Annotated in this window: 89 protein-coding genes; 42 read left to right on the top strand and 47 right to left on the bottom strand. The window is 73.1% G+C overall.

Going from position 1 to position 114,743, the window contains the following annotated elements:
• Positions 1-48 precede the first annotated feature (48 nt).
• Entirely contained in the window at positions 49-1,773 is a 1,725-nt protein-coding gene (locus PYR91_RS17460) for an FAD-dependent oxidoreductase (RefSeq protein ID WP_279780921.1), read from the bottom strand.
• An 89-nt stretch (positions 1,774-1,862) separates the two neighbouring features.
• On the opposite strand from PYR91_RS17460, the gene PYR91_RS17455 reads away from it, so the two are divergent.
• From PYR91_RS17455 to PYR91_RS17435, 5 genes are read left to right on the top strand one after another with little or no spacing between them, the layout of a single operon-like run.
• A complete protein-coding gene (locus PYR91_RS17455; protein WP_279780920.1) occupies positions 1,863-3,560 on the top strand; it encodes an FAD-dependent monooxygenase in 1,698 nt (565 codons plus the stop codon).
• Positions 3,557-4,627: a glucose-1-phosphate thymidylyltransferase gene (locus PYR91_RS17450; RefSeq protein WP_279780919.1), complete on the top strand. Its 1,071-nt coding sequence runs from the start codon at positions 3,557-3,559 to the stop codon at positions 4,625-4,627. Before PYR91_RS17455 ends, PYR91_RS17450 begins: the two co-directional genes overlap by 4 nt.
• Positions 4,628-4,661: 34 nt before the next feature.
• Entirely contained in the window at positions 4,662-4,820 is a 159-nt protein-coding gene (locus tag PYR91_RS17445; RefSeq protein WP_279780918.1) for a hypothetical protein, read from the top strand.
• Positions 4,817-6,193: an acetyl-CoA carboxylase biotin carboxylase subunit gene (locus PYR91_RS17440; RefSeq protein ID WP_279780917.1), complete on the top strand. Its 1,377-nt coding sequence runs from the start codon at positions 4,817-4,819 to the stop codon at positions 6,191-6,193. Before PYR91_RS17445 ends, PYR91_RS17440 begins: the two co-directional genes overlap by 4 nt.
• A 53-nt stretch (positions 6,194-6,246) precedes the next feature.
• Positions 6,247-6,702, top strand: a complete 456-nt coding sequence (locus tag PYR91_RS17435; RefSeq protein ID WP_279780916.1) for a DUF1772 domain-containing protein — start codon at positions 6,247-6,249, stop codon at positions 6,700-6,702.
• A 211-nt stretch (positions 6,703-6,913) separates the two neighbouring features.
• On the opposite strand, the gene PYR91_RS17430 is transcribed toward PYR91_RS17435, so the two are convergent.
• On the bottom strand, positions 6,914-7,357 hold the full coding sequence (locus tag PYR91_RS17430) for a MerR family transcriptional regulator (RefSeq protein WP_279780915.1): 444 nt from the start codon (positions 7,355-7,357) through the stop codon (positions 6,914-6,916).
• Between PYR91_RS17430 and PYR91_RS17425 the strand changes: the two genes are divergently transcribed.
• Positions 7,356-8,042: a methyltransferase domain-containing protein gene (locus PYR91_RS17425; RefSeq protein WP_279780914.1), complete on the top strand. Its 687-nt coding sequence runs from the start codon at positions 7,356-7,358 to the stop codon at positions 8,040-8,042. The genes PYR91_RS17430 and PYR91_RS17425 overlap by 2 nt on opposite strands.
• 140 nt (positions 8,043-8,182) lie before the next feature.
• Positions 8,183-8,506 (top strand): MazG nucleotide pyrophosphohydrolase domain-containing protein, encoded by a 324-nt coding sequence (locus PYR91_RS17420; protein ID WP_279780913.1) that lies wholly within the window; start codon positions 8,183-8,185, stop codon positions 8,504-8,506.
• Between the two features lie 158 nt (positions 8,507-8,664).
• Here PYR91_RS17420 and PYR91_RS17415 read toward each other — a convergent pair whose 3' ends face one another.
• The 6 genes from PYR91_RS17415 to rfbB form a co-directional block, all read right to left on the bottom strand.
• The gene (locus PYR91_RS17415; protein ID WP_279780912.1) at positions 8,665-10,365 is read right to left on the bottom strand and encodes an acetyl-CoA carboxylase carboxyltransferase subunit alpha; all 1,701 of its coding nucleotides are present in this window, start codon (positions 10,363-10,365) and stop codon (positions 8,665-8,667) included.
• 5 nt (positions 10,366-10,370) lie between these two features.
• The gene (locus tag PYR91_RS17410) at positions 10,371-10,730 is read right to left on the bottom strand and encodes an antibiotic biosynthesis monooxygenase (RefSeq protein ID WP_279780911.1); all 360 of its coding nucleotides are present in this window, start codon (positions 10,728-10,730) and stop codon (positions 10,371-10,373) included.
• Positions 10,727-11,983, bottom strand: coding sequence for a ketosynthase chain-length factor (locus tag PYR91_RS17405; protein WP_279780910.1), 1,257 nt, complete (start codon positions 11,981-11,983; stop codon positions 10,727-10,729). Before PYR91_RS17405 ends, PYR91_RS17410 begins: the two co-directional genes overlap by 4 nt.
• Positions 11,983-13,251 (bottom strand): beta-ketoacyl-[acyl-carrier-protein] synthase family protein, encoded by a 1,269-nt coding sequence (locus PYR91_RS17400; protein ID WP_279780909.1) that lies wholly within the window; start codon positions 13,249-13,251, stop codon positions 11,983-11,985. The genes PYR91_RS17405 and PYR91_RS17400 overlap by 1 nt, the downstream gene beginning before the upstream one ends.
• The gene (locus PYR91_RS17395) at positions 13,248-13,679 is read right to left on the bottom strand and encodes a cupin domain-containing protein (RefSeq protein ID WP_279780908.1); all 432 of its coding nucleotides are present in this window, start codon (positions 13,677-13,679) and stop codon (positions 13,248-13,250) included. Before PYR91_RS17395 ends, PYR91_RS17400 begins: the two co-directional genes overlap by 4 nt.
• Positions 13,680-13,746: 67 nt before the next feature.
• On the bottom strand, positions 13,747-14,766 hold the full coding sequence (gene rfbB, locus PYR91_RS17390; protein WP_279780907.1) for a dTDP-glucose 4,6-dehydratase: 1,020 nt from the start codon (positions 14,764-14,766) through the stop codon (positions 13,747-13,749).
• Between the two features lie 312 nt (positions 14,767-15,078).
• Between rfbB and PYR91_RS17385 the strand changes: the two genes are divergently transcribed.
• Entirely contained in the window at positions 15,079-16,374 is a 1,296-nt protein-coding gene (locus PYR91_RS17385) for a cytochrome P450 (protein ID WP_279780906.1), read from the top strand.
• A gap of 401 nt (positions 16,375-16,775) precedes the next feature.
• Here the strand turns inward: PYR91_RS17385 and PYR91_RS17380 are convergent, their stop codons facing one another.
• From PYR91_RS17380 to PYR91_RS17370, 3 genes are all read right to left on the bottom strand, one after another.
• A complete protein-coding gene (locus PYR91_RS17380; protein WP_279780905.1) occupies positions 16,776-18,608 on the bottom strand; it encodes an AfsR/SARP family transcriptional regulator in 1,833 nt (610 codons plus the stop codon).
• Positions 18,609-19,332: 724 nt separating this feature from the next.
• Complete coding sequence (locus PYR91_RS17375) at positions 19,333-20,199, bottom strand: hypothetical protein (RefSeq protein ID WP_279780904.1); 867 nt, start codon at positions 20,197-20,199, stop codon at positions 19,333-19,335.
• A gap of 445 nt (positions 20,200-20,644) precedes the next feature.
• Complete coding sequence (locus PYR91_RS17370) at positions 20,645-22,498, bottom strand: BTAD domain-containing putative transcriptional regulator (protein WP_279780903.1); 1,854 nt, start codon at positions 22,496-22,498, stop codon at positions 20,645-20,647.
• 243 nt (positions 22,499-22,741) lie between these two features.
• Here PYR91_RS17370 and PYR91_RS17365 point away from each other — a divergent pair, with 243 nt between their 5' ends.
• Both PYR91_RS17365 and PYR91_RS17360 read left to right on the top strand, forming a co-directional pair.
• Positions 22,742-23,749: a sugar phosphate nucleotidyltransferase gene (locus PYR91_RS17365; protein ID WP_279780902.1), complete on the top strand. Its 1,008-nt coding sequence runs from the start codon at positions 22,742-22,744 to the stop codon at positions 23,747-23,749.
• Positions 23,750-23,794: 45 nt separating this feature from the next.
• A complete protein-coding gene (locus tag PYR91_RS17360) occupies positions 23,795-25,105 on the top strand; it encodes a nucleotide disphospho-sugar-binding domain-containing protein (protein ID WP_279780901.1) in 1,311 nt (436 codons plus the stop codon).
• Between the two features lie 138 nt (positions 25,106-25,243).
• On the opposite strand, the gene PYR91_RS17355 is transcribed toward PYR91_RS17360, so the two are convergent.
• Positions 25,244-26,011 carry an NAD-dependent epimerase/dehydratase family protein gene (locus PYR91_RS17355; RefSeq protein ID WP_279780900.1) on the bottom strand — a complete coding sequence of 256 codons (768 nt, stop codon included), beginning with the start codon at positions 26,009-26,011 and terminating at the stop codon, positions 25,244-25,246.
• A 29-nt stretch (positions 26,012-26,040) separates the two neighbouring features.
• Positions 26,041-27,414 (bottom strand): NDP-hexose 2,3-dehydratase family protein, encoded by a 1,374-nt coding sequence (locus PYR91_RS17350; protein WP_279780899.1) that lies wholly within the window; start codon positions 27,412-27,414, stop codon positions 26,041-26,043.
• Between the two features lie 132 nt (positions 27,415-27,546).
• Here PYR91_RS17350 and PYR91_RS17345 point away from each other — a divergent pair, with 132 nt between their 5' ends.
• From PYR91_RS17345 to PYR91_RS17330, 4 genes are read left to right on the top strand one after another with little or no spacing between them, the layout of a single operon-like run.
• On the top strand, positions 27,547-28,524 hold the full coding sequence (locus tag PYR91_RS17345) for a Gfo/Idh/MocA family oxidoreductase (RefSeq protein ID WP_279780898.1): 978 nt from the start codon (positions 27,547-27,549) through the stop codon (positions 28,522-28,524).
• A 36-nt stretch (positions 28,525-28,560) separates the two neighbouring features.
• Positions 28,561-29,775 (top strand): macrolide family glycosyltransferase, encoded by a 1,215-nt coding sequence (locus PYR91_RS17340; RefSeq protein ID WP_279780897.1) that lies wholly within the window; start codon positions 28,561-28,563, stop codon positions 29,773-29,775.
• A gap of 53 nt (positions 29,776-29,828) precedes the next feature.
• The gene (locus PYR91_RS17335; RefSeq protein WP_279780896.1) at positions 29,829-30,719 is read left to right on the top strand and encodes an ABC transporter ATP-binding protein; all 891 of its coding nucleotides are present in this window, start codon (positions 29,829-29,831) and stop codon (positions 30,717-30,719) included.
• A 1-nt stretch (position 30,720) separates the two neighbouring features.
• Entirely contained in the window at positions 30,721-31,443 is a 723-nt protein-coding gene (locus PYR91_RS17330; RefSeq protein WP_279780895.1) for an ABC transporter permease, read from the top strand.
• A gap of 271 nt (positions 31,444-31,714) precedes the next feature.
• On the opposite strand, the gene rfbH is transcribed toward PYR91_RS17330, so the two are convergent.
• The 3 genes from rfbH to PYR91_RS17315 all read right to left on the bottom strand — a co-directional run bounded on the left by rfbH (position 31,715) and on the right by PYR91_RS17315 (position 35,086).
• The gene (gene rfbH / locus PYR91_RS17325) at positions 31,715-33,103 is read right to left on the bottom strand and encodes a lipopolysaccharide biosynthesis protein RfbH (RefSeq protein ID WP_279780894.1); all 1,389 of its coding nucleotides are present in this window, start codon (positions 33,101-33,103) and stop codon (positions 31,715-31,717) included.
• A gap of 61 nt (positions 33,104-33,164) precedes the next feature.
• Positions 33,165-34,124, bottom strand: a complete 960-nt coding sequence (locus PYR91_RS17320) for an NAD-dependent epimerase/dehydratase family protein (protein ID WP_279780893.1) — start codon at positions 34,122-34,124, stop codon at positions 33,165-33,167.
• Positions 34,109-35,086 (bottom strand): methyltransferase, encoded by a 978-nt coding sequence (locus tag PYR91_RS17315; RefSeq protein ID WP_279780892.1) that lies wholly within the window; start codon positions 35,084-35,086, stop codon positions 34,109-34,111. The genes PYR91_RS17320 and PYR91_RS17315 overlap by 16 nt, the downstream gene beginning before the upstream one ends.
• A 274-nt stretch (positions 35,087-35,360) precedes the next feature.
• Here PYR91_RS17315 and PYR91_RS17310 point away from each other — a divergent pair, with 274 nt between their 5' ends.
• Genes PYR91_RS17310 through PYR91_RS17285 form a run of 6 tightly spaced genes read left to right on the top strand, consistent with a single transcriptional unit; the run spans position 35,361 to position 37,918 of the window.
• Positions 35,361-35,681 (top strand): TcmI family type II polyketide cyclase, encoded by a 321-nt coding sequence (locus PYR91_RS17310; protein WP_279780891.1) that lies wholly within the window; start codon positions 35,361-35,363, stop codon positions 35,679-35,681.
• Positions 35,682-35,716: 35 nt separating this feature from the next.
• Positions 35,717-35,971 (top strand): acyl carrier protein, encoded by a 255-nt coding sequence (locus PYR91_RS17305; RefSeq protein ID WP_279780890.1) that lies wholly within the window; start codon positions 35,717-35,719, stop codon positions 35,969-35,971.
• A complete protein-coding gene (locus tag PYR91_RS17300; RefSeq protein ID WP_279780889.1) occupies positions 35,971-36,444 on the top strand; it encodes an SRPBCC family protein in 474 nt (157 codons plus the stop codon). Before PYR91_RS17305 ends, PYR91_RS17300 begins: the two co-directional genes overlap by 1 nt.
• The gene (locus PYR91_RS17295) at positions 36,441-37,193 is read left to right on the top strand and encodes an SDR family NAD(P)-dependent oxidoreductase (RefSeq protein WP_279780888.1); all 753 of its coding nucleotides are present in this window, start codon (positions 36,441-36,443) and stop codon (positions 37,191-37,193) included. Before PYR91_RS17300 ends, PYR91_RS17295 begins: the two co-directional genes overlap by 4 nt.
• Positions 37,194-37,195: 2 nt before the next feature.
• Positions 37,196-37,504, top strand: coding sequence for an antibiotic biosynthesis monooxygenase (locus tag PYR91_RS17290; RefSeq protein WP_279780887.1), 309 nt, complete (start codon positions 37,196-37,198; stop codon positions 37,502-37,504).
• A gap of 12 nt (positions 37,505-37,516) precedes the next feature.
• Positions 37,517-37,918 carry a SchA/CurD-like domain-containing protein gene (locus tag PYR91_RS17285; RefSeq protein ID WP_279780886.1) on the top strand — a complete coding sequence of 134 codons (402 nt, stop codon included), beginning with the start codon at positions 37,517-37,519 and terminating at the stop codon, positions 37,916-37,918.
• Positions 37,919-37,930: 12 nt separating this feature from the next.
• Here the strand turns inward: PYR91_RS17285 and PYR91_RS17280 are convergent, their stop codons facing one another.
• From PYR91_RS17280 to PYR91_RS17265, 4 genes are all read right to left on the bottom strand, one after another.
• Positions 37,931-38,584, bottom strand: coding sequence for a DUF305 domain-containing protein (locus PYR91_RS17280; RefSeq protein ID WP_279780885.1), 654 nt, complete (start codon positions 38,582-38,584; stop codon positions 37,931-37,933).
• Positions 38,585-38,780: 196 nt separating this feature from the next.
• Positions 38,781-39,692 carry a DUF1996 domain-containing protein gene (locus PYR91_RS17275; RefSeq protein WP_279780884.1) on the bottom strand — a complete coding sequence of 304 codons (912 nt, stop codon included), beginning with the start codon at positions 39,690-39,692 and terminating at the stop codon, positions 38,781-38,783.
• A gap of 69 nt (positions 39,693-39,761) precedes the next feature.
• A complete protein-coding gene (locus PYR91_RS17270; protein WP_279780883.1) occupies positions 39,762-41,480 on the bottom strand; it encodes a discoidin domain-containing protein in 1,719 nt (572 codons plus the stop codon).
• Between the two features lie 541 nt (positions 41,481-42,021).
• Complete coding sequence (locus tag PYR91_RS17265; RefSeq protein ID WP_279780882.1) at positions 42,022-44,334, bottom strand: RICIN domain-containing protein; 2,313 nt, start codon at positions 44,332-44,334, stop codon at positions 42,022-42,024.
• A 537-nt stretch (positions 44,335-44,871) separates the two neighbouring features.
• Between PYR91_RS17265 and PYR91_RS17260 the strand changes: the two genes are divergently transcribed.
• Positions 44,872-45,441 carry a GNAT family protein gene (locus PYR91_RS17260; RefSeq protein ID WP_279780880.1) on the top strand — a complete coding sequence of 190 codons (570 nt, stop codon included), beginning with the start codon at positions 44,872-44,874 and terminating at the stop codon, positions 45,439-45,441.
• Positions 45,442-45,624: 183 nt separating this feature from the next.
• Here PYR91_RS17260 and PYR91_RS17255 read toward each other — a convergent pair whose 3' ends face one another.
• From PYR91_RS17255 to PYR91_RS17225, 7 genes are all read right to left on the bottom strand, one after another.
• Positions 45,625-46,296 (bottom strand): GPP34 family phosphoprotein, encoded by a 672-nt coding sequence (locus tag PYR91_RS17255; RefSeq protein ID WP_279780879.1) that lies wholly within the window; start codon positions 46,294-46,296, stop codon positions 45,625-45,627.
• Between the two features lie 49 nt (positions 46,297-46,345).
• The gene (locus PYR91_RS17250) at positions 46,346-47,338 is read right to left on the bottom strand and encodes a LacI family DNA-binding transcriptional regulator (RefSeq protein ID WP_279780877.1); all 993 of its coding nucleotides are present in this window, start codon (positions 47,336-47,338) and stop codon (positions 46,346-46,348) included.
• The gene (locus PYR91_RS17245; RefSeq protein WP_279780958.1) at positions 47,335-48,771 is read right to left on the bottom strand and encodes a GH1 family beta-glucosidase; all 1,437 of its coding nucleotides are present in this window, start codon (positions 48,769-48,771) and stop codon (positions 47,335-47,337) included. The genes PYR91_RS17250 and PYR91_RS17245 overlap by 4 nt, the downstream gene beginning before the upstream one ends.
• A gap of 2 nt (positions 48,772-48,773) precedes the next feature.
• Positions 48,774-49,628 carry a carbohydrate ABC transporter permease gene (locus PYR91_RS17240; RefSeq protein ID WP_279780876.1) on the bottom strand — a complete coding sequence of 285 codons (855 nt, stop codon included), beginning with the start codon at positions 49,626-49,628 and terminating at the stop codon, positions 48,774-48,776.
• Positions 49,625-50,599, bottom strand: coding sequence for a sugar ABC transporter permease (locus tag PYR91_RS17235; protein ID WP_279780874.1), 975 nt, complete (start codon positions 50,597-50,599; stop codon positions 49,625-49,627). Before PYR91_RS17235 ends, PYR91_RS17240 begins: the two co-directional genes overlap by 4 nt.
• Positions 50,600-50,709: 110 nt before the next feature.
• The gene (locus PYR91_RS17230) at positions 50,710-52,017 is read right to left on the bottom strand and encodes an ABC transporter substrate-binding protein (RefSeq protein ID WP_279780872.1); all 1,308 of its coding nucleotides are present in this window, start codon (positions 52,015-52,017) and stop codon (positions 50,710-50,712) included.
• A 374-nt stretch (positions 52,018-52,391) separates the two neighbouring features.
• Entirely contained in the window at positions 52,392-53,630 is a 1,239-nt protein-coding gene (locus PYR91_RS17225) for an NAD(P)/FAD-dependent oxidoreductase (protein WP_279780871.1), read from the bottom strand.
• Positions 53,631-53,763: 133 nt separating this feature from the next.
• On the opposite strand from PYR91_RS17225, the gene PYR91_RS17220 reads away from it, so the two are divergent.
• Together PYR91_RS17220 and PYR91_RS17215 are read left to right on the top strand one after the other, a co-directional pair.
• Positions 53,764-55,536 carry a 5'-nucleotidase C-terminal domain-containing protein gene (locus PYR91_RS17220; RefSeq protein WP_279780870.1) on the top strand — a complete coding sequence of 591 codons (1,773 nt, stop codon included), beginning with the start codon at positions 53,764-53,766 and terminating at the stop codon, positions 55,534-55,536.
• Positions 55,537-55,774: 238 nt separating this feature from the next.
• A complete protein-coding gene (locus PYR91_RS17215; RefSeq protein WP_279780868.1) occupies positions 55,775-58,759 on the top strand; it encodes an AfsR/SARP family transcriptional regulator in 2,985 nt (994 codons plus the stop codon).
• Positions 58,760-58,777: 18 nt separating this feature from the next.
• On the opposite strand, the gene PYR91_RS17210 is transcribed toward PYR91_RS17215, so the two are convergent.
• The 3 genes from PYR91_RS17210 to PYR91_RS17200 all read right to left on the bottom strand — a co-directional run bounded on the left by PYR91_RS17210 (position 58,778) and on the right by PYR91_RS17200 (position 65,783).
• Positions 58,778-58,996, bottom strand: a complete 219-nt coding sequence (locus tag PYR91_RS17210) for a hypothetical protein (RefSeq protein ID WP_279780867.1) — start codon at positions 58,994-58,996, stop codon at positions 58,778-58,780.
• Between the two features lie 184 nt (positions 58,997-59,180).
• Positions 59,181-62,621 (bottom strand): LamG-like jellyroll fold domain-containing protein, encoded by a 3,441-nt coding sequence (locus PYR91_RS17205; protein WP_279780865.1) that lies wholly within the window; start codon positions 62,619-62,621, stop codon positions 59,181-59,183.
• A 141-nt stretch (positions 62,622-62,762) separates the two neighbouring features.
• Positions 62,763-65,783: a discoidin domain-containing protein gene (locus tag PYR91_RS17200; RefSeq protein ID WP_279780863.1), complete on the bottom strand. Its 3,021-nt coding sequence runs from the start codon at positions 65,781-65,783 to the stop codon at positions 62,763-62,765.
• 256 nt (positions 65,784-66,039) lie between these two features.
• On the opposite strand from PYR91_RS17200, the gene PYR91_RS17195 reads away from it, so the two are divergent.
• On the top strand, positions 66,040-68,502 hold the full coding sequence (locus PYR91_RS17195; protein WP_279780862.1) for a glycoside hydrolase family 3 C-terminal domain-containing protein: 2,463 nt from the start codon (positions 66,040-66,042) through the stop codon (positions 68,500-68,502).
• A gap of 94 nt (positions 68,503-68,596) precedes the next feature.
• Complete coding sequence (locus tag PYR91_RS17190) at positions 68,597-69,601, top strand: LacI family DNA-binding transcriptional regulator (RefSeq protein ID WP_279780861.1); 1,005 nt, start codon at positions 68,597-68,599, stop codon at positions 69,599-69,601.
• Positions 69,602-69,712: 111 nt separating this feature from the next.
• Here the strand turns inward: PYR91_RS17190 and PYR91_RS17185 are convergent, their stop codons facing one another.
• On the bottom strand, positions 69,713-71,914 hold the full coding sequence (locus PYR91_RS17185) for a discoidin domain-containing protein (RefSeq protein ID WP_279780860.1): 2,202 nt from the start codon (positions 71,912-71,914) through the stop codon (positions 69,713-69,715).
• Between the two features lie 512 nt (positions 71,915-72,426).
• Here PYR91_RS17185 and PYR91_RS17180 point away from each other — a divergent pair.
• The 4 genes from PYR91_RS17180 (at position 72,427) to PYR91_RS17165 (ending at position 77,678) form a co-directional block, all read left to right on the top strand.
• A complete protein-coding gene (locus PYR91_RS17180) occupies positions 72,427-73,365 on the top strand; it encodes a DUF1996 domain-containing protein (protein WP_279780859.1) in 939 nt (312 codons plus the stop codon).
• Between the two features lie 137 nt (positions 73,366-73,502).
• A complete protein-coding gene (locus tag PYR91_RS17175; RefSeq protein ID WP_279780858.1) occupies positions 73,503-74,759 on the top strand; it encodes a cytochrome P450 in 1,257 nt (418 codons plus the stop codon).
• Positions 74,760-74,899: 140 nt separating this feature from the next.
• Entirely contained in the window at positions 74,900-76,180 is a 1,281-nt protein-coding gene (locus PYR91_RS17170; RefSeq protein WP_279780857.1) for an FAD-dependent oxidoreductase, read from the top strand.
• Between the two features lie 487 nt (positions 76,181-76,667).
• The gene (locus tag PYR91_RS17165; RefSeq protein WP_279780856.1) at positions 76,668-77,678 is read left to right on the top strand and encodes a sporulation protein; all 1,011 of its coding nucleotides are present in this window, start codon (positions 76,668-76,670) and stop codon (positions 77,676-77,678) included.
• A gap of 100 nt (positions 77,679-77,778) precedes the next feature.
• Here PYR91_RS17165 and PYR91_RS17160 read toward each other — a convergent pair whose 3' ends face one another.
• Positions 77,779-78,456 (bottom strand): sulfotransferase family protein, encoded by a 678-nt coding sequence (locus PYR91_RS17160; RefSeq protein WP_279780854.1) that lies wholly within the window; start codon positions 78,454-78,456, stop codon positions 77,779-77,781.
• Positions 78,457-78,762: 306 nt separating this feature from the next.
• Here PYR91_RS17160 and PYR91_RS17155 point away from each other — a divergent pair, with 306 nt between their 5' ends.
• Entirely contained in the window at positions 78,763-79,137 is a 375-nt protein-coding gene (locus PYR91_RS17155) for an STAS domain-containing protein (RefSeq protein WP_279780852.1), read from the top strand.
• Between the two features lie 110 nt (positions 79,138-79,247).
• Here the strand turns inward: PYR91_RS17155 and PYR91_RS17150 are convergent, their stop codons facing one another.
• Positions 79,248-80,729, bottom strand: coding sequence for a cryptochrome/photolyase family protein (locus PYR91_RS17150; RefSeq protein ID WP_279780851.1), 1,482 nt, complete (start codon positions 80,727-80,729; stop codon positions 79,248-79,250).
• Positions 80,730-81,099: 370 nt separating this feature from the next.
• Complete coding sequence (locus PYR91_RS17145; RefSeq protein WP_279780850.1) at positions 81,100-82,983, bottom strand: ABC transporter ATP-binding protein; 1,884 nt, start codon at positions 82,981-82,983, stop codon at positions 81,100-81,102.
• A gap of 354 nt (positions 82,984-83,337) precedes the next feature.
• Between PYR91_RS17145 and PYR91_RS17140 the strand changes: the two genes are divergently transcribed.
• The gene (locus PYR91_RS17140; RefSeq protein WP_279780849.1) at positions 83,338-83,472 is read left to right on the top strand and encodes a hypothetical protein; all 135 of its coding nucleotides are present in this window, start codon (positions 83,338-83,340) and stop codon (positions 83,470-83,472) included.
• Positions 83,473-83,631: 159 nt separating this feature from the next.
• Here PYR91_RS17140 and PYR91_RS17135 read toward each other — a convergent pair whose 3' ends face one another.
• Positions 83,632-85,542 carry a DUF1996 domain-containing protein gene (locus tag PYR91_RS17135; RefSeq protein ID WP_279780847.1) on the bottom strand — a complete coding sequence of 637 codons (1,911 nt, stop codon included), beginning with the start codon at positions 85,540-85,542 and terminating at the stop codon, positions 83,632-83,634.
• Positions 85,543-85,810: 268 nt separating this feature from the next.
• Here PYR91_RS17135 and PYR91_RS17130 point away from each other — a divergent pair, with 268 nt between their 5' ends.
• Together PYR91_RS17130 and PYR91_RS17125 are read left to right on the top strand one after the other, a co-directional pair.
• Positions 85,811-86,260, top strand: a complete 450-nt coding sequence (locus PYR91_RS17130) for a hypothetical protein (RefSeq protein WP_279780846.1) — start codon at positions 85,811-85,813, stop codon at positions 86,258-86,260.
• A complete protein-coding gene (locus tag PYR91_RS17125) occupies positions 86,257-86,808 on the top strand; it encodes a hypothetical protein (protein ID WP_279780845.1) in 552 nt (183 codons plus the stop codon). Before PYR91_RS17130 ends, PYR91_RS17125 begins: the two co-directional genes overlap by 4 nt.
• 84 nt (positions 86,809-86,892) lie before the next feature.
• On the opposite strand, the gene PYR91_RS17120 is transcribed toward PYR91_RS17125, so the two are convergent.
• Both PYR91_RS17120 and PYR91_RS17115 read right to left on the bottom strand, forming a co-directional pair.
• Positions 86,893-87,084, bottom strand: coding sequence for a ferredoxin (locus PYR91_RS17120; RefSeq protein ID WP_279780844.1), 192 nt, complete (start codon positions 87,082-87,084; stop codon positions 86,893-86,895).
• A gap of 29 nt (positions 87,085-87,113) precedes the next feature.
• On the bottom strand, positions 87,114-88,313 hold the full coding sequence (locus PYR91_RS17115; protein ID WP_279780842.1) for a cytochrome P450: 1,200 nt from the start codon (positions 88,311-88,313) through the stop codon (positions 87,114-87,116).
• Positions 88,314-88,431: 118 nt separating this feature from the next.
• On the opposite strand from PYR91_RS17115, the gene PYR91_RS17110 reads away from it, so the two are divergent.
• The 4 genes from PYR91_RS17110 (at position 88,432) to PYR91_RS17095 (ending at position 95,896) form a co-directional block, all read left to right on the top strand.
• Positions 88,432-89,109, top strand: coding sequence for a helix-turn-helix domain containing protein (locus PYR91_RS17110; protein WP_279780841.1), 678 nt, complete (start codon positions 88,432-88,434; stop codon positions 89,107-89,109).
• A 224-nt stretch (positions 89,110-89,333) separates the two neighbouring features.
• Positions 89,334-92,258, top strand: coding sequence for a LuxR family transcriptional regulator (locus PYR91_RS17105; protein WP_279780839.1), 2,925 nt, complete (start codon positions 89,334-89,336; stop codon positions 92,256-92,258).
• Between the two features lie 109 nt (positions 92,259-92,367).
• Complete coding sequence (locus tag PYR91_RS17100; RefSeq protein ID WP_279780837.1) at positions 92,368-93,468, top strand: alpha/beta hydrolase; 1,101 nt, start codon at positions 92,368-92,370, stop codon at positions 93,466-93,468.
• Between the two features lie 7 nt (positions 93,469-93,475).
• A complete protein-coding gene (locus tag PYR91_RS17095; protein ID WP_279780836.1) occupies positions 93,476-95,896 on the top strand; it encodes a GMC family oxidoreductase in 2,421 nt (806 codons plus the stop codon).
• A 138-nt stretch (positions 95,897-96,034) separates the two neighbouring features.
• Here the strand turns inward: PYR91_RS17095 and PYR91_RS17090 are convergent, their stop codons facing one another.
• Positions 96,035-96,676: a DUF4142 domain-containing protein gene (locus PYR91_RS17090; protein WP_279780835.1), complete on the bottom strand. Its 642-nt coding sequence runs from the start codon at positions 96,674-96,676 to the stop codon at positions 96,035-96,037.
• Between the two features lie 227 nt (positions 96,677-96,903).
• Between PYR91_RS17090 and PYR91_RS17085 the strand changes: the two genes are divergently transcribed.
• Both PYR91_RS17085 and PYR91_RS17080 read left to right on the top strand, forming a co-directional pair.
• Positions 96,904-97,386, top strand: coding sequence for a sigma-70 family RNA polymerase sigma factor (locus PYR91_RS17085; protein ID WP_279780957.1), 483 nt, complete (start codon positions 96,904-96,906; stop codon positions 97,384-97,386).
• Positions 97,383-98,252, top strand: coding sequence for a zf-HC2 domain-containing protein (locus PYR91_RS17080; protein ID WP_279780834.1), 870 nt, complete (start codon positions 97,383-97,385; stop codon positions 98,250-98,252). The genes PYR91_RS17085 and PYR91_RS17080 overlap by 4 nt, the downstream gene beginning before the upstream one ends.
• Positions 98,253-98,324: 72 nt before the next feature.
• Here the strand turns inward: PYR91_RS17080 and PYR91_RS17075 are convergent, their stop codons facing one another.
• From PYR91_RS17075 to PYR91_RS17060, 4 genes are all read right to left on the bottom strand, one after another.
• Positions 98,325-99,812: an NADH-quinone oxidoreductase subunit NuoF family protein gene (locus PYR91_RS17075; protein ID WP_279780833.1), complete on the bottom strand. Its 1,488-nt coding sequence runs from the start codon at positions 99,810-99,812 to the stop codon at positions 98,325-98,327.
• A complete protein-coding gene (locus PYR91_RS17070) occupies positions 99,809-100,327 on the bottom strand; it encodes a hypothetical protein (protein WP_279780832.1) in 519 nt (172 codons plus the stop codon). The genes PYR91_RS17075 and PYR91_RS17070 overlap by 4 nt, the downstream gene beginning before the upstream one ends.
• A gap of 457 nt (positions 100,328-100,784) precedes the next feature.
• Entirely contained in the window at positions 100,785-101,432 is a 648-nt protein-coding gene (locus PYR91_RS17065) for a response regulator transcription factor (RefSeq protein ID WP_279780831.1), read from the bottom strand.
• A complete protein-coding gene (locus PYR91_RS17060) occupies positions 101,423-102,670 on the bottom strand; it encodes a sensor histidine kinase (protein ID WP_279780830.1) in 1,248 nt (415 codons plus the stop codon). Before PYR91_RS17060 ends, PYR91_RS17065 begins: the two co-directional genes overlap by 10 nt.
• 187 nt (positions 102,671-102,857) lie before the next feature.
• On the opposite strand from PYR91_RS17060, the gene PYR91_RS17055 reads away from it, so the two are divergent.
• A complete protein-coding gene (locus PYR91_RS17055; protein ID WP_279780829.1) occupies positions 102,858-104,255 on the top strand; it encodes an acyltransferase in 1,398 nt (465 codons plus the stop codon).
• Here PYR91_RS17055 and pgeF read toward each other — a convergent pair.
• The gene (gene pgeF, locus PYR91_RS17050; protein WP_279780956.1) at positions 104,228-104,920 is read right to left on the bottom strand and encodes a peptidoglycan editing factor PgeF; all 693 of its coding nucleotides are present in this window, start codon (positions 104,918-104,920) and stop codon (positions 104,228-104,230) included. The genes PYR91_RS17055 and pgeF overlap by 28 nt on opposite strands.
• Before the next feature lie 95 nt (positions 104,921-105,015).
• On the bottom strand, positions 105,016-106,191 hold the full coding sequence (glgA, locus tag PYR91_RS17045) for a glycogen synthase (protein WP_279780828.1): 1,176 nt from the start codon (positions 106,189-106,191) through the stop codon (positions 105,016-105,018).
• 68 nt (positions 106,192-106,259) lie between these two features.
• Between glgA and glgC the strand changes: the two genes are divergently transcribed.
• Positions 106,260-107,495, top strand: coding sequence for a glucose-1-phosphate adenylyltransferase (glgC, locus tag PYR91_RS17040; protein ID WP_279780827.1), 1,236 nt, complete (start codon positions 106,260-106,262; stop codon positions 107,493-107,495).
• A 121-nt stretch (positions 107,496-107,616) separates the two neighbouring features.
• Positions 107,617-109,185, top strand: coding sequence for a hypothetical protein (locus PYR91_RS17035; RefSeq protein ID WP_279780826.1), 1,569 nt, complete (start codon positions 107,617-107,619; stop codon positions 109,183-109,185).
• A 127-nt stretch (positions 109,186-109,312) separates the two neighbouring features.
• On the opposite strand, the gene PYR91_RS17030 is transcribed toward PYR91_RS17035, so the two are convergent.
• The 3 genes from PYR91_RS17030 to PYR91_RS17020 all read right to left on the bottom strand — a co-directional run bounded on the left by PYR91_RS17030 (position 109,313) and on the right by PYR91_RS17020 (position 114,040).
• Positions 109,313-110,494 (bottom strand): mechanosensitive ion channel domain-containing protein, encoded by a 1,182-nt coding sequence (locus PYR91_RS17030; RefSeq protein ID WP_279780825.1) that lies wholly within the window; start codon positions 110,492-110,494, stop codon positions 109,313-109,315.
• Positions 110,495-110,720: 226 nt separating this feature from the next.
• Positions 110,721-111,716 carry a ribonucleotide-diphosphate reductase subunit beta gene (locus PYR91_RS17025; protein WP_279780955.1) on the bottom strand — a complete coding sequence of 332 codons (996 nt, stop codon included), beginning with the start codon at positions 111,714-111,716 and terminating at the stop codon, positions 110,721-110,723.
• Positions 111,716-114,040, bottom strand: coding sequence for a ribonucleoside-diphosphate reductase subunit alpha (locus tag PYR91_RS17020; protein WP_279780824.1), 2,325 nt, complete (start codon positions 114,038-114,040; stop codon positions 111,716-111,718). Before PYR91_RS17020 ends, PYR91_RS17025 begins: the two co-directional genes overlap by 1 nt.
• Positions 114,041-114,743: the final 703 nt, after the last annotated feature.

The raw sequence follows: 114,743 nt of genomic DNA, 5'->3' as shown, positions 1-114,743 counted from the left end.
ACGCCGTTCACCGGGCGTCCCAAGTAAACCGACATAGCCGAGCGCGCCTCAAGCGTTTCTGGATCTTCCGCGCGGGCGGGCCGCCCCGTCCCGCGTCATCGGGTCCCCGGTGGGCGCGGCGGGACGCGGGACACCCGGGCGCAGCACCCGGGCGGCGTAGGCGCGCAGCCCGTTGAGGTCGGCGAGCCGGCCCCGGTAGCCGATGTGGCCGTCCGGCCGCAGCAGGTAGACGACCGGCTCCCGCACTTCGAGGGCCGCGTGCGCGGTACCGCCCGGATCCCCCAGCCGCACCATCACGTCCCCGTCCAGCTCCGCCGCGCCCTCCCACGGGAGGGCGCCCACCACGCAGACCCGCAGCGCCGCCACGCCCGCGACCGCCGCCCTGGCGCCCCCGGCCGCCCGGGCGCCGGCGCCGTCGCGGCACATGACGAGCATGGTCCAGGCGGACCCGCCGGCCAGGCTACGCAGCAGGGTGCCGGGGGCGCCGGACGGCGTGACGACCGGCGCGTCGGGCAGCTGCTCGCCCACCCGCGGGCCCGGCATGGCGTGCCCGTCGTGGTGCAGCGGCTCGCCGTGGTAGCGCAGGGGCGGCTCGGTCTTCACGTCGTGGCGGCGGCGGCGCACCCGCTCGCCGTGCGTGGCGTCGGGGTCGGGGGCCGTGCCGAAGGCCAGGATGCGCCTTGCCTTGCCGAAGACGTCCTCGGCGACGGCGCGCCGCTCGGCCGAGTAGGTGTCCAGCAGCCACTCCCCCGCCCGGCCGCGCAGCACCGCGCCGAGCTTCCACGCCAGGTTGTACGCGTCCTGGACCCCGCCGTTCATGCCGTGCACCGGCATGGGCGCGGCCTTCGCGGACTCGCCGACCAGGAAGCAGCGGCCCCGCCGGAACGAGGCCGCGATGCCGTGCCGGGGCCGGAAGCACCAGTCCTGGCCGAGGTGCCTGATGCCCTTCTCGATGCCCGTGAGCTCGCGCACCACGTCCGGCACCCCCGGCCAGGGCGTGCCGGGCTGACCGCCCTGGCCGGGGGTGGGTCCGGTGCCCTCGCCCGCGGCACCCGGCCCGGGGGCGCCGGGGACGTCGCCGTCCTCGCCGAGGACGGCGAACAGGCGGTGGCGCCCGCCGGGCAGCGGGACGAGGCCGGCGCTGCGGCCCCTGCCGAGGAAGATGTACTCCGACGACGGCGCGAGGCCCGCGGTTGCGGGCAGCTCGACGTCCATGTGCACGACCCGGCCTCCGGGCAGCGGCTCGGCGTGCCAGCCGAACCCCAGCCGCTCGCGCAGCCCGTCCGCGCCGCCCTGCGCGAGCACCACCCACCCGGCGGTGACCCGCTCGGCGCCGCCGGGGCCGCGCAGCTCGACCACGGCCCGCGCCGCGTCCTGCTCGACGGCGACGGCCTCGACGGACCGCTCGACACGGACGCCGAGGGCTTCGGCCTCGACGGCGAGCTCCTCCTCCAGGACCGCCTGCTCGACCGACAGCGGCAGCGGCCACAGGCCGCGCGGGTCCTCCAGGCCGTGTGAGAAGGACTCCTCCCCCAGGTGGAAGACCTTGCGCCGCACGGTGAGGCCCCGCCGGGCCAGCCGCGCGACGGGCAGCCCCGCGCGGTCCAGCGCCTCCAGCGTCCGCGGCCACACCATGTGGCAGCCCGTGCCCGCCGCCCCTCCGGGCCGGCGGTCCACGACGCGGACCCGCACGCCCTGCCCGGCCAGCGCCAGGGCGACGGTGAGCCCCGCCGGGCCGGCCCCCACCACCAGCACCTGTACCTGTGCCGTCATCGACCATCCTCCAGCGCCATGGCGGCGAAGCTACGCGGCCGTCTTCGAGGGCCGGTCGAGCCGCCCTGAAGAGCGGCCCCGACCGATCCTTGAGCGCTCCTCAAGCCGCGCTGGACAGGATCGCCGGCATGGTCGCCGAGAACAGAACGTCGGTACTGGTCGCCGGCGGCGGGATGGTCGGGTTGTCCATGGCCGCCTTCCTGTCGTGGCATGGTGTGCGGTGCCTGCTCGTGGAGCGGCAGCCGGCGCTCACCCCGCACCCCCGGGCGCGTGGCGTGAACCCCCGCACCATGGAGCTGCTGCGCGCGCTCGGCCTGGAGGAACGGGTCAGGGACACCGCGTCGAGCAAGGCGCTCGCACGCAACGCGGGCGTCATCGCGGTCGAGACGCTGGCGGGCCGCCAGGTCGGCGAGCTGCGCCAGTACTTCATGGACCACGTCACCGACCTCGGCGAGCTGAGCCCCACCGGGTGGTGCATGTGCTACCAGGACGAGCTGGAGCCACTGCTGTACGAGCGGGCGTCGGAGCTGGGCGCCGAGCTGCTGCTCGACACCGAGCTGCTGAGCGCCGAGGCCGACGACACCGGGGTCACGGCGGTGCTCCGCGACCGCGGGCGAGGCGCCGGGCGGACCGTCCGCGCCGACTACCTGGTCGCGGCCGACGGCGCGGGGAGCGAGACGCGCGCGCGGCTCGGCATCGGCACCCACGGCCCCGGGTCGCTCGGGCACTTCATGAACGTGGCCTTCGAGGCCGACCTGACCGAGCCGCTCGGCTCGCGGCGCTTCATCATGTGCTACGTCACCGGCACCGGCACCCGCTGCGCGCTGCTCCCGGTGAACAACCGCGACCGGTGGATGCTGCACGTCATGTACCGGCCCGGGGAGGAGGCGTCGTTCACCGAGCGGCGCTGCGTGGAGCTGGTGCGGGCGGCGGCGGGCGTCCCCGGCCTGGACGTCCGCGTCGAGAGCGTGCTGCCGTGGCACTCCGCCGGCCTGGTCGCCGACCGCTTCCAGGACGGGCGGGTCTTCCTGGCGGGCGACGCGGCGCACGTCATGCCGCCCACCGGCGCGTTCGGCTCCAACACCGGGGTGCAGGACGCGCACAACCTCGCGTGGAAGCTGGCCGCCGTGCTGCGGGGCGAGGCGAGCCCGTCCCTGCTGGCCACCTACGACGCCGAGCGCAGGCCCGTGGCCGACCTGACGGTCGCGCAGGCCGTGCTGCGCCACGCGGACCGGCCGCGGATGGCGGGGCAGGCCCCGGCCGCCCCGGACCCGGCGATCCTGCCCGACGAGCAGGTGATCTTCGACTACCGCTACCCGGCGCCCGCCGGCGGCGGGGACGGCCGGGAGGCCGGCCCCGGGGCGCCGGGCACGCGGGCCCCGCACGTGCCGCTGGTCGTCGGCGGCGCCGAGCGCTCCACCCTCGACCTCTACGCCCGGCGTCCCGTCCTGGTCGCCGGCCCGGAGGGGGAGGCCTGGCGCGGCGCCGCGGCGCGGGCCGCCGCCGGCATGGGGGTCCCGCTGGACGTGCACGTGCTCGCTGCCACGCCGGACGCGCCGGGCCCGTACGACGCCCACAAGTCGTGGTGCGAGCGCCACGGCGTCACGCCCTCGGGCGCGGTGCTGGTGAGGCCGGACGGATTCGTCGCCTGGCGCGCCGCGGCCGAGCCCGCCGACCCCGGGGCCGCGGTCGGCGACGCGCTGGCCGCCCTGCTGCGCCCCGGCCTCACCGAGGACGCCGCCGGCGGACCCCGGCTCCGCCCCCCGACAGGAAGCGTCACGCCATGAAGGCACTCGTCCTCGCCGGCGGCTCGGGAACCCGACTGCGGCCGTTCAGCCACACCATGGCCAAGCAGCTCGTGCCCGTGGCCAACAAACCCGTCCTGCGGCACGTCCTGGAGGCCGTGCGCGACGCGGGCGTCACCGACGTGGGAGTCATCGTCGGCTCGCGCGGCGCCGAGATCCGCCAGGCCATCGGCGACGGGGACGGGCTCGGGCTGGACCTCACGTTCATCCCGCAGGAGGCGCCGCTCGGGCTGGCCCACTGCGTGGTGGCCGCCTCGGAGTTCCTGGCGGGCGAGAGCTTCATGATGTACCTGGGCGACAACATCATCGTCGACGGGCTCGCCGGGTTCGTCCGGGAGTTCCAGGGCTCGGGCGCCGACGCGCAGATCCTGCTGTCCAAGGTGCCCGACCCCGAGCACTACGGCATCGCCGAGGTCGACGCCCAGGGCCGGATCATCGGCCTGGTGGAGAAGCCCGCGCGGCCCAAGAGCGATCTGGCGGTCGTCGGGCTCTACCTGTTCGGGCCGGCGATCCACACGGCGGTCAGGTCGATCCAGCCGAGCCGGCGCGGCGAGCTGGAGATCACCGACGCCGTCCAGTGGCTCATCGAGCGCGGCGGCGCGGTGCGCTCCCACCTGCTCCGGGGCTACTGGAAGGACACCGGCCGGGTCGACGACGTCCTGGAGTGCAACCGGGCGTTCCTGGAGGGCATCGCGCCCGCGATGCTGGGGAAGGTGGACGCCGACACCGAGGTCATCGGCCGGGTGTCCATCGGCCGGGACGTCACCGTGCAGGGGTCCCGCCTGGTCGGGCCGTTGATCATCGGGGACGGCAGCACCGTGGTCGACAGCCACGTGGGCCCGTTCACCTCCATCGGCGCGGGCTGCCACATCGAGGGCGCGTCGATGGACTACTCGATCCTCATGGAGAGCGTGACGGTGCGCGGCATCCGGGGCCTGCACGGGTCGGTCATCGGCCGCCAGAGCACGCTGTCGCCGCCCGCGTCCGCGCTGCGCACCAGCCGGATCGTGACCGGCGACCACAGCCATCTGCAGATCTTCCAGCACTGACAGCCGTCTTCCAGCACCGGAGGAACCGGGTTCGATGCCAGCCAGCCGCCACAGCCCCCTCATGCGCGCCGGAGCGCTCCTCGCCCGGCACCTGCTGGCGGGGCTGACCCATCTCGGATCCGCCCTGGGACCGCTCTCGCCCGTCCCGCCGGACGATCCCGCCGCGCCGCAGCCGGGGAGCCGGTCGCGGTGAGCCGGGAAGCCGACGGGACGATGTTCGGCACCGTCCTCATCGCCAACCGCGGCGAGATCGGGCTGCGCGTCGCGCGGACCTGCCGCGAGATGGGCATCCGCACGGTCGTGGTCTACTCCTCGGCCGACCGCGACACCCCGCTGACGCGGTTCGCCGACGAGGCCGTGCACATCGGCCCGCCCGCCGCCAAGTCCAGCTACCTGAACATCCCCGCCATCATCGAGGCGGCCCTGCGCACCGGCTCGGAGGCCATCCACCCGGGGTACGGCTTCCTGTCGGAGGACCCGGACTTCGCCGAGATCTGCTCGGCGCACGACATCACCTTCATCGGCCCGGCCCCGGAGGTGATGGCGCGGCTGGGCGACAAGGCCACCGCCCGGACCATCATGGCGGCGGCGGGGCTGCCCGTCGTCGAGGGCAGCGAGAGCACGCTGGACACCGCGGCGCAGGCCAAGGCCGTCGCCGACCGGATCGGCTACCCGGTGATCATCAAGGCGACGGCGGGCGGCGGCGGGCGCGGCATGCGCGTCGTCGGCCGCCCCTCGGCGTTCGTCCGCGCCTACAGCGAGGCCCGGTCGCACGCGCACGCCGTCTTCGGCGACTCGCGGGTGTACGTCGAGCGGTTCGTCGAACGGGCCCGCCACGTGGAGGTGCAGGTGGTGCGCGACCGGTTCGGCAACGCCGTGCACTTCGGCACCAGGGACTGCTCGGTGCAGCGCAACAACCAGAAGCTGGTCGAGGAGACGCCGGCGCCGCGGTTGCCCGCCGAGCTGGTCGACCGCATGACGGCGCTGGCCGTGCTGGGCGCCCACGCCGTCGGCTACGAGGGCGCGTGCACGTTCGAGTTCCTGCTGGACGACGCCGGGCGCTTCCACTTCATGGAGATCAACTGCCGCATCCAGGTGGAGCATCCCGTCACCGAGATGGTCACCGGCACCGACCTGGTGCGCGAGCAGATCATGGTGGCGGCCGGGCGCCCGCTGTCGCTGAGGCAGGCCGACGTCGTGCTGTCGGGGGCCGCCGTGGAGTGCCGGATCAACACCGAGGATCCCTACCGCGGCTTCCGGCCCACCCCGGGACGGCTGGAGGAGTTCCGGCTGCCGGGCGGGCCCTTCACACGGGTCGACTCGCACGGCGCGCAGGGCGCGGTGATGACGTCGGAGTACGACTCCCTGCTGGCGAAGATCGTGGTCTGGGCGCCCGACCGGGAGCAGGCCGTCGCGCGCATGAGCCGCGCGCTGAACGAGCTGCACGTCACCGGGCCCGGCGTGCGGACCACCAAGCCGTTCCTGCAGGACGTGCTGGCTCACCCGCTGTTCAAGGACGCCACGCACACCACCGGCCTGGTCGAGCACATGCTGGAGACGCGCTGAGGAGGCATCCATGCTGATCGAGCACACGCCGGAGACGCGCTGAGGAGACGCCCATGCTGATCGAGAGCCTGACCGTCGCGGCGCTGCTCGGCGCCGGCACCACCGCGGGCGTGCTGTTCGGCGTGGCCGTGAGCGTCGTCCCGGCCCTGCGCGACATGCCCCCGGGCCGCTACGTGGAGACCCACCAGCTCCTCGGACGGCACTGGGACCCGCTGATGCCCGTAATCGTGCTCGGCACGACCGCCGTGGACGTCGCCCTGTCACTGCTCGCCGGCGACCTGACCTCGCGGGTGCTGTTCGGCCTGGCGGCGGCGCTGCTCTTCGCCTCCTCCATGGTCTCCCACCTGCTCAACGTCCCCCTCAACCGCCAGGTGAAGAAGCTGGACCCCGCCCTGCCCATCCCCTCCGGCTGGCAGGACCCCCGCCCCGCCTGGCGCCGCTGGCACACCTTGCGCACCCTCCTGGCCCTGGCGGCCTTCACCCTCACCACCCTCGCCACCGTCACCTGACGGCGCGCGAGACCTTTCCGAGAGCCTTCCCCCGCCGGCCAATCTTCGATCCGGCCGGAAACGGTGCCTTCGGCGCTGTCTCCCAGGGCGTCCTGTCCCCCACCGACGACCCGCCGTCGCGCAGACAGCCCGCGCACAAGCAGCCGAGTTCTCGCGGGAACCTCGACTCGCACGAAACAAACACCGAAGACGTATGGCCTCGTGAACGTCCTCAACCGTCAGGTTGTGCCGAATTCGTCTCGGGGGACGGCCGCAGGCGGTCGGTCAGGAAGCCCTGGAAATGCGGGCAGGTCATGATGTCGTCGTGCGGGCATTCCAGGCCGCCTTCGAGCATGTCGAGTGCGGCCTGCGCGCGGGCGATCCGTGCCAGCAGCCTCTCGCGGTGGCGGGCCATCACCTCGTGGCGGGCCGGCGCGGACCGGGCGGTCAGCATCGTCCGGATGTCGGGGAGTCCGAAACCCGCCTCCTTCGAGATCAGGATCGCCGCCACCCGGTACAGGTCCTCGTCGGTGTAGCGGCGGCGGTCGCCCGCGCGGGCCGGGGTCAGCAGGCCTTCCGCCTCCCAGTGCCGCAGCGCGTGTGTCGGCAGCCCGAACCGAGCCGCCACCTCGCCGATTGACTTCATGTCGACATTAAGTCGCACAATGACGCCCATGTCTACGTTGCTTGCCATCCTCGACGCCCATGACGACCTGCCGCAGGCTCGTGACCTGCGGGAACGTACTTACCAGGCGCTGGGCGACACCGTTGTCGACGTCGGCTGCGGGGGCGGGCGCGCCGTCGGCGAGCTGGCCGCCCGTGGGGTGCGGGCCATCGGCGTCGACCTGAACCCCGAGATGATCGAGGTGGCCGCCGAGCGCTGGCCCGCGGGCGAGTTCCACGTCGCCGACGCCACCGCGCTGCCCCTCGACGACGGCTCGGTCACCGGCTACCGCGCCGACAAGGTCCTGCACACCCTCGCCGAGCCCGGACGAGCCGTCGCCGAGGCCCGCCGGGTCCTGGCCGGAGGCGGCCGCGCGGTGCTCGTCGGCCAGGACTGGGACACCTTCGTCATCGACTCCGGCGACCCCGAACTCACCCGCACGCTCGTCCACGCTCGCGCGGACGGCATGCCGAACCCGCGGGCCGCCCGCCGCTACCGCAACCTCCTGCTGGACAACGGCTTCGTCGACGTCACCGTCGAGGTCCACACGATCGTGTACACGGACGCCACGTGCCTGCCGGTGCTCGCCACCATCGGAGAAGGCGCCTGGCTCGACGACCAGGCCGCCAGGGCCCGCGACGACCGGCTGTTCTTCGCCATCCCGATCTTCCTCGCCTCCGGAACCCGCGCCGACTGAGCACCGGCTCGGCGGCGATCGCCGGAAACGCGGGCGATGCGAGTGTGTCGTCACCGGTTCGCGAGTTCTCAGACGAGCTCTGAGCGGCACGTGCGACGCTGTACGGTAGCTGCTTTTCTCACAGTCACAGGCAGGTCGCCATGCAGCCTCTCAACCCCGGTCCCCTGGCGTTGGACGAGATCCAGCGCTACGTCGCCGAGATGGAGGAGGAGCGAGGCTTCTCCGGCAGCCCCATGCTTGAGCAAGCCCTGCGCCTCGCCGAAGAGACGGGCGAGGTGTGCAAAGCCGTCCGCAAGGCCACGGGGATGCCGATCGATCCCGCCAGCGTGACCGGCAGCATCGGCGAAGAACTCGCCGACGTCCTCATCTACCTCGCCGCGATCGCCAACCGCGCGGGTGTCGACCTGGCGGACGCCCTGCGGGCCAAGGAGCAGATCAACGAGACCCGCGTCTGGACCTCGTAAGGCGGTTCTCGGCTGATATCCGCCGCCGGTGCCGCGCGGCGGCGGGTCGCCGATCCAGGCAGAGCCGCCTGAGGAAGACAGCGCCGAAAGGCACCGTTTAGGCGCTGGTCCCTCCAACCTCGGGCCGCGCGGAGCGGTGGCGCTGCTCGCCCCCGTGGTCAGGGGAGGTGTCCGGGGGTGGGGAGGGGGTGGCAGGAGGTGGCGCCGAAGGCGCGGAAGCGGTGGCGGCGTTGTTTGACGAGCTGGGGGCCGTCCAGCGACGACAGGTCGTGGAGGGTGTCGACGATGACGGCGCGGAGGGTCTCGGCGGTGGCGGCCAGGTCGATGTGGGCGCCGCCGTCGGGCTCGGGGATGACCGCGTCGATGATGCCGGCCTCCAGCAGGTTGCGGGCGTCGACCCGCAGGGCCTGGGCGGCCTGGGCGGCCGCGGCGGCGTCCTTCCACAGGATCGCCGCGCAGCCCTCGGGGCTGATGACCGAGTAGACGGCGTTGGACATGGCGTACACGCGGTTGGCGACGCCCAGGGCCAGCGCTCCCCCGCTGCCGCCCTCGCCGGTGACGATGGACAGGACGGGCACGGGAAGGGTGGACATCAGGCGCAGGTTCTCTGCGATGGCCAGCGCCTGGCCGCCCTCCTCGGCCTCGATGCCCGGGTAGGCGCCGGGGGTGTCGATGAAGGTGACGACCGGCACGCCCCACTTGGCGGCCAGGCGCATGAGGCGTCCGGCCTTGCGGCACCCCGCCGGGGACGGCATGCCGAAGTTGCGCCGGGCCATCTCCTGGCTGCCGTGGCCCTTCTGGTGTCCCACGACCACCACCGGCGCGCCGTCCAGCCAGCCGACGCCGCCCACGACCGCGGGGCAGTCGCGCGCCTGACGGTCGCCGTGCAGCTCGGTGAAGCCGTCGAGCATGCTGTACAGCAGGTCCAGCGTGGTCGGCCGCGTCACGTGGCGGGCCAGGCTCACCGCCTCCCAGGCGTCCCGCTCGGGCAGCGCCCGGGGGTCGCGGACGAGCGGCGGCGCCGACCGCGGCGGTATCTGGCGGAACGACCGGGGGGCGCGCAGGCTCAGCAGCCTGCCCAGCGTGCCGCGCAGCGCGCGGCGCGGCTGGATGTCGTCGATCAGGCCCCGGGCGAACAGGAACTCCGCCGTCTGGAAGCCCTTCGGCAGCTCCTGCCGGATGGTCTGCTGGATGACACGCGGCCCGGCGAAGCCCATGCGGGCCCCCGGCTCGGCCAGGATGACGTCGGTCAGGCTGGCGAACGACGCCGCCACCCCTCCGTAGGTCGGGTCGGTGAGCAGCGAGACGGTCAGCACGCCGGCCTCGTCGAGCGCGGCGAGGGCCTGGCTCGTCTTGGCCATCTGCATCAGCGACAGGGCGCCCTCCTGCATGCGGGCGCCGCCGGAGGCGGTGACCAGCAGCAGCGGCACCCGCTCGGCCAGGGCCGCCTCCGCGGCCAGCGTGACCAGCTCGCCGGCGGCCGAGCCGAGGCTGCCGCCCATGAAGCGGAAGTCCATGACGGCGGCGACGACGGCGTGGCCCTCGATCTCCCCGCGCACGCAGACCACGGCCTCCTCCAGCCCCGTCGTCTCGCGGGCCTCGCGGACACGGTCGGCGTACGGCACGGAGTCGGTGAAGTCCAGCGGGTCGAAGACCCCCGCCTGGAAGGGGAGCGGGCGGGCCGAGCCCGTGTCCAGCAGCGTGGCGATGCGCTCGCCGGCGGTCAGGCGGGCGTGGCGCCCGCAGTCCCTGCACACCATCAGCTCGCGGACGAAGCGCCTGGTGTAGGCGAGCGTCCCGCAGCCCGGGCACTTGGTCCACTCGTCCGCGAGGTCGGCGCGCGTCCTGACGGGAATCATCGCCGCTACTCCCCCGCCCGCGCCCCGGTCGCCCGCGGGGCGCCCTCGGCCGCCCCGCGCAGGTGGTAGACGATGCGCATCGTCGCCATGGAACCGGATGCGCGGTACGGGTGCAGCTTCTGGCGGTGCTCGACGTGCTCGGCACTGTGCTCGAACTCCCGGAACCGGGGCTCGTCCACCCAGTCGCTGACGATGTAGTACACGCCCGGCTCGTCCAGGCCGGCCATCAGCCACTGCCCCAGGTTGGCCGGGTGCGTGGTGATGACGTCGCCGATCGAATACCAGGCCTTCTCGAAGTCCTGCTCCATGCCGGGATGGATCTGCATGCGCAGCAGCACCCGGAAGCCCTCACCGCGTTCGCTCATGTCTCCGCCCGTTCGTCGTGGTCGTCCGGCCGCCCGTCCGGTGCACGCACCACGAGGGCCGCGTTGAACCCGCCGTGCCCGCGCGCCAGGACCAGGGCGGTCCGGACGGCGGCCGGGCGGGGTGCGCCGTTCACCAGGTCGATGCGCAGGCCCTCGGCCGGCTCGTACCCGCCGGCCGTTGGCGGGATGACGCCGTCGCGGACGGCCAGCAGCGCCGTGGCGACGTCCAGGGACGCGCCCCCGGCGTACAGGCGTCCGGTGAGGGTCTTGGGCGCGGTGACCGGCACGCCGCAGGGCCCGAAGACCCGCTCGATCGTCTCGGCCTCGGCGCGGTCCAGCTCCGCCACGCCGGCGGCGTCGGCGAAGACCACGTCGACCTGTTCCGGCGTCACGCCGGCGTCGGCCAGCGCCGCGCGCACGGCCCGTTCCAGGGTGGACGGCCGCCCGGAGCCCGGCGGCGGGTCGAACGTGGCCGCGTGGCCGGCGATCACCCCGTAGCGGCGCGGCGCGGGCCTGGCCGCGGCCGACCCCGCGTCCTCCACCACGAACATGGCTCCGCCCTCGCCCGGCACGTAGCCGGTGGGGGCCTCGCCGAACGGGCGGTAGGCCGTCGCGGGGTCGGGGGACGGGCTCAGCCTGCCGTTGGCGGACTGCGCCGTCACGCCGTAGGGGCACAGGGAGGCGTCGGTGCCGCCGGTCACCACCAGGCGGGTGCCGTCGCGCAGCAGGCGCCGGGCCTGGGCCAGCGCGTCCAGGCCGCCGGCCTGCTCGGCGGCCAGCACGCCGCAGGGGCCGCGCATGCCGTGCCGGATGGAGATCTGGCCGGTGGTGGCCGCGTAGAACCAGGCGATCGACTGGTAGGCGCCGACGCTGCGCGGCCCCCTGCTCCACAGCCGCTCGATCTCGCGCTGCCCGAACTCGGTCCCACCGGAGGAGCTGGCGGTGACGACCGCCATCTCGTACTCGGGCAGCTCGGCGGTGTCGGCCTCGGCGTCGGCCAGCGCCATCGCCGCGGCGGCCAGGCCGAGGTGCGTCCAGCGGTCGGTCTGCGGCACCAGCCGGCCGGGCACGTTGCCGTTCGCCTGGAAGTCGCTCACCTCGCCGGCGACCCGGCACGGGTAGGCGCCGGCGTCGAAGCGGGTGATCGGGCCCAGGCCGCTGCGGCCGGCGAGGACGGACGCCCAGTACTCCTCGGCGCCCATCCCGTTGGGCGCGACCACGCCGAGCCCGGTGACAACCGCCTGGGCTCCCATCACGCCGCTCGCCCGGGGGCGGCGAGCACCATCGCGGTCTGGAACCCGCCGAACCCGGAGCCGACCGACAGCACCACGTCGGTGCGGTGGTCGCGCGCGGTGAGCGGGACGTAGTCCAGGTCGCACTCGGGGTCGCGGGTACGCAGGTTGGCCGTGGGCGGCACCACCTGGTGCTCGATGGCCAGGGCGCAGGCCGCCAGCTCGATGGAGCCGATGGCCCCGAGCGAGTGGCCGACCATCGACTTGATCGAGCTGACCGGCACCTCGTACGCGTGCGGGCCCAGGCTGCGCTTGAAGGCCGCGGTCTCGTGCCGGTCGTTCTGCTTGGTGCCCGAGCCGTGGGCGTTGACGTAGTCGACGTCCGACGCGTCCAGGCGGGCCTCGCCGAGTGCGGTGCGGATCGCCTCGGCCATCTCGCGGCCGTCGGGCTTGAGGCCGGTCATGTGGTAGGCGTTGCTGCGGCCGGCGAACCCGGCGACCTCGGCGTAGATGTGCGCCCCCCGGCGCCGGGCGTGCTCCAGCTCCTCCATGACGAACACCGCGGCGCCCTCGCCGAGCACGAACCCGTCGCGGTCGCGGTCGAAGGGGCGCGAGGCGTGCTCGGGGTCGTCGTTGTTGGCGGAGGTGGCCTTGATCGCGTCGAAGCAGGCGACGGTGATCGGCGAGATCGGCGCGTCCGACGCGCCGGTGAGCATCACGTCCGCCGCGCCCTCCTGGACGAGCCGGTAGGCGTGGCCCACCGAGTCGAGGCCGGAGGTGCAGCCGGTCGAGACCAGGGCGACCGGCCCCTCGGCGCCGCAGGCCCACGCCACCTCGACGGCGATCGTGCTGGGCACCATGTACCCGTACAGGTGGGGGACGGCGTACGCGGGGTCGACGGCCCAGTCGCGGCCGCCGTTGCTGAGCACGACGTACTCCTGTTCGAGCCCCATCGTGCAGCCGACCGCGCTGCCGACGCTGACGCCGGTACGCGCCGGGTCCAGGTCGTCGGGCGTGAGCCCGCTGTCGGCCATGGCCGCGCGGGCGCACACGGTCGCGAACTGGGCGGCGCGGTCCATGCGCCGGATCTCCCGCGGGCTCAGCCCCTCGGCCGCCGCGTCGAAGTCGGCCTCGGCGGCCATCCGCGAGCGGAACCCCGCCGGGTCGAACAGCGTGATCATCCGGGTGGCCGTGCGGCCGCTCGTCATGAGCTCCCAGAACGCCTTGGTGCCCACGCCGCCGGGCGCCACGACGCCGAGGCCGGTGAGCACGACCCTGCGGCGGCTCACGAGCCGCCGCCAGCGTGGACCGCCGGCAGGGGGCCCTCCTCGGGCCGCACGTGGGGTTCGGTGTCGACGTGGCCCAGCTCGGGGCGCGGGGCGAGCGGGCTGAGGTGGAAGACGACCTCGGCCGGGTCGGGGCCGGGGTTCTCCAGCCGGTGGCGCACGTTCTTGGGGACCAGGAGGGCCTCCCCCGGCTCCAGCGTGACCGGCTCACCGTCCAGCCTCATGACCAGGGAGCCGCGCACCACGTAGAGGAACTCCTCGGAGTAGGGGTGGTAGTGCTCCGAGACGTGCTCGCCGGCGCCCAGGGTGAGGACGCCGGAGAAGCCCGAGGTCGAGCCGACCGTCTTCGGGCTCAGCAGGACGCGGATGTCGCCGCCCCTGCGCAGGTTGGGCGCCACGCCGGCGACCGAGATCTTCGTGGGGTGATTCATGGACCGGACCGTCCTCCTCGATGTTCCGGCGGGCGAGGCCCGCCGTGCGCGGGCGTGCGCGGCCGCACTAGGCGCCGGCGCGGACGCGGCCCGGGGTCTGCCAGGCCGCCTCCAGCTCGGCTCGCTTCTTGACCGGCTCCCACCACCACCGGTTGTCCCGGTACCAGCGCACCGTGTCGGCCAGCCCGCGCTCGAAGGGGACCTCCGGCGCGAAGCCCAGCTCCTTCTCGATCTTCGTCGAGTCGAGCGAGTAGCGCCGGTCGTGCCCCTTGCGGTCGGCGACCCACCGCACGCGGTCCCAGCTCGCCCCGACGCCGTCGAGCAGCCGCTCGGCCAGCTCGCGGTTGCTGAGCTCGCGGCCGCCGCCGACGTTGTAGATCTCGCCGGGGGCGCCGTGCGTGAGCACCAGGTGGACGGCGCGGCAGTGGTCGGAGACGTGCAGCCACTCCCTGACGTTCATGCCGTCCCCGTACAGCGGGATGTCCTGGCCGTCCAGCAGGTTGGTGATGAACAGCGGGATGATCTTCTCGGGGAACTGGTGGGTGCCGTAGTTGTTGGAGCACCGGGTGACACTGGTCGCGAGGCCGTGCGTGCGGTGGTAGGCCTGCACCAGCAGGTCGCTCGCGGCCTTGGAGGCCGCGTAGGGCGAGTTGGGGCTCAGCGGCCAGCTCTCGGTCCAGGAGGTGTGGTCGATCGACCCGTACACCTCGTCGGTGGAGACGTGCACGAAGCGGCCGACTCCCGCCCGGCGGGCGCAGTCCAGCAGCACCTGGGTGCCCAGGACGTTGGTCCGCGCGAACGCCGCGGCCCCCGTGATCGACCGGTCGACGTGCGACTCCGCGGCGAAGTGCACCACGGCGTCGTGCCCGGGCAGCAGGCTCATGACGAGGTCCTCGTCGCAGATGTCGCCGCGGACGAAGGTGAGCCGGAAGGGGTCGAAGCCCAGGTTGTCCAGGTTGCCCGCGTAGGTCAGCTTGTCCAGCACGGTGACGTGGGCGTCCTCGGTCCCCGGGTAACGACCGGCGAGTATGGCGTTCACGTAGTGGGAGCCGATGAAGCCCGCACCACCGGTGACGAACAACCGCACATCCATCTCCCTTCGTCGGACGTGCACGACCAGGCGTCCGGGCCGGCCGTGGTGACGAGGCTCGCGCCGCCTCTTCGAATCCGGTTCGAGAACCGCTGAACCACCGGCGCGCCGGGCGGAGCGGACCCGCGCCGCCGCGTCCCCGTCCGGCCCGCCCCGGGCCGCCCGTCGCCGCAGGCCGGGACGCCGGACGCGGGGCCCGCGGGCGGCCCCGGCGGGGCGGCAGGCCCGGACCTTCGAGCGTTCTTCGAAGCGCGATGCGCACACTCGACGGCGCAGGAACCCTTCGCCCCCGAGCGAGAGGCGGCGCCCATGCCGGCAGACGAGGTCACCACCCGACTCCCACCCGACACCCGCACGGGAACCGAGCCGCTCACCACCCGACTCCCACCCGACACCCGCACGGGAACCGAGCCGCTCACGCCGGACGCCTCCGAGGGCGAGGTCACGACACGCTTCCCGCCGGACACCCCCGCGGGGCCCGAGCCGGGGCCGGGGCTGGCGGCTCTGCGGGAGCGCGCGGCGGTCGTGCCGGTGTCGCTGCCCTCGGGGGCGCGGGCCTGGCTGGTCACCCGCCACGAGGACAACCGGCGCTTCCTGGCAGACCCGGTCTTCAGCCGGGCCGCGGCGGCGTCCGCCGCCGCGCCGCGCCTGCGCCGCGTGGCCCTGGAGGCGGCCTCCATGACCACGATGGACCCGCCCGAGCACACCAGGATCCGGCGGCTGGTGGCCCAGGCGTTCAGCCGGCAGAGCGCCGAGCGGCTGTGGCCGCGCGTGGAGCGGACGGCCGACACCCTGGTGGCCGACATGGCCGCCGCCGGCCCGCCCGCCGACCTGGTGACCGGCCTGGCCCGCCCGCTGCCGTTCACGGTCATCCGCGAGCTGCTGGGCGTCCCGGACTCCGACCACGCGCTCTTCCACGGCTGGGCCGCCGCGCACCTGGAGGGCACCGACGAGGAGGCGGCCGGCCGCCTGCACGGCTACCTCGCCGGCCTGGTTGCCGCCAAGCGCGAGGCGCCGGGCGACGACCTGCTCAGCGTCCTGGTGAACGCGCGCGAGGACGACCGCCTGAGCGAGCGGGAGCTGGCCGCGCTCGGCGTGACGCTGCTGGTGGCGGGCTACGAGACCGTCGCGAACCTGGTGGCCGGCTCGGTCCAGGCGCTGCTGCGCCACCCCGGCCAGCTCGCGGCGTTGCGGGCCCGGCCCGAGCTCATGGACGGCGCGGTCGAGGAGCTGCTGAGATACGTCCCGATCTCGGTGAGCGGCGGGACGATGCGGGTCGCCACGCGGCCCGCCCGGCTCGGCGGCCGGAGCATCGCCGCGGGCGAGGCGGTGCTTCCGGCGACGGTCTCGGCCAACAGGGACGCGCGGGTCTTCGACGAGCCCGACCGGCTCGACCTGACGCGGGCGCCCAACCCGCATCTGGCCTTCGGGCACGGCCCGCACCGCTGCCTCGGGGCCCACCTGGCCCGTGTCGAGCTGCGCGCGGCGCTGGCCGCGCTGCTGCGGCGGATGCCGGACTTCCGGCTGGCCGTGCCCGACGACCAGGTGTCCTGGCGCGTGACCGGCATGCTGCGCGGCCCCGAGGCGCTGCCCTTGGCCTGGTGACCCGGGCGGGCGCGGGCGCCCCGGCGCCGGGCGAGCATGCCGCCCGGCCCCCGATGCCTCCGCCGCCGTGGCGCCCCTGGGCCGGTGCGGGCGGGCGCCCCGGCCCGGCCGGCGCCGGCCCCGCTCCCCGCCGCCTGATTCAGGGGCGTGACGGAGCGAGACACACCCGGCCGCCTGGCTCAGTCGCGTGACGGAGCGAGACCCGCCTGGCCGCCTGGCTCAGTCGCGTGACGGAGCGAGACCCGCCTGGCCGCCTGGCTCAGTCGCGTGGCGGGGCGAGACATGCCCCGGCCGCCGCCTGGGGCAGGGGCGTGGCGGAGTGAGGCACGCGCCCTGGCCCGCTACGCGGGGGTACCCGGGGCGGGCTCGCGGGGCGGGGCCCCGCGCGCCGCCGGGCGGGGTCAGCAGGCGCGCAGTCCTTCCAGGAGGGTGCCCATGGCGTGGTCGCAGAGCAGGGCGCGGGGAAGCTCGAAGAAGCGGTAGTACACCTGGCCGCTGGCGTCCGGGCCGAGGCGCTGGACGAAGTGGACCTCGGCCAGCTTCTCCAGCAGCCGGTCGGTCGCGTCGCGCCGCTGGCTGAGCAGGATCGAGGCTCCGCGCGCGGTGAACGACCGGTTCGCGAACAGGCTCAGCCACCGGGCGGCCGACCGGTCGGCCTCCGGGAGCCGCTGGTAGGTCGCCTCGAACTGGGCGCGGACGTCGAAGTCGCTGGAGCCGAGCTGGCTCAGGCGCCTGCGCTCGTCGACGAGCTGGGCGGAGAACCGGTCCAGCGACAGGGCCGGGACGGCGGCCAGCCGAGCCCCCGCCGCGCGCACGGCCAGCGGGAGGTTGTCGCAGAGCTGCACGATGCGCTTGGCCGCCTCGCGGCCGCGGCTCACCCGTTCTCGCCCGACGATGCCGGCGAGCAGGTCCACGCTCTCGTTCTCGGCCATGACGCCGACCTTGATGGCACAGGTGCCGGGCAGGCCCTCCAGCGGGCCCCGGGAGGTCACCAGCACCCCGCAGCGGTCGCCGCCGGGCAGCAGCGCGGCCACCTGGTCGGCCGAGGCGACGTCGTCCAGGACGACGAGCATCCTGCGGCCGGCGCAGTGCCCGCGGAACGCTTCGGCGCACTCGGGCAGGCTGTCGGGCATGTCGGTGTCGTGCACCCCCATGGCACGCAGGAAGCCGCGCAGGACGTCGCCGTACGGCACGGGGTCGTCCTCGGAGCCGCGCAGGCTGGCGTACACCTGGCCGTCGGGAAAGCGGGACCGCACCCGGTGGGCGATGCGGACCGAGCACGCCGTCTTGCCGACGCCCGGCATGCCGACGAGCTGGACGATGTTCGACCGCTCCGTGTCCTCGCCGGTGAGCACGGCCTCGGCCATGCTCACCACGTCGCTCCTGGCGGTGAAGTCGGCGATGTCCGGGGGGAGCTGGGACGGTGGCCGGGGGCCGCGTTCGACGGTCACGGCCCTGGCGGGCGCGGGGACCTGCAGGTCGAGGGTCGGGTCGGCGCCGAGGATGCTGTGCTGGAGGCGGCGCAGGTCGACCGACGGCTCCACGCCGAGGTCCTTGACGAAGGCCTTGCGCAGCCGCCCGTAGGCGTCGAGCGCCTCGCACTGGCGCCCCGATCGGTACAGCGCCAGCATGAGCTGCTGGTAGAACGCCTCGTGGTAGGGGTGGGAGGTGGTCAGCGCCTTGAGCTCGCTGATGAGCTCCCTGTGCTGGCCGCACCGCAGGTCGGCCTCGATGCGCAGCTCCAACGTGCGCAGGCGCCCCTCCTCCAGGCGGGTGACGTGCGCTTCGAGCAGCCGCCCGGTCTGCACGTCGGCGAGGGCCGGGCCGCGCCACAGGGCGAGCGCCTCGGCGAGCCGCGTCCTGGCCTGCTCGGCGTCGCCGCCGCGCAACGCCTGACGGCCCTTCTCGGCGAGCGCCTCGAACCTGAACAGGTCGACGCTTTCGGGAGGCGTGTGAACGATGTAGCCGGAGGGTTTGGTGACGAGGATGTTCTCGGCGAGGTCGCTTTCGTGCCCGAAGGTCTTGCGAAGCAGATAAATGTAGGTCTGCATCGTCGTCATCGCGCTGCGCACGGGCTCGTCGCCCCACAACTCGTCGATCAGCGCCGCCGTCTGCACGATCTGGTTCGGATGGAGAAGCAGCAGGCACAGGACTCGGCGCAGTTTCGGAGCTGAGGGGGTTATGTCAGAGCCGTTTGAGACTATCTCAAGACCCCCCAAGATCTTAAATTCCATGATCCATCCTCCCGTGACACCGTCTTCAGGCCGTCCGACGTCACCAGTCGTCGCCATGTCTGGTTGACGAAACCGATCCAGTGGTGAGAAAAGAACGGCGGCCGGCCCGTCGGACGCGGCGTTGCACCTCGACGCGTCCACGCGCCATTCATGGCCGAATAACGTGGTTCAAGCTGCGAAGGTCGGAGCGCACCGGCAGGCGCGGGTGTTTTCGGGCGCAGGCCATCGCCTCGTAATGATCTTTCACTCTTTACGGGGGCGACGGTGAGCCTTTCCCCTGCCCCTCAAACCTGCTACCCAAAGGCAGTTCATACGACAGGGTGTGACCTGTCAATAGGGTTGGCAGAAATTCGAACTCCGATGTCGGAGGCGCGGTCAGCACGTTTCCCGCCAGGGGCGCGACCGTAGCTGCGCACCTACTCCCCGTAGCGCTTTGTCGGCGGGAGGCCGAACGGCGGCCACGGCACCGGCAATGCCTATTACCAATGCCACGGAAATCATTGCCATACTTCTTGGAAAACTTATGTTCATATTCCACCACCACACCCCGCGCGAGAGCCCTGCGCGGACTCGCCACGACGCCGCGCCCTCGGCCGCCGAGGCCGCACCGGGCCCCGCGCCGCGGGACGCCGGCGGCCAGGGGTCGCGCGGCGGGGCGAAGAAGCGGCGTACGCGGGCGCGGCCCCGCGCCACGTTCCCCGCATCACGCGACACTTCTTGACAATCACGTTGACTCCGCGCGACGAGTACTCAACCGGCGTGTCCCCCGCAGCGAAGGCACGCCGACAACGCGGAGATCGTCGCCGTTCCACTCCAATTCCACCCGGACCGCGCCCCGCAGCCGCCGCCCCACCGCCAGTACGACGCCCGCCGCCCGGCGGACCTGCCAGTCCTGCAGGCAGGGCACTTCGCGCAACCTGGCGGGCACCTCGACCTCGTGCACGCCGCCCGCCGTCGGGACGGTCATCCGCGATTTGACCCCCGCCTCGGCGTGCGCGGTGCGCGGTCCGTCGCGCTCCACCACGAACAGGTCGGCGGCCGTGTCGTCGCGTTCTCGCAGGCCCCAGGCCGCGCGCATGGTGACGGGGGTGTCCGCCCCCGGGCGGCAGTCGGCCGACGCGACCATCCACACCTCGGGCGCCCGGAACGACTGGACCAGCACCGCCACCGGCACGGAGGGGCCGCCCGGCCCGGCCCGCCACCGCAGGAACGGGCCCGCGCACTCGATCACCGCCTCGGCGACGGCGTCACGGTCGACGTTGTGGAAGGAGAGCGCGCGCGGCGGGCGCGGGCCGCCCTCCCGGTGCGGCGCCACCGCGAGGGCCCGGACACGGAAGCCGTCGAGCGGCCCCGGAGCCGGTGCGGGCCACGCCGCCAAGGCGCGGCGCACCAGGGCGAGCGGCCGGTCGGAACCCGCCCACCCGGCCACCGGCGCGACGCTGAGGCAGAACCCGGAAGGGACTCCGAACGAGGGCGGCAGAGCTCCGAGGAAGGCGGCCTCCGGTCCGACGACACGGGGGTCGAGGGGGCGCGGGCCGCCGAGCCAGTGGACGGCCCCGTCCAGATCCACGGCGTCCGACCCGTCGTCCATTCGCTTCCTCCTTCGGCAGGCCCTTGCAGCGGCAGACGTGGGCGGGAGCCGACACCGCACGGCACGCCGAGTGAGCCTGGTGAACAATTAAGCACGCACACCCGAACCCACTGAATATCTTTACAAGAAACCTAACACAGTGACAACCGGAAGGCAGAGGAATGCGATATTGTCGCCCATTACTAAGACGCATGAATTGCCGGTATCCCTGTCATGGCGCGCGACTTCCGCGCACGGCGGCGCCCGCCGCCCGGCATGATCGCCCGCGGGCCGCGTCTCCGCCGGTATTCACCCGCCCCGCGCACGCCGCCGATGCTCGGCGTCACTCGCCTGAACGCGCGCCCACGTGCCGACGGCGGCATTCCGGCGCCGCCCGGCGGCCGGCCTCGCCCGCGCCGCCGGCGCCGACGGCGGCCGCTCCCGGGGGGTGAGGGCGCACCGAGGTTCAGGATCCCTGCAGCCCGACGGCCGCACGCGTCCCCGCCGAGACGCGTTCCCACACGTAAGCCCTGCTCAGCGGCGCGAACGCGTAGTGCAGCTCCCCGCTCGGATCGCGGCCGCTGACGCGGACGAACCGGTGCTCGACCAGGCGGACGATGGCCGACTCGGCCGCCGCGACGCCCCAGCCCAGCAGGTGGGAGACCCGGTGCGCCGTGAAGCCGGTCAGCCGCGCCGTGCCCAGGCGGCACAGCGCCTCACGCTCCGCCTCGCCCAGCCGCAGGTAGCCGGCGTCGTACCCGCGCCGCATGTCGAGGTCGCCGTGGCTCAGCTCCGCGAGCCGGCGCGCCGGCCCGGTGAGCCGGTCGGCGTAGTCGCGCAGCGACAGCTCCGGCGAGGCCAGCAGCCGCGCCGCGGCGCCGCTCAGGGCGAGCGGCAGGTCGTCGCAGAGCCGGGCGATCCGCCGCACCTCGTCCGGCGCCTCCTCGGCCCGCCGCCCGAGCATCGTGGTCAGCAGCCCGACCCCGTCGTCGGCGCTCAACGTGTCCAGCTCGACGACGTGCGCGCCGGCCAGGCCGTACATGCCGCTCCGGCTCGTGACGATCACCGCGCTCTCGGAGCAGCCGGGCAGGAACAGGCGCGCCTGGGCCGCGCTCCGCGGGTCGTCCACCACGATCAGCGCGTTCCGGCCGGTGATCCAGGTGCGGAAGGCGGCGCTGGCCTCCTCCGCGCGGCGGTGCCCGCGCGGCGCTCCCAGCGTGCCGAGCAGCTCGTCCAGCACCGCCACCGGCTCGGCCGGCGAGGCGCCGGAGCCGCCGAGCGCGACGAAGTGGACGCCGCCCCGGAAGCGCGGGCGCAGCCGGTGCGCCAGGTGCACGGCCAGCGCGGTCTTGCCCACGCCGGGGACCCCGGCGAGGGAGACGATCGGCGTCGCCCCCCCGCCGCCGGGCCGCTCCAGCAGCAGCCGCTCGACGGCGCCGGCCACCCGCTCGCGGCCGACGAGGCCGGGCGGGTCCGCCGGCAGGCGGGTGGAGGCGGTGGCGCCGCGCGCGGCGACGTCCGGGGAGACGGGGGCGGGGACGGCGGCGGGCGCGGGCCGCCGGCCGGGCGTTCCCGCGCCGGTGGTCAGGTCGCGGTACAGGCGCTGCAGGACCGGCGAGGGCTCCAGGCCGAGGTCCTCGGCGAACGCCTGGCGCAGGCGCCGGTAGACGGCCACGGCCTCGGCGGGGCGACCCGACAGGTGCAGCACCTTCATCAGCTTGGCGGCGAGCCCCTCGTGCAGCGGGTTCACCGCCAGCAGCCGCTCCAGCTCGTCGACGAGCTCGCCGTGGCGGCCGAGCCTGAGCTTGGCCTCCACCCGCCATTCCAGCGCGCTCAGGCGGCTCTCCTCCAGGCGCGCCACGTGCGCCTTGAGCGGCTTCCTGGTGCCCATGCCGGCCAGGGGGCGTCCGCGCCACAGGGAGACGGCCGCGTCCAGGGCGTCGGCGGCGGCCTCGGCGTCCCCGGCGGCCAGCCGGGCCCGGCCCTCGTCGCTGAGCTCCTGGAACCGGCACAGGTCGAGCGTCTGGGGCGGGACGACCATCTGGTAGCCCTGCGGGCGCGTCCGCAGCAGTCCCTTGCCGTCCTCGCCGTAGCCGCCCAGCAGCGTCTTGCGCAGCTTGTAGACGTAGGTCTGCAGCGTCGAGGCGGCGCTCGCGGGCGGCCGCTCGCCCCACAACTCGTCGATCAGCTCGCCGACCTGGACCACCTGGTTGTGCCGCATGAGCAGCAGCCCGAGGAGTCCCCGCAGCTTCGGCGTCTGCGGAGTGACGTCGCCGGCTCCGTCCATGACGCGCAACGGGCCCAAGACATAGAACTCCATGTCACCCTCAGCATGGTCCGGTCACGTCGGGGCCGGGCGGCGCGAGCGCCGGCCGGCCGCCGATGGACGGTCGGTGGCAGGCGAAACAGTGCGCGGCCTCGCTCGAGCCTCGATCGAGCCGCTCTCGCCTCCTCAGGTTCAGGCACACTCGACCGCCCGTCCAGTGACATCCGTCAGTATGAGCGGCGCGCCTCCGCAGGCGCCGCGACGGTCACACCGGAAGAGATGAAGGTCAGCCTCGTCATGAAAGCTCTCGTCCTGGCCGGAGGCCGCGGGATCCGCCTCCGCCCGCTCAGCCACACCATGCCCAAGCAGGTCATCCCGGTGGGGAACCGCCCGCTGCTGTTCTACGGCCTGGAGGCGATCCGGCAGGCCGGCGTCGCCGAGGCCGTCGTGGTCGTCGACGCCCGCGACGGCTCGGTGCGCAGGGCCGTCGGGGACGGCGGCCGCTTCGGCCTGCGGGTCTCCTATGTCGCGCAGGACGCGCCGCTGGGCACCGCCCACGCGGTGCTGGCGGCGCGCGACCACCTCGGCGACGCCGACTTCGTGCTGTTCCCCGGCGACCGCATGGTCTTCGGCGGCATCGGAGACCTGGTCGAGGCCTACCGGGCCGACCGGCCGCACGCGCTGCGCCTGACCGGCGCCCGGTCACCGGGGGGCGAGCCCGCCGACACCGGCGTCTGCGTCCTGTCCCCCGTCGTCCACCAGGCCGTCCGGTCGATCGGCCCCGACTGGTCGAACCGGCGGGAGATCGGCTCGGCGCTGCGCTGGCTTCGGGAGCACGGCCACGTGGTGCGCGACCACGTCTCGGCCGGTCAGTGGGAGGACGGCGGCGTGCTGGAGGGCCTGCTGGCCGCCAACCGCGCGGTGCTGTCCGCCCGCCGGGCCGAGGTGCGGGGCATGGTGGACACCGACAGCGAGCTGGTCGGGCAGGTCGTCGTGGAGGAGGGGGGCTCGGTCGAGCGGTCGCGGGTGGTGGGGCCCGCGCTGATCGGGCCCGACGCGGTGGTGCGTGACAGCGTCGTGGGGCCGTACACCTCGGTCGGCGCCGACTGCGTCGTCGACGGCGCCTCGGTGGGCGACTCGATCCTGATGGAGGGCGCGGAGCTGCGCGACCTGCGCGGGGTGCGCGGCTCGGTCATCGGCAGGAACGCCAGCGTGGGGCCGGCCGTGCCGGGCGGGCGGGGCCATCGGCTCGTCGTCGGGGACCACGCCGTGGTGACGGTGGAGGTTCCGGGGCACGGCGGTTGACGCGTCCTCCAGCCCGCTTCGAGCCCCGGGCGTCAGGATGCCGCCATGCGGGTACTGATGACATCGGTCTGGTCCACCCACTTCCTTCCCATGGTCCCCACCGGCTGGGCGCTGCGCGCCGCCGGCCACGACGTGCGTGTGGCCGTCCAGCCCGCGCACGCGGACGTCGTCGCGACGTCGGGCCTGCCGCTGACGGTCGTGGGCCGGGACGTCGAGGTGATCCGCCGCCGAGGCGGCGACGGCGCCGCCGCGAACGGGGGCGCCCGGGCGGCCGGCGCAGGCCCGGCGGCCGGTGACGGTGACGGCCAGGCAAGGGTCGGCGGCCAGGCGAACGGGAACGGCGATGCCCCGGCGTCCGGTGGCGCCCGCCGGTCCGGCGGCGACGGCTCCGGCGCGGGGAAGGGCGGGGGCGTGCCGCGCGAGCGCATCGTGCGGGCCGTCGGGACGTTCGTGGGGGTCGCCGACGCCATGGCCGACGACCTGGTGGGGCTCTCGCGCGCCTGGCGGCCGGACCTCATCGTGCACGACCCGCTGACCTTCGCCGGGCCGCTGACGGCGGCGGTGCTCGGCGTGCCCGCCGTGCGCCACCTGTGGGGGGCCGACATGACGGCGGGGCAGGCCGACACCCAGGCGAGCCTGCTCGCCGAGGTCCCGCTGTTCTGGGAGCTGCTGGAGCGGTTCGGGCTGTCGGAGCTGGAAGACCTGGGCACGCTGACGCTGGACCCGTGCCCGCCCAGCGTGCAGCTCCCCGCCGCGCTCCCCCGGCAGAACGTGCGCTTCGTCCCCTACAACGGGCCGGGCGTGCAGCCGCCGTGGGCCGCCGGGCTGCCGCCCGCGCCCCGCGTGTGCGTCACGTGGGGCAGCACGGTGGCGCGGTTCGCCGGGCAGATCCCCTTCCCCGCCGGACGGGCGGTGGAGGCGGCGGTGGCCCTGGGCGCCGAGGTGATCGTCGCCACCACCTCCGACCAGCTCCCCGCGCTGCCGGACGGCGTCCGGGTCGCGGAGTCGGTCCCGCTGCACATGCTGCTGCCCGCGTGCTCGGCGATCGTGCACCAGGGCGGCGGCGGCACCACGCTGACCGCGCTGCGCCACGGCGTCCCGCAACTGGTGATGGGGCAGCTTCCCGACCACGCGTTCCACGCCTCGCGGGTCGCCGCGGCCGGCGCGGGCATCGCGCTGGACCCCGCGCTGGCCGAGCCGCAGGCGATCCGCGAGGCGCTGTCGGCGCTGATGGGCGACCCGTCCTACGGCGCGGCGGCCGGGCGCGTCCGCCTGGAGATGGCGCGGCAGCCGGCGCCCACGCAGGTCGTGGGCGTCCTGGAACGTCTCGCCGCCTCGGGCGCCGAAGCCGCCTGACGCGGGCCCGCGGTGCTCCTGTTATGGGGCGGCCCGCAGGGTCCGCCGCTGTCGCGGGGCCGGGGCACCGCACGAGATCGGACGCCCCTTGAGATCAGGCCGCCGGAGGCCAGGCCGCCGCCCGACACCGGGGCTTGGTCAGCCGGGCAGGGGGGCGCCGGCGTACTCGTCCACGTACCTGTCGAGCACGCGCTTGTAGTAGTCGGGGCCGAAGCCGAAGGCGGCGACGCCGGGCAGCAGGCGGCGCAGTTTGGCGATGGAGACCGGGGCGGCCGGGTACGGCACCGGCGGGTCCACCACGCGGCGCGCGGCGAAGGCGCCGAGCCGCCGCTCGATGTGCCCGACGATGTGCTCGACCGGCACCGAGACGCCGCTCGCGACGTTGACCACCTGCCGGGACACCCCCAGGGCGAGCAGCCGGTCCAGGACGGCCGCCATGTCGGCGATGTCGACGAGGTCGCGCCGGGCGCCGCGGTAGACGGTCACCGTGCCCGACCTGATGCCGTTGACCAGCACGGGCAGCAGGCCGTTCGCCCGCTGGTGCGACCCGATCAGGTTGCTGGACCGCAGCACCAGGTAGTCCACCCCCGAGCGCGCGAGCACGCTCTCCAGGGCGAGGTTGTGCCTGCCGTAGGCGCCGCCGGGGTAGACCGGGCCGTCCTCGGTGCCTGCGCTCTCCGGGCCGCCGTACATGGCGGCCGACGCCGTCGAGAAGAAGACGAGCTTGCCGCGTTCGCGCACGCAGCGGCGCACGACGTCGTACAGCAGCGCGGCCTCGCGGCCGAACTCGTCCTCGCCGCGCACCACCGAGTTGGGCACGCCGACGGCGAAGGCCACCACGCCGTCGTGCTTGTGCGCGAGCTCCGCCAGGTTCCGGGCGATGAAGCCGCGGCCGACGATCTCCACGTCGCTGTCCTAACTGTCGGGCGGCCCGCTCACCCGGCGGCGTTCAGGCAGGCGACCAGGCTCCGGGCCTGGACGTTGAGGTAGTGGCTGTGGCGCAGCAGGCCGGTGAGCTGCCGCAGGGTCATCCACTCGAAGTTGGGCGGCACCTGCGTGTACTCGTCCTGACCGGCCTCGATGAGCATGTAGCGGGTCTGGGCGTGGTGGAACCGGCCGCCCTCCTCCGACAGCACCGCCGAGAAGCGCACCTTGCCCGGGTCGGCGGTGAGCACGTCGTGCAGGAACGGCGGCCAGCCCGAGAGCGGGATGTCGCGGTAGTTCGAGGGGTTGCACAGCACGGTGGGCGCCAGCTCCACCACGTCGACGAAGCCGGGCTCGACCCGCGCGTGCGCCAGGACGTGCAGCACGCCGTCGATCCGCTTGCCGACGAAGGCGGCCACGCCCTGGCCGCTCGGGGCGATCAACGGCTGCGTCCACCGCGCGACCTCGCGGTTGCTGGTGCGCACGGCCACCGCGAGGACGCTGAAGTACTTGCCGTCCTGGTGGCTGATCTCCTTGTCGGTGCGGTACCAGCCGCTGACCTCGGCCAGCGGGATGCGGTTCACCGAGGTGTGGTAGGCCGTCTTGACCTGGGTGAACCAGTTGAGGATGTGGGCGCCGCCGCGGTGCGGCCGGCCCTCGCCGCGCAAGGAGCGCCGGACCGCGTCGCCGAAGGAGTCGCCGCCGGGGGCCGCCGTGTCCATCCAGTCGGGGACGGCCACCGGAAGGCACGACAGCACCGACCGCGCGTCCATGTTGACGAGGTTGTCGACGCGCAGCAGCCGCCACACCTCGTCGAGCGGCAGCCAGCGGAAGTCCTCCTCGGCCTGGACGTCCTCGCCGACCTCGACGATCATGTTCCGGTTGCGCTTGCGGTAGAACCACACGCCCTGCTCCGACTGCAGGACGTCCACGAGCACCTTCCCGCGGCTGGGCGCGACGAAGTAGTCGAGGTAGCGCGTCCCCTGGCCGCGGTGGACCCGGGTGTAGTTGCTGCGCGTCGCCTGGACGGTCGGCGAGAGCTGCAGGTCGTTGACGTTGCCCGGCTCCATCTTGGCCTGCATCAGGCAGTGCAGGACGCCGCCCACCCGCTTGACCAGGATGCCGAGGATGCCGAACTCCGGCTGCAGGATGATCGGCTGCTGCCACTCGCGCACCGGGCCGTAGTCGGACCGCACGTGCAGGCCCTCCACGGCGAAGAACTTCCCGCTCTCGTGCACGAGGTTCCCGGTCACCGGCTCGAAGTGCCAGCCGACCATGTCGCCGAACGGTATCCGCTCGACCTCGAACACGCTGCTCCGGCGGCGTTCGACCAGCCAGGAGTCGAGGTCGGCCGCGATGAGTGGCGCCGCAAGGGTCTCTGCCATGCCCCCGAACCTGCGGAACCGGACTCGTGGTGCGCTCGAAAGCGGCTCGTCGGCCGGCGGCCAGCCCGCTTCGAACCCCCCTCGAGCGGCGCGCCCGACGATGTGAGGCCGCCCCTTCTGCGAGGAGTGAACATGGACGGACTCCGCATCGGCGTGCTGGGCTGCGCCGACATCGCCTGGCGCCGGACGGTGCCGGCGATGCTCGCGAGCGGCCTGCGCCTGGTCGCGGTCGCCAGCCGGGACGAGGACAAGGCGCTCCGCTTCGCCCGCCGGTTCGGCTGCGACGGCGTCCGGGGATACGAGCGGCTGCTGGAGCGCGCGGACGTGGACGCGGTGTACGTGCCCCTGCCGAACGCCCTGCACGCGGGGTGGGCGGAGGCGGCGCTGGAGGCCGGCAAGCACGTGCTCGTCGAGAAGTCCTTCACCGCCTCGGCCGTGACCGCCGAGAAGCTGACCGGGCAGGCCGCCGCGCGCGGGCTGCTGCTGATGGAGAACTTCGCCTTCCTGCACCACTCCCAGCACCAGACCGCCCGCCGCCTGGTCGCCGAGGGCGCCGTCGGCGAGCCGCGGCACGTCATCGCCGAGTTCGCCATCCCGCCGGGCGACCGGGCCGCCATCCGCTACCGGCCCGAGCTGGACGGCGGCTCGCTGATGGAGACCGGCACCTACACGGTGCGGGCCGCGCAGCTCTTCCTCGACCCGGGCCTCACCGTCGCCGGGGCGGTCCTGCAGCAGGAGGCGGGCGGCGGGGTGGACGTCGCCGGCTCGGCCCTGCTCTACGACGCCATGGGCGTGACCGCGCAGTGCGTGTTCGGCATGTCGCACATGTACCGCTGCGCGTACAGCGTCCTGGGCAGCACGGGGAAGCTGACCGTCGACTGGGCGTTCACGCCGCCGCCGTCCGCCCGCCCGGTGCTCAGGCTGGAGCGCCAGGACCACCGCGAGGAGCGGGTGCTGGCCGCCGACGACCAGTTCGCCAACATGGTCAGGCGGTTCGCCGAGGACGTCCACCGCCCCTCGGCCCATCGCGACCACGCCGCGGACATCGTCCGGCAGGCCCGGCTGCTGGAGGCGGTCAGCGCCGCCGTGCGGCTCGTCCGCAATCCGTGACCGGCCACCCCATCCACCCACGATCGAGGACGAGCCATGGCGACCTTCTCCTTCCTGCCCTCCCCCGTCCCCGGCCACGTCAACCCGACGCTGGCCATCGCCGCCGAGCTGGCCGAGCGCGGCCACGAGGTGACCTACCACCTGCCCGAGGAGTACCGGGCGCAGGTCGAGCGTCCGGGGGTGCGCCTGTCGCCCATCCACCTGGACATGCGGCAGAGCTACCGCCGGTACGCCGACCACTACACACGCTTCGCGATGTTCCCCGCGTGGCTCACCGCCGAGGCCGAGCACGTGCTGCCGCAGGTGCTGAAGCAGCTCGAAGGCGCCAGGCCGGACCTGATCCTCTACGACATGACCTGCGTCTGGGGGCGGCTGCTGACCAAGATCTTGCCCGGCCCCGCCGCGCTCCTCCTGAGCAGCTACGTGAGCAACGAGCACTTCTCCCTCATGGGGAACGCCCACTACGCGCCGCTGCGGGAACGGCTGGCCGACTCCTTCGGGGTGATCACCCCGGTGATGGAACGCGTCAACAGGGCGCACGGCATCCAGGAGAGCCCCGGGGGGCTGTTCGCGCGCGACGAGAAGGTGGTGCTGGTGGTGATGCCCCGGGCCTTCCACCCCGCCGGCGACACCTTCGCCGACCCGGTGACGTTCGTGGGAAGCTGCCTGCGCCCCGAGCCCGCCGGGCCCGACCCGGTGCTCGACGGCCTCGACCCCGGCAGGCGGGTCGTCTACGTCTCCATCGGCACGGTGCACAGCCTCTGGGACGAGATGGTCCAGACGGTGTGCGCCGCCTTCGACGACGGCTCGTGGCAGGTCCTGCTGTCGCTGGGCGACCACACGCCCGCGAGCGCGCTGCCGGCCAACGTGATCGCCCGGCCGTCGATGCCGCAGCTGCGGGTGCTGCGCGCGGCCGACGCCTTCGTCACGCACGGCGGCACCAACAGCGTCGTGGAGGCGATCGCCCACGAGGTGCCCATGGTGGTCGTCCCCATGACGCCGGAGCAGGAGGTCACGGCCGACCAGGTGTCCGCGCTCGACCTCGGCGTCCAGCTCGACCACCGGACGGTGACGCCGGCCGCGCTGCGCTCGGCCGTGGAGAAGGCCGCGGGCAGCGACGAGGTGCGGCGGGCGCTGCGCCGCATGCGCGCCGAGCAGGAGGCGGACGGCGACCACGTGGCCGCGGCCGACCTCCTCGAACGCACGGCGGCGTCCTCCACTCCGGCCGGTGCCGGAGACAGGGCTTTGTGAAGTTATGACATTCACCACTACAGGCGATTCGCCGTCGACGTTTAGGTGGAGATGTGGCTGAAACCGTAATCTCGCTCACCGATCTGAGAAAGTCGTACGGCTCGGTGACCGCCGTCGACGGCCTGGACTTACGCATAGAACGCGGCCAGAAGGTCGCCATACTCGGGCCCAACGGCGCCGGCAAGTCCACCCTGCTCAACATGGTGCTCGGTCTGCTGGCCCCGGACTCCGGAGAGCTCAGCGTGCTCGGCGGCTCGCCGAAGACCGCCCTGACCAAGGGCCGCATGGGCGCGATGCTGCAGGACGGCGGCCTGGTCGACGAGGTGACCGTCGGCGAGATGGCCCGCGCCATGGCCGCCCTGTACCCCAAGGCACGGCCGGTCGAGGACGCCCTGGCCATCGCCGGGCTCTCGGAGCTGCGCGACCGCCGGGTGGGACGCCTGTCCGGCGGCCAGAAGCAGCGGGTGCGCTTCGCCATGGCGCTGGTCGGCGACCCCGAGCTGCTCATCTTCGACGAGCCCACCGTCGGCATGGACGTCGAGGGGCGGCGCGACTTCTGGAAGGAGGCGTCCTCCCTGACGGCGGGCGGCGACACCGTCATCTTCGCGACCCACTACCTGGCCGAGGCCGACTCCTACGCCGACCGCGTCGTGCTGCTGGCCAAGGGCCGCGTGGTCGCCGACGGCAGCATCGCCACCATCAAGTCGCTGGTGCCGTTCAAGGTCGTGGAGTGCACGCTGTCGATCGCCGACGTGAGCGTCATGAACGACCTGCCGGGGGTCACCTCCGCGCGGACGCGCGGCGAGCGCGTGATCCTGCACTCGACCGACTCCGACGCCACGCTCCGCGCGCTGATGGACAAGTATCCCGACGCGCACGAGTTCGAAGTGGGAGGCGTCGACCTCGAGGACGCCTTCGTCGCGCTGACCCACGGGGAGGGCTGAGGTGGCCGCGTTCCTCCGGCTCGAGCTGATCCGCCTGGTGCGGACGCCGACCTATCTGATCTACCTGATCATCTTTCCCGTCGTGATGTACCTGATGTTCGTGCACGTGCTGAACGTCGGCGGCCCCAACCCCGGCCAGGCCCGCAGCTTCTACATGATCTCGATGGCCACCTACGGGGCCATCGGCATGGCGCTGTTCAGCGCCAGCCGCATCGCGCTGGAACGGCAGATCGGGTGGACGCGCACGCTCGCCGTCACCCCGCTCGCGCCGCGCACGTACGTGATCTCCAAGCTGCTGGCCGGCACCATCGCCGTGCCCGCGGCCGTGGTGCTCGTGCTGGCCTCCGGCGTGCTGCTGGGCGGCGTGCGCCTCACCCTCGCGCAGTGGGTGCTGATCGTCGCGCTGCTGTGGCTGGGGTCGATCCCGTTCGCGGCGCTCGGCGTCGGCATCGGCTACGTGACGAAGGTGGAGTCCTCCCAAGGGCTCACCGTCGGCCTGTACTTCACGCTCGCCATCCTCGGCGGCCTCTGGTACCCGGTCGAGCTGTTCCCCGCGGCCGTGCGCACCATAGCCGAGTACTCCCCCGCCTACTTCGCGGGCGACCTGGGCTGGCGGGTCGTCGCCGACCAGGCCCCGCGCCTGAGCTCCATCGGGGCGCTGGCCGCGTGGGCGCTGATCTTCGGCGTCTTCGCCGTCTGGCGCTACGGACGGGCGGCCCGCTGACCGTCCCCCAAAGACCATGTTTCCGCTGCTGTGTCAGCAGGTGATCCGTCCGCCCCGCCGGCGGGCGGGTCACCTGCGCCGGTTCTGACGCACCGCCTCGCGGCCGTCGCGGCCGATCCGCTCTCCCGGACGCGCTACGAGGCGTCCCCGCGAACCCCCGCACACGCCGATCCCCGCGCGCCCGGCCCTCCGGCCGGGTGCGCGGGGATCTCACGCGCGCGAGAACGGGCCCGTGTCCCCTTCCCTCGGGGGGACACGGGCCCGTCGTCCGTCAGGTGCCCTGGTGCGAGGTCCCGGCCACCTGCCGGGCGTCGGCGCCCACGCGGGCCGCCGGCACGCGGGTCCGCCGGGAGCGCGGGCCGTCCCTGAACTCGTGCAGGGACTCGATCATGTAGTCGGCCATCGGCCGGGTGATGCCGGGATAGACGCCGATCCAGAACGACTGGGTGGTGATGAAGTCGCTGTTGGTCAGGTCGCCCGCGACCCGGAAGACGCGGTCGCCGTAGGCGGGGTGGCGGGTGAGGTTGCCGCCGAAGAGCTGGCGGGTGCCGATCCGGCGCGCCTCCAGGAAGTTCAGCAGGTCCCTGCGCTGCACGCCGCTCTCGGGCCGGATGGACAGGACCATGCCGAACCAGCTCGGGTCGCTGTCGGGCGTCGGCGAGGGCAGGATGAACAGGTCCTCCATGTCGGCCAGGCCCTCGCGCAGGTGCCGCCAGTTGCGCCGCCGGGCCGCGCCGAACTCCTCCAGCTTGTCGAGCTGGCTGAGGCCCAGGGCGGCCTGAAGGTCGGTGCTCTTCAGGTTGTAGCCGACGTGGGAGAAGGTGTACTTGTGGTCGTAGCCCAGGGGCAGGCTGCCGAGCTGGTAGTCGAACCGCTTGAGGCACCTGTTGTCCTCCCCCGGCTCGCACCAGCAGTCGCGGCCCCAGTCGCGCATCGACTCCACGATGCGCGCCAGCTTCGGGTTGGCCACGGCGACGCAGCCGCCCTCGCCCATGGTGATGTGGTGGGCCGGGTAGAAGCTGGCCGTCGACAGGTCGCCGAACGACCCGGTGGGCCGGCCGCGGTAGGTCGAGCCCACGGCGTCGCAGTTGTCCTCGATGAGCCACAGGTCGCGCTCGCGCGCGATGCGGACGATCTCGTCCGCCTCGAAGGGGTTGCCGAGGGTGTGCGCCAGCATGATCGCCCTGGTCCGCGGGCCGATGGCCGCCTCGATGCGCTCGGGGGCGGCGTTGTAGGTGCCGATCTCGACGTCGATGAAGACCGGCACCATCCCGTTCTGCAGGATCGGGTTGACGGTCGTCGGGAAGCCGGCCGCCGCGGTGATCACCTCGTCGCCGGGACGCAGCCTGCGCTCCTCCAGCTGCGGCGAGGTCAGGGAGGCCAGCGCGAGCAGGTTCGCCGACGACCCGGAGTTGACCAGGTGGGCCCGGCCCGAGCCGATCACGCGGGCGAACGCGCTCTCGAACCTGCGCGCGCTCTTGCCCGCCGCGATTCGCATGTCCAGCGCCGCCTCCACCAGCGCCGCGCGGTCGTTCTCGTCCAGCACGGCGCCGGAGGGCAGCACGGGCGTCACGCCGGGCGTGAACGTCGCGAAGACCTCGGACTCGCGGTGATATTTCCGGACCTGCTCCAGGAGGAGCGATCCCTTCTCATCGATCATTACGTGCGCCTCCTGCGGCTCTGGTACGCCGTGGCACCGGTCGTCCACACGACGTCTGTCTCTATCGCCTTGAGAAGTTCTGGGGACGCGTCCGCGCGAGGTCGGTCCGCATCGCCCCCCACGCCTCCGAGACGCCCGTCTCCAGCGGCGTCCGCGGCCGCCACCCGAGGCAGGACCGCGCGCGGGTCACGTCCAGCCAGGCCGCGTGCCGGTCGAACGAGCGCCGCTCACGGTGCTCGACCAGCGGCTCGAACCCGACCACCTCGGTGATCACCGACAGCAGGTCCTTCAGCGACACCGGCTCGCCCGAGCCGACGTTGAGCATCGACGGCAGGGCGTCCCGGCCGGGCCCGCCCGGCTCCGAGGCCACCAGGTGCACGCGGATCAGCGCCTGCACCGTGTCGTCGACGTACACGTAGTCCCTGCTGGTGCCCGGGTCGCCGAGCACGACGACGGGCCGCCCGTCGGCGATGGCCTCCAGCCAGTGCGGCACCACGCCGAGCCCGTTGCAGCTGCGCTGCCCGGGCCCGTACACGTTGGCCAGGCGCAGCACCACGGGGCGGATGACGTCGGCGCGGGCCAGCAGCTCCTGCTCCAGCAGCAGCTTGGCCCGGCCGTACCGGCTGGTCGCCCTGACCGGCGACTCCTCGGAGTAGGGAGGGGGGAAGGCGGGGTCGTAGGCGGTGCCGCCGGAGCTGGTCAGCACCACGGTCGGTCGCGTGCCGGTGCGGCCGAGCTGCTTGAGCAGCCCGACGAACGCCGAGCGGTCGGCCTCCACCAGCTCGGGATGCTCCTCGGCCACGGCCGGGGTGATCCTGGTGGCGAGGTAGAAGACGGTGCGCGCCTCCCGCAGGCCGTCGGCCAGCCGGCCGCCGGGCGTGAGCGGCGTGTGCCGGCCGAAGGCGTGGGTGGGGACCATGGCCGCGCGCAGGCCGGGGACCAGCCGGGAGCCGATGAACCCCGTCGCGCCCACCACGGCCGCCGGCGCCCTGGGCGCCGGCTCGGTCAGCAGGGGCGCCATACCTGGACCGTCCAAGAGCCGGGCCGCGGCTCGTTCGCCGGCGCGAAGCCGGCCTCGCCGAGCAACCGCCGCCACTCTGCGAGGTCGCGGACGCGGCCGCCGAACTTGAGCATCATGTCGATGTCCATGAACGCGCCGTTGTCCCAGGTGTTGGGGGCGCCGAGCACCTGCTCGAAGACGAACAGGCGCGCGTCGGCGTCCACGCCGATGGCCTCGCGCACGCAGCGCAGCACCCGGGCGGCGTCGGCGTCACCCCAGTTGTGCAGCACGCTCTTGAGCACGTACGCGTCGCACCCGGCCGGCACCCGCTCGAAGAAGTCGGCGCCGACGAAGGTCATGCGCCGCGCCTCCTCGGTGCGGGCCAGCGTGAGCCGCGCCTGCTCCACCACGGCGGGCTGGTCGACCAGCACGCCCTTGGCGGCCGGGCTGCGCCTCAGCACCTCGGTCAGGAACCGGCCGGTGCCGCCGCCGACGTCGGCCACCCGCTCGAAGCGGTGCAGGTCGCAGGCGTCCAGCAGCGTGGCCGAGGTCGCCGACGACAGGTGCCGCATCGCGCTGTTCATCAGCCGCCCCGCCGCCGGGTCGGCCTTGCCGTACTCGTAGAACGGCATGCCGAACACCCGGTCGAAGGCCGGCTCCCCGGTGCGGACGGTCTCCGCCAGGTCGCCGTACGGGCGGACGGTCATCGCGTGACCGGCGTACAGGACGGCGTCCCGCAGACCGCCCGGGACGTCGGAGCGCAGCAGCTCCGACAGGTCGGTGAGCGTGTACCTGCCGTCGTCGAGGCGTTCGACCAGCCCGACCGCGGCGGCCGCCCGCAGCAGCCTGGCCAGCGCGTCGGCGTCGCACCCCGCGGCGGCGGCGATCTCGCCGGGCGGCAGGGGCCCGTCCGCCAGGTGATCGGCGACCCCCAGGGCGGTCACGGCGTGCAGCACGTGCGAGATCCGGGTGCCGCTGGTCAAGAAGAGCAGCCTGGCCTGCGGTGGAAGGGCGGCGGCACCAGGTGGTCCGACCACGCCCACGGACGCGGGTAGCCGTTTCCCCATCGTCTGAACCTCCTGACGGGATGCGAGACGGCGCGAGCTTCCTGACGAGTCCTACGTCCGCGTACTCGTAGGCCACTGGAGCCGCCGGGCCCGCCGCGCGGGCGGCGGGCGCACCAGCCGCCTTCGAGCCGGTCACTAGCCGCCCTGCGTTCTCTGGCCTGGCCAGGCACCGACCAGCGCGGAGGAGCAGATGCACAGGACCCTGATCGTCGCCCGGATGGCCCCGGAGAGAGCCGACGACGTGGCCAAGATCTTCGCGGACTCGGACGCGTCGGAGCTCCCGCACCTGATCGGCGTCTCCGCGCGCACCCTGTTCCGCTTCCACGACCTGTACTTCCACCTGGTCGAGGCGGACGGGGACATCACGCCCAACCTCTACAAGGCGCGCAGCCACCCCCTGTACGAGGAGATCAACCAGCGGCTGGCCGAGCACATCAGCCCGTACGACCCGGGATGGCGGGAGCCGAAGGACGCGATGGCCCAGCCGTTCTACCGGTGGACGCCCGCGTGAACACGCGGTCAGGCGAAGGCGATGCGGAGATGCAGATGCGTGACTTCACCCTCGACGACCTGCGCGCGCTGATGCGTGCGTGCGCGGGGCAGGACGAATCCGTCGACCTCGACGGCGACATCGCCGACCGCACCTTCACGGAGCTGGGGTACGACTCCCTGGCCGTGCTGGAGCTGTCGGTCCGGCTCAGCGACGACTTCGGCGTCCCCGTCGGGGAGGGCGACATGGAGCAGGACGACACCCCGCGCACCGTGGTGAGCTACGTCAACAGCCAGCTGGCGGTGAGGTGATGCCGGGGCACACCGAGAACTCCGTGGTCATCGACGCGCCCATGGACCTGGTCTGGGAGATGACCAACGACGTGCCCTCGTGGCCGTCCCTGTTCAGCGAGTACTCCGCGGCCGAGGTGCTGTCGTCCGACGGGCCGACGATCCGCTTCCGGCTGACCATGCACCCCGACGAGAACGGCAAGGTCTGGAGCTGGGTGTCGGAGCGGACGCCCGACCCCGCCGCCCGCACGGTGCGGGCCCGGCGCGTCGAGCCGGGGCCGTTCGAGTACATGAGCATCTTCTGGCGCTACAGCGAGGTCGCGGGCGGCGTGGAGATGCGGTGGGTCCAGGACTTCCACATGCGGCCGGAGGCCCCGGTCGACGACGACGCGATGACCGACCGCATCAACCGCAACTCGCTGGTGCAGCTCGCGCGGATCAAGAACCTGGTGGAGCAGGCAGCGGCGCGGCGCGTCGCCGAGGAGGTCAGATGAGCGGCATCCGGTTGGACGGCAGCAACGCCCTGGTCACGGGCGGCACCCGGGGCATCGGGCGCAGCGTGGTGCTCGGCCTGGCCCGGGCCGGCGCCAACGTGGTCACTTGCTACAGCGGCGACACCGAGGCGGCGGCCCGGCTGGAACGCGACCTTGAGGAGACCGAGGGCAAGCACCACGTCGTGCGGGCCGACGTCAGCGACCCCGCCCAGATCGCGGGCCTGGCCGCCGACTGCCGCGCGCGGTTCGGCACCCTGCAGATCGTCGTGCACAACGCCGGCGTGATCAGCCACGTGCCGTTCGCGAAGCTCGCGCGGAAGGAGTGGGACCGCGTCCTGGACACCAACCTGTCCGCGGCCTACCACCTCACCCAGGAGACGCTGCCGCTGCTGTCGGACGGCTCCTCGGTGATCTTCGTCGGCTCCAAGGCCGCCCTGGTCGGCATCCCGCTGCGTGCGCACTACACCGCGGCCAAGGCGGGCCTGATCGGCCTGGCCCGCTCCCTGTCCAAGGAGCTCGGCCCGCGCGGGATCCGCGTCAACGTGGTGGCGCCGGGCATCATCGACACCGTCGAGCCGGATGCCGCGCCCGACGAGGGCATGGACCAGCGCCTGGAGGAGTACCGCAGGCGCAGCCCGCTCGGCAGGCTCGGCAGGCCCGAGGACGTCGCCAACGTCGTCGTCTTCCTGTCGGGCGACCAGGCGGCGTACATCACCGGCGAGACGGTGAACGTCGACGGGGGCCTGTGACGATGACGGCCAGGCCGCGCGTCCGGATCCTGGTGTGGCACGGGGCGGCCGACGACCGCGACGCGCTTGAGGAGACGTACCACAAGGTCAGCGCGGAGCTGGCGGGCACGCCGGGGCTGGTCGGCAACGAGCTGTGGCGCTCGGCGACCGACCCGGCCACCTACGCGATCATGAGCGAGTGGCGGGACATCGAGTCCTTCAACGCCTGGGCCGACGACCCCGGCCAGCACCTCGCGACCGCGCCGCTGCGCCGGTTCCGCACGGCCGCCGACCGGGCGGCCGAGGTCTACGAAGTCGCCGCGGCCCACTGAGAGGACGTCGAGATGGCATACGCCGCGATCACCTACCGCGTCAGGCCCGGCCACGAGAAGGAGATCAACGAGATCTTCTCCGGGTTCACCCGGCCGGAGTCGCCGGTTCTCACGGACGAGGACGGCAAGCCCAGCGGGCTGCTGCTCGGCACCGGGCTGTTCCTCAAGGACGACGTGGTGGTCCGCGTCATCCACTACGAGGGCAGCCTGGAGGACGTCGCCCGGCACATGTCGGTGCAGGAGGGGGTGCGCGAGGCCGAGCGCAGGCTGCTGCCCTACCTGGCGGCGCCTCGCGACACCTCGACTCCGCAGGGGTTCCTCGAGCACTTCGGCACGGCCTCGATGGAGACCGTCCAGCAGTTCAGCCTGCCCCCGCACGTCGCCGACGAGCTGCGCCGGGCCACCGCGCTCTGAGGCCGGGGCCGGTCACCCGCCGAGGCGGCCCAGTTCGGCGAGCTGGGCCGCCCGCGCCTTGGCGACCGCGGTGGCCAAGGCCTTGGTGTCCTTGTGGATGCCGGCGTCGCGCTCGCCGTCGGCCACGATGACGGACTGCTTGAGGTGCTCGCGCAGGTGGCCGGTGAACAGGCGGTCGAAGGCCGCGCCCTTGGCGGCCTCCATCTCCTTCTGCTCCTCGTCGGTGACCATGCCCGGCATGTTGTGCCCCTGGTGGGGGTTGTTCTCGGGGGCGGCGGCGCGCAGCAGGAGCTGGCGCAGCTTCACCACCTCGGCGCGGTGGTCCTCGCCCAGGCGCTCGGCCAGGCGGCGCAGCCCGGAGTCGCCCGTCTTCTCGGGGACGACGGCCAGCATGCGCAGGATCGACTCGTCCATGGGGATCATCAGCTCGATCCAGGCGAGGTCGGTGGGGCCGAAGCCGCGTGACACCGCGACCGCGAGCGGGTGCTGGGAGGACGGCGCGGCCGAGGGCGCGGGCGTCGCGGACGACGTGGCGGCGGGCGCGGCGGTGCCGGCGGCCCGGGGAGGGGCGGCGGAGCACGCGGCGCCGAGCGGCGCGGCGGCCAGCAGGGCCGCGGTGAGCGGCCACGCCGCGGCGGCCTGGCGAAGGGGCGCGGCCCGTCTCATGCTGGCTCCTTGTGTCTACGCGTGAACCCTGAAAAGGCGTTATGTCCGCCCACCTGGCGGGACAAGCATGCCGGGTGCTCCATAGCACAGGGCACCCGGCCGTCCAGTGGACGAACATACGCCTCGGGGTGGTCCCTGGGGACGAGGTGACGGGTCGGCGTGCCGCACCTCGCCCCCAGGAGTCACTGCGCGGCCGTCAGGAGGGACGGCCGTCGGCTCCGCACTTGATCTTCGGGCGGATGCAGTCGTTCACACGGCGCGCCTGCTCGGCCTCGGGCCAGGCGTTGAAGAAGTCGCCGTGCATCGTGTACCCGGGCCCGGACGCGAGCCGGAAGTTGGCCGGGTTTCCGCTGACGGGGTACCGAAGCACCTGGCGCAGCTTGGGCACCGGCACCGGGTGCGTCGACGGGCAGCCGTTGTTGACCGGGTAGGCCATGTGGCTCTTGTGGTCGGCCGAGTCCAGGTCACGGCCGTTCCAGCACTGCGGGAAGTCCAGGTAGGACTCCAGCATCGTGCCGGAGGGGCAGGTCACGAAGTCCTTGCTCGGCGGGACGTGCCCGGCGTGCAGGCAGGACCAGCGGGCGTTGGACGACGGGTCGTTCGGGGAGGTCGCCTTGGCGTTGCCGGCGATGAAGCGCAGGCCGAGCGGGAACGGCTGGATCCGCTGGCGGACCGCGTCGCTCACACCCTCACCCAGGTAGTAGAAGGTGGTGCCGGTCGGCTCCACCGGGGTGTTGCCGTTGTACAGGGTCGGCACCCAGTACGAGGAGGTGTCCACCGCGGGGTTGCAGGTGGAGCGCGAGGTCATCAGCGACTGCAGGGTGGAGTGCGCGTTGGCGGAGGTGCTTCCGAAGAAGCTGTGCATGTGCGACGCGCCCGGCATGCCGGGGAAGATGATCGGGTCGTCGGGCAGGCGGTGGCTGTACGGACACTCGGCCAGGAACTCGGCGACCGGGACGATCGCCGCCCGGGCCTCCTTCGTGGTGTCCGCCTGGGGTGCGGTCGCGGTGACCAGGGAGCTGCCGAGCAGCGCGGTCAGCGCGCTCATCAGGACGGTCAGCCGCAGTCGGTTCCGTCGTGTACCGGTCGGGGGGGTGGCCCGATACATCAGGGTGACTCCTTCGGGGGGAGGGCCCCGGTACGGCCTCCGGGGGCCGTACCGGGACGAGCGGGCTGGTTACTGGTAGACGCGTACGTAGTCGACGAGCATCTGCTTGGGGAAGCCGGTGGAGGCGTCCGGCGGGCCGGGCCAGTCGCCGCCGACGGCCAGGTTGAGGATCAGGTAGAAGGGGTGGTCGAACACCCACGGTCCGCGCGTGCGCTCCACCTCGTCCTTGCTGAGGGTGAAGACGGTGCGGCCGTCGAGGGTGTAGACGATGCCCCGGCTGTCCCAGTTGGCGGCCCAGACGTGGTAGTCGCTGGCGAAGTCGGCCCCGCCGGGCAGGGTGTACGGCGCCCCGATGCCGCCGCCGCCGTTGTAGGCGGGCGCGTGCACGGTGGAGTAGGCCGTGAAGGTGTCCTTGCCGAGCACCTCCATGATGTCGATCTCACCGTTGTACGGCCACGGGCGGCCGGTCAGGAAGTCGGCGCCCATCATCCAGAACGCCGGCCACAGGCCGTTGCCCTTCGGCACCTTGACACGGGCCTCGACCCGGCCGTAGGTGAAGGTGAACTTGCCGCCGGTGTTCATGCGGTGCGAGGTGTACTGGCAGGTGCCGCCGGGGCAGGACGACCCGGGGGTGGCCTCCCTGCGCGCCTCCATCACCAGGCTGCCCGAGCCGTTCATGGACGCGTTGTTGTTGTTGGTGTAGTACTCCAGCTCGTTGTTCGGGCCGGTTCCGGTGTCGATGGTCCACTTGGCGGGGTCGGGCTTGGAGCCGGCCGCGCCGTTGAACTCGTCGCTCCACACGAGCTGCGGGGGGTTGCGCGGGTCGGGCGGCAGCGGCGGCGGGGTGTTCGGCGCGCCACCGGTGCCCCACACCTGGAACTCCCACAGCGAGTAGCCGTAGGCGCTGGAGCGCTGGGTGCCGTACATCCGCACGTACCGGCCGGAGCCGCTGACCGTCAGGGTCTGCTTGAACCCGGTGCCGGTCGTGGTGGAGTAGATCGGCGTCCAGTTCACGGCGTCGTTGGAGGTCTGGATCTGGAAGGCCCTGGCGTAGGCCGGGTCCCACTGCAGGACGACCCTGCTGATCTGGGCGACGGCGCCGAGGTCGACGTAGATCCAGCCCGGGTCGACCCAGCCGGTGGTGGAGCTGGTCGCCCAGCGGCTCGCCGGGTCACGGTCGAAGGCGCGGGCGGGGGTGCACTCGTAGCAGTTCACGTCGCTCTGCGAGCTGGAGGCGACGCCCGGCTTGTTGTACGACAGCAGCCGCTCGGTCCCCGGGTCGGGGTCGGGAGGAGTCGTGCCGGTGGTGCCGAACACCTGGAACTCCCACAGGGAGTAGCCGTACTGCAGGGCGCGCTGCGTGCCGTACACCCGCACGTACCGGCCGGAACCGGTGACCGTCAGGGTCTGGTTGCCGCCGGTGCTCGTGGTGGTGGAGTAGATCGGCGTCCAGGTGGACCCGTTGGACGAGGTCTGGATCTGGAAGGCGCGGCCGTAGGCGGCCTCCCAGTTCAGCACCACCTGGGTGATGTTCGCGGTGACGCCCAGGTCGACCTGGATCCACTGCGGGTCGGCGAACCCGCTGGACCAGCGGGTGCCGGGGTTGCCGTCCACGGCGGCCGACGCGGGGAACGCGCCGCCCTCGGTGGACGAGGCGGTGGCCGTCTTGCCCTGCGACAGCAGGGGGTCGGCCGCGCTGGCCGGCGCGATGGTGAGGATGGACGTGACCAGGCTGACCGCGAGGGCGATCAGAAGGGCCAGGCGAGATGGACGGGGGGACGGCGGCATCGCGTCTCCTCCTGAGGGTGGGGGGCCGCAATCGCTACGGGGGAGCTCCGGGGAGCGCTCTCTCACCGAGAGAGTGCTCCCCCCCGACAAGGCCTGTCAAGGGTCAAATTAACCCCCCGGAAACACGGCGCACACCCTTCGGCAACCCCGGGCGAGGGCGGAAGAGAGCTCTGAAGCGAGTCGCTTGGACCGCACCAACCCCCCTTGAGCAGCGGGGTTGTGGATGCCTCCCGGCGAGCGGTTCCCCGGTGTCCGAGAGCGGTCAGGCGAAGGACGTCGACTGGTAACAGTTTTCCCTGACATGTTCCTGGAAGGCCCCCCGGCCGCGCACGCTCGGGGAGCGCGTTCTTCATGATCTTCCGCGCGTGGAGATCGCCCGCGGCGGATCGGCCGGGAAGCGCCTGGCACGGCACGGAGAACGCCCTGACGGAAGATCCGTCAGGGCGTTCCGGGTCCGGGGGTTCCTCCCGCCCCGAGGCGGGAGGAACCGCACGAGCCCGCGGGCGTCCGCTCCCCCGCCAGGGGGGGTGGACACTCCGGCCTAGGGGTAGGCGACCAGGTTGGCCACGTTGGTCGCCGTGTTGGACGGCCCTCCGGCGTTGTTGATGACGCGGCTGATCGTGCCGACGCCGCCGAGCGAGACCGTCACCATGTTGCGGAACCGCACTCCCGGCCTGTCGGGCACCTCGTACGCCCGGGCGGCCACCACGCCGGGGTTGGCGTTGAAGTAGCAGTAGCTGCCGAGCCCCCACGCCTCGTGGGTGGTGACGGAGTCGGCCACCTTGTAGGCCGCGTAGCCCTGGGTGCCGCCGTTCATCCACGCCGCCTGGTTGGGCGGGTCGTAGGGCATCTCGTTCTGGTAGAAGTACGTCCGGCCGCCGTTGCCGTTCCATATCGTCTGGTACTTCTGGTAGTGCTCGACGAACAGGCCGTACATCGTGACGTCGTCGCCGTTGACCACCAGGCCGGTGTCGGCGGTGTTGGACGTCCACCCGATCCCGGTGCCGTGGTCGCCGCGCCACAGCCACAGGTGGTCGCCGATGACGTCGCGGCTGTTGACCACCAGGCTCGTGGTCGCCTTGCCGACCGCCGCGCCGCCGATCCTGAAGTACACGTCGTGCAGCGAGGTGGGGTTGGCCGCGTGGCTCTGCGCGGAGCCCGACGGCCCGACCTGCATCAGCGTCGCCGAGTTGGTCGTCCCGGCGTCGATGAGCAGGCCCGCGACCTTCACGCCGTCGACGTCGGCGACCGACATGGCCGTGACGCCGTTCTGCGGGATGATCGTCGCCAGGCCCAGGCCCAGCACCACGGTGTTCGCCCGGTTCACCCTGATCGTGTCGCTCAGGCGGTAGATGCCGGGGGTGAACAGCAGGTTCTTGCCCTCGGCCAGCGCGGCGTTGATCTCGGCGGCCGTGTTGCCGGGCTTGGCGACGAAGAACTGGCCGATCGGGATCGACGAGCCCGCCGCCGCGCCGCCGCCCCAGGTGGTGCCCTGGGCGTTGGTGCGCAGCGCCGGCACGAACACCTGGTAGGCACCCGCCCCGTCGACGTACAGGAACGGCTTCTCCCGCAGCACCGGCGAGGACGCCACGTTGGTGTAAGGCGGGCTGGGGAAGGTGTTGCCCGGCGCGCCCTGCACGCCGACGAACACCATGTTCCAGTTCGCCCCCGCCCAGCTCCCGAACTGGGAGTTGCGCGACAGCCACTGCTGCTGGGATCCCGAGCGCACCTGGCCGTCGATCCTGGAGTCGGCGATGAAGCCGCCGCTGGACCAGCCTCCGTCGTCGAGCTGCAGGTTGCCGCGCAGGTGCATGCGGCGGTAGGCGGAGGCCTGCGAGACCGCCCATCGGTCGTTGCCGCCGGCCGGGGTGACCGACAGGTTCTCGGCGCCGCGCCAGAAGTTGTGCGTGGCGTTGCCCTGGAACCAGTCGGCCTCGACGTGCACGGCGCCGTTGATGTTCACGTCGTCGGGCGACGCGCCCAGGCCGAGCACCTGGGTGTAGTAGCCCACGTTGACGTCGACGTCGTAGGAGCCCGGCTTGAACAGCAGGGCGAAGCGGTTCGCGCCGAACTGGGCGGTCTGCTGCTGGCTGAAGACCGAGTTCAGCCGGCTCTGGATCGTCGAGGCCGGCATGGACGGGTCGAACACGCTGACGTTCGGGCCGAGGTCGGGCCCGTCGCCCGGCGGCGTCGTGCCGCCGCCCATGGTGAACGACTGCGCGGGCGTGCCGTTGCACGCGTACTGCTGGAGCTGGACGCCGTCCGCCGTCGAGCGGGCGGGGACGTCGAGGCACTTGCCTGAGTGACGGTTCACGAAGTGGTACGCGCCTCCTGCCTCTTCCACCGGCAGCCACTGCTGGTTGGCGCCGCCGCCGTAGTTCCACAGCTGGATCTTCGCCCCGTCGGCGGTGGAGACGTCGGTGACGTCCCACGCCTGGGAGGCGCCCAGGTTGCTGTTCACGCGGTAGTAGCCGCCGCTGGTCGGCTGGAGCTGCCACTGCTGGGCGCCCGTGCCGCTGCACGGGTTCTGCTGCACGGCGGTGCCGTTGGCCGAGGTCGAGCCCCGGGCGTCAACGCACTTGCCGCTGTTGACGTTGACGACGGTGGTCCAGCCGGTCGGCACGGCGGCCGCCGCACCGGCCTCGGCGGTGACGGCGTTCGCGGCCGTCGTGGCCGTGGCACCGGCCGTCGTGGCCGTGGGCGCCGTCCGGGCGACCGCCTCGGCGCCCGGTGCCGCGGCGGGCGCGAGACCCACCGCGACGAGCACCGCCAGGACCATCATGCGTGGCCTGTGCCGCCGGTCGGCGCGGCGTGGCGGTCCGGCGGTGCCGGCGTGGTCGTGTTCCAGAATCACGGAACCTCCTCGTACCGCGCCACGCTCCGGCTCGCGGGGCGTGCGTCGCGGCGTCGTGATGCTTGGCCCGCCTGGTGCGGCCGGATCCGCCCATGCGTGGGCGGGGGGTACGGGGGATCCGCGTGCCCTGCCGCATGGCGAGGGAATAGGAGGGGAAGGACCGCCGGGCACGTGGCGGTCGCGACCTGAACTGCCGATCGCCACCCGTCCGCCCGGCCCGGGCGCAAGCGTCGAACCGCCCCGGCTCACGGCCGGTCCCGCGGTGGTGATGATCCGGCATCGCCGACGAGGGGACGGTACGACTGTAAATATTCCGTGTCAATACGGTCGCCCTCCCCACCGCCCGGCCCCCGGCCGGCCGCGCCGGCACCCGATGCGGCCGCGACCTGCGCCGTCGACGCGTCGCCGGGGGCCCGGAACCACCCGCGGGGAAGGCCCCCCGCCCCGCCGCGCGGCGGGGGCGCTCCGCGGGCCTCCGGGCGGCGGACCGCATGGGGGGCTTGAGGTGATCCGCGGGAGATGCGGAATACTGCCGGGATGCTTCTGTCGACGGCCAGGCTGACCCTGCGGCGCTTCCGCCCGGAGGACGCCGCCGCGGTGGCCGCCTACCGCTCCGATCCCGAGGTCGCGCGCTACCAGCCGTGGGACCCCTCGATGTCCGCCGAGCAGTCCCGGCTCCTGGTGGCGGTGCTCGCCGGCGGCGACCCCCTGGCCCCCGGCTGGTTCCAGTACGCCATCGAGCGCGAGGGCGTGCTGCTCGGCGACGTCGGCGTCAACACGCACGACAACCGGATGCAGGCCGAGATCGGCTACACCCTGGCCCCCGCCCACCAGGGGCACGGCTACGCCACCGAGGCCGTGTCCCGCGTCGTCGCCCACCTGTTCGAGGACCGGGGGCTGCACCGGCTGTCGGCCGAGTGCGACGCCCGCAACCTGCGCTCCGCCCGGCTCCTCGAACGCGTCGGCTTCCGGCGCGAGGGCCTGCGCCGTCACCACACGTGGATGAAGGGCGAGTGGACCGACGACCTGCTCTACGGCCTGCTGGCCACCGACTGGCCCCCCGCCGCCGCCACGGCGCCACCGGCCGCCCGCGACGGCGTCCGATGACCGCGGCCCCTCCGGCCGCGGGAATGCCCCTGTCCCCGGCCCCGCGCGGCCGGCTCAGAAGGCCGCGGTAGGGGTTCGCCCAGCCCACCTGGCTCGTCGCCGCCCCGCCCTCAGCTGAGCACTCCGAGGACGACGCCGCACCCGGGCACGCGGAGGACCTCGCCGCCGCGCCCGTCGCCCCGCCTACAGGGAGCCGTTCGCCGCCACGTAGAGGACCTCGGCGTCGTTGATGGCGCCGGCGACGGCCTTGGCGGCCCAGTGGTCGCCGGCGACCTCGCGGACACGGGTCTTCAGCGCGCGCCGGGACAGGTCGCGGAAGTACGCGCGGTCCACCCGGCAGGCGTGCGCGATCGCCAGCAGGGCCAGGGTGCGGTCGTCCGACCGCTCCCCGTCGAGGGCCGCGCGCAGCCGCCGGACGATCGCCTCCTCGGCGCCGTTCTCGACGGCGAAGCACCGCCTGACCGTCCTGGTTCGCAGCAGGCCGCGCACCCGTTGCTCGTACTCGGTGACGCCGCCCTGCCGGCGCAGGCCGGCCAGCCCGGCCACGTGCGGCGTGTCGCCGGCGAGCCGGATCGCCCACCAGGTGGCCGTGCGCGGCCGCGTCTCGCGGGAGACGCGGGCCAGCACGGCGTCCAGCACGGCGTCCCCCACGGGCCCTTGACGCACGGCCCGCAGGCACTCGCCGTCGCGCCGGAGGGCGCCGATGATCACCAGCTCCGCGAGCAGCGCGCCCGCGAGCCCCGGGTCCAGCCCGGACGGGACCCGGGGGCGCCCGTCCTCGCCCACGACCCACCCGTCCCCGGCGCCGCACAACGCCAGCCGCAGCAGCTCGTCGGCCATCACCGCCCGTCCCATGCCCGAAGCGTACGTCCAGCCGGCGACGCCGACCAGTGCGGCGCAGGCGTCAGGCGGAGTCGCGGATGACCAGGTCGTTGGGCATGATGACCGGGTCGCGCGGCGCGCCGTCGAACAGGCCGAGCAGCAGCCGCACGGTGGCCGCCGCCTGGTCTCTCATCGGGCTGCGCACGGTGGTCAGGGCGGGGGCGGTGTACAGGGCGGCCTCGATGTCGTCGAAGCCGACGACCGCCACGTCCTCCGGCACCCTCCTGCCCGCGGCGCGCAGGGCGCGCAGGGCGCCGATGGCCATGAGGTCGTTGGCGGCGAAGACGGCGTCCAGGTCGGGGTCGTCGTCCAGGAGCTGACGCATGCCCCGGTCGCCGGAGATGCGGGTGAAGTCGCCGATGGCCACGATCGACCGGTGCCCGCACTCGCGCAGCGTCTCGCGGTAGCCGGCGAGCCGGTCCTGCGAGGCGATCATGTCGAGCGGGCCGGTGATCGTGGCGATCCGGCGGCGTCCCTGGGAGACCAGGTACCGCACCGCCCGGGTGGCACCGCCGACGTTGTCGTTGTCGACGTACGGCACGCCGGCGGTGGAGGGCCTGTTGAACGACACCATGGGCACGCCCATGCGGGCGAGGGAGGCCGGCAGCGGGTCGGCGCCGTGCATGGACACCAGCATGACGCCGGCGACGTGCCCGGCCGCCACGAGCTGCTGGGCACGCAGCCGGCTCTCCGCGGAGCCGGCCAGCATGAGCGTGATCTGCTTGCCGGCCGCCTCCAGCTCCCGGCTTACCGTACGCACGACCTCGGAGAACATCGGGTCGTCGGAGACGAGCCCCTGCGGGGGGTCCGAGACGATGACGGCGATCACGTTCGTGCGCTGGGTGGCCAGGTTGCGCGCCGCGCCGTTGGGAACGTAGCCCAGCTCGCGCACGGCCTGGATCACCTGGTCGCGGATCGCCGGAGACACCGTGGTCTCCCCGTTCACCACCCGGGACACGCTGGATTTGGACACCCCCGCCCGGGCGGCTACCGCCTCCAAGGTGGGGCGTTTCATGCGAACCCGTTCTCCTTGATGACGTCGCGGTAGAACCGGGCGCTGTCCTTGAGCACCCGGCGCTGGGTGGCGAAGTCGACGTGGACGATGCCGAACCTGCGGTGGTAGCCCTCGGCCCACTCGAAGTTGTCCAGCAGCGACCACACCAGGTACCCGCGCAGGTCGGCGCCCGCCTCGATGGCGGCGTGCACCGCGCGCAGGTGAGAGTTCAGGTACGCGGTGCGGTCGGCGTCGTGGACGCGGTCGCCGCCCTCGGCCTTGGTGACGGCGTCGTCGAAGGCGGCGCCGTTCTCGGTGACCATGAGGCCGACCTCGGGGTAGTCCTGCGAGAGCCGCACCAGGAGCTGCGACAGCCCCGCCGGGTGGATCGGCCATCCCATGGCGGTCGCGGGCACGTCGAGCGTGGCGAACTCGACGTCCTCGGTGCCGGGGAAGGCGGGGTTGGCGGGCTCGCCGGGGCCGGACCGCACGGCGCACGGGTTGTAGTAGTTGACCCCGATGAGGTCGAGCCGCTGGTTGATCTCGCGCAGGTCGCCGTCGTGGATGTGGTCCAGCCCGCCGTGCCGTTCGACGATCTTCAGCACCTCGTCCGGGTAGCGCCCGCGCAGCACCGGGTCGAGGATCTGCCGGTTGAGCAGGGCGTCCACCCGGTTGACGGCCTCGGCGTCGGCCTCGGAGATCTCCGCCGCCGGGTCGGCGACCTGGGCGGGGGTCAGCACCGGCGAGGAGTTGATCACCAGCATCACCTCGTCCACGCCCGCCGAGCGCAGCGCCTGGGTGGCCAGGCCGTGCGCGAGCAGGAAGTGGTGGGAGGCCTGCAGCGCCGACGCCGCGTCCGTGCGGCCCGGCGCGTGCACGCCGGTGCCGTACCCGAGGAACGCCGCGACCCACGGCTCGTTGAGCGTCGTCCAGTGCCGCACGCGATCGCCCAGGCGCGCGTGGACGGCCTGGGCGTACTCGGCCAGGCGATAGGCGGTGTCCCGGGAGGTCCAGCCGCCGCGGTCCTCCAGCGCCTGGGGCAGGTCCCAGTGGTACAGGGTCACGTACGGCGTGATGCCGGCCGTGCCGAGCTCGTCCACGAGCCGGTCGTAGAAGTCGAGCCCGCGGGGGTTGATCGGCCCGGCCCCGTCGGGCTGGACGCGGGGCCAGGAGACCGAGAACCGGTAGGCGGCCAGGCCGAGGTCGGTCATCATCCGCACGTCGTCGGCGTAGCGGTGGTAGTGGTCGCAGGCCACGTCACCGGTGTGCCCGCCCGCGACCTTTCCGGGGGTGTGGGAGAACCTGTCCCAGATGGAGACGCCCCGGCCGTCGTCCCTGGCCGCGCCCTCGATCTGGTAGGACGCCGTAGCGGCGCCCCAGACGAAACCTTCGGGGAAGACCGCCCGCCCTTCCGTCAGATATGAAGGCAGGGTCCCCCGAGTGGTGACGGTCATGGTCATCCCTTCACAGCTCCTTGCATGATTCCGCCGATGACCTGCTTTCCGAGCAGGGCGAACACGATGACCAGCGGCAGCGTGCCGAGCGCGGTCCCGGCGAGGCTGAGCGCGTAGTCGCTGACGTAGCCGGCCGCGAGCGTGGAGAGCGCGACCTGCACGGTCGGGTTCTCCGGCGTCAGCACGACCAGCGGCCAGAAGTAGTCGTTCCACGCCGACATGAACGTCAGCATGCCGAGCACGGCCGCGGCCGGCCGCGCGGCCGGCAGGACCACGTGCCAGAACAGTCCCCAGGTGGTGCAGCCGTCGACCCGCCCGGCCTCCAGCAGCTCGGTCGGCAGGGCGCGCGACAGGTACTGGGTCATGAAGAACACGCCGAACGCGTTGATGAGCGCCGGTACGACCAGCGCGTACATCGACCCGGTCCACTCCAGCTTCACCATGAGCAGGTAGAGCGGGATGATGCCGAGCTGGGTCGGCACCATCATCGTCGCCACGGTGAGCACCAGGAGGGCGCGGTTGCCGCGGAAGCGGAGCTTGGCGAAGGCGAACCCGGCCATGGTGGAGAAGAACATGACCGAGATGGCGATCGCGCCCGACACCAGGACCGAGTTCAGCAGGGCGAGCATGAACGGCACGGTGTCGAAGACCCGCGACACGTTGGCCAGGAGATTGCCGCCCGGGAACAGCGGGGGCGGCACGTCGGCCAGCGCCGAGTTGTCGCGGGAGGCGACGACCACGCTGTAGTAGAGGGGAAGCGCCGAGAAGAACGCCACCGCCACCAGGGTGAGGTAGGTGAGCTTGCGCGCCGTGCTCCCCCCGCGGGCACGCGAAGCGGTCCTGTGTCGCGTACTCACGTCAGGCTTCCTCTCGCTCGCCGGGTGAGCAGGTAGTTGATCACGGCCGCGACCACGATGAACAGGAACATCATCCATGAGATGGCCGAGGCGTACCCGAAGTCCAGCTTGGTGAAGTTCTCGTAGATGAAAAGCGACAGCGTCTGGTACTGCCGGTCGGGGCCGCCGGTGATGCTGTAGATGCCGAACAGCAGCGGCTCGGCCAGCACCTGCATGGCGCCGATCGTGGAGGTGATCACCACGAAGATGATCGTGGGCCGGATCATCGGCACGGTGATCTTCCTGAGCTGGGTGAAGCCGCCCGCGCCGTCGATGGTCGCGGCCTCGTACAGCTCGCGCGGCACGGCCTGCATGGCCGCCAGGAAGATGAGCGTGTTGTAGCCCGTCCACCGCCACATGATCATGACGGAGATGGCGGTGTGCGAGGTCGCCGTCCCGGCGTTCCAGTCGATGGTGCCCACGCCGAACCACGACAGCGCCCAGTTGATCAGGCCGTAGTCGCGGCCGAAGAGCTGGCTGAAGATGACGACGACGGCGACGACGCTGGTCACGTTGGGGAGCAGCAGCGTCACCCGGAAGATCGTCTGGGCGCGCAGCGGCCGGTTGAGCAGGTGCGCCAGCCACAGGGCCAGCAGGAGCTGCGGCACCGTGGAGAGCACGCCGATGGAGACCGTGTTGAACGTGGCGTTCCAGAAGTAGTCGTCGGCCAGGAGGGTGGTGAAGTTCTCCAGGCCGATGAACGTGTGGACGTCCGACAGTAGCGTCCACTCGTGCAGGCTGACCCACGCGGTGTAGACGAGCGGGAACAGGCCGAACGCGCAGAACAGCAGGAAGAACGGCGCGACGTAGGCGTACGGCGACGCCTTGACGTCGAGCCGGTACAGCAGGTGGCGCAGGCGAGCGGGGTCACCGGACCGGGAGGGTGGATGAGGCGGGCTCACCCTCAGCTGGTCGGGGGCGCGGGTCGCCATGGCGGCTCCTTTCGCAAGGCCGGCGGGCGAGCGGGGGCGGGACCGGGCCTTCGGAGGGGGACAGGCGGCTGCGGCCGGCGCCTGGTGGGGCCGGCCGCATCGCGAGGGGGCTACTTGATGCGGTCGAGGTCCTCGAGCACCTGCGTCCACGCCTCGTCGGGCGACTGCTTGCCCTGCTCCACCCGCTGGAGGCCGTTGCCGAAGGCGGTCAGGACGTCACCGGCCTTGGGCCCCACGTGCTGCGGCTTGAGAGCCTTCGCGGCGTCGGTGAAGATCTTGCCGGTGGGCGCGTCGCTGAAGAAGGGGTTGGTGAACCCGGTGATGGTCGGGTCGTCGTAGAGGGCGGGGATCGACGGCAGCGCGCCGGCCTCGGAGAACAGCTTGAGCTGCGAGTCCTTGTTGGTCAGCAGGTCGATGAGCTCCGCGGCCTCCTTGGGGTGCTTGCCCTGCTTGGGAGCCATCAGGTGGGTGCCGCCCTGGTTGCCGCCGCCGCCGCCGGGCACGGCCGCGACGTCCCACTTGCCGGACGTGGTGGGGGCGGCGTCCTTGATGCTGCCGGTCTTCCACGAGGGGCAGATGATGGTGGCGAAGGAGCCCTTGGTGAGGCCGGTGTTCCACGGCGGGCTGAAGGCGGCCAGCTTGGCCGACTGGTCGGCCTGGATGCTCTGGACCGACAGGTCCCATGCCTTCTTGACGTCGGGGTTGGTGCCCGCGACCAGGGTGTTGCTGGTGTCGTAGAAGCCGACGGGCGCCTGGTCGACCATCGCGCGGAAGTTCTCGCCGGGGCCGTCGAACCACTTGGCGCCCGAGACCTTGGCGGCGGTGAACTTCTTGCCCGCCTCCAGGTAGGCCTCCCACGTGGGCCAGAGCGCCGAGACCTCTTCGCGGTCGGTCGGCAGGCCGGCCTTCTTGAACAGGTCGGTGCGGTAGCACATGGCGAGGCCGCCGATGTCGGTGCCGAGGCCGAGCACCTTGGAGCCGTCGGGCGACAGGCCCTGCTTCCACTTCCAGTCGAGGTAGTCCGCCTGGCGCTTGGCCATGCCGTAGTCGCCCAGGTTGTGGAACTTGTCGACGAGCGGGGTGAAGGTGGCGATGTAGCCGGCCTCCACCGCCTCGACGTCCGCGGCGCCCGCGCCGGTGGCCAGCTTCGTGGTGAGGTTCTTGTGGTGGTCGTTGAACTGCGAACGCCGCTCGACGATCTCGACGTTCGGGTGTGTCTTCTTGAACTCCTCGTACAGCGGCGCGAAGTGGAAGTCGCTGAACAGCGCGACGGTCAGCTTGATCTTCTCGGCCGGCTGGGAGGCGCCCGGAGAGGCGCCCGCGTCCGTACCGCCGCCGCCGCCGCCACAGGCGGAGACGCTCACGGCCAGTACGGCGGCGAGCAGCGGGGTGACCATCCGGGGGCGAAGCTTGCCCATAGACCCTCCCTTGGGGGGAATTTTTTTGATCATGAAGGGAGCGCTCCCCGAGAAGGGTCTTCCGGTCGCGCTGTGTGTGTCAACGGGTCGGATGGTAACGATCGCCGTGACCTGAACACGCCGGGAGGCGGCGCCCCAGGGAAGCGTTTCTCAGACGGTCGCAGGTTTCCGCAGGTCAGAGCGGATAGGATCGATATACGGATGGGCGGATGAGAGCGCTCTCAGCCCATCTGTCCGATTGCACCTAGATGTTCGGAAAGTTTCCTGTCGGTTAAGCCGACCCTTGACACGGTGAGCCGGGAGAGCGCATTCTCAGTCCCGAGAGCGCTCCCCGCCCACTCCGTCACCGTGCTCGCTCGCCCCGAGCCCGGTCATCATCCGCGCGCGCCGGGCCGCCCCGCGTCCGCCAGGACGGCCTCGGCGGCCCGGCGCCCGGACACCATGGCGCCCTGGATCGAACCGGTGTCGCGGTGGTCGCCGCACACGTACCGCCCCCCGCCCAGCCGGACGGGCCGCCGCATCCGCATCGGCGGCGTCATCACCGGCAGGGCCGCCCTGACGGGATAGGTCGCGATGTGCTCCCACGAGGAGGTGTCGCCGTAGATCTCGGTGAGCCGCGCCCGCACACGCGGCTCGTCCGCGTCCCCGAGCACGCCCAGCACCGAGGTCGACACCAGCGCCCGCCCATCGGTGGAGTACTCCGGCGCCGCGTCGGTGAGCACCAGGGTGTCCGCGACCGCTCCGGTCGGGTCGACCACCTGTGTCGGCTCGCCGAGGGGCGAGCGGGGAGCCGCGTGGTAGAAGGTGGTGACGGCGCGCATCCCGGGCACGCGCAGGCCGGGAAGCAGACGGGCCGCCGAGCCGGGGTCCACCGCGACGACGACCGCCGCCGCCGCGATCTCCCGGCCGTCCGCGAGCGCCACCCCGTCCGGGGTCAGCCCGGCGACCGGGGTCTCCAGCGAGACCGAGCCCTCGGGAAGGCGCGCCGCGAGCTGCGCCGGCACGCGTCCCATGCCCAGCGCGGGCAGCCCGATCGTGCCGCGCGCGAAGGACCGCCAGAACAGGTGGAAGACGCGGCTGGAGGTCTCCAGCTCGCGCTCCAGCAGCACGCCGGACAGGAACGGCCGGAGCAGGGTGTCCACCATCTCCTCCGAGAGCCCCCAGTGCCGCAGCTCGGTGGCCGTCGTCCGCTCGGTGGCCCCGCGCAGCCGCGCGGCGGGGAACGCCATGTCGCGCCCGGTCATCGCCGCGAGCGCGGCCTTGTCCGAGACCGTGCCGACGCGGGCCAGCGCGGCGCTCAGCACGTGCCGCGGATGCCGCCACGGCAGCATCACCCGCTCACGCCGCCCGTCGCGCGCGACGAACAGCCCCGAGCTGAACGGCCGCAGGTCGAGCGCGCCGACGTCCAGAACGCGGGCCGCCTCCGGATAGGCGGTGTTGAACACCTGGAACCCCCGGTCGAGCCGGAACCCGCCGGCCAGGTCGGTGCGCACCCGCCCGCCCACCCCGTCGGACGCCTCCAGCACCCGCACCGGCACCCCCGCCGAGCGCAGCCGCACGGCACAGGCGAGCCCGGCCAGCCCCGCCCCCACGACCACCACCGTGTCCGGCATGAACGCCCCCATCCCCCGTCGCCGGACGGAGGCCCCCGCCCGCACTCCTTCCTTCGACGTGCCGGTCGGCGAGGATGCGGCAGTCAAGAACCTTGTGACCGATAAGCAACTTTCCCTGATTAATGTCCCCTTCATGAGTTCCAGAACAGGCCGGGCTCTCGCCGTCGGCGCCACGTTCGCCGTGGCCCTCGGCCTTCTCGCCCCCTCAGCGCCCGCCTCAGCGAAACCGGATCACACGGTCAAGGTCACCGTGATGGCCAGTTCCGACATCCACGGCAACGCCCTTAACTGGGACTACTTCAAGAACGCCGAGTACGACGACAGCGCGCGCAACGACGTGGGGCTGGCCAAGGTCTCCACCCTGGTGAAGCGCATCCGCGCCGACCGGGGCGCCGGCCGCACTCTGCTGTTCGACTCCGGCGACACCATTCAGGGCACCCCGCTCGACTACTACTACGCCAAGGTCGAGCCGATCACCGAGACCGGGCGCACCCACCCCATGGCCAGGGCCATGAACGCCATCGGGTACGACGCCGTGACGCTCGGCAACCACGAGTTCAACTACGGCCTGCCCCTGCTGGCCAAGTGGATCAAGCAGATGAAGGCGCCGGTGCTCGGCGCCAACGCGGTGTCGGCGAAGACCGGCCTCCCCGCCTACCTGCCGTTCGTCATCAAGACCATGCCCGTCAAGGGCGACAGGCCGGTCAAGGTGGGCGTGCTCGGCCTCACCAACCCGGGCGTCGCCGTCTGGGACAAGGCCAACGTCGAGGGCAAGCTGAGGTTCCTCGACCTGGTCGCCACAGCCAAGAAGTGGGTGCCCGTCATCCGCGCGCTGGGCGCCGACGTCGTCCTGGTCACCGCGCACGCCGGAGACAACGGCCTGTCGTCCTACGGCTCGGACCTGCCCGTCGAGAACGCCTCGGCCATGGTCGCCGAGCAGGTGCCCGGCGTCGACGCCGTCCTGTTCGGGCACGCGCACCAGGACGTCCCGCAGAAGTTCGTCACCAACAAGGCGACCGGCAGGCAGGTGCTGCTCACCGAGCCCGGCCGGTGGGGCCAGCGCCTGTCGGTGGTCGACTTCAGCCTCGCCAAGCAGCGCGGGCGGTGGACGGTCACCGCCAAGTCCTCGGCGACGCTCAACACCAACACCGTGCCCGAGGACCCCGAGATCGTGGCGCTCATGAAGGACCAGCACGACACGACGGTGCGCTACGTCAACCAGGTCGTCGCCGACTCCCGGGAGCAGCTCTCCTCGGCCGAGTCCCCCTACAAGGACACCGCGATCCTCGACTACATCCAGAAGGTGCAGACCGACCTGGTCGCCGGCGCGCTCGCCGGCACGCCGGACGCGTCGCTGCCGGTGCTGTCGATCGCCGCGCCCTTCAGCCGCACCGCCGTCTTCCCCGCCGGGCCGGTGAGCGTCCGCGACATGGCGGGCCTGTACGTCTACGACAACACGCTGCTCGCGGTGCGGATGACCGGCGCCCAGATCAAGGACTACCTGGAGTACTCGGCCAGGTACTTCGCCCAGGTGGCGCCGGGCGCCCCGATCGACCTCGGGAGCCTCACCAACGCGAACGGCACCCCCGACTACAACTACGACCAGTTCTCGGGCGTCACCTACGACGTCGACATCTCCAAGCCGGCCGGGCAGCGCGTCACCGGCCTGGCCTACCAGGGCGAGCCGGTGGCCGCCGACCGGCAGTTCGTGGTGGCGGTCAACAACTACCGCCAGTCGGGCGGCGGCGGCTTCCCGCACGTCAGCACCGCCCCCGTGGTCTACAACGCCCAGGTGGAGATCCGCCAGGCGCTGATCGACGCCGCCACCGCGGCCGGCGTCATCGACCCGGCGACCTTCGCCGACCCCAACTGGAAGCTGGTGCGTGAGGGAGTGCCGGTCTTCTGACGACGGTCTCGCGCGGGCGGCCGGCGCCACCTCCGGGTGACGCCGGCCGCCCGCGCCCCCGAAGGCTCGACGTCCAATCGGCCGTGTCAGGAGTTACGCTCTTGTAAAGAAAGTGAATGCCGGGGGTCATGCGACGGGGGTCGTCTCGCACCCGGGTCCGCCCGATACCGCTCGACAGGACGCGACGTCACCGGCGCCCTCCGCCGGGACGAGGAGCGTCCCGCCAGAGGTGCACCGCTTGAGCTCACGAAACACCGGGGAAGTGTCCGTCAGGTTCACGGTCGTCGGTGGTGTCTCCGTCGTCGTCGACGGGCGCCCCACGCCGTTGGCGTCACGCCGTCAGGAGCAGCTCCTTGGCCTGCTCGTCTACCGGCGCGGCCGGGCCGTGTCCGCCGAGACGCTGACCGACGCCCTGTGGGGGGAGCGGCCCGAGGCGCGCCCGGGGAAGAACCTCCAGGTGCTCGTGCACCGGCTGCGGCGGTCGCTGGGCGACCCGCACCGCATCCGGCACGACCGGGCGGGTTACGCCCTGCTCGCGGACACCGAGGAGGTCGACCTGTGGCACTTCGCCGACCTGGCCCGGCGCGGCCGCCAGGCGCTGGTCCGCGACGACCCCGAGACGGCGTCGGTCCTGCTCCGCCAGGCCCTGGCCCTGTGCGACGGGCCCGCCTTTCCCGGCCTGCACGACGTCGCCGCGCTCGCCGAGGCCGCCGGCCACGTGGAGCGGGAGCGCCGGCAGGCGCTGACCGACCGCATCGACGCCGACCTCGCCCTCGGCCAGCACGAGCGCCTCATCCCCGAGCTGCGCACCCTGGTCGCGGAGAATCCGCTGGAGGAGCCGGCCGCCGAGCGGCTCATGGTCGCGCTGCGCCGCGCCGGTCGACGCGCCGAGGCCCTCGCCGTGTACCGGAGCACGAGCGCCGCCCTGGCCGAGGAGCTCGGCGTGGAGCCGGGCACGCGGCTGCGCGAGCTCGAAGGAACGCTCCTAGGCGACGACGGCGGCACCGCGCCCGCCTCCGCCGGTCCCGCCGCGCCTCTGCCGGCCGGGCACGGGCGGCGAGGCGCGGCCGCCCCCGCACCGGCCCTCGACCTGCTTCCGGCGGCGACCGGCGACCTCACCGGGCGCGACGCCGAGCTGCACCGGCTGGCCGCCGTCTTGGCGAGCACGCCGGTCGTGTGCGTGCTGTCCGGCATGCCGGGCGTGGGCAAGACGGCGCTCGCGGTGAAGGCGGCCCAGCGGGCCCGCGACGCGTTCCCCGACGGCCAGCTCTTCGTCAACCTGCGCGGCGCGGGCACCGAGCGGGTGGAGCCCCACCAGGCGCTCGGCCGTTTCCTGCGCGCGCTCGGCGTCACCGGCACGGCCGTCCCGCACGACCTCGACGAGCGGGCGGAGATCTTCCGCGGCCTGCTGGCCGACCGGCGCGTGCTCGTCGTGCTCGACGACGCCGCCGACGAGGCGCACGTCGAGCCGCTCCTGCCGGCCGGCCCCGGCTGCGCCGTGCTGATCACCAGCCGGGCGCGGCTCACCGCGCTGCCCGCCGCGCACCGCGTCCCGCTCGGCATCCTCAGCACCGAGGCGGCCGTCGACCTGCTGGCCTCCGTCACCGGGCGCCCCGAGATCCGCGCCGGCGACCCCGGCGCCGAGGAGCTGGCCGCCCGGTGCGACCGGCTGCCGCTGGCCCTGCGCATCGCCGGGGCGCGGCTGGCGGCGCGCCCGCACTGGACGGTGCCGCGCCTGCTGTCGCGCCTGGCTGCCGAGCACGACCGGCTGGACGAGCTGACCCACGGCTCGCTGTCGGTGCGCAGCAGCCTCGCCCTCGGCTACTCCGGGCTCACCGAGCCCGGGCGCACGCTGTTCCGCCGGCTGGGGCTGGTCGAGACGCCCGACTTCGCCGGCTGGGTCGCCGCCGCGCTGCTCGACACCGGCGCCCGCAAGGCCGAGGACGTGCTGGAGACCCTGGTGGAGGCGCAGCTCGTCGAGTACGCGGGCACCGACGAGGTCGGCGAGGCCCGCTACCGCACCCACGACCTGGTGCGGCTGCACGCCAGGGAGCGGGCCGGCGCCGATGAGGCGCCCGGGGCGGCGGAGGCCGCGCTCACCCGGCTGACCGGCGGCTACCTGGCGCTGGCCGAGCAGGCGCACCGGCTGCGGTACGGCGGCGACCACACCGTGCTGCACGGCACTGGGCAGCGGTGGCACTGCGAGCCTCCCATCCTCGGGCGACTGTCGGCCGACCCGATGGGGTGGCTGCTCAGCGAGCGGCTGGGGCTGGTGGCGGCCGTCGAGCAGGCGGCCCGCCTCGGCCTGGCCGAGACCTGCTGGGACCTGGCGATGACGTCGGTCACGCTGTTCGAGGCCCAGGGCCTGTTCGACGACTGGGCGCGCACCTCGGCGACCGCGCTCGCCGCCGCGCGGCACGCGGGCGACCGGCGGGGCGAGGCGGCCATGCGGTACTCCCTGGGCACACTGGAGATCTTCCGTCAGCGCTACCCCGCCGCCGGCCCGCACTTCACCGCCGCGACGGCCCTGTTCGCCGAGGTGGACGACCGGCACGGCCGGGCGCTCACCATGCGCAACGCGGCGCTGCTCGAACGGGTGGAGGGCAACGCGGAGGCCGCGCTGGGCCTCTACGGGCGCGCGCTGGAGATGCTGCGCGAGGTCGGCGACCGGCACGCGGAGGCGCACGTGCTCGGCAGCGTCGCGCAGATCCACATCGAGCGGGACGAGGCCGAGACCGCGCGGCCGCTGCTGGAGGCCGCCCTTGAGGTCTACCGCGCGCTGGACGACGCGCGCGGCTCCGCGCAGATCCTCAACCGGCTGGGCCTGCTGTACCTGCGCGGGCAGGAGGCGGCGCGGGCCGAGGAGACGTTCCTGCGGGTGCTGGAGGCGTCCCGTGCCGCGGGCGATCGCATCGGCGAGGCGTACGGGCTGCTCGGCTGCGGCGAGGCCTGCCTGCTGGCCGCCAGGCTGGACGAGGCGGCCGCCCATCTGGACGCCGCCCTGGCCGTCGCCGAGGCGGTCGGCGAGCCGTTCGTCGCGGCCCGCGTCCGCCTGGCCGCCGGCCGGCTCGCCGCCGAGCGCGGCGACCCGGACAGGGCCGCCGCGCTGCTGGACCTCGCGGCCGCGGAGTTCGAGCGCATCGGCCTGCCGGTGTGGCGCGAACGCGCCCACGAGGCCCGGCAGGCCGTGCAGACGCGGTCTCAGCCGCCCCCGAGTGGCTGAGACCGCGCCGCACCTCGTCTAGCCCTGCCCTCCCCCGCCCCCCTGCCCGCCGCCGGTTCCGTCCCCGGGCCCGCCCTCCATCCAGTGGCTGTCGCACTTGGGCTTGACGTGCGGGCACTTCGTGGGGGTGGGCGTCGGCATCGGCGGCAGCTCGATCGCCGACGCGGGCACGGCGCCCGCCGCCATGAGCGTTCCGGCCAGCGTCAGCGTGGCCAGCAGTCTTCTGATGATCCTCATCTGTCTCCCCTGATGTCGCGTGAGCACCGCTTGGCGGAGTGGAGCCGTGACGTGCGTGTCGTTTCCGCGTCGTCCCCCAGAGAATCGGAGGACCTTTGCGATGCTGCCCTAAGTGAATACCGCCGGACGACCGGTGGCCCCCCTCGGCCGCCCGGGCACCGCGCGCCGCATCACGACGAGCGGCCTACTGCGCGGCGAGGTCGTAGATCTCGTCGTCGTTCAGCACGCCCTTGTAGACGCGGACGTCGTCGACGTCCCCCAGCCACTGGCCGGAGTCGTTGTGACCCTGGCCGATGATCACGTTGTTGTGGCCCCTCCAGGCCGTGGTCGACGCGACGGTGCCCTGGTGAGTGCCGTCCACGTAGAGCTTGAGTTCGCCCCTCCCCCGGTCGTGCACGCCGACCAGGTGCGTCCACACGCCGGTCTCGGCCGGATCGTCGGAGACGGGGCCCGCGTGGGCGGCGGTGGTCGTGTCGGCGACGGGCACCGTGAACCGCCACCGGTCGTGGGCCTTGGAGTACTGCAGGAGGAAGGAGGCCTGGTTGACGCCTCCCATGCTGACCGCGGTCCGCTGGTCGAGCTTGTCGGCGAGCCTTACCCACGCGGCGACCGTGTAGGACGCGTCGGTGGGCAGTTGGGGGTGGTCGCCCGGCGACGGCACCGGCGGCGGGTAGTTCGGCGGTATGAGCCTCGGCGGAATGGTGACGAAGCGGGTGCCGGGCCCGTTGAAGCGCACCGCGCCGCCGATCCACCCCTCGGTCCAGGAGAAGGCCTCCCCCGAAGCCCGCATGTCCCACCTGCCGCCGGAGGAGTCACCGGCCACGGAGCCTGCGCCGTCGAACCGCCAGTGGCCGGTCAGCGCGGGCGGGCGGGCGGCGCCGTTGGCGATGTCGCCGTGGTAGACCACGCGGTCCCAGACCTTGGCGTCGTCGACCTCGCCCGACCACGGCTCCGAGCAGCACGGGCCCCTGCCGATGGCGAACTTGCCCGTCGCGTGCCACGGGCTGGGGTGGACGGCGGTCGCCGCCTGCGGCCGGCCGTCGACGTAGAGGGTGATCAGCCGGGTCGCGGCGTCGAAGCTGGCGCCCAGGTGCACCCAGCTGTCGAGCCGTGGCGGCGCGTCGGACTTCGCCGTGGCGAAGGTGACGCCTCCGCTGGGGCTGTCCGCCGAGGGCATGGTCATCGCCCAGCGGTCGAGCGGCTGGTTGTACTGAAGGGCGAAGCCGCTGCGGTCGACGCCGTCCTGGCTCATCACCGTGCGCGTCACGGATTTGTCGTCCAGCCGGACCCAGGTCGAGACGGTGAAGTTCGCGTCCGTGCGGATGATCGGCGTCTCCCTGACGAACCCGAGCCTGGCCCCGGTCCCGTCGAGGCGCACACCGCCGCCCACCCGGCCCTTGCCCCACACCGCGCCTTCGGCCAGCGTGGCCTCGTTGCCGTTGCCCGAGGCGTCGCCGACCCGGGTGCCGGTCGCCTCGTCCATCCTCCAGTGCCCCGTGGCGGGCGTTCCGGCCCGGACGCTGAACTCGTAGCGCTTGTAGGGGCCGATGTTGCCGGCCTTGTCACGGCTCCAGACGTACAGGACGTTGAGCAGGCTGCGCAGCGGGGTGGCCTTGATGGTCGCCGTGCCCGCCGGCGCGCTGACCGAGGCGGCCGCGCCCGGCGAGTCGCTGTTCAGCGCGTACAGGTAGCTGCCGATGTCCTTGTCCAGCGGCCCGGGGGTGAGCGTGAACGTGCCCATCCGCCCGATGCCGCCGGAGGGCACCGGATCGCCCCCCGAGGGCGTCTCGGGATAGTCGGCGGAGGCCACCACCGGGGAGTTGGCCGGCCTGGTGCGGTCGATCGTCATCTCGCACGACGGCGCCCAGTCGCTGGTGCCGCTGGTGGCGACGCCGTCCTGGGCTCGGACCCGCCAGGTGACGCGCGCGCCGTCGGGGAACGCGCCGGCCGGGATGGGCGCGGTGACCGGGGTGCCGGAGGCCACGTAGGCGGTGTACCGCTCGCCGACCTTGGCGGACCCGTTGTACCACTCGAAGTGGGCGCGCACCGTCTGCCCCTTGTTCGCGTCGGCGTCGCTTACGCGGGCGCGCAGGGTCAGGGTGGCCGTGGTCACGTAGGGGCGGGCGTCGCCGGTCGCGCACGGCACGCCGAGGCTCGCCCCGATCTCCGACGAGCGCTGGTCGGGGATGTTGGGCGTGGTGTTGTAGGTGATCTCCAGGCTGGGGTTGTTGCGGAACTTCTTCCAGGCGAAGGTGTCGGACTCGCTGGCGGCCCGCAGGCCCAGCGTCAGGTTGGGCCAGCCCTTGGACGCGGCCTCCACCACCGCGGAGGTGGCGTTGAAGTCCACTCCGCCGTCGCCGCACCTGGAGTAGTACCCCTTCGCGGCGTTCACCGAGGCGACCTGGCGTCGCCACGACGGCTGGGAGTTCCAGGTGGTGCCGGTGCCGATCGCGCCGGTCTGCCACAGCTGCACGGCGCGGGCCGAGCACGACCACGAGTGCGTCTCGAAGGTACGGAAGGTCGCCTTGATGATGTGCTTGCCGTTCACCCCCGCGGTGTTCATGCGGAAGAACGACCGGTAGGTGTCCCGGGTCGGGCCGCGCGGCACGCGGGGGTCGTTGTAGTAGCCGACCTTCGCCACGTCCTTGGTGCCGTAGTACTTGGTCGAGGCGAAGTGCTTGGAGACGTACGCGAAGGCCAGCCGCCCCGCGCCGTGCATCGGCGGGTCGACGTAGAGCGGGAAGGTCAGCCCGGGAGCCCGCAGGAACTCCTGGTCGGGCGTGAGCACCAGCGTGCCGTCCTCCAGCCGCGCGGCCAGGCTGCCGACCGCGTCGCCGGTGAGCGGGCCGGCCAGCCGGTCGCCGCCGTCCTCCGTCGCGGTGGAGTCCCACATCTGCGGGGTGGAGCCGTGCAGCTTGACCTGGCCGTCGCCGGAGACCAGGGTCATGTTGCCGGCCGCGTCCATCGACAGGCCGCCGCCGGTCACCTGGTAGCCGACCCGCAGCTCGGCCAGCTCCGGCCGGGCCGCGGCCTCCGGCGTCTTGACCACCAGCACCTGCGAGTAGCCGTCGACGTCGGCCGACATCTTGAGGTCCACGCCGGGGATCACGTCCGCGTAGGTGGCGACGGCGCCCTCGACGGACGGCGCCGGCAGCGGGGTGGGCCAGGTGAACGCGAGCGTCACGCCGTCCTCGACGACGCGCACCAGCGGCCCTTCTCCGCCCCCGGAGAAGGTGACCCCGACCGCCGACGCTTCGGGCTCGACCGCGCCGCCGTCCACCGGCACCAGGTTCGGCTGGACGTCCACCCATTCGGAGCCCTTGAGCACACGCTCCGGGCGGGCGGTGACGACCAGGCGCTGGTTGCCGTCCGGCTCGGCGAACAACCGCGCCGTCTCACTGCGCCCGGAGAGGATCTCCACCGGAACGCCGAGCCGCTGCGCCTCGGACATGGCGATCGACTCGTCGCGGATCACCGGCGGCGGGAACGGGTCGGCCGCGGCGGGGCGCGGCGGGGCCACCAGGAAGGTGGCGAGCGATGCGGAGCAGAGCAGCGCGACCGTGAACGGGCGCGCGAAGCGGGACCCTCCGCGTGCGCCTCTACGGCGCGGGAGACGGACCACCATCCTTACCTCACGGACTTACTCGGACCCCCGGGGTGGCGTCGATTGCGGGCACCATAGGAAGCGCTGGTTTCACCGCGGTATCACGGCCGCGGCCGCCCCCGCTGGACGCGCGGGGCCGGCCGTTCCGGGGTCGCCGGAGGGTCATCTGTAGACGCCGAACTCCCACAGGGAGTAGCCGTAGCCGGTGGCGCGCTGGGTGAGGTCGACGCGGACGTACCGGGCGGAGACGTTCACGTCGACGCCGTCGAACCCGCCGTCCCCGCTCGTGGTGGTGTACACCGGCGTCCAGCTCGCGCCGTCGGTGGACGTCTGGATCTGGTACGCCCTGCCGTACGCGCCCTCCCAGGCCAGCTGCACGTGCCTGACCGCGGTGGTCGCGCCGAGGTCGACCTGGATCCACTGCGGGTCGCTCCACTCGCTGGCCCAGCGCGTGGAGTAGTCGCCGTCGGTCGCCTTGGCGGGCGTGAACGGCGCGCCGCCGTCGCCGACCGCCTGGTAGGAGGAGGCCGTGGTCGGCCTGCCCGCCGACACGTTGGTCCCCGGCGGGGTCGGCGCCACCACGCGGAACGACTTCTGCTCGATGCCGACGTTGCCGTGCCCGTCGAAGGCGTAGACGTACACCTTCCACACGCCCATCTGCTGCGGCGCGGTCACCGTGAACCGCCCCGGGGCGGTCTCGGTGAAGCGGACGTGGCTGAAGCCCCGGTTCCCGGTGACGTGCTTGTCGCTGAACATCAGGTTGTAGCGCACCAGGTCGCCCTCGGGCTCGGTCACCGCCGTCTCGACGGTGAACTGGCCGCCCGCGGGGACGGCGGTCTGCGAGCCGACCGTCATCGAGGTGACGCGCGGCGGGGTGTTGGCCGACGCCTGGCCGGTGTAGGCCTGCTTCAGCGCGTGGTAGCCGAGCCGCCGCCAGCCGCCGGTGAGGGTGTTCAGCCACACGCCGCCGAAGTCGTTCTCCAGCCCGTAGTGAAACTCGGTGGCGCCGAGCGCGACGCCCGGGTGCGCCTTGATCGCGTTCCAGCTCGCCGTGTACCCGTCCCGCTTCTGCAGGTCGGTCGGCTCGGTGGGCACGCCGTTCACGTCGTTCGGCACCTCCCACTCGCCGGCGGGGCCACCCTCGGTGATGATGTACGGCTTGGTGTACCCGCCGTCGATCCACGCCTGCCTGACGCCGCCGATCGCGCCGTAGGCGTTCACGGCCAGCAGGTCGAGCGCGGGGGTGTGCGCCTTGTAGTACGGCCACGCGCCGACCCACGCGTCGGTGGAGGTGACCGGGTGGCCGGGGTCGGCGGCGTGGATCGCCACCGCCACCTCGTTGACGAACTTGGCGTAGGCGACGCGCCGCGCCTCGACCTCCGCCGCCGGCAGGCCATAGTCCTGCATGGTGAGCAGGACCTCGTTGCCCACGTCCCACATCAGCACGCCCTGGTGGCCCTTGAGCGCGTTGACCCGGGCGACGATCTCGTTCTTCACGCTGTTCTTGTAGGCGGTGTCGTTGACGTAGTCGGCGCCCTGGTTCAGCCAGTGGCCGACGATCACCTTGATGCCCTGCTGGGCGGCCCGGTTGAGCAGCGTCGGGGTGTGGGTGTCGTCCACGCCCCAGGTGCGGATGGTGTTCACGCCCATCGCCTTCAGGTCGCGCATGTAGCCGTCGGCGGCGGCCTGCGGCGGGCCGTAGGTGATGCCCTTGATCTCGTACGGCGCGCCGTTGACGTCGAGCCGCCAGTTGCCCTGGGTGCCGGTGACGCGGACGGTGCTCGGGCCGGCGGGGGTGGCCGGGTCGGTCATCGCGGACGGGACCGTGCCGGTGCTCCTGGCCACCTGGACCGACTCGACGCTGAGCACGCCGCCGGAGGTGGTGGCGGGCGTGGGGGTGGTGAACCCGGCGACGGCGTTGGGCAGCGAGCCGCCGATGGCCAGGTCGAAGCGCAGGTAGAAGCCGTGGTGGACGGCGGCCTGCCAGGCGGCGACGCCGACCTGGCTCTCCCTGACCACCCAGGTCTGGCGGCCGTCGAGGTAGAAGCGGATCTCCTCGTCGGTCTTCGTGCGGTCGATGATCTGGGTGTACTCGTGGTAGCCGGTCTGGCACCCGGTGCAGGACGCCAGGCCGCTGGTGCGGCCGTTGTACTCGTTGCACACGCCCTCGGGCGCGGTGCCGCAGTGCAGCGTCTGCGAGAGCTGGCTGCGGCCGTTGACGTCGGTCATGATGTCGGTCTCGCCGATGCCGGGCCAGTTGTTGTAGTCGCCCCGGTAGGCGGCGCCGGTCGCGCGGAAGCCGGGCCAGTAGCCCATGGCGTTGGCCACGTCCGGCTGCTTGAGCCTGGCGGTGAACCTGAGCTGCTCGCCCGCCCGGGGGGCGAAGTCGGTGCGCTGGGTCTCGACGCGGCCGGAGGTCCAGTTGCCGGAGCCGTCCCTGATGGCGCGGATGTTGAGCCGGCCGGCGCCGTCGAGCGACACGTTGGCGGTGGAGGCGCTCATGGTCTCGACCTCCCCGGTGCCCCAGTTGGCGGCGCCGCCGGGGTACCGGGTGCCGGTGCGCAGCAGCCAGCCGGCCGCCGAGGGCGAGGTGCCGGCCGGGCCGTCGAAGTCGTCCCTCCACAGCTCGGTCCAGTTCCCGGGCGTGGGAGTGGGAGTGGGGGTGGGGGTCGGCGTCGTGCCGAAGCTGCCGTAGACCTGGAACTCCCACAGCGAGTAGCCGTAGCCGCTGCCGCGCGCGGTGCCGTACAGCCGCACGTAGCGGCCCGAGCCGGGCGTCGACAGGGTCTGCACGCCGCCGGTGCCGGTCGTGGTGGCGTACACCGGGGTCCAGGTGGCCGCGTCGGCGGAGGTCTGGATCTGGAAGGCCCTGCCGTAGGCGGCGCCCTCCCACGTCAGCACCACCTGGCTGATGGTCGCCGTCGCGCCGAGGTCCACCTGGATCCACTGCGGGTCGCTCCACGCGCTCGCCCAGCGGGTGCCGGTCAGGTTGCCGTCGACGGCGGCCGACGCGCCGTAGGCGGCGCCCTCGGTGGAGGAGGCGGTCGCGGGCCTGCCCTGCGACAGCAGGGTGTCGGCGGCCGTGGCGGGGGTGACCACCGCCAGGCCCGCCGCGACGATGAGGACAAGAAGGCTGGTCAGCAGGCCGACGCGGAGCCTGCCCGGGCTGCGGGATGAATGCACGTTCTCTCCTCGGTGCGGGGGGTGCCGGCCGTGGACGGTGACCGGAGACGGAGGGAGAGCGCTCTCCGAATGGAGAGTGCACCCGCGGCTCGATCGCTGTCAAGACCACCGCGCAACCTGCCCGAAACCGGGCGCTCACCCGACGGAAACGCGTCCGACGCCCTCCCGGCGGCCGCCGGCGCCCCATTGACATCCCCGCCCGGGGCGGTGACGCTAGGCCGGAGGGAGAGCGCTCTCCAACCCGGAAGGACTCCGAGTGACCGACGACGCGTACGACGACCTGGTGCGCAAGCTGGACCTCGCCCAGAAGGTGCGGCTGCTGACCGGGGGGACGGCGTGGCGCACCCACGCCGAGCCCGACATCGGCCTGCGCCCGATCGTCACCTCCGACGGCCCGGTCGGCGTCCGCGGCCAGGGATGGGACGAGCGCAGCACCTCCCTGACCCTGCCCTCCCCCACCGCGCTCGCCGCGAGCTGGGACGAGGACCTGGTCGGGCGGCTCGGCGCGCTGCTCGCGGCCGAGGCCCGGCGCAAGGGCGTCGACGTGCTGCTGGCGCCCACGATCAACCTGCACCGCTCGCCCCTGGGCGGGCGGCACTTCGAGTGCTACTCCGAGGACCCGCTGCTCACCGCCCGCATCGGCGCCGCCTACATCAGGGGCGTGCAGGCGCACGGGGTCGCCGCCACCGCCAAGCACTACGTGGCCAACGACTCCGAGACCGAACGGCTGACGCTCGACGCGCGTGTGGACGAGCGCACGCTGCGGGAGGTGTACCTGACGCCGTTCGAGGCCGCCGTCGAGGCCGGCGTCTGGGTGGTGATGGCCGCCTACAACGGGGTCAACGGCGCCACCATGACCGAGAACCCGCTGCTCGCCGAGCCGCTGAAGGGCGAATGGGGCTTCGACGGGCTGGTGATCTCCGACTGGGGGGCCGTGCGGTCCACGGCCGCCTCCGCGCGCGCCGCACAGGACCTGGTCATGCCGGGCCCCGACGGGCCCTGGGGCGAGGCGCTGGTGGAGGCGGTGCGCGCGGGCGAGGTGCCCGAGGAGGCGGTCGACGACAAGGTCCGCCGCCTGCTGCGCCTGGCCTCCCGCGTCGGCGCCCTCTGCCCGGACGACCCCGCGCCCGGCTCCTTCCTCGCCGCCGCGGCGCCCGCGGTCCCCGTCGAGCCGGCGTACGCCGAGCGCGGGCGGGTGCTGCTGCGCGAGGCCGTCGCGGCGAGCACCGTCCTGCTGCGCAACGAGGGGTCTCTGCTGCCCCTGGACGCCGGCCGGCTGCGCAGGGTCGCGGTGATCGGCCCCAACGCGGCGACCCCGCGCGTGCAGGGCGGGGGCAGCGCGGGGGTGTACCCGGTCTCGGTCACCACCCCTCTGGAGGGCGTCACCGAGGCTTTGGCCGGCAGGGCCGAGGTCGCTCACGCCGCCGGAGTGCACACCACCGGCCACCCCACCCCGCTCGGCCTGGGCAACGCCCGCGACCCGCGCGGCGGCGAGCCGGGCGTCCTGGTGCGCCTGCTGTCGGCCGACGGCGCGGAGCTGCACGCCGAGCACCGGCTGACCGGGCGCATCCTGGAGCCGGCGACGGCAGAGGCCGCGTCCGCGGTGGAGATCCGCGCATGGCTGTGCCCGCCGGTCGGCGGCACCTGGCGGCTGGCGGTGGCCGGGTGGGGCCGGGTGTCGCTGGCCGCGGACGGCCGCACCCTGCTCGAGGAGGAGGTGGAGCGGGACACCGACGACCCGGCGACCGTCCACCTGCACCCGCCCTACCGGTACGCCGACCTGGAGCTGACCGCCGGCCGGGACGTCGAGCTGGTCGCCACGCGGCGGCTTGACCCCGGCACCGGGCTGGCCTCGGTGCTCGCGGCCGACCCGCCGCGCCGGGGCGACGCCGAGGAGCTGGCCGCCGCCGTCGAGCTCGCCGGTGGGGCCGACGTGGCCGTCGTGGTGGTCGGCTCGACCGACGAGAGCGAGAGCGAGGGCTACGACCGCACCGGCCTGTCGCTGCCCGGCGAGCAGGACGCCCTGGTGCGGGCGGTCGCCGCGGCCAACCCGCGCACCGTCGTGGTGGTCAACGCGGGAGGGCCCGTGGACCTGCCGTGGCGCGAGGAGGTGCCCGCGGTGCTGCTGAGCTGGTTCCCCGGCCAGGAGTACGGCGGCGGCCTCGCCGACGTGCTGCTCGGCGCCGCCGAGCCCGGCGGGCGGCTGCCCACCACGTGGGCCGGCCGGGCGCTCGCGGGCACCACGCCGTCCGGCGGGGTGCTGGAGTACGCCGAGGGCCCGCTCATCGGCTATCGGGCGTGGCTGGGCGAGCAGGAGCCGCCCGCGTACTGGTTCGGCCACGGCCTGGGGTACACGACGTGGGCGTACGAGGGCGTCGCCGCGCCCGCCCGGGTCGTCGCCGGCGAGCCGTTCACCGTCCGGGTGCGGCTGCGCAACACCGGCGGGCGGGCGGGCCGCGAGGTCGTCCAGGTGTACCTGGAGCCGGCCGGCGGCCCGGGCACCGCACGGCGGCTGGCCGGGCACGCGCGCGCCGTCGCGGGGCCGGGCGAGGCCGTCGAGGTGGCGGTCGAGGTGCCCGCCCGCGCGCTGCGCCACTGGGACGCCGAGCGGCACGCCTGGGCGTACGAGCCGGGGCCGGTCACCGTCCTGGCGGGGCGCTCGGCGGCCGACGTGCCGCTGGTCACGGGCACCACCGTCGTGACGGATGGGCCGGTGTGACCCCAGGGATCTGGAGAGCGCTCTCCCGCCGTGCTATAAAAGCCACATGAGCGAAGGTCGCCCCCCTGTTTCGGCATCCCCGACACTGGAGGACGTGGCTCGCGCGGCGGGCGTCTCCCGCGCCACGGTCTCGCGCGTCATCAACGGCGTTCGCAACGTCGACCCCGCGATCCAGGAGACGGTCAGGCGGGCCGTCGCCGACACCGGGTACGTCCCCAACCGGGCGGCCAGGTCGCTGGTCACGCGCCGCACCGGGGCGATCGCCCTGATCGTCTCGGGCGCGGGCACCGACGGCGGCGAGAACCCCTTTCACAACCAGGTCTTCGCCGACCCCTTCTTCGGCCGCGTGGCCGGCGGCGTGGTCGGCTTCCTGCGCCCGCGAGGCGTGCACCCGATCCTGATGTTCGCCGAGACCCGCGAGGCCCGCGCCCAGGTGATCGCGTTCCTGCGCCAGGGGAACGCCGACGGCGCCGTGCTGGTCTCCACCCACTCGGAGGACCCGCTGCCCGCGATGCTGGTCGAGGCCTCGCTGCCCGCCGTCCTGTTCGCCCGGCCGGCCACGCCGCTGCCGATCAGCTACGTCGACGTGGCGCACCGCACGGGCGCCAAGCTCGCCGCCGACCACCTGGTGGCCCGGGGCCGCCGGCGCGTCGCGACCATCGCCGGCCCGCTCGACGTGCCCGCCAGCCAGGACCGGCTGTCGGGCTTCCGCGACGCCATGGCCGCGCACGGCTTCCCGTACGTGCCGTGCGTCGAGGGCGGTTTCACCCACCAGAGCGGCGAGATCGCCATGGAGCGGCTGCTGGCCGACCATCCCGGCGTCGACGGCGTCTTCGTGGCCAACGACCTGATGGCCCAGGGCGCCCTGCAGGTGCTGCGCCACCACGGCCGCCGGGTGCCCGGGGACGTCGCCGTGGTCGGCTTCGACGACAGCAGCGCGGCGACCGCCAGCCGGCCGCCGCTGACCACGATCCGCCACCCGGTGGAGGACATGGCCGGCGAGATGGCCCGCATGCTGATGGAGCGGGTCGACGACCCCGGCAGGCCGGTCACCTCGGTCATCTTCGAGCCGTCCCTGGTGGTGCGGGACTCCTCCTGAGGGCACGTCCACCGCCGCGAGGCCCGGGCCCCGCCGCCCTCACCGGGGGGGCCCGGGCCTCGGCGCCCTCGACGACCCGGCCCCCGCGCTCGGCGGGGCCGGCCCGCGTGGTTACGGGTAGCCGGTGAGGTAGTAGGTCTGGGAGGCGGCGTTCACCGGACCCCCGGTGTTGTTGACGACGTGGCGGATGGTGCCCACGCCGCCCAGCGAGACGATCACCATGTTGTGGAGCCTGACACCCGACCTGTTCGGCACCTCGAAGGCCCGCTCGGCGACGATGCTCGTGTCGTCCAGGAACAGGCAGTAGCTGCCGAGCCCCCACGCCTCGTGGGTGGTGACCGAGTCGGCGACCTTGTAGGCCGCGTAGCCGAGCGTCGAGCCGTTCATGAAGCTCGCCTGGTTGGGCGGGTCGTAGGGCATCTCGTTCTGGAAGAAGTACGTGCGGCCCCGCTCGCCGTTCCAGATCACCTGGTACTTCTGGTAGTGCTCGGCGAACAGGCCGTACATGACCACGTCGGAGCCGTTGACGACCAGGCCGGTGTCGGCCGTGTTGACCGTCCAGCCGACGCCCGTGCCGTGGTCGCCGCGCCACAGCCACAGGTTGTCGCCGATGACGTTGCGGCTGTTGACCACCACGCTGGTGGTCGCCTTGCCGACGTGCGCGCCGCCGATCCTGACGAACAGGTCGTGCAGCGTGGTCGGGTTGGCCGCGTGGCTCGCCGACGAGCCGGCCGGGCCGACCTCGACCAGCACCGGGGTGTTGACCGGGCCCGCGTCGATGAGCAGTCCGGCGATCTTGACGCCGTCGACGTCGGCGACCGACAACGCCATGGTCCCGTTGTCCGGGATGATCGTCGCCAGCCCGATGCCGAGCACCACCGTGTCGGGGCGGGTGACCCTCAGCGGCTGGTCGACGTGGTAGACGCCGGGGGTGAACAGCAGGTGCTTGCCCGAGGCCAGCGCCGCGTTCAGCTTGGCGGCCGTGTCACCGGGCCTGGCGATGCAGAAGTCGCCGAGCGGCAGGGACGAGCCGGGCGTCTGGCCCGACGTCCACGTCGCGCCGCGTGTGTTCTGCCGCAGCGACGGCACGAACACGTTGTACGCCCCGGCGCTGTTGACGTACAGGAACGGCTTCTCCCGGCTGACGGGCGTCTGGTCCACCACCGTGTGGGAGGGGTTGGGGAAGTTCGGCGGGGGCGCGCCGGCGACGCCGGTGAAGACCATGTTCCACACCGAGCCCGACCAGCTTCCCAGCTCGCTGTTCCTGGTCAGCCACTGCTGCTGGGAGCCGGACCGCACCTGGCCGTCGATCTTGCTGTCGGAGATGAAGCCGCCGCTGGACCAGCCGCCGTCGTCGAGCTGCATGTCGGAGCGCACGTGCATGCGGCGGAACGGCGCGGCCTGGGAGACCGCCCAGCGGTTGTAGCCCTCGTTCGGCCGCAGCGCCATGTTCTCGGCGGCGCGCCAGAAGTTCTGGGTGGCGTTGCCGTTGAACCATCCGGCGTCGACCATCACCGGGCCGTTGATGGTGACGTCGTCGGGCGACATGCCGAGCCCGGCGACGTGCGTGTAGTAGCCGACCCTCGCGCCGACGTTGTACGTGCCCGGCTTGAACAGCAGGGCGTAGCGCTGCTGGCCGAACTGGTTGCTCTCCATCTCGGCGAACACCGAGTTGAGCCGGGCCTGGATGGTCGCGGCCGGCATGGAGGGGTCGAAGACCGAGACGTTGGGCCCGAAGTCGGTCGCGCACGCCGGGCTCGGCGTGCCCGAGCCGGTGTTCACGGCGAACTCCCACAGGGAGTAGCCGTAACCGGTCGCGCGCGCCGTCCCGTACATGCGTACGTACCGGCCGGTGCCGGACACCGCGAGGGTCTGCACGCCGCCCGCGCCGGTGGTCGTGGTGTACACCGGGGTCCAGGTGGAGCCGTTGGCCGACACCTGGATCTGGAAGGCCCTGCCGTACGCGCTCTCCCACCTCAGCACGACCTGGCAGATCTCCTGTGAGCTGCCGAGGTCGACCTGGATCCACTGCGGGTCGCTGAACGCGCTGGACCACCGCGTGCCGGTGTCGCCGTCGAACGCCGCAGAGGCGGGCGTGCCCGCGCCCTCGGACGAGGACGCCGTCGCGGGCCTGCCCTGCGCGGCGTTGGCCGTGCCGCACGCCGCCGCCGCCGAGGACGCGGACCCGCTGCTCGACGGCGCCGTGCCGGCCGCGGCGGGGCTCACGACGGTCAGACCGGGGACGACCAGGGCGACCAGCGAGGCGATGAGCAGGCCGATCCTGTACCGGCCTGGACTGCGAGTTGGGTGCACGGCCTCTCCTTTAAGACATGGGGGGTGCCCGCCGCCGCACACGGTGGCGACAGGAAAGGGAGAGCGCTCTCCAGCAGAGAGTGTCCGCTGTGCCGGTCCTTGTCAACACTCCCCCGCCGCCGAGTTGGAAACGCGCTGCTCACACGGCCGAAACACGTCCACCCCCTCCCGGCCCCCCGGTCACCGGCCCCGCGCCGCCCCCCGACTCGCCCTTGGCACGTGACAGAAGGCCATCCGCGCACGTCAGAGTGGTTGTCATCATCCCGTTCCCTCAGCGAAGGGCTCTGACATGGAATCTCTCGCGAGGGACTCCCTGTTCGCACCCGCACGACCCATCAGATGTGAAGAACCGGTTGACAGACGCGAAACATCGGCGTAACCCTCTAGGGAGAGCGCTCTCCAGCCCTCCGTCGCGTCGGCGGCCCCGCCGTCCCACGCCCCTGGTCCCGCCGGCCCTGCCGAGGACCCGCCCCCCCGACTCTCCGACCAGCCCCCCGCAGACGGGAGAGACCGTGTCACGCACGCTCACGCGAACGGCCGGCCGCCTGGCGACCGGCCTCGCGGCCCTCGCCCTGGTGGCTAGTGCCACCACAGGAGCCCATGCTCAGCAGTCCCCGGCCGTGGCGGCCGACGACTACGTGAGCCACCACGAGTTCCAGGCCAACTGCAACCCCACGGTGAACCGGCCGGACGACCCGATCATCTACCCCGGCCTGCCCGGCGCCTCGCACATGCACACGTTCCTCGGGAACACGACCACGAACGCGAGCAGCACCACGTCCTCGCTGCTCGCGGGCGGGACGGCGTGCACCGTCCCCGGTGACAAGTCGGCCTACTGGTTCCCCTCGGTCTACAAGGGCAGCCAGATGATCCTGCCCAACTTCCGCCAGGTCGTGTACTACAAGTCCGGCGTCCAGGACTACACGACCGTCCGCTCCTTCCCCCAGGGCCTGCGCTTCGTCGTCGGCAGCCCGACCGCGAGCCAGTCGGAGTTCCAGAACCACCCCGGCCGCGTCGAGGGCTGGGAGTGCGGCAACAGCGCCTTCAACTGGGACTTCCCGGCCAACTGCCCGGCCGGAACCCAGCTCAACGTCCGCTTCCAGGCCCCGAGCTGCTGGAACGGCAGAGACCTCGACAGCGCCGACCACAAGAGCCACATGGCCTACCCGGTCAACGGCCGCTGCCCCTCCACCCACCCCTCCGTCGTCCCGATGATCGAGTTCAAGATCGCCTTCCCCGTCAGCGGCGACATGTCCACCGTCCGCCTGGCCAGCGGCCGCGGCTACACCTGGCACTACGACTTCTTCAACGCCTGGGACCCCCCCACGCTCGACGCCCTGGTCCGCCACTGCATCAACGGCGGCCTCCAGTGCGACTCGCGAGGCTACGACCAGTACAAGCCCCACCGAGGCGCCGCCCTCGACGAGAACTACCAACTCCCCAGGTCCTGACCTCCCGCTTTTGGCACCCCGGTCGTCCGCTCCGACGGCCGGGGTGCGTCTTCACGTCCGGCGACCGGCGGATGATCGTCGGTTACCCTGCCTTTCCAAGCGGATGTCGATGACCGATCCCTCCTGGAAAGACACTGATGACGGATAGCGAGTGGCATCAGGTCCGGCGTGAGCCCTATGACGTCTACGCCGAAGCGCGCGAGACGCCGGGCCTCACCTATCTGCCCGAGTTGGACTCCTGGCTGGTGAGTCGGTTCGGGGATGCGCGGGAGGTGTTGCGGCGGCCGGAGGTCTTCTCGTCGGCGCGGGCTCTGCGGGCGGACGTGGTGCCGGGGGGCGCCGCCCTGGCGGAGTTGCGGCGGGGCGTCGGGGGGGCTCGTACGGTCGTCACGGCCGACGGGGAGGAGCATCGGCGGTATCGGCTGCCGTTGACGCGGGGGTTCTCCGCTGCGCGGGTGGCCGCCGTGGTGCCGTTCATCGCCGAGCGGGCCGAGGCGCTTGTCGACGGGTTCACGGCTGGAGGGCCCGGGGGGCCGGGTGCCGGGCTCGGCGGTTCGGGTGGCGGGGCCGGGCGGGTGGAGTTGATGGGGGACTTCGCCGAGGTCCTCGCCGGGGAGGTCGTGGGGCGGGTGATGGGGCTCGACACCGCCGACGTGCCGCTGGCGGTGGGGTGGAGCCGGCGGGCGGTCGACCTGCTGTTCGTGCCGCTGGAAGAGGAGGAGCAGGTTCGGGCCGCGCGGGACGTCGTCGCGTTGCAGCACCTGCTGGACGGGTACGCGCGGCGGCGGCGGGAGCAGCCTCGTGACGACGTCTGCACCGAGATGGTGCGGGCGCTGGCTCCCGGGTCCGGCGAGATGAGTGCCGAGCAGCGCGCCGAGGTGGTGTCCAACCTGCAGAACCTCCTGCTCGCCGGGCATCTGACGACGACGGCGCTGATCGGGACGGCCGTTCTGCATCTGCTGCGGCATCGCGAGCAGTGGGAGCTGCTCCGCGCTCGTCCCGCGATGATTCCGGCGGCCGTCGAGGAGGCCGTTCGTCACGACACCGCGCTGCAGGCGTTCCACCGGGTGACCACCAGACCGGTGACGCTCGCGGGGACGCAACTCGCCGCCGGCGCCTCGGTGCTGGTGGCGTTCGGGTCGGCGAACCGGGACGAGGCGCGGTTCGAGCGTGCGGACGTCTTCGACATCACCCGGGCGCCGGTGCGTCACATGGGGTTCGGGCACGGGGCGCACGCCTGCCCGGGGGCGCAGCTCGCGCGGGAGCAGGTGCGCATCGCCCTGGAGACGCTGACGCGGCGGCTTCCCGGTCTCCGCCTGGCCCCCGGCCACACCGTCCTCATGCGATCCACGATGATCCACCGGTCGCCGGAGCAGCTGGTCCTCACCTGGTGAGCGGCTGCCGCCCTCATGCTCTCATGCCCTGTTCCGGCCGGTGACCGGCGGCACGCAGAACGTGAACCTGCTCTCCGCTTCACGGCACGCGGGCGGGCCTCGGGCTCACCTGGTGTCCGGTTGACGGTGTCCTGGGAAGCATGGCGGGCCCGGGATGGTTGTTCATCGGCGTGAACATCTCGGTCGGGTCCGGTGGCGGGGGCTTCGCTGACGGTGCCGGCGGGCCCGGCCCCGGCGGCGGGGACGTCGACGTCGACGTCGTGGTGATCGGGGCCGGGCAGGCGGGGCTGTCCAGCGCGTACTTTCTGCGGCGGTTCGGGGCGTCGTTCGTGGTGCTGGACGCCGGGGACGGGCCCGGCGGAGCGTGGCGGCACCGGTCTCCGACGCTGACCATGGACAAGATCCACGGGATCTTCGACCTGCCCGGCGTCCGCCTGCCCGAGGTCGCCGACGGGACGCGCCCGGTGGCCGAGGTCGTGCCCGCGTACTACGCCCGCTACGAGCGGGAGCTGGAGCTGCCGGTGCTCCGTCCCGTTCAGGTCCTGGGCGTGAGCCGGCTCGCCCGCGCGGATGAAGCCGTCGCGGACGGCTCGGCCGAGGAAACGGGGGGCCGGCTCGCCGGTGCGGCCCAGGGGGGGCGGGACGCCCAAGGCGGTCGCGGTGGGGTGGCGGACGGGGGCACGGAAGGACGTCTGCTGGTCACGGCGTCGTCGGGGCGGTGGGCGGCGCGGGCGGTGGTCAACGCCACCGGCACCTGGACGCGGCCCCACTGGCCCTTCTACCCGGGGGCGGCGCTCTTCGAGGGCAGGCAGCTGCACTACGCCGGCTATCGCGGGCCCGCGGAGTTCGCGGGGCTCCGGGTGGTCGTGGTGGGCGGCGGGCATTCGGCGGCGCACGTGCTGTCGGAGGTGGCGGGGGTGGCGTCGGCCACGCTGTGGGTGACGCGCCGGCCGCCGCAGTTCCGCGAGGGCGACTTCGGGGCCGAGGAGGGGCGGGCCATCGTCGCGGCGGTGGAGGAGCGGGTCCGCGCCGGGCTCCCGCCGCAGAGCGTGGTGAGCGTCACCGGCCTCGGCTACACGTCCGTCGTGCGCGAGGCGCTGGACAAGGGCGCGCTCGACCGGCAGCCCATGTTCGACCGGATCACGCCCGAGGGGCCCGCGTGGGCCGGCGGCCGGGTCTTCCCCGCCGACGTGATCGTGTGGGCCACCGGGTTCCGCTCGGCGCTCGGTCACCTCAGCCCGCTGCGGCTCCGCGAGCCCGGCGGCGGCATTCTGATGGACGGCACCCGCGTCATCGCCGAGCCCCGCCTCCACCTGGTCGGCTACGGCCCGTCGGCCAGCACGGTCGGCGCCAACCGCGCCGGCCGCGCCGCCGCAACCGAGATCCGCCGCCTCCTCCGCTCCACCCCCGCGGCCGCCTGACGGCTCCGGTCGTCCCACGCGCGCCCGTCACCGCACCGTGCGGTACCCACCGGCATCGACCGGCTCGCCGCCGTAACCGGCGCCGAAATCGCCGCACCACCACGCACCGACGCGGCGCTGACACCGGGCGAACCTGTTCGTGGCGAGCGGCCGGGGACCGACGCGCACGCCGTCACCTGTACCCGGGACGCCGGTACGTGCGACGGCATGAGCCACCGGCCGCGAACCCACCCGCACGCCGTCCCCCATACCCGGGACGCCGGTACGTGGCACGGTTGCGGCTGGGCGGTCCGCTGGTGTTCGGGGCGGTGTCATCGGGTTCGTCCCGTCAGATGTCCGGCCCCACGGGGGGGAAGTCGCCGGTATCTCGCGTGTCGGGAAGGGGGCTGGGGCACACTGGCTGGCGGCGGGCGCGGGGGGAACCCGGGCCCGGAGCTGATCGTTGCTCAGAGGTCGGATCACACGGACACATCGGGAGAGGGAAGCCGTGGTATTCAAACGGTTGCTGGGAGCCTTGGGCGTCGGAGGTCCTTCGGTGGACACCGTCCTGGCCACGACGCAGGTGCAGCCCGGCGGGGTCCTCGCCGGTGAGGTCCGCCTCAAGGGCGGCGACGTCGACTCCGAGATCGAGTACGTCGCGCTGGGGCTGGTCACCCGGGTGGAGAGCGAGGTCGGGGACGGTGAGCACGCCGGCACCGCCGAGTTCTTCCAGACCCGGGTCGCCGGGCCGTTCTCCCTGCGCAAGGGCGAGCAGCAGAACATCCCCTTCCAGTTCGCCGTCCCGTGGGAGACGCCGATCACCGAGATCCAGGGCCGGCCCATGCGCGGCTCGGCCGTGGGCGTGCGCACCGAGCTCGCGATCGCCAAGGCCGTGGACAAGGGTGACCTCGACCCCGTCGCGATCGTGCCGCTGCCCTCACAGGACCAGGTCTTGCAGGCGTTCTCCCGGCTCGGCTTCCACTTCAAGAGCGCCGACTTCGAGGCGGGGCAGCTCTTCGGGGTCGACCAGCGGCTCCCGTTCTTCCAGGAGATCGAGTTCTACCCGCCCGGCCAGTACGCCGGGCAGGTCAACGAGGTCGAGCTGACGTTCGTCGCCAACCCCGAGGGCCTGGAGGTGATCCTGGAGGCCGACAAGCGCGGCGGCATGTTCCAGTCCGGGCACGACTCCTTCGGCCGCTTCCAGGTCACCCACGACCAGGCTCTGCGCATCGACTGGACGGCCGAGATCGGCCGCTGGCTGGACGGCCTCGCGGGCCGCCACGGCCACTCGGCCGGACCGGCGGCCCACGGCCAGGCCCACTACGGGGAAGGGCACTACGGCGGGCCGCACCACGAGCACGACCACCACGGCCACGGCCACCATCGCGGCGGCCCGGGCCTGGGCGCGGTCGCCGCGGCGGGCGCCGCCGGAGTCGTCGGCGGCCTGGTCGCCGCCGAGGTGGCCGACGAGATCGGCGACGCCTTCGAGGGCGAGGACGAGGGCGGCGGCGACTGGTAGAACCCACCGCCACGACCGCCTGCCCGCCCGGCCACGCTCCCGGCCGCCGTACGCGACGCCGCCTCCCCGGCGACCGCCGCGCCGTCCTCACGGCGGCCGGTCACGGGGTGGTGGGAGGGCCGTGGGTCAGCGATCGGGAGAGGCGCTGGAAGGCCTCCCTGTCGTTCAGGCGGGGGAACGGGATGTCGGGGACGGGGACGCCGAGGAAGGCGCACAAGCGGGGCCAGCCCTCGCGGACGTCGTACACCAGGAGGCGGTCGGGCGGGATCGTGTCGCGGACCTCGCGGACGTGGTCCTGGAAGATCTGGATGAGGCGGTGCCTGTCGCGCGTCTCCCCGCCCAGGACGCCCTCCACGACGGTGGTGCGGGCCATGCGGGCGAACGTGCGGAAGTGGGCGCCGCGGCGGCTCAGCACCGCCATGGCCAGGCGCCTGAAGCGACCGGCCTTCAGATGGGGCCGCCGGAGTATGGTCGCGCGCATGCTCTCGTACCAGCGTTCGGGGTCCCTGACGGTGAGCAGCACCTTCGCGTCGGGGTAGTGCTCGGCGAGCTCACGCCAGTAGGCCGCGGCGGGCCAGTCGAGCGTCGCGTCGAAGTCTCCAAGCACGGCGTCCCAGTCGGTGGATCTTCCCTCGGCGATGTCGAGCCACGCGTTGATCAGGTCGGGGCGCCGCATCACCTCCGTCATGTGGTTGCAGGGGGCGAATCCAAGCGTCTCCAGCGCCACTTTGAGGGATAGCGTCCCCGTCCGGCCGAATCCCGCGCCTATGACCCGCATGTGCGTCCCCCGTCCGACCGGTCACCACCTCCCACCGGGGGTCTCGTGCCGCTCGGGCGGGTCGGTGACATGCCGATCCATGCAAGGTTCATTCCCACCGGGGAGTCAAGGAGACACGTACGAGCGGAACGGACGGCCGTCCGCGCGCTCACCGCGTCCCGGGGGCCCGGTCAGACCTTCCGTCACAGCCGTCCCCCGGGCACCGGCCGGGCGGGTGGTCGCCACTCCCTCGACGCGTGCCCTTGTGCGGGCACGACCACGAGGGACAGACTGACCGGAACGGGCGCCACAGACGGGAGGGCCGACATGTCGCTGACGGTACGCCGCGAGCGCCGTCACGACTTCACGGTGATCACCATCGTGGGCGAGGTCGACAGGAACGGCATGTCCCAGTTGGGCAAGCACATCGACGAGGCCTTCGAGCAGCACCCCGGCCCCCGGCTGCTGTTCGACCTGTCAGAGATGAGCTTCATCGACTCCTCCGGCCTGCGGCTCCTGATCGGCGCCTGCGGCAGGACCGCCCGCAACGGCGGCACCTGCGCGGTGTGCGGCCTCTGCCCCACGCCGCGGAAGATCCTGCAGATCACCGGCCTCGACGCCATGTTCGACATCTACGCGGACGTGACGGCGGCGCTGGCCGGCGGCCCGCTGGAGAGCGCCGCGACCCGCCACCTCGTCTGACCGCGCCGTCAGGCGGCGCGTCGATCCGACACCACCAGGCGGGCCCTGTCTCAGGGAGGCAAGCGAAAGCGGCGGGGTGTCGATCACCGACACCAGCGGGCGGGCCGGTCTCAGGGAGGCGAGGCGTCGCGGTGGGACTCCTGGGCGCGGACCTCCTCGATGTCGGGCAGCCGCCGCATGCCGTGGACGGCGCGGGCGGTGCGCGGGTTGCGGGCCAGGTGCTCCTCGTTGCGGGAGACGAACCACCAGTACCCCGCCGTGTACGGGCAGGCGTCCTCGCCCGTGCGCAGGGTCGGGCGGTAGCGGCAGGGGCCGCAGAAGTCGCTCATGCGGTTGATGTAGGCGCCGCCCGCCGCGTACGGCTTGGTGGCCAGCATCCCGCCGTCGGCGTGCTGGGACATGCCGATCACGTTCGGCACCATCACCCAGTCGTAGCCGTCGACGAAGCAGCGGTGGTACCAGTCGGTGAGCGCCAGGGGGTCGAATCCGCGTTGCATGGCGTAGTTGCCGAGCACCATGAGCCGGACGATGTGGTGGGTGAAGCCGGTGTCGCGCACCTGGCGCAGCGCCCATGACAGGCAGCGCGCCTCGACGGCGTCGGCGTCCAGCTCGGCGAACCACGCGGGCAGCGGCACGTGGGCGGACAGGCGGTTGAGGTTGCGGTAGTCGTCCCCGAAGTGCCAGTACAGGTGCCAGGTGTAGTCACGCCAGCCGATGAGCTGCCGCACGTAGCCCTCGACGCTCGCCAGCGGCGCGCGCCCGTCGCGGTAGGCGGCCTCGGCGGCGCGCACGCACTCCATGGGGTCGAGCAGGCCGAGGTTGACGGCGGCCGACAGCCGGCTGTGCGCCATGTGCGGGTCGGACGACAGCATGGCGTCCTGGAAGGGCCCGAAGACGGGCAGCCGGTGCGTGATGAAGTGCCGCAGCGCCCGCAGCGCCTCCCGGCGGGTGGCGGGGAAGCCGCGCGGGCCGTCCCGCCCGGCGAACGCGACCTCGCCGTCGCGCTCCCACCGGTCGAGGTCGTGGCGCACCTCCTCGTCGATCTCGTCCTCCTCGGGCGCCCACGGCGGCGGGAGGTCCAGCCCTCCGGACGGCGGCGGCAGGCGGTTGTCGGCGTCCAGGTTCCACCTGCCGCCGGCGGGGTCGTCCCCGTCCATCAGCACGAGGAGGCGGCGCCGGGCGTCGCGGTAGAAGTCCTCCAGGAGCAGTCGCCGCCGGCCGCGGTCGCGGACCCAGGCGCCGAACTCCCCGGGGGACGTGGTGAACCCGCGCGGGGGCAGCACGGTCACCTCGTCGCGGCGCCGGACGAAGGCCTCCGCCGCGTAACTGGTGGGGTGGCAGACGGTGAGCGGCGCCCCGAGCGTGTCGAGCGCCTCGCCGTAGGTGCGGGTCCTGGCGAACTCGGCGCGGTCGCCCAGCTCGGCCGCGCGGTGCCGCAGCGCGGACAGCACCAGGTGGGCCTTCTGCCGGTGGAAGCGCCTGCGTGCCAGCACGGACCGGGCCTCGACGAGCAGCACGGGCTGCTCCGCCGAGTCGAGGAAGTGGTCCCCGAGCTGGTCGGCGAAGAGCCACCGCCGCGTCTGCCCCCGCACGCTCCCCCTCCGCCCGACGCCGGCTCGCCGGGAACCACCCCGCCCTTGCCGAGGTTGGTACCCACCCCGGGCCCGGCACGACCACGAGCGGCCCCACGCGAACGGCTGATCACCGCTCCCTCAAAGGGCCGGGCGAGCGGCGCGTGCCCACCGGCAAGGGCCGGCATCCGGTGGGCGGGGCCCGCGCGGACGGCTGATCACCGCTCCCCTCGCGGGGCGCGGCGAGCGGCGCGCGCCCACCAGGAGGGCCGGCATCCGGTGGGCGGGGCGCGTGCGGACGGCTGATCACCGCTCCCTCGCGGGACGCGGGCGAGCGGCGCGCGCCCACCGGGGAGGGCCGGCATCCGGTGGGCGGGGCCGCGCGCGGCGCTCAGGCGACGGGTTCGGCGAGTCGGTCGTCGGCGAACTGGGTGTGGTAGAGCTCGGAGTAGCGGCCGGAGGCGGCGAGGAGCTGCTCGTGGGTGCCGCGCTCGACGATGCGGCCGTTCTCGACCACCAGGATGAGGTCGGCGGCCCTGATCGTGGAGAGCCGGTGCGCGATGACGACGGCGGTGCGGCCGGCGAGCGCCTCGCCGAGGGCCTCCTGCACCGCGGCCTCGGACGTGGAGTCGAGGTGGGCGGTGGCCTCGTCGAGGATGACCACGCGGGGCCGGGCAAGCAGCAGGCGGGCGATCGTCAGGCGCTGCCGCTCGCCGCCCGACAGCCGGTAGCCGCGCTCCCCCACGACGGTCTCCAGGCCGTCGGGCAGGGAGGCGATCAGGTCGGACAGCCGGGCGCGGCGCAGAGCGTCCCAGAGGTCGTCCTCCGAGGCCTCGGGGCGGGCGAGCAGCAGGTTGGCGCGCACGGTCTCGTGGAACAGGTGCCCGTCCTGGGTGACCATGCCGAGCGTCTCGCGGACGGAGTCGGCGGTCAGGTCTCTGACGTCGACCCCGGCCAGCCGCACGGCGCCTTCGTCGACGTCGTATAGCCGGGTGGCGAGCTGGGCGATCGTGAACTTGCCGGCGCCCGAGGAGCCGACGAGCGCCACCATCTGCCCGGGCTCGGCGCGGAAGGAGACGTCGTGGATGACCTGGACGCCGCCGCGGGTGTCGAGCGTGGCGACCTCCTCCAGGGAGGCCAGGGACACCTTGTCGGCCGAGGGGTAGGCGAAGGCGACGTGGTCGAACTCGACGGAGACCGGGCCGTCGGGCACCCGCCGGGCGTCGGGCTTGTCGGCGATCAAGGGCTTGAGGTCGAGCACCTCGAACACCCGCTCGAAGCTGACCAGCGCGCTCATCACCTCGACCCGGGCGCTCGCCAGGGAGGTCAGCGGCGCGTAGAGCCGGGTGAGCAGCAGCGCGAGGGACACCAGGGCCCCGGCGTCGAGCTGGCCGCGCAGGGCGTAGAAGCCGCCGAGCCCGTAGACCAGGGCCAGCGCGAGGGCGGAGACCAGGGTGAGGGCGGTGACGAACACCGACTGGACCATGGCCGTGCGCACGCCGATGTCGCGCACCCGGCCGGCGCGGCCGGCGAACTCGGCGGACTCGTGGGCGGGCCTGCCGAACAGCTTGATGAGCGTGGCGCCGGGCGCGGAGAAGCGCTCGGTCATCTGGGTGCCCATGCGGGCGTTATGGTCGGCGGCCTCGCGTTCGAGCCGGGCCAGGCGCGAGCCCATGCGGCGGGCGGGCACCACGAACACCGGCAGCAGGAGCAGCGCGAGCAGGGTGATCTGCCAGGAGATGCCGATCATGACGACGAGCGTGAGCACCAGCGTGACGAGGTTGCCCGCCACGCCGGAGAGGGTGTCGCTGAACGCCCGGTGCGCCCCGATGACGTCGTTGTTGAGCCGGCTGACCAGGGCGCCGGTGCGGGTGCGGGTGAAGAAGGCGACCGGCATGCGCTGCACGTGGTCGAAGACGGTGGTGCGGAGGTCGAGGATCAGACCCTCGCCGATGCGCGCCGACAGCCATCGGGTCAGCAGGCCGAGCCCGGCGTCGACGATCGCGATGCCCGCGATGAGCACCGCCAGCCCCACCACGACGTCGGTGGCGGCGCCCTTCACGATGGCGTTGACCACCTGCCCCGCGAGCACGGGCGTCGCCACCGCCAGCGCGGCGGTCACCACGCTCAGCACCAGGAAGCCCGTCAGCTTACGGCGGTGCGGCTGGGCGAACCGGCCTATGCGCCGCAGCGTGGCCATGGAGAACGGCCGGCGATCCTGCTGGGCGTGCATCGCGGTGTACATCGAGTGCCACGCGGTCACTTCCATGTCCATTGACAGTCACGCCTTCGCTCGGGACCGAAAAGCAAGCCTGAAGTAGAAATTAGAGCCCGGGTACGACACTTTCCGGCCTCGTGATCGACACTAGGACCTCAACCAAAGTTGAGGTCAACCCCGAAGACTCAGGAGAGTGCCGCCCGGCCCGGCTCGCGGGGTCGCGTCCGGGGCCCGCGTGTTTGCCCGAACGCATGCTGGGGGTTTGCCTCCGCTCTGGTGACCCGTGCGAGAAGGCGTGATTAGTGTGAACTCGTACCGCGCCGTTCTGGCGTATCCCGGGAGCCATTGCGACGCCCCGTCCGCCCGCAGGTCACGCGGGCCAGCAGAAGAATCCGATTCGGAGTGATTCTCATGCTCAGACGACTCATCGCCATCGGCATCACGCTGACGGCCTCCCTGCTCGCCATGGCGGCGCCGGGCCTGCACTTCGGCGACGACGGCGACTATGACGATGACGACGACGACGGCTGGGACGACGACTACTGATCGACCCGGGACGTCGGCAACCGAGGCGCGGCGGTCGGGTACGGCCCGGCGCCGGAAAACGGAACGGCCCCGCGGGCGCGTGCCCGCGGGGCCGTTCCGTCGATCATGGGGCGGGCGTGACCGCCCGTACCGGGCCGGTGCGGGCCCGGTGCCGTCCGGTCAGCAGCGCCGGCCGGTGTTGATGCAGTCCACGGCCCGCTTCATCAGGTCTTCCGACATGACGTTGATGAAGTCGCCGTGGTCGGTGACGGGCTTGTGGAGCTGCTCGGGGAAGCTGTCGAGCGCGAAGCCCGGGCCCGGGGGCAGGTTGTAGGTGATCCGCTGCTCAAGCGCGGGGATCGCCTGGAAACCCTCGGGGCAGGCGCCGTCGGCGCCGGCGAAGGTGACGTGGGTGCGGTGGTTGGCGCTGTCGATGTTGCTGCCGTCCCAGCAGCTCTGGAACTGCAGCAGGCGGACGACCTGGCTGCCGCGCGGGCAGATCGGGTACTTGTCCTTGAGCGTGCGGTTCTCGAAGCCGGTGCAGGTCCACCTGGCGTTGGCGTTCGTCGGGCCGTTGGTGAACGACTTGGCGTCGCCGGTGATGATGCGCAGGAACTGCGGCATCGCCACGACCTTGCTGTTCGGGTTGCCCCGCATGGTCAGCGTGACCGAGGCGGGCTTGACGATCTGGCCGACGTTGCCGTCCAGGCCGCCGCCCGGCTTGTCGGCGTCGGGTCCCGCCCTGTTCTGCAGGCGGACCACCGGCCAGTAGTGGGTGGACTTGTCGCCGTTGGAGCACGTGGTGTCCGCGGCGAGCAGGCTCTCGTTGGTGGAGAAGCCGTTGGAGTCGAGGTTGCCGACGTAGTCGTGCACGTGGTGCGCGCCGTTGGTCACGCCGGGCGCCACGATCACGTTGTCGGAGTTGTGGTGGCCCCCCTCGTTGCGCCCGCAGCGGGAGACGAAGCTGCCCCGCGATCCCGCACGGGAGAAGTTCGGCCGGTTGACGTTCGGCTGGACGCTGCGGATGTCGACGAAGTCCTCGGGCGAGGGCCCGTTGGCGCCTCCGCTGCCCGTGGGGCTCGGGGAGGGGGACGGCGAGCCGGTGGGGCTGGCCGTCGGGTCACCGGTGCCGGTGGGCGAGGGCGACGCGGTCGGGTCGTCGCTGCCGGTCGGGCTGGGGGTGGGGGTGGGCTCGCCGCCGCCCGCGCCGTCCTGGAGCTGGCACGTCTGCAGCCCGCGCAGGGTGCGCAGGGCGACCGCGCGGACCCCGGCGCGCAGGAGCGCGTTGGAGATCCGGTTGATCGTGATCGTGCGCGCGACGCGCAGCGGGTTCAGCACCGTGGCGCGGATGACCGAGGCGCTGCCCCGGTCGCCGAGCCGCGCCAGCCGCTGGTTCGCCTGGGCGATCTGCCGGTCGAGCAGGTCCAGGTTCCGCTGGACCTCGCGCTCGGCCCGGGCGGGCACTTCGGGCAGCTTCTCGGAGACCGAGGGGCAGTTCACCGTGCGGACGGCGGCCTCGCCGTCTCCGTCGCCGGCGTCGGCCGTCGGGCTCGGGGTCGCCTGCTCGGACTCGGTCGGCTCGGGCGCGGCCGTCGGGTCCTCGGCGGGGGCCGAGGGGGACGGGGCGGGGTTCTGTGCGCCTCCGGCCGCGCCGGTGCTCACGGAGCAGTCGGCCAGCTCCTGAAGACCGGTGGGACGCGCGGCGACGCGGTCGATGGCCCCGATGATCCTGTTCAGGGTGGACAGGCGCTTCTCCCGCAGCGGGCTCAGCACACTGTCCTGGATGAAGTCGCGGTCGGCCTGCGCGCCGGCTTGGGTGAGCTGCCTGTTCGCCGCGGCGACCTGGTCGTCGAGGAAGGCGAGCTTCTGCTCCACCTCGGCGGCCACGGCGGCCGGAATCTGCGGTAGCGCGTCGGCCACCGAGGGGCAGTCGACCGTGGGCGCGGCGGCGCCGACGGTGAGAGCCGACAGAGACGCCTCCGCGCTCATCGGCTGCGCAGCCGGGGTCAGGCTCCCCACCACCAGACTGATCCCCGCCCCGCTGAGGGCCAGGGCGCTCAGGACGGGCCTGAACCGCCGTCTGTGCTGCATTTGGGTCATTCGAACTCCTCCCGGAGTCTGTGCTCATGGCGGCAGTCGTTGGTGCCCCATCGCCGGGAGGTACGCGGGCCGGAGCGGAAGGGTTCGACCGATCCGAGAAAAAGTTTTGGCCGTTTCTGGCGGGAGGTGTCCGAAGGCCGGGCCGCAGGACACGCCCGCGGGCGCGCGGATCCGTCCGGAAAGAGGCTGAACCGAACCCCCGGGCGCGCCGTATCCCCATGCGGTGACGACTACAGGAACGCTGGACGGGAGAACTGCCATGGGACGTCTCAGGCTCACCGCGCACCTGGCGTCGCGGATGACCGCCCTGCTCGGGGCGGTTCTGGCGCTCGGGCTGGCGACCGGATGCAGCGGGGGCGAGAGCGCGGATCCGGCGGCCCTGAGCGCGGCCGCCGGCGGCGCGCCGGCCGCCAACCCCGGGCCGCCCGCCACGCTGAAGCAGCTCGCGACCAAGACCGGCTGCGCCAAGCCGCAGGTGCAGACCGAGGCCGAGGAACTGCGGCAGGGGGTGTGCAAGACCGACAAGGGCCAGTACACCCTGACCACCTTCACCACCGACAAGGGCAAGGAGGACTGGCTGACGGAGGCGAGGAAGTGGGGCGGCTCCTACCTCGTGGGCACCCGGTGGGTGATCGCGGGCAACGACACCGGCCTGCTCCAGACCTTCAGCGACAAGGTCGGCGGCAACCTTGTGACGACGGCCCCATGACGCCCGCCGCCCGCACCGCGCCCGCCCGCCCGCGTACGCCCGCCCGCCGCCGGGGCGCTCCCCCGCCGGTCGGCGACGGCCGCGCGCCGCGGCCGGCACGCCCGTACGCCGCCGTGCTGCTGGCCGCCGGCCTCGCGCTGGCGGCCGGCGGCTGCGGCGCCGGCGCCCACGGCGCGACCGGGGCGCCCGCCACCGTGGAGGAGCTGGCCGCCAAGACCGGATGCGCCAAGCCCCAGATGCAGGTGGACGCCGCCGAGCTGCGGCAGGCCATGTGTAAGACGGCCAAGGGCCAGTACTCGGTGACGACCTTCGCCACCGAGCAGGGCAAGCAGAAGTGGCTGGAGGACGCTCTGGACTACGGCGGCGCCTACCTCATCGGCACCCGGTGGATCGTCCTGGGCAACACCGAGGAGATGCTGGAGTCGTTCCGCGGCCAGCTCGGCGGCACCGTGCGCAGGGGCGGACACGTCATGCCGCAGGACGGGGCGACGCCGGGCGGGCCTCCGCCCCAGCACTCGGGGAACCACACCCAGCACCATTCGGGCTGAGCGCCCGGCTCGCCCGCCGTTCGCGACGACGACTCCGCCCGGCTCGCGCCGCCCTTGGCCGGCGCCGGCCAAGGGCGGGCCGGCTCAGGAGATCGACAGGGCCCCGGACGGGCACACCTGCACGGCCCGGCGGGCCGTCGCCTCCTGCGCGGTGGAGGGCTCCGCCCGCAGGACGAGCACGGTGCCGTCCTCCTCGCTCTGGTCGAACAACTCCGGCGCCGTGAGAGCGCACATCCCGGCGCCGACGCAGCGCCCGGCGTCCGCGTGGATCTTCATGACCGGCGACCTCCTGACAGGTGACCGGGCTACCAGGTGACCGGCAGCCGCTGTACTCCGTAGATGGCGCTGTTGGAGCGCATCACCACCTCCTCGCGCGGGACGGCGAGGCTCAGGCCGGGGAACCTGTTCAGCAGCGCCAGGTAGCCGATGCGCATCTCGACGCGCGCGAGCTGCTGCCCCAGGCACTGGTGGATGCCGTGGCCGAACGCTACGTGCCCGGGCGCCTCACGCCCGACGTCCAGCGTGTCGGGCTCGCCGAACTTGGCGGGGTCGCGGTCGGCCGCCGAGAGGGACAGCGTCACCGACTGCCCCGCCTTGACGAGCCGGCCGCCGATCTCGGCGTCCTCCAGCGCGGTCCTGATCGGGCCGAGGTGCACGATGGTGAGGTAGCGCAGCAGTTCCTCGACCGCCGTGTCGATCAGCGAGGGGTCCTTCCGCAGCGCCGCGAGCTGCTCGGGCTCGCCGAGCAGCGTGTAGGTGCCCAGGGCGAGCATGTTGGCGGTGGTCTCGTGGCCGGCGATGAGCAGGAGCACCGCCACGCCGGTGACCTCGTCGTCGGTCAGCTCCCCCGTGGACAGCAGGCCGCTGATCAGGCCGTCGTCGGGCTCCTCGCGCCTGCGCTCCACCAGGCCGCGCAGATAGCCCATCAGGCTGCGGATCGCCTGCGCGAACTGCTCGGCCGTGGAGTCGAAGCTGAGCAGGGCGCTGGAGTCGCGCTGGAAGCGGTCGTGGTCGGCGTAGGGCACGCCGAGCAGCTCGCAGATCACCAGGGACGGGATGGGCAGCGCGAAGTCGCGCACCAGGTCGGCGGGCGGGCCCGCGGCCTCCATGGCGTCCAGCATGTCCGAGGTGATCTTCTCGATCCTCGGTTCGAGTGCCTTCATGCGGCGGACGGTGAACTGGCCGGTGAGCAGCCTGCGGAAGCGCGTGTGCTCGGGCGGGTCCTCGCGGAGGAAGAAGCCGGGGGTCGAGGAGACCACGCTCATGCGCCGCTTCTGCTCGGGCAGTGCGGGGTGCAGGTGCTCGGCCCGGGCGCTGAAGCGGGGGTCGGCGAGGACGGCGCGCACGACGGCGTGGCCGGTGGCCAGCCAGCCCATGTGTCCGTCGGCGTAGGCCATCGGCCTGAGGGGGCTCTCCTCGCGCCAGCGGCCGAGCGCGGCGGGCGGGTCGAGGGGGGTCTCCCTCGACAGGGTGAGGGTGACGGGAGGGGGCGTTGCTTGATCCATGGCGCGGCTCCTCATTCGAAGGCCTGGACGGGATGACCCTTCCTGCCGTCCACAGAACAGTACCGGCTGCGAAATTGCAATCGGTGAAAAGAAACATCTGATGTAGTAAAGTTCGCCCATGGCGCCCGGGACGGGGTTGAGAGAACGCAAGAAGCTGCGCACGCGGCACGCGCTGGTCGAGGCCGCCGTGCGGCTGTTCGAGCTGAAGGGCTACGAGGAGACCACCGTGGCCGAGATCGCGGCCTCCGTCGACGTCTCGACACGCACGTTCTTCAGCTACTTCGCCAGCAAGGAGGACGTGGTCTTCCACGACACCCGGGCCAGGGTGGAGCGCGCTCTCGCCGTCATCGCCGAGCGGCGCCCGGAGGAGACCCTGGTCGAGCTGCTCCCCCGGCTGGCCGAGGCGACGCTCGTCCCGGAGGAGACGACGGGTGAGCGGGCGCTGGAGCTGGCCGCGGCGCGCACCCGCCTGATCATGACGGTGCCGGCCCTGGAGGCGCGGGCGCTGCACGTGCTCTTCGACGTCCAGCGCGAGGTGGCCGAGGCGCTGCGCCGGGCCTGCCCCGACGAGGTCGATCCCGTCGAGGCCGCCGCGGCGGTCGGCGCCTTCGTCGGCGCGGCGACGATGGCGGCGGTGGCCGCCCGCGACCGCGGCGACTCCCTGCCCGAGATCGCGGCCGCGGCCCGCCAGGGAGTGGCGATCGCCATGCGTGGCCTGCGCTCACTCCCGTCGCGGTCGGGCCCGCAGACCGAGCGGGTCCATTCCGGTCGGGAAAAATTCGCCACAAAAGGGTAGCGGACTGGCGAGAATCGCAGGCATCCTGGGCGGAATCGGTTTGATCAGGATGATTTGCACGCTACCGGCCAGTATTACGCCAAAATCATGCTCCGGGGGTAGCCGTACGGTCCGCCCTCGGCCATGAACATCGGGGCTCCCCCGGGAGCCCGTACGAAGTTGCGCCCACAATTGGATTGCGGCGGGGCTGTTCGTGGTGTTCCGTCTCGCTGTGGGGTACAGACATGAACGGTCGTGACAGTCTGCCGCCGGGCGAGGGAGCCGGGGTGGCGTTCTCCGGCGGCACCCCTCTCGTCGGCCGTCGTGACGCGCTGCACGCCTTCGCACAGGCCGTCGATGCGACGGTCGCCCGTGGGTTCGAGTTCATGGCGGTGGTGGGCGAGCCCGGCGCGGGCAAGACCCGGCTGCTGGCGGAGCTGTCGTCGCTGGCCGCCGGCCGGGGGCTGGCCACGTTGTGGGGCAGGGCCGCCGAGTTCGAGCAGATCATGCCGTTCAGCGTGCTGATCGACGCGCTGGACGACCACCTGGAGGCCAGCCGCGACGAGCTGGCGGGCCGGCTCAGAACGGCGCAGGCCCGGCAGCTGGCGTCGGTGTTCCCGGCGCTGGCCGCCAAGCTGGCCGAGAACGTTCCCGACGACGAGCCCGACGAGGACGACCAGAGCGGCATGGTCCGCTACCGGCTGTACCGGGCGCTGCGCCAGCTCGTCGACGAGCTGGCCGGCCCGCGCGGGCTGGCGCTGATCCTGGACGACGTGCACTGGGCCGACGACAGCTCGGCGGAGTTCCTGGACCACCTGGTGCGCCACCCGCCGCGCGGCCGGGTGCTGGTCGTGGTGGCCTACCGTCCCGCGCAGGTCGCCCCGCGCCTGGCCGCGCTGGTGCGCACCGCCGGCGCCAACGGCCGTCAGGTCACCGTCGGCCCGCTGAACCAGGCCGAGGTGGAGGAGTTCCTGGGGCCACAGGTCAACGGCACGCGCCGCAGGGCGTTGTACGAGGCCAGCGGCGGCAACCCGTTCTACCTGGAGGCGCTGGCCCGCATGGGGCAGCTCTCGGTGGGCGAGCTGCCGCCGACGGTGCGGGCGGCGTTGCAGGTGGAGCTGGGCGACCTGTCGCCGGGGTCGCTGCTGATCGCGCAGGCCGCGGCGGTGACCGCGGATGAGTTCGAGCCCGCACTTGCGGCTGTGACCGCGCAGGTGCCGCTGGCCACGGCGCTGGAGGCGCTGAACGAGCTGGTGGCCCGTGACATCGTGCGCCCGGTGGCGGGCCGTTTCCGGTTTCGCCACCCGCTGGTGCGCCAGGCGGCGTACGAGTCGACGGCGGCCGGGTGGCAGCTCGCCGCGCACGCCCGGCTGGCCGCGCACCTGGCCACCCTGGGCGCGCCGGCCACCGTCCAGGCGCACCACTTCGAGCGGTCCGGCTCCTTCGGCGACCAGCGGGCCATCGCCACGCTGATCGAGGCGGCGCGCGCGGTGGCCCCGCAGGCGCCGGTGACCGCGGCGCACTGGCTGCGCAAGGCGCTGGACCTGATGCCCGAGGACCCCGCGCGGCTGGAGGACCGGCTGGAGCTGCTCATGGAGCTCAGCCGCGCCCAGGGGGTCAGCGGCCGGCTGGCCGAGGGCCGCGACACCGCGCGCGAGCTGCTGCGGCTGCTGCCCGTCGGCGAGCACGCCCGCCGGGCCAGGGCCGCGCGCATCTGCGCGCTGATGGAACGCCAGCTCGACCGCCCGCACGAGGCGCGGGCCCTGCTGCTGGACGAACTGCGCCGCATGCCCGACCCCCGCGCCGCCGCCGCGATCCCGCTGCGGATGCGCCTGGTCGCCGAGAGCATGATGCGCGTCGACTTCCGCGCCGCCCAAGCCGTGCTCGACCTCATGCCCGACTCCGCCGACGACTGGGAGCCCGGCCTGGCCATGGCCGTCGCCGCTCTGCGGCCGATGCCCGCCTACGCCGCCGGCATGCTGGAGGAGGCGCTGCGCTTCGCCGACGCCGCCGACGGCCTCATCGTCACCGCGCTGGACGAGCACCTGGCCGAGTGGCTGGACGCGGTGGCGTGGCTGTGCTGGGCCGAGACCAACCTGGGACGCTACTCGGTGGCCCTGCGGCACTTCGACCGCGCGGTCTCGGTGGCCCGCGCCACCGGGCAGACCTACATCCTGACCAACCTGCTGGCGGGCAAGGCCCGCACCCTGGGCGTCCTGGGCCGGCTGCCCGAGGCGCTGGCGACCATCGAGGAGTCGGTCGAGGGCGCCCGCCTGCTGGAGTCGGGGCAGCAGCTCGTCTTCGCGCTCACCCAGGTGTGCCTGGCCTCGGCCTGGTCGGGCGACCACGAGGCCGCGCTGCGCGCCGGCGACGAGGCGGTCGCGACGGGCGTGGGCGCCGGGGAGGTCTGGGCCGACATGGCCCGGCAGGCCCGCGGCGTCGCGCTGATCGTGGCCGGCCGCCTGGACGAGGGCGTCACGGCCGTGCTCGAGGCCTGCGACGGCTTCCGCAACCCGCGCGTCGACCGGGGCACGCTGCTGGCGACGTGTGAGATCGTCGCCCAGGCCGAGGCCGCGCGCGGCCGTCCGGCCGAGGCCGCGTTCTGGGCCGACCGGGCGCTGGAGTACGTCGACCCGCTGCCGGGCTTCTCCGGCCTCATCCCGCTGGCCCGCGCGCACGCCCTGCGCGCCACCGACCCGGCCGCCGCCGCCGAGCACGCCGCCGAGGCCGCCCGCGTCCTGACCGACGGGGGCCGGATGATCGACGCCGGACGTGCCCTGCTCACCGCCGGCATGGCCTACGGCGAGGCCGGCGACAAGCGCCAGGCCCGCGCCCACCTGCGGCAGGCCACCGAGATCTTCCACACCGCCGGCGCCTGGGGTCTGGAGGCCCAGGCCGTGCGCGAGCAGCGCCGCCTCGGCGTGCGGGTCTCGGCCACCGGGCCGGGCGGCGCGAGCGGGCAGGGCGGGCAGGGCGGCGCCCCGCACGGGCTGTCGCCCCGGGAGGCGGAGATCGCCGCGTTGGTCGCCGAGGGGCTCACCAACCAGCAGGTCGCCGAGCAGCTTTTCCTCAGCGTGCGCACCGTGGAGACCCACCTGTCGCACGTCTTCGCCAAACTCGGCGTCTCCTCCCGGGTCGGGGTGGCCACCAAGCTGAACCGCGGCCCCTGATCCGGCGTCTCACGTACCGGGTCGCGTCTTATGTACGGGGTTTCCACGATGCCGCCCACACCGGGCGGTTGGCATTGTTGGAGCGGGTCACCACAGGAGGACGGTCACGATGGAGCATCGCATCCCTCGGTACACGCTGGACGGCGTGCGGGGCGCCGAGGTGTCGGTGCATCCTTTCGCGACCGAGGACGAGCTCGGCCTGACGCTGACGCGGTTCCACGCCGCCGACGCCGACGACGTCGTGCTGCTCGTCCACGGGCTGACCTCGTCCAGCGACATGTTCATCATGCCGGAGCACCGGAACCTGGTGAGCTTCCTGCTGGACAGCGGTTTCGGCGACGTCTGGGCGCTGGACTTCCGCATGAGCGGCCGGTTCCCCTACAACATGGAGACCCGGCGGCACACGCTGGACGACATCGCGGCGTTCGACCACCCGGCAGCCATGACCGAGCTCCGCCGTCACGTTGGGGCACGGCGGATCCACGTCATCGCGCATTGCCTGGGGTCGGTGTCGTTCCAGATGAGCCTGTTCGGCGGCGCGCTGGAAGGCGTGTCCAGCATGGTCGCCAACAGCGTGGGGCTGACCCCGCGGGTCCCCGCCTGGGCCCGCGTCAAGCTCCGCTACGGTCCCTTCCTCCTGGAACACGGCCTGGGGCTGCCGTATCTCGACCCGCGGTTCCACGACGCGCCGCCGTTCAGCCGGCGATGGCTGCTGGCCCGGGCGCTGTCGCTGTTCCATCCCGAGTGCCGCGAGCCCGCGTGCCACATGCAGAGCTTCATGTGGGGCAGCGGCAAGCCGGCGATGTACCGCCACGGCAACATCGCGCGGGAGACGCACGTCCACCAGCGGCTCGCCGACCTGAACGGCGCGGCCGACGTGGCGTACTACCGGCACATCGCCAAGATGGTGGCGGCCGGGCGGGCGGTGAAGTGCGACCCGGGCACCCCGTCGCACGCCGGCCTGCCCGACGACTACCTCGCCGCGGCGGGCGGGGCCGACACTCCCGTGCTGTTCGTCACCGGTGACCGCAACAACGTGTTCACCGACTCGAACGTCGTCTGCCACCGGCACATGTCCAGGCTCGCGCCCGGGCGCCACGAGCTGCAGGTGATCCCCGGTTACGGCCACATCGACACGCTGATCGGCAAGAACGCCCACGTCGACGTGTTCCCGCGGATCCTCGACTTCCTCAAGCGCCACTCCGGCTGAGCCCGTCATGACCACATCTGGAAGCAGTACCCGGCGGGGGCCGGGCCCCGCGGGGGGGCGGGGCCCGGCCGGGGGGGAGCACGCGGACGTCGTGGTGGTCGGCTCGGGGTTCGGGGGGTCGGTCGCGGCGTACCGCCTGGCATCGGCGGGGCTGTCGGTGGTCGTGCTGGAGCGGGGGCGCGCGTACGCGCCCGGCACGTTCCCGCGCAGCCCCGCCGAGATGGGCAAGGCGTTCTGGGACCCGGACGCCGGCCACTACGGCATGTACGACGTGTGGAGCTTCGGCGGCTGCGACTCGGTGGTCTCCAGCGGGCTGGGCGGCGGGTCGCTGATCTACGCCAACGTGCTGCTGCGCAAGGACGAGCAGTGGTTCGTGCACGAGGAGGGGCTGCCGGGGGGCGGCTACGAGTCGTGGCCGGTGAACCGCGCCGATCTCGACCCGCACTACGACGCCGTCGAGAAGATGATCGGCGTCGCGCCCTACCCGGTGGACGATCCCGCCTACTCCGACACCCCGAAGACGCGGGCGATGCAGGACGCCGCGGCCGAGCTGGGGCTCGACTGGAGCCTGCCGCCGCTGGCGATCAGCTTCGCCGCCTCGCCGGGCGCGCGGCCGTCCTTGGGCCTGCCGCTGGCCGAGGCCGAGTACCCCAACCTGCACGGCGTGCCGCGCAGGACCTGCCGGCTGTGCGGCGAGTGCAACATTGGCTGCAACGACGGCGCCAAGAACAGCCTCGACCACACCTACCTGTCGGCGGCCCGGCACGAGGGCGCCGACCTGCGCCCCATGCACCAGGTGCGGGAGATCAGGCGGCGGCACGGCGGCGGTTACGAGGTCGAGTACGTCCGTCACCACCCGGCCGACGGCCCGCACGTCATCACGTGCGACCGCCTGGTGCTGGCCGCGGGCACCTACGGCACGAGCTACCTGCTGCTGCGCAGCCGCCCGTGGCTTCCCGGGCTGAGCGGCACCCTGGGCAGCCGGTTCTCCGGCAACGGCGACCTGCTGACCTTCCTGCTGCGGGCCAAGGACCGCAGCCGCACGCGTCCGATCAACGCCAGCTACGGGCCGGTCATCACCAGCGCGATCCGGCTGGCGGACGAGGTGGACGGCGCCGGCGAGGACGGGCGCGGCGCGTACATCCAGGACGGCGGATATCCGGCCTTCCTCGACTGGCTCGTGGAAGGCGCCGACGTGGGGGCGGAGATCCGGCGTGCCGCCCGCTTCGTCGCCGACCGGATGCGGGCGTTCGTCACACAGGACAACAACCTGTCGGCGGAGCTCGCGGGTCTGGTCGGCGAGGGAGCGCTTTCGAGCACGTCCCTGCCCCTTCTGGGGATGGGCAGGGACGTGCCGGACGGTGAGCTGCGGCTGCGCGGCGGCAAGCTGGACGTCAAGTGGAGCCGCGAGGCCAGCGAACGGCACTTCGACCGGCTGCGCGCGACGATGCGCCGCATCTCCGACGTGCTGGGCGCCGAGCATTCGGGCATGCCCGCCTGGCTGGGCAAGCGCATCATCACGGTGCACCCGCTCGGCGGGACGCCTATGGGGCGCCACCCCGGCGAGGGCGTCTGCGACGCCTACGGCGAGGTGTTCGACCTGCCCGGCCTGTACATCGCCGACGGCTCGGCGCTGCCGGGGCCGGTCGGCCCGAACCCGTCGCTGACGATCGCGGCGCTGGCCGACCGCATGTGCACCCGGCTGCTGGAGAAGCGGCCGGGTGCGAAAGGGCACGACAGGAAAGAGGGACGGGTTCTGATGACCTTCGCGAGCGCGCCGGCGGGCATGGCCGCGCCGGTCGACACGCCGAGCCCGGTCGAGGACGCCGAGCGCACCTCGCTCTCGTTCACCGAGGAGATGCGCGGGCGGCTGTCGCCGGGGACGAGCGGGCCGCGCCTCGCCGGGGCGACCGGCCGCGAGGACGCCGAGGCGTTCGAGTTCCGGCTCACCATCACGGTCGACGACGTCGACCGGTTCCTGGGCGAGCCCGCGCACCTGGCGCGGGCCGAGGGGTGGGTGGACGCCGCCTCATGCGGGGGGCGGCGCCCCGTCGAGCGGGGATGGTTCAACCTGTTCGCGCCCGGCGACGAGCCCGACCACCGCGAGATGCGCTACCGGCTGTGGTTCAGCGACGACCAGGGCCGCCCGCGCACCCTCGCGGGGGTGAAGGACGTCCGGCACGGCCCGGCGACCCGGCTGTGGCTGGACACCTCGACCCTCCACACGCGTCTGCTGGAGGGTCACGTCACAGAAGACGAGGACGACGGGGCCCGGGTGGTCGGCGCGGGGACGCTGCACATCCAGCCCATGAACCTCGCCGAGACCCTGAAGAGCTTCCACACCGAGGGCCCGCGCGGGGTGTCCGCGCTGGCCAGGTTCGGCAGGTTCTTCGTGGGTCAGCTCTGGGACGTCTACGGACCGGGGTGAGGCGGAAACCCCGAGGCGGCCGACCGGCTTGGGGGGAGGTGGATCCCCCCGCCGATCGGCCGCCGGCCCGGGGGCCGGCCACGCCGGGAGCCTTGGGGGCGGCTCACCGGCGGGGCGGGCGTACCCGGCCTCCCTCCCCTACTTGGGGGGAGCCGGAGAGGGAGGCGGGGGCGTGGGCAGGGCCGCGAAGTCGACCTTGCCCGTGCTCTCCAGAAGGGTCATGTGCTTCATGACGACGTCCACCGCGACCTGCGCGAAGGCGCGGATCTCGGCGTTCTTGGTGCCCGCTCGGACCACCGACACGACGGCGAACACCTTGCCGTGCGCGAAGCGCAGACGGTCGGCGAACGTCTGGTCGTACTCCTCGCCGACCTTGGTGGACAGCTCGGCCATCCATCCCTGCTGGTCGGTGCTGGCGGTGCTGGGCAGCGTCACGTTGAGCTTGGCCGCGAGCGCGCGGACCTGCTCGTCGAGCTTGGTGTGGTCGGCGGCGAGCATGAGGCCGACCTCCTTGACGCGGGCGCTGCGCGCCCGCTCCTGCGCCTGCTGGCCGGTCGGGATCTCCCACAGGCCCGCCTGACGTACCTTGACCAGGAAGTCCCGGTCGGCGGGGCCGAGCGGCCCCGACTCCGTCATGGTCCAGTCCTCGGGGGAGGCGCCGCTCGCGGACCTGATCGCGTTGGGCGCGATGGCGAAGACCGCGATGGTGGCGACGACCAGGAACGCGATGGCACCGAGTACCTCGACGAACCGCATCGATTTGAGCTGGAGCCGACTCACTGAACGGCTTCTCCTTCCTGTCCCGCGATCCCTCAGGCGCGCTTGTCAGGGGGAGGTACGGCGTCCACTGGGACCTGGTTCACCGGATGGGGCCTATTTTCCGAATCTTGCAGAAGTTGTGGGATTTGCTTACGCGCGAGTAGTTCCACTGCCACCATGTGGCTGTGCAGCGTCATCGCAGCGTCCGGTCAAGCCCGGAGGAAACCTACGACGACTCCGAAGAGCAACTGGTCACGACGCTCTACCGGGAGTTCGGCGGCCCACTCCTTCGCAACGTACGCAGGTTGACCGGCGGAGACCAGCAGTGGGCGGAGGACGTCGTCCAGGAGACGGTCTTCCGCGCCTGGCGCAACGCCGGGAAGCTGAACAGGGAGCCCGGCCTGCTGTGGGCCTGGCTGATGACCGTGGCCCGCAGGATCGTCATCGACGCCCACCGTCAGCGATCCGTACGACCGCAGGAGGTCGAGCCCGACCGGCTCGACACCGTGGCGATCCCGGACGGCTCGGAGCCGATGCTCTCGGCGATGGTCGTCTCGGAGGCTCTGTACAGCCTGTCGGAAGAACACCGCGAAGCGCTCGTGCAGACCTACCTACACGACCGTACGATCAATGAGGCGGCAGAAGTGCTCGGAGTCCCGCCCGGGACGGTCAAGTCCCGGGTGTACTACGCGCTTCGCGCCCTCCAGAAGACGATGAAGGAGCGGGGGTGAACGGGCTGATGGAGTCACCGCCTCATGTCGAGGTGGCGGCCTACATCCTGGGAGTGCTGAACAAGGAGGACTCCGAGGCGTTCGACCGCCACCTGCTCGAATGCGCGAGCTGCCAGAACGAGCTGCGCGAGATGTACGACCTTCCCGACGCGCTCAACCTGGTCAAGCGGAGCATGAAGGGCCAGGTGAACGGCACGGCCCGGGGCGTGCCCAACGGCGCCGCCGCCCCCCGTTCCGCGGCCAACGGCTTCGCGCGCGGCGTCACCGGCGGCCCCTCCCCCGACGAGGGCGTCGTCCGCGACCTGTGGCCTCCGCGGCCTCGTGAGCGGTCCGGCGGCCATCGGCGCGTCTCGGCCGATCCTCCTCCCGGCGGGTTCCGCGACGAGCTGGCCGAGGCGCGGCGCCAGGCCAGACGCCGCAGCGTCACGTGGCTCGGCGTCGCCGCGGCGCTCGTGATCGGCGTGACCGGCGTGGCGACGGCGCACCTGTGGCCGGGCCCCGGCCCCGGCGTCTCGGTTGCCGCCCCGGCCGTGTCCGGCGCGCCCGAGGTCCGCGAGGGCGAGGGCCCCGCGAAGGGGGTCAGCGGCTCGGTCGGCATGGTGCGCAAGAGCTGGGGAACCGAGGTCCAGTTCAAGCTCAGCGGCGTGACGGGCCCCGAGCGGTGCAGCCTGGTGGCCGTCTCGCGCACCGGGGACACCGACATCGTCTCCGGTTGGAGCGTGCCCCCCGGCAAGGGGTTCGGCGTGCCGGGGTTCCCCGCGCCGCTCAGCCTGACCGGCGGCACGGCCCTGGCCCGCACCGACATCGTGCGCTTCGAGGTGCGCAGGGACGACGGCGTGCGACTGCTCGACATCCCCGTGGCCTGAGGCCGGCGCCACCGGCCGCCGGACACGGGTTCTCCGGGTTCGACGTTCGGCACGGGGGCGACGACGCCTCGCCTACCGCCTGCTCTCGGTGGGCGCGGGGGTGAGGCGGAGCGCGAGCGCGGGGCACATCTCGATCGCCCTGCGCGCCTCCCCCTCCAGCCGGCCCGGCACCGACGCGGTGCTCACCACGGGGTAGCCGTGCTGGTCGAGCCTGATCAGCTCGGGCAGCACCGAGGAGCAGATGCCGTGCCCCTCGCACCGCGCCCAGTCGAGGATGAGCTGCGCCTCGGCCGCGCGGGTGAGCGGCTCGGTGGGCAGCGGCAGCACGCCGCGCACGGGCAGCCCGCAGGTGCCGTACGCCGCGTGGGTCATGATGTCCTCGGCGAAGACGTCGATGGCCGACAGCACGAACCGCGCGGTGCCGTCGGGGTGCCCGCAGGCGCCGCGCCCGTGCATGGTGCGGGCGGCCCGGTGCACCGCCTCGATGTGGCCGTTGCCGTCCGCCAGCGCCCCGAAGGCCTGCGCCAGGTCGGGCAGCCCCATGTAGCAGGGCCCGCACTGGCCGGCGCTCTGGCCGGCCATGTACCTGGCGACGCGGGCGGTCTCGCCCAGCGGGCACGACTCCCAGCCGAGCGGCAGGACGATGCCCGCGCCGAGGGCGCCGCCCATGGACTCGAACCCGGCGCGGGACACCTCGGCGCGCTCGGCCGCCTCGGCGGTCATCCACTTGCCGTGGTAGCCGCCGACCAGCACGCCCTGCCCGATGGTGGCGTCGCACAGGTCGAGCACCTCGCGCAGCCGCACCCCGGTCGGGGTCTCCACCACCGCGGGCCTGCGGGCGGAGCCGGTGACGCTGAGCAGCACCGTGCCCGGCTCGGAGGCCAGGCCCACCGAGGAGTACATGTCGACGCCCAGCATGGCCATCAGGGCGAGCTGCGCGTACGTCTCGGCGTTGGACAGCAGGGTCGGCATGCCGCCCACGCCGCGGTCGCTTGCGCGCACCTTGCGGCCGGGCGGGATGGGGCGGTCGCCGTTGATGCCGCGCACCAGGGCGCCGCCCTCGCCGGAGATGAAGCGGTCGGGCATGCGCACCACCCGGACGGTGTCCGTCATGCCGCGCTCGTGGATGGCGTTGAGCAGCGAGCGCTCGCCGGGACCGCCGTGGGCGACGCCCACGACGATCTCCACGGCGGACAGGGCGCGGGCCACCAGGTCGGCGCCGTCCAGGATCAGGTGCGGGGTGCGGGACAGCAGCACCTTGTCCTTGTGCGCGGCGGGCTCGCCCTCGGTGGCGTTGACCACCACCGTGATGGGCGCCCCGCGACGCCCGGCCGAGTCGAGCACGGCCCTGAGCTTGCGGGCGAACGGGAAGCCCGCCCCGCCCCTGCCGCGCAGGTCGCCGAGCTCGGCCAGGGCGATCAGGTCGTCGATCGGCAGCCGCGGCATGCGCCCGTGCACGCGCCGGTGGGTGTCGTAGTCGAGGCGTGGCGAGCTGTCGAGGCCGGCGGTCAGCCGACCGGGCCCGATGCGGTAGACGTCCAGCACTCCGTACGTGGTCATCGCCGTACCTCCTTTCGCAATGTGACCCAGAACTCCTCGTCGAAGACGTCGTCGACGCGGATCTGCTCGGCCTTCCTGCCCGCGGCGGCCGGACGGACGGCGGGAGCGCCGCCCTGCCTGGCCGGGCCGACGGTGAGCACCAGCCGGACCAACAGCGCGAGGCCGACGGCGACGAGGCTGGCGGCGTAGCAGAGCGTCACCCAGTCGGGGGCGGCGCGTCCCGCCGTGAGCCCGTGCACGATGGCCACCGGCCACGTCAGATAGGCGGTGACGTGCAGCGCACGCCACATCCACGGCCATCGCATTCCGACGAACCGGCCGCGGAACGCGCCGGTGGCGGCCGCCAGGACCAGCAGATAGGCGGCCGTGGTGCCCAGCCCGACGGCGAAGCCGGCCCCGCCGAAGGGCAGGAACGCGTCCATCGCGCTCACCCGGCCCCTCATGATCTGCAGGTTGACGTGCACGATCAGCGAGCCGACGGCCACGACGGCCAGGGCGCGGTGCAGTGCCTGCATGAAGACGCGGTGGCGAACCCGAAGTATCAGGCGATCGGTGGCCGCCAGTCCGACGACCACCGTTCCGGTCAGTCCAAGGAGAGTGCCCACCCCCGCGTAGAAGATCAGGAATTCTTGTACAGGAGCCAGAACCGACGCTCCTAGCAGAGCGGTCCCGGCCAGTAGCGACGTTGACGTAATCAGCCCGACCACGATTGGGGCCCGTGATCGAGACCGTTGCGGAGCTCGTCGATGCCGCGTTTCTCTCATCCCGTCCTCCGCCAGATGATGCAAACCGGCACAAGCCGGACAACATGCTGCTGGGTGCCTACCGGGATCTATCGGGACATTTGCGCGCGCGATCACACTAGCGCCTCCACAGCCCCCCCGGTACCAGAACGTTACAGAATTCCTCGAACTATTGACGACGGAAGTAGTCAGACCTCGTTCAAGGGACGAACCATGGAGGGACGCTCGCTCAGGAGCGCAGGAAGGTCAGGACCGCGAGCACCCGGCGGTGCTGGTCGGTGTCCTCGGCGTAGAGGCCGAGCTTGCTGAAGATGCTCCTGACGTGCTTCTCCACCGCGCCGTCGGTGATCACGAGCTGGCGGCCGATCGCGGGGTTGGACCTGCCCTCGGCCATCAGCCCGAGCACCTCGCGCTCCCGGGAGGTCAGGGAGCCCAGCGGGTCGTCCCGGCGCCTGCGGACCATGAGCTGGGACACCACCTGGGGGTCGAAGACGGTGCCGCCCGAGGCCACCCGGCGCAGCCCGTCGAGGAACTCCTCGACGTCGGCCACCCGGTCCTTCAGCAGGTAACCCACCCCGCCGCGGGCGTCGGCGAGCAGGTCGTCGGCGTAGGACACCTCGACGTACTGCGAGAGGATCAGCATCGGCGAGCCGGGGACCCGGCGGCGGGCCTCCACCGCGGCCCGCAGGCCCTCGTCGGCGAAGCTCGGCGGCATGCGGACGTCCACCACCGACACGTCGGGACGATGAACGGCGACGGACTCCACGAGCCCGTCGCCGTCGCCCACCGCGGCCACCACCTCGAAGCCGAACTCCTCCAGCAGGCTCACCAGCCCCGACCGGATCAGAACGGCGTCATCGGCAACGACTACCCGCACGGCACCTCCGCGACGATGAGTGTGGGGCCCCCGGCCGGCGACGACACCACGAGCTCGCCGTCCACCGCGCGCAGGCGGTCGGCCAGGCCGGCCAGACCATGCCCCTTGGCGACGTGCGCGCCGCCGACCCCATCATCGCCGATGCTGAGCAGCAGTACGTCACCCGCGCGGATCAGCGAGATCGTGCACATCTGCGCCCGGCTGTGCTTGGCGACGTTGGTCAGGGTCTCCGCCGCCACGAAGTAGACGGTGTTCTCAACCACGGCGGTGTACCTGTCGACGGTCTGCACGTCCAGCTCGACCGGGATGATGCAGCGCCCGGCGAGCGCCGCGAGCGCCGGGGCGAGCCCGCGGTCGGACAGGATGGGCGGCGCGATGCCGCGCGACAGGGCGCGCAGCTCGTCCAGCGTCTCCCGGGTCGCGGTGATGGCCTGCGACAGCGTCGCGCGCGCCGCCTCGGGGTCCTTCTGGAGCTGGCGCTGCGCCCGCGACAGCTCCATGGCCAGGTGCACCAGCCGCTGCTGCGGGCCGTCGTGGATGTCGCGCTCCAGCCGGCGCAGCGCCCCCGCCTCGGCGGACACCGCGGCCGCGCGGCCCTCGGTGAGGTCCTCGATGCGCTCCTGCAGCTCGGCGACGCCGGTGAGCAGGGCCCGGGCCAGCCCGGCCTGCGTCAGGGCCGCGCCCCGCACGACGACCGGCAGGGTGGCCGCGCAGAGCAGGCCCAGCACCACGTGTACGACGCTGTCGGCGATGTACCCCTGCCCGATCCCGAGCAGCTCGGGCAGCCCCTGGTTGCCTTCGATGTTGGACAGGATCCAGCCGTACAGCGGGTAGGTCAGCCCGCCCACGGCCACCGCCCACCAGACCACGGTCAGCACGAAGCCGATGATCGCGAGCGGGAAGGCGATCACGGCGTGCAGCAGGTCGAGCCAGGCCTGCCCGTCGGCCAGCGGCTGCACCATCCTGCGCATCCATCCGGCGCCCTCGGGCGCCCTGCGGTAGCGGGGTCGGGACACCGGGCGGCCGAGCACCTGGGGCAGCCGGTGCCGCTGCACCTCGGCGAACCCCCGGGCCGCCAGCAGCGTCACCGACAGGATGGGAAGCCCCACCCACACCACCACGGTGCCCACCCCGGCGTTGAAGCCGACCATCATCAAGGCGAAGCTCGGGATGGCGATGACGAACGCCACCAGGTTGTACCGCGTGTCGACGCCGAGGCGCCGCATGGGGGATCTCATGTCATCCAAGGTACGAAGGCCGCGAGGGGGCGCACGAGCCCGCGCGCCGGTCTGCCGATGGTAGGGCTGGCACTACCGCCGCGGGTGGTGCCGGCGCCGCGCGAGAGGCCGGTGGACGGCAATGTGCCGGGCGGCACGCGGCGAGAGGGTCGATACATCGTCATCCCCTCACCCTGCGAGGCGCGCCATGCCGGCACTTCTCGAAACCCGCCCCCCCGCCCCGCGGCCCCGGACCGACGGCGCCGGACCACCGGCGCACAGGCCCCCGGCCCGGCCCCCGCGTGACCTGTTCATCGACCTGCTGCGCCTGTTCGGCATCGCCCTCGTGGTGCTGGAGCACTGGAGCATCCCGGTGCTGTCCTACGCCGACGGCCGCATCCTGACGGGCAACGCCTACGCCCTGCCGGGCGCGTTCCTGATCACCTGGATCGGCCAGGTCATGCCCCTGGTCTTCTTCGCCGGCGGCGCGGCCAACGCGATCGCGCACCGCTCCCACACCGCGCGCGGCGGCACGGACGCCGCCTGGCTGGCGGGCCGGGTGCGCCGCCTCGCCTGGCCGGTGCTGCCGCTGGCGGCGGTGTGGATCCCGCTGGCGCACCTGCTGCCGGCCCTCGGCCTGCCCCACCAGCCGGTGGAGACGGCCGCCAGGCTGGCCGGCCAGCTGCTGTGGTTCCTCGCCGTCTACCTCGTCGCCATCGCGCTCACCCCCGTGCTGCTGCGCCTGGGCGCCCGGTACGGCGGGCGGGTGCCCGCCGCGCTGGTCGCGGGCGCGGTGCTGGCCGACGTGGTGCGGTTCAACGGCTGGGAGCCCGCCGGGTTCGCGAACGTCGTCCTGGTGTGGCTGGCCGTGCACCAGCTCGGCTTCCTGTACGCCGGCGGCCGGCTGACCAGGTACGGGTGGATGGCGGCCGGCGGCTTCGCGGCGGCGGCGCTCCTGGTGGCGTTCGGACCGTACCCGGGGAGCATGATCGGGCTGCCCGGCGCGCCGGTGTCCAACATGGCGCCGCCCACCCTCGCGCTGCTGGCCCTGGCGTTCGGGCAGATCGGGGTCGCGATGCTGCTGCGTCCCGCCGCCCTGCGCCTGGTGCGGCGTCCCGCCGTCGCCCGCGTGGTGGCCTGGGCCGGGCCGCGGATGATGACCGTCTACCTGTGGCACATGAGCGCGCTGATCGTGGTGGCCGGCGTGGCCGTCGTCGGCCTGGGCCTGGCGACCCCCGCCCCGGGCGGCGCCCTCTGGCTGGCCGGGTGGCCGCTCTGGCTGGCCGCGCTCGCGCTGGTCATGACCCCGCTGCTCCGGCTGTTCTGCCGGTGGGAGCAGCCCCCGGCGAGCCCGCGCGCCGCGGTCGGCGCCGCGGGGGCGTACGCTGCGACCGCCCTGGCCGGCGCCGGGCTGCTCACCCTGACGATCACCGGCTTCAGCACCGGCCCCGCCCCCGTGCTGGCCGGCGCCGCCATCGTGGCGGGCCTGGCCCTGACCGGCGGCCCCATCGCCTTCCGGCGCCGCGCCGCCGCGCCCGGCCTGCCTGGCGCGGCGCCCGGCGGCCCGCTCGCGGGGGCTCAGCGGCCCGGTTCGAGCCACACGTAGCCGGCGAACCTGCCGCTGGGCTGTTCTCTGCGGTGGGAGTAGAGGTCGGGGGTCTCGACGGTGCAGCGGTCGTCGTGCCGGACGTCGAGCACCCCGGCGCTAGCGAGTTGGGCGGCGATGCCGGCCCGCAGGTCGAGCGCGGGGGCGCCGGCGCGGGTGGCAGAGCGGGTCTGCGGGACCGCGGCCGCGACCTCCTCCCTCAGCGGGCCGGGCACCTCGTAGCACTTGCCGCACACCATCGGGCCGACCAGCGCGACGAGGTCGCCGGCGCCGTGGGCGCGCATCGCCTCCACCAGGGCGGGCACCACGCCCGCCGCCGTGCCGGCCCGGCCGGAGTGGGCGCCGCCGACCAGGCCGGCGGCGGGGTCGGCGAGCAGGACGGGCGCGCAGTCGGCCGCGAGCACGGCCAGGGCGAGGCCGGGCCGGTCGGTGTAGACGCCGTCGATGGCGGGAGGGGCGGCGCCGAACGGCTCCGCCGTATACCCGACGTCGGGGCTGTGGACCTGCCGCATGAACACGACGCGCCCGGGGTCGACGCCGAACTCCTCGGCGGTGATCACACGGTTGCGCGCCACCGCCGCCGGGTCGTCGCCGACGGACATCCCGAGGTTGCGCGTGCCGTACGGCCCGGAGCTCACGCCCCCGTGACGGTCGGTGAACGCCATCCTGACCCGCTCGATCGCCAGCACCCCGCCAGCTTACCGAGCCGCCCGCGCCGGCCCGGGCCGCCCGTCGGCCGGGCGGGGAGCCGTGGCCGCCGTCAGGTCAGGGAGTCGTAGAGGGCCCGCGTGCGCGTCGCGATGGCCGGCCAGGAGAAGTGGCCGACGGCGCGGCGGCGGCCCGCCTCGCCCATGGCGGCGGCCCTGCCGGGGTCGGACAGCAGGGCGTTGACCCGCTCGGCGACGGCGTCGGCGAAGGCCTTGGGGTCGCGCGGCTCGCCGTCGGGGCCCTGGTCGATGGGGACGAGCAGGCCGGTCTCGCCGTCCGCGACGACCTCGGGGATGCCGCCGGTCGCCGTGGCGACGACGGCGGTCTCGCAGGCCATGGCCTCCAGGTTGACGATGCCCATGGGCTCGTACACCGAGGGGCAGACGAAGACGGCGGCGTGGGTGAGGATCTGGATGACGTCGGGCCTGGGCAGCATGTCGGAGATCCAGACCACGCCCTCCCTGGCCGCGCGCAGCTCCTGGACCAGGCCGGTCACCTCGGCCGCGATCTCGGGGGTGTCCGGGGCGCCCGCGCACAGCACGATCTGCGCGTCCGGCGCGAACGACCGGGCCGCGCGGAGCAGGTGCGCCAGGCCCTTCTGCCGGGTGATGCGCCCGACGAACACGACATAGGGCCGGGCCGGGTCGACGCCGTGCCGGAGCAGGACCTCGGTGCCGCGGTCGGGCGCGTACTCGCCGGTGTCGATGCCGTTGTGGATCACCGACACGCGCTCGGGCGCGATCTCGGGGTAGGCGGCGAGCACGTCGCGCCGCATGCCCTCGGACACGGCGATCACCGCGTCGGCGGCGAGCAGGGCCGTGCGCTCGGCCCAGGACGACAGCGCGTACCCTGCGCCGAGCTGCTCGGCCTTCCACGGGCGCAGCGGCTCCAGGCTGTGGGTGGTCACCACGTGCGGCGTGCCGTACAGCAGCTTGGCGACGTGGCCGGCGAAGTTGGCGTACCAGGTGTGGCTGTGCACCACGTCGGCCCCCTCGCAGGCCGCCGCCATCTCCAGGTCGACGCCGAGAACCTGGAGCGCCGGGTTCGCGTCCTCCAGGCCGCCGGGGACGCGGTAGGCCCGCACCCCGGCCTCCTGGCGCGGCGCGCCGAAGCAGCGAACCCGCACGTCAGCGAGGCTTCGCAGCTCGCGGGCGAGGTACTCGACATGGACTCCGGCCCCGCCGTAGACCTCCGGCGGGTACTCACGGCTGAGCAGATCGACGCGCATGTACTAGACCTTAGCGTTTGGCGAAGTTTGTGCGGGTTTAGCAGGAAGAAGGCGGGTAACGTCGTGCTATGACGACGTCCAGAGTCCTCGCGATCGTGCTGGCCGGTGGCGAGGGGAAGCGGCTGATGCCGCTCACGGCCGACCGGGCCAAGCCCGCGGTCCCCTTCGGAGGCATCTACCGCCTGATCGACTTCGTGCTGTCGAACCTCGCCAACGGCGGATACCTCAAGATCGTCGTCCTGACGCAGTACAAGAGCCACAGCCTCGACCGGCACGTGTCCCGCACCTGGCGGCTCTCGGCCATGCTGGGCAACTACGTGACGCCGGTGCCCGCCCAGCAGCGGCTCGGCCCGCGCTGGTTCGCCGGCTCGGCGGACGCGCTGTTCCAGAACCTGAACCTGATCTACGACGAGCTGCCCGAGCACTGCATCGTCTTCGGCGCCGACCACATCTACCGGATGGACCCCAGCCAGATGGTCCGCCAGCACGTCGACTCCGGGGCGGACGTCACCGTGGCGGCGATCCGCCAGCCGCTGTCGCTGGCCGACCAGTTCGGGGTGATCGAGACCGACCCCGCCGGGCGCAAGATCGTCGCGTTCCGGGAGAAGCCCACCGACGCCATCGGCCTGCCCGACGCCCCCGACCAGGTCTACGCCTCGATGGGCAACTACGTGTTCAAGACGCAGGCGATGATCGACGCGCTGCGCGAGGACGCGCTCGACCCCAGCAGCCGGCACGACCTGGGCGGGGACATCATCCCGATGTTCGTGAAGTCGGGCGGCGCCGAGGTGTACGACTTCGCCGACAACGTGGTGCCCGGCTCCAGCGACCGCGACCGCGGCTACTGGCGGGACGTCGGCACCCTGGACGCCTACTACGAGGCCAACATGGACCTCGTCTCCGCGCACCCGGTGTTCAACCTGTACAACGACCGCTGGCCTATCTACACCGGCCAGGACCCGCTGCCGCCGGCGAAGTTCGTCCACAACGACGGCGACCGCGTCGGGCGGGCCGTCGACTCCCTCGTCTCCCCCGGCGTGATCATCTCGGGCGGCATGGCCGCGCGGTCCATCCTGTCACCGGGCGTCGTGATGCACTCGCACTCCCAGGTGGAGGACTCGGTGCTGATGGGCTGCGTCAAGGTCGGCAGGGGGGCGATCGTCCGCCGGGCGATCGTGGACAAGAACGTCATCATCCCCGACGGCGCCCGCATCGGCGTGGACCCCGAGTACGACCGCGCCCACTTCGCCGTCACCCGCGAGGGCGTCGTCGTGATCGGGAAGAACGAGATCGTCGAGCGGTAGCCCGGCACGGCCGTCGGCGCCGGAGGCGTGCCCCGTACGCGTGCCGAAGGTGGACGCGGCGCGGGCACCGGGTGCCGAAGTGGGCTGCCGGGTACCGCGATGTCAGGCTAAAGTCCCCCCTGTGCGAAGATCACGGCCGTTCTGGAGGCTGACCCCCCCGGAGCGGCGGGTGTGGGACGCCTTCCCCTCCGGCGCGTGGGTCGACCTGCGGACCGGCGAGGAGGCGCGCGACGACCCGGCCATGGGACACAAGTGGCCGGCCGGCCGCACCGTCCGGGCCGAGGTGCTGATCGCGCTGCTGCTCGGCGCCAACCCCGCCGAGCCCGGGCAGGTTGCCGGGCTCCGGCTGGCGGGCGCGCGGATCGTCGGCGAGCTGAACCTCTCGGACGCCACGATCGGCGCCAAGATCCACCTGCTGAACTGCCACCTGGCCGGCACCGTTTCGCTCGCCGACGCATCGGTCAAGGGCGTCCGGTTCCGGGGCTGCGACATCCGGCGCTTCCGCGCCGCCCGCTGCACCGTCGACGGGCTGCTGGAGCTGGACGCCAGCACGATCCACGCGGGGCTGCGGCTCGACAACGCGCACGTCACCGGGCAGCTCCGACTGGGCCGCACGCGGCTGCACGCGCCCGACGGCGACCACACGGCCTCCGAGAGCTTCAAGCAGGACAGCCGGCGACCCTTCTCCGAGGCCGAGAGGCACGACCGCGGCTGGGACCGGGGCCTGTGGGCGCTGTGGGCCGGCGGCCTGACCGTCGACGGCGGCGCGTTCTGCCGCGACATGGTGGCCGTCGGCGGGCTTCGCATGATCGGCGCCAAGTTCAACAGCGGCCTGTTCCTGCAGCGGGCGGTGATCAAGAACGCCGGCGCCCACGCGGTGTACGCCGACCACCTGACGGCCACCAGCCTGGAGTTCAGCGCGGGCTTCACCGCCGAGGGCACGGTGCGGCTGCGCGGCGCGCGGGTCTCCGGGGTGGTCTCCTTCGACCAGGCCGTGCTCAGCGCGCCGGGCCGGTGCCTGCACCTGAGCCACATGCAGGCCGACGAGCTTCTGCTGTGGCCCGCCTCCATCAGCGGGGAGGTCAACCTCGCGTACTCACGGGTGGGCGTCCTGGCCGACCACCCCAGCGCCTACCCCGGGCACGTGCGCCTCAACGGGCTCACGGTCGAGTCGCTGCGCGGCCCCACCTCGCTGGCCGACCGGCTGTCGTGGGTCGGCCGCGACCCGGAGGGCTACCGCCCGCAGCCGTACGAACAGCTCGCCGCGTGGTACCAGCGGATCGGCCACGAGCCGGAGGCCCGGCGGGTGCTGCTGGCCAAGCAGCGGGCGCGGCGCGCCACGCTGCGGCTGCCCAGCCGGGTCGCCGGTCACCTGCTCGACTTCGTGGTCGGCTACGGGTACCGGCCGTGGCTGGCGGGGGTGTGGTTCGCCGTGCTGCTGGCCGTGGGGACGACGGTGTTCGAGCTCCATCGCCCCGTCCAGGTCGGCCTGGACGAGCGGCGCGTCTTCCACGCCTTCCTCTACACGCTCGACCTGCTGGTCCCGGTCAGCGTGTTCGAGCAGCGCGGGGCCTGGGAGCCGGTGGGCTGGACCCAGTGGCTGGCGGGCATCCTCATCGCCTCCGGCTGGATCCTGGCCACGGCCCTGATCGCGGGCGCCACCCGCGTGCTGCGCCCGTCCAGCACCTGACCACCGGACGCGGCCCCGCCGGCCGCTCATCCGGGCCCCGCCGCCCGTCCGGGCGCGCTCACCGGGCGCCGCCACCTGTCCGGGCACGCTCACCGGCGCCGGCGGGCTCGCGGCCACCGGCCCGGCGTCACCGTCCGGAGCCGTCCGCGGCGTCGCCCCGCAGTCCGGAGGCGCCGCCGGCGTCGCCCGGCTGCGTCCAGCCCTGCTGCGGGCCCATGCCGGACGCCGCCCCGGCCGGGCCGGCCGCGGCGCGGGAGGCGGGCGACGGCCCCTGGACCCCGGCGACGTCCTCGACGCGGAAGCGCGGGAGCGCCTGCGGGTGGTTCTCGCGGATGTAGGTCACCAGGTGCTCGCGCATGTCGCACTTCAGGTCCCACACGCTGGGGGCGTCCGACGCGCTCATCAGCGCGCGCAGCTCCACCAGGCCGTTGGGCTGCACGTCGGTCACCTGGAGCACCCAGTCCTTCTGGTCCCAGAGCGGGTGCTCGCGCAGCGCGCGGTAGAGCTCGGTCCGCAGCTCGTCGACCGGCACCGACCAGTCGACCCGGAAGATCACGTGGCCGATCACGCGGCTCCCGTGCCGGGTCCAGTTCTCGAACGGGTTGCCGGTGAAGTGGGAGACCGGCAGGATGAGCCGCCGCTCGTCCCACACGCGCAGGACGACGTAGGTCAGCGTGAGCTCCTCGATCCTTCCCCACTCGCCGTCGACCACGACGACGTCGTCGAGCCGCAGGGCGTCGCTGAAGACGAGCTGGAGGCCGGCGATCAGGTTGCTCAGCGTCGACTGCGCGGCGATGCCCGCCACCACGCCGAGGATTCCGGCCGAGGCGAGCAGCCCGGCGCCGAGCGCGCGCACCGAAGGGAAGCTGAACAGCATCGCGCCCAGGGAGACGACGATGATCACGGCCGCGGCCACGCGCCGCACCAGGGCGATCTGGGTGCGCATGCGGCGCGCCTTGCGGTTGCCGTCGCCCTCGACCGTGCCCAGCCGGGCCAGCACCACGTCGGTCACCGCGTAGGCGGCCTGGATGACGAGCCACGCGACGCAGGCGATGAACAGCAGCGTGAGGGTCTGGCGGATCGCCGGGTCGAACGACCCGGCCGACATGCCCGGCGCGTAGACCGTGTCGAAGGCGACCACGGCCGCCGTCGCGAACCCCGGCCACGTGCAGCGCTCGACCACCGGCCCGGCCAGCGAGAAGCGGCCGTTGACCCGGCGGGACCTCAGCACCCGCCGGAGCAGCTCCACGGCCACGACCGCCGCCACGACGGCGACCACCAGAACGATCCACTCGACTGCCGATGACACCTACGGCGCCCCCTTCGTCGTCGTCTCCTCGCGCACGCCGCCGCGGGCCCGCCCTTCGAACACGGCGGCCCGGGCTGGAGTCTCCAGCCCGGGCCGCCGGGACGAAGATCGGCCAACGGCCGGCTTCGACCTTGCATTACCGACTCTGACCCAAAAATCAGCTCAGAGGACATTTAACTACGAGATATCGGTCACACCGCCCCTGTCCCGGGCCCGTGCGGCCGGCTCAGAAGGCCTCGTCGAAGCTGACACTGCCCTCCACGGCGACCTGGTAGGCCGACACCCGGCGCTCGAAGAAGTTGGCCAGCTCCTGCACGTCCTGCAGCTCCATGAACGCGAACGGGCTGGCCGTGCCGTACCGGGCGGGCAGGCCGAGCCGGGCCAGGCGCCGGTCGGCGACGTACTCCAGGTACTCCCGCATCTGCTCGGCCGTCATGCCGGGCAGCCCCGCGCCGCACAGGTCGCGGGCGAAGGCCAGCTCCGCGGCGACCGCCTCCTCGATCATCCGGGTGACCTCGGCGCCCATCGCCGCGTCGAACAGCTCCGGCTCCTCGGCGCGCACGGTGTCCACGACCGAGAAGGCGAACTCCATGTGCATGGACTCGTCGCGGAACACCCAGTTGGTGCCGGTGGCCAGGCCGCCCAGCAGGCCGCGCGAGCGCAGCCAGTAGACGTAGGCGAACGCGCCGTAGAAGAAGAGCCCCTCGATGCAGGCGGCGAAGCAGATCAGGTTGAGCAGGAACGCCCGCCGGTCCTCCCGGCTCTCCAGCCGCCTCAGCCCGCCGAGCGAGTCGATCCAGCGGAAGCAGAAGTCCGCCTTGTCCTTGATCGAAGGGATGTGCTCGACCGCCGCGAACGCCTTGGCGCGCTCGTCGTGGTCGGGAAGGTAGGTGTCCAGCAGCGTCAGGTAGAACTGGACGTGCACGGCCTCCTCGTAGAGCTGCCGCGACAGGTAGAGCCGCGCCTCCGGGGCGTTCACGTGCTGGTAGAGGTTGAGCACCAGGTTGTTGGCCACGATCGAGTCGCCGGTGGCGAAGAAGGCGACCAGCCGGTTGATCAGGTGCCGCTCTCCCGGGCTGAGCTTGGTCAGGTCGGCGAGGTCCGACTGCAGGTCCACCTCCTCCACCGTCCAGGTGTTGCGGATGGCGGCGCGGTACCGCTCGTAGAAGGCGGGGTACCGCATGGGGCGCAGGGTCAGGTCCATGCCCGGGTCCAGGAGCATCACTGGCACGCCTCGCAGATCTCGGGGTTCTCCAGGGAGCAGGCGACGGCGTCCCCGTCGGGGACCGCCGCGGGCGCGGCCTCCGGCCGGGCGGGCGCCGCCGCGACCGCCACGGTGGTCTGCGCGATGCGCGTGGCGGGGCGGGAGCGCAGGTAGTAGGTGGTCTTCAGCCCCGCGCGCCAGGCGTAGGCGTACATCGACGACAGCTTGCCGATGGTGGGCGTGGCCATGAAGAGGTTCAGCGACTGCGACTGGTCGATGTAGGGCTGCCGCGCCGCCGCGAGGTCGATCAGCGCCTTCTGCGGCAGCTCCCACGCGGTGCGGTACAGCTCCTTGAGGTCGCCGGGGACGGCCTCCAGATCCTGCACCGAGCCGTCGGCGCGCTTGACGGCGTCCCGCACGGCCGGCGTCCACAGGCCCCGCTCACGCAGGTCGCGCACCAGGTAGCGGTTGACCTGCAGGAACTCGCCCGAGATCGTCTCGCGCTTGAAGACGTTGGACACCTGCGGCTCGACGCACTCGTAGCAGCCGGCGATCGAGGCGATGGTGGCGGTCGGCGCGACGGCCAGCAGCAGCGAGTTGCGCAGCCCGGTCACCGCGATCCGCTCCCGCAGCTCGGCCCACTCGGCCGGGTGGACGGGGCGGCTGTCGGGATAGTGGTCGGGGTGCAGCACTCCCATGGCGGCCCTGGTGTCGCCGTAGGCCGGGTGGGCGCCAAGGCTCGCGGCCAGGTCGGAGGAGGCGCGGTAGGCGGCCAGCGCCATCTCCTCGGCGATCCGCGTCGACAGCGCCCGGGCCTCGGGCGAGTCGAACGGAATCCGCAGCGAGAAGAACACGTCCGCCAGGCCCATCACGCCGAGCCCGACCGGACGCCACCGGCGGTTGGCCCCCTCGGCCTCCGGGGTGGGGTAGAAGCCGCGGTCGATCGACCGGTCCAGGAAGCGCACGGCCGTCGCCACCGTGGCGCGCAGGCGCGACCAGTCGACGCCGTCCTCGGTCACGTGCGCCGCCAGGTTGACCGAGCCGAGGTTGCAGACCGCCGTCTCGGCGTCGCTGGTCACCTCCAGGATCTCGGTGCACAGGTTGGACAGGTGGATCACGTTCTGCGGCCTGGCCGTCTGGTTGGAGGTGCGGTTGGCGGCGTCCTTGAACGTCATCCAGCCGTTGCCCGTCTGGGCCAGCGTGCGCATCATGCGGCCGTACAGCGCCCGCGCCGGGACCTGGCGGACGTACCGGCCCTCGGCCTCGGCCTCGCGGTAGGCGGCGTCGAACGCGTCGCCCCACAGGTCGACCAGCTCGGGGACCTCCTTGGGGTCGAACAGCGACCAGGGGGCGTCGGCCTCGACGCGGCGCATGAACTCGTCGGGGATCCAGTTGGCCAGGTTGAGGTTGTGGGTGCGCCGGGCGTCCTCGCCGGTGTTGTCGCGCAGCTCCAGGAAGTCCTCGACGTCGGCGTGCCACGGCTCCAGGTAGACGCAGGCGGCGCCCTTGCGCCGGCCGCCCTGGTTCACGGCGGCAACGCTGGAGTCCAGGGTGCGCAGCCAGGGGACGATGCCGTTGGAGTGGCCGTTGGTCCCCCGGATCAGCGAGCCGCGCGCCCGCACCCGGCTCCAGGAGACGCCGATGCCGCCGGAGTACTTCGACAGGCGCGCGACCTGCGTGTACCGCTCGTAGATGCCGTCCAGCTCGTCGCGGGGCGAGTCGAGCAGGAAACACGAGGACAGCTGCGGGCGCCGGGAGCCGGAGTTGAACAGCGTGGGCGAGCTGGGCAGGTACGCCAGCGTCGCCATCAGCCGGTAGAGCTCGGCCGCCTCGGCGACGGTGTCGGCGAGGCCGCAGGCGACGCGCAGGAAGAAGTGCTGGGGCGTCTCCAGGACGCGGCGGGTGACGGGATGCTTGAGCAGGTAGCGGTCGTAGACGGTGCGCAGGCCGAAGTACTCGAACCGGGCGTCGCCCTCGGGGTCGACCAGGTTGTCCAGCTCGACGGCGTTCGCGGCGGCGAACTCCGCGAGGCCGTCATGGACCAGCCCGGCCCGGTGGGTGGCGGCGACCGACTCCGAGAAGGTCCGCACCCCTTGCGTGGCCGCCTCCTCGAGGATCTCCTCGGCCAGCAGCCCGGCGGCGACGCGCGAGTTGGCCGGGTCCTCCACCACGCGGGCGGCGGCCTCCTCGATGGCGGCCCGCCTGCCCGGCGCGGCGTCCCGGACGGCCCCGAGGTCCACCGCGGCCCCAAGGCCCGCGGGCTCGCGGGTTCGGCCGGCACTCCCGTCCAAGGAGGCGCCGCCTGGCTCCCGGTGATGAAGCAGGTCGCTTGTCACGGTCACGTGCAATCTCCTCGTGCGCTCGAATCCCCGGACGAGGGCACGCGGCGGAGCCGCCGGCGAGCGGGCACGCCGGAGCACTCCGTCCCACGGCCCTCTCTCGAGGCCCTGGACAACCACGTCCCCGGCAGGTCTTCGGACTCGCGGGCACACACCTCGGCTCTACAGGCCATCGCGTCGCGGGCCTGCGGCCCGGTGCTCACATGACGGCGGCCGTTCCCGCTCACCGCGCGTGGTTTGTCTCCTTTGTAAGTGGCGCGTGCGTGAGCACCCACACCGCCACATCGTTGTCCTCCGGTCCCGAGCGGCGCATCTCCAGGAATGCGGGTAGGGGGCGGGGCCCCCCGGCTGCGGGGTGGTTCCGACCCGTGCTTGCGGGGTGCGAGCACCACATGTGGTGGCCTCACAATCCACAACCACAAGAAGTTGTGTCACCATGAGACCTTCCGGCGGGAGCACGCGGGCGCCCCCGGCGGCCGGCCGTCCCGGGGCCCCGGCCCCTTCGGGTGTCCCGGACGTCAAGACATCCGGGCATCCGCCACGTCCGGACGTCCCAGGCACCCGGACGCCCAGACGGGCCTCCCGGCACTCAAGCGCGCCGCCGTCCGGGCGGCTTGCACGCGCAGGCGCCACGGCGTCCCAGGCGTGGAGACGCCCCGCGGCATCCGGGCGTCCCGGCAGACCTCCCGGCACTCAAGCGCGCCGC

It is taken from the genome of Sphaerisporangium sp. TRM90804 (genome assembly GCF_029846175.1).
In the GTDB taxonomy this organism is placed as follows: Bacteria; Actinomycetota; Actinomycetes; order Streptosporangiales; family Streptosporangiaceae; genus Sphaerisporangium.
The sequence above is the reverse complement of the archived record's forward strand: the minus strand, read 5'-3'. Positions and strand labels throughout refer to the sequence as shown.

What these genes read in the sequence shown, in the direction of transcription:
- PYR91_RS17205 (WP_279780865.1), bottom strand. Translation starts at nt 62,621, where the DNA reads ATGGTGGTCCGTCTCCCGCGCCGTAGAGGCGCACGCGGAGGGTCCCGC.
- pgeF (WP_279780956.1), bottom strand. Translation starts at nt 104,920, where the DNA reads ATGGCGTTCACCGACCGTCACGGGGGCGTGAGCTCCGGGCCGTACGGC.
- PYR91_RS17160 (WP_279780854.1), bottom strand. Translation starts at nt 78,456, where the DNA reads ATGCGGGTCATAGGCGCGGGATTCGGCCGGACGGGGACGCTATCCCTC.
- PYR91_RS17260 (WP_279780880.1), top strand. Translation starts at nt 44,872, where the DNA reads ATGCTTCTGTCGACGGCCAGGCTGACCCTGCGGCGCTTCCGCCCGGAG.
- PYR91_RS17130 (WP_279780846.1), top strand. Translation starts at nt 85,811, where the DNA reads ATGGGACGTCTCAGGCTCACCGCGCACCTGGCGTCGCGGATGACCGCC.
- PYR91_RS17300 (WP_279780889.1), top strand. Translation starts at nt 35,971, where the DNA reads ATGCCGGGGCACACCGAGAACTCCGTGGTCATCGACGCGCCCATGGAC.
- PYR91_RS17290 (WP_279780887.1), top strand. Translation starts at nt 37,196, where the DNA reads ATGACGGCCAGGCCGCGCGTCCGGATCCTGGTGTGGCACGGGGCGGCC.
- PYR91_RS17445 (WP_279780918.1), top strand. Translation starts at nt 4,662, where the DNA reads ATGCCAGCCAGCCGCCACAGCCCCCTCATGCGCGCCGGAGCGCTCCTC.
- PYR91_RS17055 (WP_279780829.1), top strand. Translation starts at nt 102,858, where the DNA reads ATGCCGGCACTTCTCGAAACCCGCCCCCCCGCCCCGCGGCCCCGGACC.
- PYR91_RS17025 (WP_279780955.1), bottom strand. Translation starts at nt 111,716, where the DNA reads ATGCTCCTGGACCCGGGCATGGACCTGACCCTGCGCCCCATGCGGTAC.
- PYR91_RS17105 (WP_279780839.1), top strand. Translation starts at nt 89,334, where the DNA reads ATGAACGGTCGTGACAGTCTGCCGCCGGGCGAGGGAGCCGGGGTGGCG.
- PYR91_RS17410 (WP_279780911.1), bottom strand. Translation starts at nt 10,730, where the DNA reads ATGAGCGAACGCGGTGAGGGCTTCCGGGTGCTGCTGCGCATGCAGATC.
- PYR91_RS17070 (WP_279780832.1), bottom strand. Translation starts at nt 100,327, where the DNA reads ATGCAGGCACTGCACCGCGCCCTGGCCGTCGTGGCCGTCGGCTCGCTG.
- PYR91_RS17125 (WP_279780845.1), top strand. Translation starts at nt 86,257, where the DNA reads ATGACGCCCGCCGCCCGCACCGCGCCCGCCCGCCCGCGTACGCCCGCC.
- PYR91_RS17140 (WP_279780849.1), top strand. Translation starts at nt 83,338, where the DNA reads ATGCTCAGACGACTCATCGCCATCGGCATCACGCTGACGGCCTCCCTG.
- PYR91_RS17305 (WP_279780890.1), top strand. Translation starts at nt 35,717, where the DNA reads ATGCGTGACTTCACCCTCGACGACCTGCGCGCGCTGATGCGTGCGTGC.
- PYR91_RS17230 (WP_279780872.1), bottom strand. Translation starts at nt 52,017, where the DNA reads ATGGGCAAGCTTCGCCCCCGGATGGTCACCCCGCTGCTCGCCGCCGTA.
- PYR91_RS17155 (WP_279780852.1), top strand. Translation starts at nt 78,763, where the DNA reads ATGTCGCTGACGGTACGCCGCGAGCGCCGTCACGACTTCACGGTGATC.
- PYR91_RS17360 (WP_279780901.1), top strand. Translation starts at nt 23,795, where the DNA reads ATGCGGGTACTGATGACATCGGTCTGGTCCACCCACTTCCTTCCCATG.
- glgA (WP_279780828.1), bottom strand. Translation starts at nt 106,191, where the DNA reads ATGCGCGTCGATCTGCTCAGCCGTGAGTACCCGCCGGAGGTCTACGGC.
- PYR91_RS17320 (WP_279780893.1), bottom strand. Translation starts at nt 34,124, where the DNA reads ATGGCGCCCCTGCTGACCGAGCCGGCGCCCAGGGCGCCGGCGGCCGTG.
- PYR91_RS17115 (WP_279780842.1), bottom strand. Translation starts at nt 88,313, where the DNA reads ATGGATCAAGCAACGCCCCCTCCCGTCACCCTCACCCTGTCGAGGGAG.
- PYR91_RS17280 (WP_279780885.1), bottom strand. Translation starts at nt 38,584, where the DNA reads ATGAGACGGGCCGCGCCCCTTCGCCAGGCCGCCGCGGCGTGGCCGCTC.
- PYR91_RS17235 (WP_279780874.1), bottom strand. Translation starts at nt 50,599, where the DNA reads ATGGCGACCCGCGCCCCCGACCAGCTGAGGGTGAGCCCGCCTCATCCA.
- PYR91_RS17295 (WP_279780888.1), top strand. Translation starts at nt 36,441, where the DNA reads ATGAGCGGCATCCGGTTGGACGGCAGCAACGCCCTGGTCACGGGCGGC.
- PYR91_RS17285 (WP_279780886.1), top strand. Translation starts at nt 37,517, where the DNA reads ATGGCATACGCCGCGATCACCTACCGCGTCAGGCCCGGCCACGAGAAG.
- PYR91_RS17100 (WP_279780837.1), top strand. Translation starts at nt 92,368, where the DNA reads ATGGAGCATCGCATCCCTCGGTACACGCTGGACGGCGTGCGGGGCGCC.
- PYR91_RS17275 (WP_279780884.1), bottom strand. Translation starts at nt 39,692, where the DNA reads ATGTATCGGGCCACCCCCCCGACCGGTACACGACGGAACCGACTGCGG.
- glgC (WP_279780827.1), top strand. Translation starts at nt 106,260, where the DNA reads ATGACGACGTCCAGAGTCCTCGCGATCGTGCTGGCCGGTGGCGAGGGG.
- PYR91_RS17060 (WP_279780830.1), bottom strand. Translation starts at nt 102,670, where the DNA reads ATGAGATCCCCCATGCGGCGCCTCGGCGTCGACACGCGGTACAACCTG.
- PYR91_RS17375 (WP_279780904.1), bottom strand. Translation starts at nt 20,199, where the DNA reads ATGGACGACGGGTCGGACGCCGTGGATCTGGACGGGGCCGTCCACTGG.
- PYR91_RS17385 (WP_279780906.1), top strand. Translation starts at nt 15,079, where the DNA reads ATGCCGGCAGACGAGGTCACCACCCGACTCCCACCCGACACCCGCACG.
- PYR91_RS17145 (WP_279780850.1), bottom strand. Translation starts at nt 82,983, where the DNA reads ATGGACATGGAAGTGACCGCGTGGCACTCGATGTACACCGCGATGCAC.
- PYR91_RS17380 (WP_279780905.1), bottom strand. Translation starts at nt 18,608, where the DNA reads ATGGAATTTAAGATCTTGGGGGGTCTTGAGATAGTCTCAAACGGCTCT.
- PYR91_RS17450 (WP_279780919.1), top strand. Translation starts at nt 3,557, where the DNA reads ATGAAGGCACTCGTCCTCGCCGGCGGCTCGGGAACCCGACTGCGGCCG.
- PYR91_RS17460 (WP_279780921.1), bottom strand. Translation starts at nt 1,773, where the DNA reads ATGACGGCACAGGTACAGGTGCTGGTGGTGGGGGCCGGCCCGGCGGGG.
- PYR91_RS17425 (WP_279780914.1), top strand. Translation starts at nt 7,356, where the DNA reads ATGTCTACGTTGCTTGCCATCCTCGACGCCCATGACGACCTGCCGCAG.
- PYR91_RS17370 (WP_279780903.1), bottom strand. Translation starts at nt 22,498, where the DNA reads ATGGAGTTCTATGTCTTGGGCCCGTTGCGCGTCATGGACGGAGCCGGC.
- PYR91_RS17255 (WP_279780879.1), bottom strand. Translation starts at nt 46,296, where the DNA reads ATGGGACGGGCGGTGATGGCCGACGAGCTGCTGCGGCTGGCGTTGTGC.
- PYR91_RS17405 (WP_279780910.1), bottom strand. Translation starts at nt 11,983, where the DNA reads ATGGGAGCCCAGGCGGTTGTCACCGGGCTCGGCGTGGTCGCGCCCAAC.
- PYR91_RS17250 (WP_279780877.1), bottom strand. Translation starts at nt 47,338, where the DNA reads ATGAAACGCCCCACCTTGGAGGCGGTAGCCGCCCGGGCGGGGGTGTCC.
- PYR91_RS17310 (WP_279780891.1), top strand. Translation starts at nt 35,361, where the DNA reads ATGCACAGGACCCTGATCGTCGCCCGGATGGCCCCGGAGAGAGCCGAC.
- PYR91_RS17345 (WP_279780898.1), top strand. Translation starts at nt 27,547, where the DNA reads ATGGACGGACTCCGCATCGGCGTGCTGGGCTGCGCCGACATCGCCTGG.
- PYR91_RS17340 (WP_279780897.1), top strand. Translation starts at nt 28,561, where the DNA reads ATGGCGACCTTCTCCTTCCTGCCCTCCCCCGTCCCCGGCCACGTCAAC.
- PYR91_RS17430 (WP_279780915.1), bottom strand. Translation starts at nt 7,357, where the DNA reads ATGGGCGTCATTGTGCGACTTAATGTCGACATGAAGTCAATCGGCGAG.
- PYR91_RS17270 (WP_279780883.1), bottom strand. Translation starts at nt 41,480, where the DNA reads ATGCCGCCGTCCCCCCGTCCATCTCGCCTGGCCCTTCTGATCGCCCTC.
- PYR91_RS17435 (WP_279780916.1), top strand. Translation starts at nt 6,247, where the DNA reads ATGCTGATCGAGAGCCTGACCGTCGCGGCGCTGCTCGGCGCCGGCACC.
- PYR91_RS17075 (WP_279780833.1), bottom strand. Translation starts at nt 99,812, where the DNA reads ATGACCACGTACGGAGTGCTGGACGTCTACCGCATCGGGCCCGGTCGG.
- PYR91_RS17415 (WP_279780912.1), bottom strand. Translation starts at nt 10,365, where the DNA reads ATGATTCCCGTCAGGACGCGCGCCGACCTCGCGGACGAGTGGACCAAG.
- PYR91_RS17220 (WP_279780870.1), top strand. Translation starts at nt 53,764, where the DNA reads ATGAGTTCCAGAACAGGCCGGGCTCTCGCCGTCGGCGCCACGTTCGCC.
- PYR91_RS17135 (WP_279780847.1), bottom strand. Translation starts at nt 85,542, where the DNA reads ATGCAGCACAGACGGCGGTTCAGGCCCGTCCTGAGCGCCCTGGCCCTC.
- PYR91_RS17110 (WP_279780841.1), top strand. Translation starts at nt 88,432, where the DNA reads ATGGCGCCCGGGACGGGGTTGAGAGAACGCAAGAAGCTGCGCACGCGG.
- PYR91_RS17120 (WP_279780844.1), bottom strand. Translation starts at nt 87,084, where the DNA reads ATGAAGATCCACGCGGACGCCGGGCGCTGCGTCGGCGCCGGGATGTGC.
- PYR91_RS17225 (WP_279780871.1), bottom strand. Translation starts at nt 53,630, where the DNA reads ATGCCGGACACGGTGGTGGTCGTGGGGGCGGGGCTGGCCGGGCTCGCC.
- PYR91_RS17395 (WP_279780908.1), bottom strand. Translation starts at nt 13,679, where the DNA reads ATGAATCACCCCACGAAGATCTCGGTCGCCGGCGTGGCGCCCAACCTG.
- PYR91_RS17420 (WP_279780913.1), top strand. Translation starts at nt 8,183, where the DNA reads ATGCAGCCTCTCAACCCCGGTCCCCTGGCGTTGGACGAGATCCAGCGC.
- PYR91_RS17245 (WP_279780958.1), bottom strand. Translation starts at nt 48,771, where the DNA reads ATGACCGTCACCACTCGGGGGACCCTGCCTTCATATCTGACGGAAGGG.
- PYR91_RS17170 (WP_279780857.1), top strand. Translation starts at nt 74,900, where the DNA reads ATGGCGGGCCCGGGATGGTTGTTCATCGGCGTGAACATCTCGGTCGGG.
- PYR91_RS17175 (WP_279780858.1), top strand. Translation starts at nt 73,503, where the DNA reads ATGACGGATAGCGAGTGGCATCAGGTCCGGCGTGAGCCCTATGACGTC.
- PYR91_RS17365 (WP_279780902.1), top strand. Translation starts at nt 22,742, where the DNA reads ATGAAAGCTCTCGTCCTGGCCGGAGGCCGCGGGATCCGCCTCCGCCCG.
- rfbH (WP_279780894.1), bottom strand. Translation starts at nt 33,103, where the DNA reads ATGATCGATGAGAAGGGATCGCTCCTCCTGGAGCAGGTCCGGAAATAT.
- PYR91_RS17210 (WP_279780867.1), bottom strand. Translation starts at nt 58,996, where the DNA reads ATGAGGATCATCAGAAGACTGCTGGCCACGCTGACGCTGGCCGGAACG.
- PYR91_RS17095 (WP_279780836.1), top strand. Translation starts at nt 93,476, where the DNA reads ATGACCACATCTGGAAGCAGTACCCGGCGGGGGCCGGGCCCCGCGGGG.
- PYR91_RS17350 (WP_279780899.1), bottom strand. Translation starts at nt 27,414, where the DNA reads ATGGCAGAGACCCTTGCGGCGCCACTCATCGCGGCCGACCTCGACTCC.